Source organism: Calditrichota bacterium (assembly GCA_013112635.1).
Lineage (GTDB): Bacteria > Calditrichota > Calditrichia > Calditrichales > J004 > JABFGF01.
On sequence record JABFGF010000009.1, the window covers coordinates 1 to 115,343 of the forward strand.

98 protein-coding genes and 1 tRNA gene (1 of these 99 running past the window's edge) are annotated in these 115,343 nt (G+C 37.3%); 16 read left to right on the forward strand and 83 right to left on the reverse strand.

Annotation, left to right across the window (positions count from 1 at the left end; genetic code table 11):
- Positions 1-649: 649 nt before the first annotated feature.
- The 12 genes from HND50_18600 to HND50_18655 form a co-directional block, all read right to left on the reverse strand.
- Positions 650-1,183 carry a hypothetical protein gene (locus HND50_18600; protein NOG47258.1) on the reverse strand — a complete coding sequence of 178 codons (534 nt, stop codon included), beginning with the start codon at positions 1,181-1,183 and terminating at the stop codon, positions 650-652.
- Between the two features lie 317 nt (positions 1,184-1,500).
- Positions 1,501-3,681, reverse strand: a complete 2,181-nt coding sequence (gene katG, locus HND50_18605; GenBank protein ID NOG47259.1) for a catalase/peroxidase HPI — start codon at positions 3,679-3,681, stop codon at positions 1,501-1,503.
- A gap of 239 nt (positions 3,682-3,920) precedes the next feature.
- The gene (locus tag HND50_18610) at positions 3,921-4,544 is read right to left on the reverse strand and encodes a hypothetical protein (GenBank protein NOG47260.1); all 624 of its coding nucleotides are present in this window, start codon (positions 4,542-4,544) and stop codon (positions 3,921-3,923) included.
- 65 nt (positions 4,545-4,609) lie between these two features.
- Positions 4,610-5,203 carry a hypothetical protein gene (locus tag HND50_18615; GenBank protein NOG47261.1) on the reverse strand — a complete coding sequence of 198 codons (594 nt, stop codon included), beginning with the start codon at positions 5,201-5,203 and terminating at the stop codon, positions 4,610-4,612.
- Positions 5,200-5,532, reverse strand: a complete 333-nt coding sequence (locus HND50_18620) for a PadR family transcriptional regulator (protein ID NOG47262.1) — start codon at positions 5,530-5,532, stop codon at positions 5,200-5,202. The genes HND50_18615 and HND50_18620 overlap by 4 nt, the downstream gene beginning before the upstream one ends.
- A 112-nt stretch (positions 5,533-5,644) precedes the next feature.
- Positions 5,645-6,178, reverse strand: coding sequence for a hypothetical protein (locus tag HND50_18625; GenBank protein NOG47263.1), 534 nt, complete (start codon positions 6,176-6,178; stop codon positions 5,645-5,647).
- Between the two features lie 112 nt (positions 6,179-6,290).
- Positions 6,291-6,893 (reverse strand): hypothetical protein, encoded by a 603-nt coding sequence (locus tag HND50_18630; protein ID NOG47264.1) that lies wholly within the window; start codon positions 6,891-6,893, stop codon positions 6,291-6,293.
- Between the two features lie 61 nt (positions 6,894-6,954).
- Entirely contained in the window at positions 6,955-7,518 is a 564-nt protein-coding gene (locus tag HND50_18635; GenBank protein ID NOG47265.1) for a hypothetical protein, read from the reverse strand.
- Positions 7,519-7,530: 12 nt separating this feature from the next.
- Entirely contained in the window at positions 7,531-8,298 is a 768-nt protein-coding gene (locus HND50_18640) for a CPBP family intramembrane metalloprotease (GenBank protein NOG47266.1), read from the reverse strand.
- Positions 8,299-8,336: 38 nt separating this feature from the next.
- A complete protein-coding gene (locus tag HND50_18645) occupies positions 8,337-8,780 on the reverse strand; it encodes a serine hydrolase (protein NOG47267.1) in 444 nt (147 codons plus the stop codon).
- Positions 8,749-9,465, reverse strand: a complete 717-nt coding sequence (locus tag HND50_18650; protein ID NOG47268.1) for a serine hydrolase — start codon at positions 9,463-9,465, stop codon at positions 8,749-8,751. The genes HND50_18645 and HND50_18650 overlap by 32 nt, the downstream gene beginning before the upstream one ends.
- 309 nt (positions 9,466-9,774) lie before the next feature.
- Positions 9,775-10,938, reverse strand: a complete 1,164-nt coding sequence (locus HND50_18655) for an AraC family transcriptional regulator (protein ID NOG47269.1) — start codon at positions 10,936-10,938, stop codon at positions 9,775-9,777.
- A gap of 113 nt (positions 10,939-11,051) precedes the next feature.
- Here HND50_18655 and HND50_18660 point away from each other — a divergent pair, with 113 nt between their 5' ends.
- The 3 genes from HND50_18660 (at position 11,052) to HND50_18670 (ending at position 12,653) form a co-directional block, all read left to right on the forward strand.
- Complete coding sequence (locus HND50_18660) at positions 11,052-11,480, forward strand: MarR family transcriptional regulator (protein ID NOG47270.1); 429 nt, start codon at positions 11,052-11,054, stop codon at positions 11,478-11,480.
- A gap of 64 nt (positions 11,481-11,544) precedes the next feature.
- Entirely contained in the window at positions 11,545-12,162 is a 618-nt protein-coding gene (locus tag HND50_18665) for a YceI family protein (GenBank protein ID NOG47271.1), read from the forward strand.
- A gap of 20 nt (positions 12,163-12,182) precedes the next feature.
- Positions 12,183-12,653 carry a hypothetical protein gene (locus HND50_18670; GenBank protein NOG47272.1) on the forward strand — a complete coding sequence of 157 codons (471 nt, stop codon included), beginning with the start codon at positions 12,183-12,185 and terminating at the stop codon, positions 12,651-12,653.
- Positions 12,654-12,704: 51 nt separating this feature from the next.
- Here HND50_18670 and HND50_18675 read toward each other — a convergent pair whose 3' ends face one another.
- The 4 genes from HND50_18675 to HND50_18690 form a co-directional block, all read right to left on the reverse strand.
- Positions 12,705-13,133, reverse strand: a complete 429-nt coding sequence (locus HND50_18675; protein NOG47273.1) for a VOC family protein — start codon at positions 13,131-13,133, stop codon at positions 12,705-12,707.
- A 225-nt stretch (positions 13,134-13,358) separates the two neighbouring features.
- A complete protein-coding gene (locus HND50_18680) occupies positions 13,359-14,552 on the reverse strand; it encodes a hypothetical protein (GenBank protein ID NOG47274.1) in 1,194 nt (397 codons plus the stop codon).
- 363 nt (positions 14,553-14,915) lie between these two features.
- Positions 14,916-15,191 (reverse strand): helix-turn-helix transcriptional regulator, encoded by a 276-nt coding sequence (locus HND50_18685; GenBank protein ID NOG47275.1) that lies wholly within the window; start codon positions 15,189-15,191, stop codon positions 14,916-14,918.
- Positions 15,191-15,538 (reverse strand): type II toxin-antitoxin system RelE/ParE family toxin, encoded by a 348-nt coding sequence (locus HND50_18690; GenBank protein NOG47276.1) that lies wholly within the window; start codon positions 15,536-15,538, stop codon positions 15,191-15,193. The genes HND50_18685 and HND50_18690 overlap by 1 nt, the downstream gene beginning before the upstream one ends.
- A 157-nt stretch (positions 15,539-15,695) precedes the next feature.
- Here HND50_18690 and HND50_18695 point away from each other — a divergent pair, with 157 nt between their 5' ends.
- The 3 genes from HND50_18695 (at position 15,696) to HND50_18705 (ending at position 20,290) form a co-directional block, all read left to right on the forward strand.
- Complete coding sequence (locus tag HND50_18695; protein NOG47277.1) at positions 15,696-16,832, forward strand: helix-turn-helix transcriptional regulator; 1,137 nt, start codon at positions 15,696-15,698, stop codon at positions 16,830-16,832.
- Between the two features lie 289 nt (positions 16,833-17,121).
- Positions 17,122-17,931 (forward strand): CPBP family intramembrane metalloprotease domain-containing protein, encoded by an 810-nt coding sequence (locus HND50_18700; GenBank protein ID NOG47278.1) that lies wholly within the window; start codon positions 17,122-17,124, stop codon positions 17,929-17,931.
- 22 nt (positions 17,932-17,953) lie between these two features.
- The gene (locus HND50_18705; GenBank protein NOG47279.1) at positions 17,954-20,290 is read left to right on the forward strand and encodes a TonB-dependent receptor; all 2,337 of its coding nucleotides are present in this window, start codon (positions 17,954-17,956) and stop codon (positions 20,288-20,290) included.
- Between the two features lie 137 nt (positions 20,291-20,427).
- On the opposite strand, the gene HND50_18710 is transcribed toward HND50_18705, so the two are convergent.
- The 42 genes from HND50_18710 to sprA all read right to left on the reverse strand — a co-directional run bounded on the left by HND50_18710 (position 20,428) and on the right by sprA (position 66,361).
- Positions 20,428-21,315: an alpha/beta fold hydrolase gene (locus HND50_18710; protein NOG47280.1), complete on the reverse strand. Its 888-nt coding sequence runs from the start codon at positions 21,313-21,315 to the stop codon at positions 20,428-20,430.
- Positions 21,316-21,614: 299 nt separating this feature from the next.
- On the reverse strand, positions 21,615-22,367 hold the full coding sequence (locus tag HND50_18715; GenBank protein ID NOG47281.1) for a hypothetical protein: 753 nt from the start codon (positions 22,365-22,367) through the stop codon (positions 21,615-21,617).
- Positions 22,368-22,377: 10 nt separating this feature from the next.
- On the reverse strand, positions 22,378-23,289 hold the full coding sequence (locus HND50_18720; GenBank protein NOG47282.1) for a hypothetical protein: 912 nt from the start codon (positions 23,287-23,289) through the stop codon (positions 22,378-22,380).
- 22 nt (positions 23,290-23,311) lie between these two features.
- Entirely contained in the window at positions 23,312-24,487 is a 1,176-nt protein-coding gene (locus tag HND50_18725) for a hypothetical protein (GenBank protein NOG47283.1), read from the reverse strand.
- Positions 24,488-24,588: 101 nt separating this feature from the next.
- Positions 24,589-25,752: a hypothetical protein gene (locus tag HND50_18730; protein NOG47284.1), complete on the reverse strand. Its 1,164-nt coding sequence runs from the start codon at positions 25,750-25,752 to the stop codon at positions 24,589-24,591.
- 13 nt (positions 25,753-25,765) lie between these two features.
- A complete protein-coding gene (locus tag HND50_18735; GenBank protein NOG47285.1) occupies positions 25,766-26,596 on the reverse strand; it encodes an LPP20 family lipoprotein in 831 nt (276 codons plus the stop codon).
- Positions 26,597-26,881: 285 nt separating this feature from the next.
- Positions 26,882-28,120 carry a M20 family metallo-hydrolase gene (locus tag HND50_18740; protein NOG47286.1) on the reverse strand — a complete coding sequence of 413 codons (1,239 nt, stop codon included), beginning with the start codon at positions 28,118-28,120 and terminating at the stop codon, positions 26,882-26,884.
- A gap of 23 nt (positions 28,121-28,143) precedes the next feature.
- A complete protein-coding gene (locus HND50_18745) occupies positions 28,144-29,313 on the reverse strand; it encodes an HD domain-containing protein (protein ID NOG47287.1) in 1,170 nt (389 codons plus the stop codon).
- A 9-nt stretch (positions 29,314-29,322) separates the two neighbouring features.
- Positions 29,323-30,189, reverse strand: a complete 867-nt coding sequence (locus HND50_18750) for a diacylglycerol kinase family lipid kinase (GenBank protein NOG47288.1) — start codon at positions 30,187-30,189, stop codon at positions 29,323-29,325.
- An 80-nt stretch (positions 30,190-30,269) separates the two neighbouring features.
- Positions 30,270-30,899, reverse strand: coding sequence for an energy transducer TonB (locus tag HND50_18755; GenBank protein NOG47289.1), 630 nt, complete (start codon positions 30,897-30,899; stop codon positions 30,270-30,272).
- The gene (locus HND50_18760) at positions 30,900-31,316 is read right to left on the reverse strand and encodes a biopolymer transporter ExbD (protein ID NOG47290.1); all 417 of its coding nucleotides are present in this window, start codon (positions 31,314-31,316) and stop codon (positions 30,900-30,902) included.
- A 14-nt stretch (positions 31,317-31,330) separates the two neighbouring features.
- Positions 31,331-31,738: a biopolymer transporter ExbD gene (locus HND50_18765; GenBank protein NOG47291.1), complete on the reverse strand. Its 408-nt coding sequence runs from the start codon at positions 31,736-31,738 to the stop codon at positions 31,331-31,333.
- Between the two features lie 18 nt (positions 31,739-31,756).
- Positions 31,757-32,371, reverse strand: coding sequence for a MotA/TolQ/ExbB proton channel family protein (locus HND50_18770; protein ID NOG47292.1), 615 nt, complete (start codon positions 32,369-32,371; stop codon positions 31,757-31,759).
- Positions 32,372-32,483: 112 nt separating this feature from the next.
- Entirely contained in the window at positions 32,484-34,112 is a 1,629-nt protein-coding gene (locus HND50_18775) for a S41 family peptidase (GenBank protein ID NOG47293.1), read from the reverse strand.
- 1 nt (position 34,113) lies between these two features.
- The gene (locus HND50_18780; GenBank protein ID NOG47294.1) at positions 34,114-36,243 is read right to left on the reverse strand and encodes a DUF1926 domain-containing protein; all 2,130 of its coding nucleotides are present in this window, start codon (positions 36,241-36,243) and stop codon (positions 34,114-34,116) included.
- A 158-nt stretch (positions 36,244-36,401) separates the two neighbouring features.
- A complete protein-coding gene (locus HND50_18785) occupies positions 36,402-37,319 on the reverse strand; it encodes a hypothetical protein (protein NOG47295.1) in 918 nt (305 codons plus the stop codon).
- Positions 37,320-37,411: 92 nt separating this feature from the next.
- Entirely contained in the window at positions 37,412-38,647 is a 1,236-nt protein-coding gene (locus HND50_18790) for an MFS transporter (GenBank protein ID NOG47296.1), read from the reverse strand.
- Between the two features lie 197 nt (positions 38,648-38,844).
- Positions 38,845-39,429: a gliding-motility protein MglA gene (locus tag HND50_18795; protein ID NOG47297.1), complete on the reverse strand. Its 585-nt coding sequence runs from the start codon at positions 39,427-39,429 to the stop codon at positions 38,845-38,847.
- 37 nt (positions 39,430-39,466) lie between these two features.
- Positions 39,467-39,979, reverse strand: a complete 513-nt coding sequence (locus HND50_18800) for a hypothetical protein (GenBank protein NOG47298.1) — start codon at positions 39,977-39,979, stop codon at positions 39,467-39,469.
- Between the two features lie 18 nt (positions 39,980-39,997).
- Positions 39,998-40,741: a HAMP domain-containing protein gene (locus HND50_18805; protein ID NOG47299.1), complete on the reverse strand. Its 744-nt coding sequence runs from the start codon at positions 40,739-40,741 to the stop codon at positions 39,998-40,000.
- Positions 40,742-40,759: 18 nt separating this feature from the next.
- Positions 40,760-41,251 carry a hypothetical protein gene (locus HND50_18810; protein ID NOG47300.1) on the reverse strand — a complete coding sequence of 164 codons (492 nt, stop codon included), beginning with the start codon at positions 41,249-41,251 and terminating at the stop codon, positions 40,760-40,762.
- Between the two features lie 170 nt (positions 41,252-41,421).
- A complete protein-coding gene (locus HND50_18815; GenBank protein ID NOG47301.1) occupies positions 41,422-41,856 on the reverse strand; it encodes a hypothetical protein in 435 nt (144 codons plus the stop codon).
- 25 nt (positions 41,857-41,881) lie between these two features.
- Positions 41,882-42,538, reverse strand: a complete 657-nt coding sequence (locus HND50_18820; protein NOG47302.1) for a DUF4388 domain-containing protein — start codon at positions 42,536-42,538, stop codon at positions 41,882-41,884.
- A 2-nt stretch (positions 42,539-42,540) separates the two neighbouring features.
- Positions 42,541-42,906 (reverse strand): response regulator, encoded by a 366-nt coding sequence (locus HND50_18825; GenBank protein NOG47303.1) that lies wholly within the window; start codon positions 42,904-42,906, stop codon positions 42,541-42,543.
- Between the two features lie 2 nt (positions 42,907-42,908).
- Complete coding sequence (locus tag HND50_18830) at positions 42,909-44,150, reverse strand: PAS domain-containing protein (protein ID NOG47304.1); 1,242 nt, start codon at positions 44,148-44,150, stop codon at positions 42,909-42,911.
- Positions 44,151-44,207: 57 nt separating this feature from the next.
- Positions 44,208-46,652 carry a primosomal protein N' gene (gene priA / locus HND50_18835; protein ID NOG47305.1) on the reverse strand — a complete coding sequence of 815 codons (2,445 nt, stop codon included), beginning with the start codon at positions 46,650-46,652 and terminating at the stop codon, positions 44,208-44,210.
- Positions 46,653-47,244: 592 nt separating this feature from the next.
- A complete protein-coding gene (locus HND50_18840) occupies positions 47,245-47,853 on the reverse strand; it encodes a DUF4145 domain-containing protein (protein ID NOG47306.1) in 609 nt (202 codons plus the stop codon).
- Between the two features lie 250 nt (positions 47,854-48,103).
- Positions 48,104-48,547 (reverse strand): 50S ribosomal protein L9, encoded by a 444-nt coding sequence (locus tag HND50_18845; GenBank protein ID NOG47307.1) that lies wholly within the window; start codon positions 48,545-48,547, stop codon positions 48,104-48,106.
- A gap of 23 nt (positions 48,548-48,570) precedes the next feature.
- Positions 48,571-48,798: a 30S ribosomal protein S18 gene (locus HND50_18850; GenBank protein ID NOG47308.1), complete on the reverse strand. Its 228-nt coding sequence runs from the start codon at positions 48,796-48,798 to the stop codon at positions 48,571-48,573.
- Positions 48,798-49,244: a 30S ribosomal protein S6 gene (rpsF, locus tag HND50_18855; GenBank protein ID NOG47309.1), complete on the reverse strand. Its 447-nt coding sequence runs from the start codon at positions 49,242-49,244 to the stop codon at positions 48,798-48,800. The genes HND50_18850 and rpsF overlap by 1 nt, the downstream gene beginning before the upstream one ends.
- Positions 49,245-49,410: 166 nt before the next feature.
- Entirely contained in the window at positions 49,411-51,600 is a 2,190-nt protein-coding gene (locus HND50_18860; protein ID NOG47310.1) for a sodium-translocating pyrophosphatase, read from the reverse strand.
- A gap of 4 nt (positions 51,601-51,604) precedes the next feature.
- Positions 51,605-52,180, reverse strand: coding sequence for an aminoacyl-tRNA hydrolase (locus tag HND50_18865; protein NOG47311.1), 576 nt, complete (start codon positions 52,178-52,180; stop codon positions 51,605-51,607).
- A 12-nt stretch (positions 52,181-52,192) separates the two neighbouring features.
- Positions 52,193-52,840, reverse strand: a complete 648-nt coding sequence (locus HND50_18870) for a 50S ribosomal protein L25 (protein NOG47312.1) — start codon at positions 52,838-52,840, stop codon at positions 52,193-52,195.
- A 56-nt stretch (positions 52,841-52,896) separates the two neighbouring features.
- A tRNA-Gln gene (locus HND50_18875) sits at positions 52,897-52,968 on the reverse strand.
- A gap of 50 nt (positions 52,969-53,018) precedes the next feature.
- Complete coding sequence (locus HND50_18880; protein NOG47313.1) at positions 53,019-53,462, reverse strand: GNAT family N-acetyltransferase; 444 nt, start codon at positions 53,460-53,462, stop codon at positions 53,019-53,021.
- Between the two features lie 199 nt (positions 53,463-53,661).
- Entirely contained in the window at positions 53,662-54,561 is a 900-nt protein-coding gene (locus HND50_18885; GenBank protein NOG47314.1) for a PorV/PorQ family protein, read from the reverse strand.
- A 65-nt stretch (positions 54,562-54,626) separates the two neighbouring features.
- On the reverse strand, positions 54,627-55,580 hold the full coding sequence (locus tag HND50_18890; protein NOG47315.1) for a PorV/PorQ family protein: 954 nt from the start codon (positions 55,578-55,580) through the stop codon (positions 54,627-54,629).
- Positions 55,581-55,621: 41 nt separating this feature from the next.
- A complete protein-coding gene (locus HND50_18895; protein NOG47316.1) occupies positions 55,622-57,082 on the reverse strand; it encodes a hypothetical protein in 1,461 nt (486 codons plus the stop codon).
- On the reverse strand, positions 57,082-58,266 hold the full coding sequence (locus HND50_18900; protein ID NOG47317.1) for a hypothetical protein: 1,185 nt from the start codon (positions 58,264-58,266) through the stop codon (positions 57,082-57,084). The genes HND50_18895 and HND50_18900 overlap by 1 nt, the downstream gene beginning before the upstream one ends.
- Positions 58,267-58,278: 12 nt before the next feature.
- A complete protein-coding gene (prmA, locus tag HND50_18905; protein ID NOG47318.1) occupies positions 58,279-59,136 on the reverse strand; it encodes a 50S ribosomal protein L11 methyltransferase in 858 nt (285 codons plus the stop codon).
- A gap of 22 nt (positions 59,137-59,158) precedes the next feature.
- Entirely contained in the window at positions 59,159-60,076 is a 918-nt protein-coding gene (locus tag HND50_18910) for a M28 family peptidase (protein ID NOG47319.1), read from the reverse strand.
- Positions 60,077-60,136: 60 nt separating this feature from the next.
- Positions 60,137-66,361, reverse strand: coding sequence for a cell surface protein SprA (gene sprA, locus HND50_18915; protein NOG47320.1), 6,225 nt, complete (start codon positions 66,359-66,361; stop codon positions 60,137-60,139).
- A 400-nt stretch (positions 66,362-66,761) separates the two neighbouring features.
- On the opposite strand from sprA, the gene HND50_18920 reads away from it, so the two are divergent.
- The 3 genes from HND50_18920 to HND50_18930 all read left to right on the forward strand — a co-directional run bounded on the left by HND50_18920 (position 66,762) and on the right by HND50_18930 (position 71,643).
- Positions 66,762-68,213, forward strand: a complete 1,452-nt coding sequence (locus HND50_18920) for a YjgP/YjgQ family permease (GenBank protein NOG47321.1) — start codon at positions 66,762-66,764, stop codon at positions 68,211-68,213.
- Positions 68,214-68,304: 91 nt separating this feature from the next.
- Entirely contained in the window at positions 68,305-69,381 is a 1,077-nt protein-coding gene (gene lptG, locus HND50_18925; GenBank protein ID NOG47322.1) for an LPS export ABC transporter permease LptG, read from the forward strand.
- Positions 69,382-69,411: 30 nt separating this feature from the next.
- Positions 69,412-71,643, forward strand: a complete 2,232-nt coding sequence (locus HND50_18930) for a carbohydrate binding family 9 domain-containing protein (protein ID NOG47323.1) — start codon at positions 69,412-69,414, stop codon at positions 71,641-71,643.
- A gap of 82 nt (positions 71,644-71,725) precedes the next feature.
- Here the strand turns inward: HND50_18930 and arfB are convergent, their stop codons facing one another.
- A complete protein-coding gene (gene arfB, locus HND50_18935) occupies positions 71,726-72,142 on the reverse strand; it encodes an aminoacyl-tRNA hydrolase (GenBank protein NOG47324.1) in 417 nt (138 codons plus the stop codon).
- A gap of 43 nt (positions 72,143-72,185) precedes the next feature.
- On the reverse strand, positions 72,186-72,668 hold the full coding sequence (locus tag HND50_18940) for a YajQ family cyclic di-GMP-binding protein (protein NOG47325.1): 483 nt from the start codon (positions 72,666-72,668) through the stop codon (positions 72,186-72,188).
- A 214-nt stretch (positions 72,669-72,882) separates the two neighbouring features.
- Here HND50_18940 and HND50_18945 point away from each other — a divergent pair, with 214 nt between their 5' ends.
- Both HND50_18945 and HND50_18950 read left to right on the forward strand, forming a co-directional pair.
- Entirely contained in the window at positions 72,883-73,320 is a 438-nt protein-coding gene (locus HND50_18945) for a hypothetical protein (GenBank protein ID NOG47326.1), read from the forward strand.
- A gap of 2 nt (positions 73,321-73,322) precedes the next feature.
- Positions 73,323-74,180, forward strand: coding sequence for a hypothetical protein (locus tag HND50_18950; GenBank protein NOG47327.1), 858 nt, complete (start codon positions 73,323-73,325; stop codon positions 74,178-74,180).
- Between the two features lie 160 nt (positions 74,181-74,340).
- Here the strand turns inward: HND50_18950 and HND50_18955 are convergent, their stop codons facing one another.
- The 4 genes from HND50_18955 to gcvP form a co-directional block, all read right to left on the reverse strand.
- Positions 74,341-75,906, reverse strand: coding sequence for a T9SS type A sorting domain-containing protein (locus HND50_18955; protein ID NOG47328.1), 1,566 nt, complete (start codon positions 75,904-75,906; stop codon positions 74,341-74,343).
- A gap of 59 nt (positions 75,907-75,965) precedes the next feature.
- Positions 75,966-76,421: a T9SS type A sorting domain-containing protein gene (locus HND50_18960; GenBank protein ID NOG47329.1), complete on the reverse strand. Its 456-nt coding sequence runs from the start codon at positions 76,419-76,421 to the stop codon at positions 75,966-75,968.
- 92 nt (positions 76,422-76,513) lie between these two features.
- Entirely contained in the window at positions 76,514-76,711 is a 198-nt protein-coding gene (locus tag HND50_18965) for a hypothetical protein (GenBank protein ID NOG47330.1), read from the reverse strand.
- Between the two features lie 133 nt (positions 76,712-76,844).
- A complete protein-coding gene (gene gcvP / locus HND50_18970) occupies positions 76,845-79,733 on the reverse strand; it encodes an aminomethyl-transferring glycine dehydrogenase (GenBank protein NOG47331.1) in 2,889 nt (962 codons plus the stop codon).
- 248 nt (positions 79,734-79,981) lie between these two features.
- Between gcvP and HND50_18975 the strand changes: the two genes are divergently transcribed.
- Both HND50_18975 and HND50_18980 read left to right on the forward strand, forming a co-directional pair.
- Positions 79,982-82,729 carry an insulinase family protein gene (locus HND50_18975; GenBank protein ID NOG47332.1) on the forward strand — a complete coding sequence of 916 codons (2,748 nt, stop codon included), beginning with the start codon at positions 79,982-79,984 and terminating at the stop codon, positions 82,727-82,729.
- A 56-nt stretch (positions 82,730-82,785) separates the two neighbouring features.
- A complete protein-coding gene (locus HND50_18980; protein NOG47333.1) occupies positions 82,786-83,352 on the forward strand; it encodes a hypothetical protein in 567 nt (188 codons plus the stop codon).
- A 35-nt stretch (positions 83,353-83,387) separates the two neighbouring features.
- Here the strand turns inward: HND50_18980 and ccsA are convergent, their stop codons facing one another.
- Positions 83,388-85,745: a cytochrome c biogenesis protein CcsA gene (gene ccsA / locus HND50_18985; protein NOG47334.1), complete on the reverse strand. Its 2,358-nt coding sequence runs from the start codon at positions 85,743-85,745 to the stop codon at positions 83,388-83,390.
- Between the two features lie 245 nt (positions 85,746-85,990).
- Here ccsA and HND50_18990 point away from each other — a divergent pair, with 245 nt between their 5' ends.
- Together HND50_18990 and HND50_18995 are read left to right on the forward strand one after the other, a co-directional pair.
- Complete coding sequence (locus tag HND50_18990; protein NOG47335.1) at positions 85,991-86,353, forward strand: BlaI/MecI/CopY family transcriptional regulator; 363 nt, start codon at positions 85,991-85,993, stop codon at positions 86,351-86,353.
- A 12-nt stretch (positions 86,354-86,365) separates the two neighbouring features.
- Positions 86,366-88,522, forward strand: coding sequence for a hypothetical protein (locus HND50_18995; GenBank protein ID NOG47336.1), 2,157 nt, complete (start codon positions 86,366-86,368; stop codon positions 88,520-88,522).
- Between the two features lie 128 nt (positions 88,523-88,650).
- Here HND50_18995 and HND50_19000 read toward each other — a convergent pair whose 3' ends face one another.
- Positions 88,651-91,146 carry a copper-translocating P-type ATPase gene (locus tag HND50_19000; protein NOG47337.1) on the reverse strand — a complete coding sequence of 832 codons (2,496 nt, stop codon included), beginning with the start codon at positions 91,144-91,146 and terminating at the stop codon, positions 88,651-88,653.
- A gap of 103 nt (positions 91,147-91,249) precedes the next feature.
- Here HND50_19000 and HND50_19005 point away from each other — a divergent pair, with 103 nt between their 5' ends.
- Positions 91,250-91,771: a sigma-70 family RNA polymerase sigma factor gene (locus HND50_19005; protein NOG47338.1), complete on the forward strand. Its 522-nt coding sequence runs from the start codon at positions 91,250-91,252 to the stop codon at positions 91,769-91,771.
- 43 nt (positions 91,772-91,814) lie between these two features.
- On the opposite strand, the gene HND50_19010 is transcribed toward HND50_19005, so the two are convergent.
- The 17 genes from HND50_19010 to HND50_19090 form a co-directional block, all read right to left on the reverse strand.
- The gene (locus HND50_19010; protein ID NOG47339.1) at positions 91,815-94,925 is read right to left on the reverse strand and encodes an efflux RND transporter permease subunit; all 3,111 of its coding nucleotides are present in this window, start codon (positions 94,923-94,925) and stop codon (positions 91,815-91,817) included.
- 188 nt (positions 94,926-95,113) lie between these two features.
- Positions 95,114-96,796, reverse strand: a complete 1,683-nt coding sequence (locus HND50_19015; protein ID NOG47340.1) for an efflux RND transporter periplasmic adaptor subunit — start codon at positions 96,794-96,796, stop codon at positions 95,114-95,116.
- 113 nt (positions 96,797-96,909) lie between these two features.
- Positions 96,910-98,154 carry a TolC family protein gene (locus tag HND50_19020; GenBank protein NOG47341.1) on the reverse strand — a complete coding sequence of 415 codons (1,245 nt, stop codon included), beginning with the start codon at positions 98,152-98,154 and terminating at the stop codon, positions 96,910-96,912.
- Positions 98,155-98,369: 215 nt separating this feature from the next.
- A complete protein-coding gene (locus HND50_19025; GenBank protein NOG47342.1) occupies positions 98,370-98,771 on the reverse strand; it encodes a hypothetical protein in 402 nt (133 codons plus the stop codon).
- A gap of 224 nt (positions 98,772-98,995) precedes the next feature.
- Positions 98,996-99,715: a PIG-L family deacetylase gene (locus HND50_19030; GenBank protein NOG47343.1), complete on the reverse strand. Its 720-nt coding sequence runs from the start codon at positions 99,713-99,715 to the stop codon at positions 98,996-98,998.
- Between the two features lie 229 nt (positions 99,716-99,944).
- Positions 99,945-100,547: a DinB family protein gene (locus tag HND50_19035; protein ID NOG47344.1), complete on the reverse strand. Its 603-nt coding sequence runs from the start codon at positions 100,545-100,547 to the stop codon at positions 99,945-99,947.
- Positions 100,548-100,592: 45 nt separating this feature from the next.
- Positions 100,593-101,348, reverse strand: a complete 756-nt coding sequence (locus HND50_19040) for a hypothetical protein (protein NOG47345.1) — start codon at positions 101,346-101,348, stop codon at positions 100,593-100,595.
- A gap of 132 nt (positions 101,349-101,480) precedes the next feature.
- Positions 101,481-102,566 (reverse strand): DUF4242 domain-containing protein, encoded by a 1,086-nt coding sequence (locus HND50_19045; protein NOG47346.1) that lies wholly within the window; start codon positions 102,564-102,566, stop codon positions 101,481-101,483.
- Positions 102,567-102,923: 357 nt separating this feature from the next.
- Positions 102,924-103,343, reverse strand: a complete 420-nt coding sequence (locus HND50_19050) for a DUF3788 family protein (protein NOG47347.1) — start codon at positions 103,341-103,343, stop codon at positions 102,924-102,926.
- Positions 103,344-104,819 carry a serine hydrolase gene (locus HND50_19055; GenBank protein ID NOG47348.1) on the reverse strand — a complete coding sequence of 492 codons (1,476 nt, stop codon included), beginning with the start codon at positions 104,817-104,819 and terminating at the stop codon, positions 103,344-103,346.
- Positions 104,820-104,961: 142 nt separating this feature from the next.
- Entirely contained in the window at positions 104,962-105,384 is a 423-nt protein-coding gene (locus HND50_19060) for a VOC family protein (protein ID NOG47349.1), read from the reverse strand.
- Positions 105,385-105,553: 169 nt separating this feature from the next.
- Positions 105,554-107,644 carry a response regulator gene (locus HND50_19065; GenBank protein ID NOG47350.1) on the reverse strand — a complete coding sequence of 697 codons (2,091 nt, stop codon included), beginning with the start codon at positions 107,642-107,644 and terminating at the stop codon, positions 105,554-105,556.
- An 823-nt stretch (positions 107,645-108,467) separates the two neighbouring features.
- Positions 108,468-111,545 (reverse strand): efflux RND transporter permease subunit, encoded by a 3,078-nt coding sequence (locus HND50_19070; protein NOG47351.1) that lies wholly within the window; start codon positions 111,543-111,545, stop codon positions 108,468-108,470.
- Between the two features lie 20 nt (positions 111,546-111,565).
- On the reverse strand, positions 111,566-112,981 hold the full coding sequence (locus HND50_19075) for a TolC family protein (protein ID NOG47352.1): 1,416 nt from the start codon (positions 112,979-112,981) through the stop codon (positions 111,566-111,568).
- 120 nt (positions 112,982-113,101) lie between these two features.
- Positions 113,102-113,977 (reverse strand): hypothetical protein, encoded by an 876-nt coding sequence (locus tag HND50_19080; protein NOG47353.1) that lies wholly within the window; start codon positions 113,975-113,977, stop codon positions 113,102-113,104.
- Between the two features lie 57 nt (positions 113,978-114,034).
- Complete coding sequence (locus HND50_19085) at positions 114,035-114,871, reverse strand: hypothetical protein (GenBank protein ID NOG47354.1); 837 nt, start codon at positions 114,869-114,871, stop codon at positions 114,035-114,037.
- Positions 114,872-115,327: 456 nt separating this feature from the next.
- Positions 115,328-115,343: the final stretch of a helix-turn-helix transcriptional regulator gene (locus HND50_19090; GenBank protein NOG47355.1), read on the reverse strand. Its footprint extends 1,199 nt past the window's final position; the window shows 16 of its 1,215 coding nt (coding positions 1,200-1,215); its start codon lies off the right edge, out of view — the gene reads right to left on this strand; it ends in the stop codon at positions 115,328-115,330.

The following is a 115,343-nucleotide window of genomic DNA, read 5'->3' on the forward strand; positions in this document are numbered from 1 at the left end:
GAGGGAGATGGTTTTCCACATTTTGTGGATAATTAAAGAAAGAAAAAAGAAGCAAAAAAGAAAGAAAACTTTTCAACTACAACGGTGGGGTTCTCACTTTACTATTGACTATCTAAGCCTAATAGTATATTTTGTTAGCATAATTTTTGTGTTAAGTTTATCAAAAAATGTTTAGACTTTCATTTGCCTCAACAAGAAAGTCTTTTACTTCATTAGGGTTTATTCTTTGATCATATTTGAAATAGATAAAATTTGTTCCATTAGTTTCTAAGTTTAGTACATTTTCTTTTTGCTCAAAAAATTGTAACACTTTTGTTGTGAATACTCTGCTATTCTCACTTTCATCTTCTCCTTCCAAAAGATATTTTTTAGAAAATTGAGGATTAGAAGAAAAGTTAATGTCTTGAGAATTAAAAGCTGTTGCTATTTTTTTGATGAAAGATTTAGGACCAATAAAACCAAAATTAAAACAAGATCAAGTATATTGTTATCTGTCATATTTACCAAAATGAATTAAATGCTAACGGCCGAATGTTTACCGGATTTTACGTTGGAAAAACTTCCGGTTACCGATTCACAGTCGCACGTAAAATTCCGTGTACAACATTTTGTTATACAAACTCAACTGTGATAACCAGATAAATATTAATTATTTTAAAACCGCAATAATTTGTTTTAGAAAATTAAGGGATTGCTTTTCTTCTTCATACGGATAAAAATTACTTTTGCCATCTTCAATGAAAGTACCAGATTTTTTTGAAATTTGACCTATGAAGAAACCATGTTTCATTTTAAGAATGTTTGTTTCACAATCATCAGTATGAAAAACATTTTCCCCAGCTTTCTCTACAAAATCAATATATTTAGTATTACAAGAAATGTCCTGCTTTTGATGATAAATTGAAACAAGAAGAGTGTCACCTTTACTTCCTTCAATTTGGTCTCGCTCTGTTTCACACTCAGAATTCGACCAAACCAAAATCAAATCAGAATTTACTTTACCTCTCCAGACTTCAATTATATTTAGTAAAAAGCCATGATGGTAGGAACTATCAATTGTAACCAAGGCAACTAAATCAGTTTTGAAGGCATTTCCAATAAAACTTTTAGATTGTCCGCAATCGCTTTGAGCATAATTGGCCAGACAAAAAATTGAAATAAATATAAAAATTTTCTTTTTCATTTTTTCGGATTTTGTTTGTATAACATAATATTAGTGTGATTCAGTCTTTCTTTCACTTTATAACTATACGACATAAAACCAACAGATTCAACCGTATAAAGTTATACTTTTTTAGCAAAGTGTGAAACAAATGCAATATGTGTTATTACAAGTTTAATTGTGATTTACAGAGAAAAGAAGCGGTGAAATGATGTATTTAAAAGGTGCATTATTAACCAGCAGGCCTATCCTTTATTAATTAAAAAAAATCCCGGTAATAGACAGAGCAAAAACCGGGATTATAATCAAAATACTTTTTAAATGATCAAAGAAGCAAATCAGGCAAGATCGAAGCGGTCCAAATTCATAACCTTGTTCCAAACAGCAACAAAATCATTAACAAATTTCTCCTGCGAATCAGAACTTCCGTATACTTCTGCCAAAGCACGCAGCTGCGAGTTTGAACCAAAAATCAAATCGACCCGAGTGCCGGTCCATCTAATTTTACCTGTTGTGCGATCTCTGCCTTCAAAAATATTTTCATCGTCCTGTTTTGCATTCCACGTAGTACGCATATCAAGTAGATTTACAAAAAAATCATTCGTAAGAGATTCTGGATTGGCTGTAAATACGCCGTGTTGTGTCTGGCCAACATTAGTGTTTAAAACGCGCATACCACCAACAAGGACCGTCATTTCCGGAGCCGTAAGTGTGAGCAATTGTGCCTTGTCTACTAACAACTCCTCGGCGGATATAGCATATTTTGTTTTGAGATAATTACGGAAACCATCCGCTGCAGGCTCGAGCACAGCTACGGAATCCACATCGGTTTGCTCTTGAGAAGCATCTCCACGTCCTGGCGTAAAAGGAACATTAATATCATTGCCGGCATTTTTTGCTGCCTGCTCAACTCCAACGCATCCGGCCAAAACAATAAGATCGGCCATTGAAACAATCTTGCCACCTGCTTGGGCATCGTTAAAATCTTTTTGAATGCCTTCAAGAGTTTGTAAAACAGTGTTCAACTTAGCAGGTTGATTGGCTTCCCAATCTTTCTGTGGTGCAAGACGGATACGCGCCCCGTTCGCTCCTCCGCGTTTATCGGAACCACGGAATGTAGATGCTGAAGCCCAGGCAGTCGAAACCAATTGTGAGACCGACAATCCTGAAGAACTTATGTTGTTTTTAAGTGATGTAATATCTTTTTCATTGATTAGTTCGTGAGTAACTGCCGGGATTGGATCTTGCCAGATAAGCTCTTCCTTTGGAACTTCAGATCCCAGATAAAGCGATCTCGGGCCCATATCACGGTGTGTCAGTTTAAACCAGGCACGGGCAAATGCATCTGCAAATTGATCCGGATTTTTATGAAAACGTCTCGATATTTTTTCATAAGCAGGATCCATGCGCATTGCCATATCGGCTGTGGTCATAATGGTCTTAACTTTCTTGGATGGATCGTGAGCAGCAGGTGCTAAATCCTTATCAGCTACATTGACTGGCACCCATTGATAAGCTCCGGCAGGGCTCTTTTCAACATCCCAGTCATAACCAAACAACATATCAAAATAGCCCATGTCCCATTTGGTTGGGTTTGGTGTCCAGGCTCCTTCAATACCACTTGTTATCGTGTCATCTCCCTTACCACTTCCAAAACTGCTTTTCCAACCGGCGCCTTGTTCTTCTATTCCGGCCCCTTCCGGCTCAGGGCCAACATGTCCCGTATCAGCGGCACCGTGCGTTTTACCAAAAGTATGCCCACCTGCTACAAGCGCAACTGTCTCTTCATCGTTCATGGCCATACGTGCAAATGTTTCACGGATATCCTGTCCTGATGCAACTGCACTCGGAACGCCGTTCGGGCCTTCAGGATTTACATAAATTAAACCCATCTGAACTGCCGCAAGCGGATTTTCTAAATCCCTCTCTCCTGAATATCGTTTATCGCCCAGCCATTCTGCTTCTGCGCCCCAATAAATATCTTCTTCAGGCTGCCAGATATCTTCTCTTCCACCGGCAAATCCGAATGTTTTGAAACCCATCGACTCAAGGGCACAATTACCTGCAAGGATCATAAGATCTGCCCATGATATTTTTCTTCCATATTTCTGTTTGATTGGCAAAAGGAGAAATCGAGCTTTATCGAGATTTGCATTATCGGGCCAGCTGTTAAGAGGAGCAAAACGCTGATTTCCAGTTCCGGCACCACCTCGTCCATCACCTGTTCGGTATGTGCCTGCGCTATGCCACGCCATCCGAATAAAAAGCCCGCCATAGTGACCATAATCTGCAGGCCACCAATTTTGTGAATCGGTCATTAATGCGTAAAGGTCCTTCTTCAATGCTTCCAGGTCCAGGCTTTTAAACTCTTCAGCGTAGTTAAAATGTTCGCCCATTGGGTTGGAACCGGGAGAATGTTGATGCAAAACATTGAGTTTTAACTGGTTTGGCCACCAATCGCGGTTTGATGTTCCACCACCAGCTACATGTGTTACCGGACACTTACTTTCGTTGCTCATAAGGTGCCTCCTATTTTTTTGAAATATGGATTTTGAGTGTGGTGATCAATATAGTGTAATGGTAACGGACAAACCAATTGATTTTAGTTATAGGATTATAAGTTTTGGTTATAAGAGTTTTATAAATATACAAAAAGGTAATAAATTGAAGCAGATAGAATCTATAATAAGCAAAAAGCCCATCTTATAAAAACAATGGGCTTAATAATAACAATTAATGCATCATATTTTACACATCTTTATTTTACATACATTTTTATTATGCCGCGATATGAGTTTACATCAATTACTGCATTGCCAGGTAAAATATTCATATAACTTTCTTCCTGCTCTTTTCCATTAAACCAAATTTCCCCATTTGCGCTTCTGCAAGTCAGGTATCTAATATCATTTTCCAAAGCGGTTATTTCTGTCTCGCCTTCCCGGTTATTAATTTTTAAAAGAGCATAGCGGCCATTTATATTGATGTTTGCATCGCTGGAATTAATCACCACATTTTTATCTTTTGGGATTCGAATAATATGAGTGTTCTCCTCGCTGACTGTGTTTATGCCAACCGTCCATCTGCTTTCTCTTTTGGCCGGCTTGATGGTAAGATCTTTTTCATCCATAAATGTCTCAACACGATAAGCGCTTAAATCTTCATTGTTGGAAAATCCAATTATTTTGCCATCTACTTTACTTGTGGTTTTTATATGAACCTTGTTATCAAGGCTGTTTTCGATGATAATTACCCCATTCAGTTTTATATAAACGGTTTTGATTGATTCAGCCTCCATAATTTGTGGATCATTGAAACTGCGGGCAAATAGTTGACTTAAGGAAAGCAAAGTGATTAGGGTTATGTTAAAAAATGTGTTCATGATATTCTCCTTAATAGTTGTTATAGTTAGTACATTGTATTACATAGTATTGGGATAAAAAAATCTCATTCCTTTTTTAAGGTAAACTTTAAAAGCTGAGTCAAGATAAAATAGAGTATAAATGCAGCAAGCAACCCGAGCGGTACAATCCAATAGCCAAGAAGTTCGGTAGCGCCTTCAGTGACTTTCAGTATTCCAAAACTCCAACTCTCATCAGGCCTGCGGAATAAACCAACATTTTCCGGAAATAAAAATTTGGCAAAAGACATTAATCCAAAAATGAATGTCAGCAAATATCCCGTTCCAAAAAGCAGGGCCATAAATAAGCTGCCGATACCGCCGGTAAGTTTGTAAGCCAATCCTGTTAACAATGTTTTTGGAGAAAGTGTTTTTGTCCCGCGTTGCAAGAGTTTATCGGAAACAACCGGTTTTAGAAATTCATGAGGTTCACCCAGTTTTTCAATTGCGGCCAATAACCTGGACACTTCATCCGTTCCTTTTTCATCCTTAAAGCTATTATAAAGATGGTCCTGAAGTTCCATTGCCGTTTCTTCGCGTGAGTCAGAATCGAGCACCTGCATTGCTTTTGCAACCTGTTTAAAATAATTCTGCCAGATTTTTATACTGTTTGCATCTTTAAAAATATTTTCAAGTTTCATTTTTCCCCCATCAGGCTTTGGATTGATCCGGCAAACTGCAGCCATTCTTTTTTCATCTTTTCCAGCGTTTCCAATCCTTTTTCTGTTATCTGATAATACTTGCGCGGCATACCACTCTCCTGGTGTTCCCAGCGGGTTGTCAGCTGTTCTGCCTTTTTTAAACGTGTCAGGATTGGATAGATTGTACCCTCCGATGTCTCCATATTCAGTGACATTTTTATTTTTTTTATCAGCTCATACCCGTAAAATTCATTCTCCTTTAAAACCAACAGAATGATAAACTCCAGGGTTCCTTTGCGTATTTGTGATTGCCATTTCTCGAGATTCATTTTATGCCTTTTGTGTATAGCCTGGCTAATTATAATACATAATACTATGTTTTACAAGGTATGTTTCAAAAAATTTTATTTTATTAAAAAATACCCTAAAGGAATCTGAGTATTAAAACCATTTTCCAATAATAAATTTGGCGCCAATATGTTCTCCCCATTTATTCCTAATCTTATCATGATCGAAATATGTTGCTCCAAACTGACCACCGATAGAGATGGAAAAATCATTATCAAGCGAAAAAATGTAACCGGGCTCCAGCCAAAAACCAAAGTTAGTGTGTTCCTCTTTTGTGTATCGAACAAGGCTGAAAATTGAAGCTATAAAAAAACCTTTTGATTGTAGATCGTCCTTTTCCCTTTTATTAAGAAAGATCGGAGCAGCAGTTTCAAATCCAACGCCGTTTATTCCACTTTGTTTATCTCTTATTCCTAGGCTCAAAATTGAGGTTAATCGAACATCAACAAAATTATTAATTGGTTTTTGGTAAACGACCGGCAAAATATTGATATCGAACTCGCCTTGTTCATAGAATGGTTCAACAGTAATTGAAGGATTGATTCCTATAAAATTTTTAGTGCTTCCATCCTGAGCTTGCAGACATTGGCCAAAAACAATAATTATCAAAAATGTAAAATGTCTCATAAAACTCCTTTGTGATTGCCGGGCCGAAATGATTCTAAGAATATATTAAATTCTACGCTACTTTAAAAAGATGGAGAGAACTAATTATCCCTCCACCATTTCAATTTTATTTTTACAAACTATAACTAAAACCCGCACCAAAAAATGACCCATCAAATAAATCTGCCTGGCTGTCTTTCTCCCCAGAAAAATAAATGGGTTTATAAGTTAAATATGGCGACCATTTTCCAATTTTATAACCAACATTTACATAAGGTGAAAAAAGCACGCCACCCGCTTTGAAGTGTGACCCGGTTTGCACTTCTGAATCAGACGCCTTTTTACCATCTTTTGCCATGGCGGATATTATCGCGGCTCCGATCTGAACGCCACCATTGACAAAAAAGGTTTCACCATAATATAACTCAGCAACAAGGCCTGCTGCCTGGATTGCATAAGTGGTTTGGCCGTCAATATCCGAATTGGCTATTAGCGTTTCAAGGCCATAACGAAAGTAGCTATTGTGTTCAACCATCAAATAAATTGTATTAAAGTGAGGCCCTTTATTACCATTAGACTTTAAGTCAGAAAATTGTGCATCTAATTCGGACAGCTTCATTTTTGAGGTGATAATTGTGGATTTCATCCCAATACTATATTTTGATTTTGTTTCTTGCGCTGATAAAAAGATTGGTAAAACTAAAAGTGCTGTTATAATAAGTTTAAATGTTTTCATGATCATTTCCTTTTTATTAAGAACCTTCCAGGTATCAAAACCCGGAAGGTAAATTGTTTAATTAATCTTCGATGTAATTACCAAACATAAAAGAGAGCTTTAAATTAAGCCCATTCAAATCCGAATCTTTAATACCTTTAAGATCAATACCGTTGATGAACCGATATCCGATCCCCGCGCTTAGTCTCATAAAATCAAAGGTTTGATACTGAACATCAATGGATGGAACAACGACAAAGAACTCATCTTCGGTTTCGAGTTTATCATCTGTTTTATATGATAAACCTCCACCACCGATTAAAACCGATCCTGAAAAATTGAAATCCGAAATTGGTTTAGTGAAGTAGCTAAATACAACACCGCCATAAGCCAAATCAACATTTGTCCCATTTACCGAGTTATTCAGTTTATCAATCGAATTGGCAAGTGCGTATCCACCGCCACCGATGGCGAAATTCTCATTGATTAGTTTTCCACCTTTTCCACCAACGATAAAAGCATTTTGACCGGCGATGTGAGTGTGCATAAATTCCGGTCCGCCAAAACCAAAACCCTCGGTATCTATATTTTGTGCAAAAACGGTTGTAGCAAATAATGATGATATGATTATAATTAATGACTTCATGATAAATCTCCTTTAATTGTGTGTTAGTTTTGAATTGTGTTTTTTTGATTTTAATAGACGCCAAATGACAATTTCCGCAGAGAAGACCCAAATGGCGGTTTGGAAAATGTAAAAAGGTAATTCATGACAGTTTGAGCAGAATTGCCCTCCTGGAAAAAAGCGAAGTATAATCCAGCTAAAATGAATCAGCGAAACTATGATCAATGACTGGCTTCTTCTGCGGATATATCCACTGAAAATTGAAATCGCGATTAGTTGAACAAAGGTCATAATCACTGTAAAACCATTTACTGAGTCTGGGCCGCTTGTTAAAAATTCAGTAAATAAATTCCAGAATCCCCAGGTAATTCCAACAAGTACTACACCTGGCAAAAAATTAAACCTGTTTACCAGCACATTTTGCAAATAGCTGCGCCAGGCAAACTCTGCGCAAACTACAGCCACAAAAAACAAGCTTATTTGCCCGATTGAGTTTGCAAATTTTAAATGTGCATCTGCATTAAAAAAGAGCGACAATATTATACAGCTGCCAAGAAATGGCATTAAAGCGATAAATAAATATTTTAAATCAATGTATTTCCAGAATGGAAAACCCACATTCCTGTTAAACATTGATTGAAGTAAAAAAGCAACAATTCCCGGTAACCCGATTGATATTATCGCGAGATAAACATCACTTAAATAATTGCGCATAAACCACAGAGTAATGCCCACTCCAAACAGAACAGCTGTAAAAATGTGCCATTCGTATTTTCTATTTTTTTTATTTAAAGCGGGCATCTCTTTTTCCTTTTTCATTTTCTAATATTTTATTTGGTTTAATTACTCAATGCTTCTTCGCGTTTAACAAGAAATTCTCCAACAAGGCCTATGGCTTCATCCGCCTTTTCACCGGCAATATTTGTCACTATAAAAATGCCCACATTTTTTTCGTGGTTAATTGTCAACTGTGCCAGCCATTTTGTATTGCTGCCGGAATGAAACATCACTTTTCCATCCGCTGTGACATTCCAACCAAGCCCGTACAACAATCCATTTAAATCCATATCTATCAAACCGGTTTGCAGTTTTGAAAATGTGGCTGCAGACAAAAGAGTCTGGCTCTCGCCTCTGTCCAAATGGAAGTTTATATATTTGGCGATATCTGCTAATGTTGTATGAACATCTCCTGCGGGTCCCATAACTTGCGGATTGTCAGATTCGAGCGTGCTTGGATCAACAGGCGTCTGGTTACTTGCAGAATGTCCCCAGGGCGAGCCCAAAAGGCAGAAATAAATTTTCCTGAATTAATTCTTCCCAGGAATTGCCGCCTACTTTTTCCAGCATAGCGGCAGCAATTGTAAAGCCTGTGTTGCTGTAAGAAAACTCACCGCGCGTTACGCTGAACTCCGTATTCAAAGCTTCACCGGCAACTTCCAGCCGTTGATCCATAATGTTTTCAGAACTTGCATACCATTGCCGCAAATCGATTTCTTCGATTCCGCTGGAATGGGTAAGAAATTCTTGCAGGGTTAAACCGTGATATTTTGCAAGAATCGCATCCGTGTATTCCGGAAAGATTTCAGCTATGGTGGAGTTCCAGTTTATCAATCCTTTTTCGACAAAAATTCCAGCCAGTGTAGCAGTCATTGATTTTGTTATGGAGCCAACATGCCATTTGCCGGAAAGTGTGACTTCTTCAGAACCGCCCATTTTGGTTTTTCCGGCCGCAGCCATTTCGATGGTTTGCCCATCTTTAAAAAGAAGTGCGGAAATTGCAGGCACCTTGGTTTCATCCAAAGTATACTCAAGAATCTCTGTTAAATTGCCATCACCCGCGATGCCATAATCCGGCTTAGTTGTTTTGGGTTCGGTGGAAGACTCGGAGCAGGCAAACAGAAACAGTGCCGAGCTTAAAGAAATGATTAATCCCTTTTTGATGCGGGATGGGTTAAGTGATAAAAACATAGTAAATCTCCTTTTGTTGGTTAATGTGTTTTCAATTTCCGGCTTGATCATCAAGCACGGCGTAACATTACCAATTTGGAGATCTGTTTTTCTACCGATCCGATAATTTCAATTGACGAGTTTATAAACCCGGTAAGTGGTGGGGTTTATAATTTGCCAAAGGAAAGCTGTGGGTTTTGCTAATACAAAAAGTAAACGCAGTGTCCGCAAAGAACGCAAAGGTTTTATACAAGAACTTATTATTTCTACTCTGCGAACTCTGTGGTAAAAAAAGAAACTGCAATAACCTAAAAAAGGGGAAGGGAGATATTAACTCTGTTTGCGGAATTCGGAGGGTGATAGACCGGTAACTTTTTTAAAGGCAGAATTGAAAACGGATAAAGAATTAAATCCAACCTCAAAAGCGATATCCGGCATGGTGCGGTTCTCGGAGGCCGGATCATTAAGAATTGATTTTACAGCCTCGATGCGGTATTCATTTATGAAATTAAAAAAGTTCTTTTCAAACTTTTCATTTATAATCTGTGAGAGCTGATGGGTCGTGACCTTTAACTGGGAAGCCAAATCGGGTAATTTTAAATCGCTGTTAAGATAAAGTTTTTCCACTTCCATCAGACGCTGCAAATTTGAAAGCGTTTTCTCAACCACCTCATCCGTTAAAGTGGATTTTTTATATTTCTGCGGATTAATCTTGAGCAGATCGGCTGTAAAAATCTCCGACTGGCGCATGCCGGTAAAAGCCATTATGTACACAATTACTGTCAGCAAAAACAAAAGATAAACATCGGCTGTTTCATCAAACCAGGGTGTATAGAAAAAGAAGATGTGCACGGCAAGCACAAACAACATGGCAATTATCAATCCCCGCAGATATTTAAATTTAACCGGAATATCCTTATCCAGCGCCTCATTGTTAAGAGCACTATTTAGCTTAACCAGGGCAGTTACAAAATAGCTGCCGATATAAATCTGAAAGACCAGCGAAAAAACAATCTCAAAAGTGCCCAGGTTAAGGTTCTCTTGTAAATCGTTTAAATAGGCTGCGCTTTTTATTGCGCTGCTTTGAAAAATACCGGGGAGTGAAAGAAGAAGAATGATTGCAGCCAAAACAAAATGAATGGCCTCTTTCTTTTTAAGTGTGTAATCCTGGACGGTAAGCGCCTTTATATAAAGATACAAAAACGGCGGCAGCAAAAAGTCGAAGGTTGTGCCAATGCCGTAGGTGTACGGGTAATATTGGTATAAGCCGCTGTTATAAAGGATTTCATCAAAAATGAACAAGGAAAGGGTTAACAGGAAAAATGCCAGGTAGCGGTTTGCAGTGCGGTTGCCTGTTTTTAGGCTAAACAAGGCCAAACTTATAAGAAAGCATTGAAAGGCACCCAGAGTATTTATTATTGCAAGCAGATCAAACTGTAGATTCATATGAGAAATGTATTGGCATGTTGGTTGGCCTGAAAATACATTGCTCAATGATTTTTTTCAACATGTGGTAAAAATTGATCCCTTTTTGTTAAGAAAAAAAATAATTGACTAATATAATTAGTATATATATATTTGTCATAACAACTAAATATAGGTGAAAGATGTTCAAATTTGATGAGTCAGTTGGTTTTTTAATAAACAGGGTTGCAAAACAATTCAAAAGAAAATTGGATAGTGCATTTAAAAAAAATGGATATACCCTTACTCCTGAACACTGGGCTGTTCTAAACAGGTTATGGGAAAAGGATGGATTATCTCAAACTGAAATAGCCGATCTAACATTTAAAGACAAAGCGAATATTACCAGGATTTTAGATGTAATGGAAAAGAATAGCCTGGTAAAACGTCAAAAACATGAGCTTGACCGACGCAGCTTTAAGATTTTTTTGGATAGCAAAGGAAAAGAATATAAATCCCAATTAGTTCCTTTCGCTCATGAAATAAATCAAAAGGCTTTAAAAAATTTGGGTGAGGAGGAAATGGCAATATTAAAAAAAGTTATGATTAAAATTTCTAATAATTTGGATTAATATTTTTTTACTATATTAGTTGTTGTACTTACTATCAGTATATCATATATCAAACGGAGAGGAAATGTACAAAATATCTATTATTATTATTGGCTTAACGGTAGCCATCTTTGGCCAAATCAACCAGGACAACAAAAATCCTAAAAGCCAAGAACACACTAATTACCATGTTTCAAATAACAGCATGGTGGAATATGTTGCTGAAACGGAAATGTTCTTCCTTTTTGGAAGCACGATTAATGGCAAAAATTCCTCAGTAACCGGGGTTATAAATCTGGACCCATTAAACCTCGTAAACTCCGCAGCAAAAATAATTATCGATGCAAATGGTTTTACGTCTTGTAATGACTCCCGGGATGAGCACATTGCTGAAATTCTCAAAAGTAAAACGCATCCGCAGATTATCTTTATTCTTGATTCTCTAAGCAAACTAAATTCAACAGATCAATCCAACAATGGCTTTATTGCCGTCGGATCATTGACGGTTAATGGAATAAAAAAGCTTCTTTCATTTCCTGTCGTGATAAACAGAAGTTCAAACGAGATAAAGATATTCGGGGAAATAGAAGTTCTATATTCCGATTTTGGAATGGAACCTCCAACAGTAGGTGGCGGTGTTGTGAAAGATGCAAAAGAATCGATTTTGTTAAAAGCCAGCATTGTAGCTCATGAAACTAAATAATAAAGCATAGGAGAATAATAGTGAAAATCAAAGCCCATGTAATTTCAGCATTTATAGCATTTCTGACCATTGCACTGTTTTTTAGTTCAACAATTGTGGTTGAAATAATAGGAAGTCCTGACTCAATTTATTTTGTAAAGAAAAGCATTTTATATGGATTGCTAATTTTGATTCCAGCAATGATGGCAACAGGCATCACTGGGAATCTTATCGCAAAAAATAAAAAGGGAAAGCTTATTCAGAAAAAATTAACACGTCTGAAAATCATAGCATCTAATGGTGTTTTAATTCTTATTCCATGCGCATTTTTATTGGAATCATTAGCGGGCGCTGGAAATTACAATGAATGGTTTTATTCCATCCAGGGATTGGAATTAATAGCCGGTGCGACAAATCTTTATTTTCTTGGATTAAATATGAAGGATGGCTTTTTGCTTTCAGGAAGATTTAAAAAAGCAAATAAAACCATGCCCATTAGCAATTGTTGGTAGTAGTTATTTTAGCTTCAATAATTTGTATTAAATTTTTCATTTATATTTTATTTATTCAGAAAGGAGAAATTGCCACGATATACCATATTTGTCTTCACACCATCCAAATTTCTTTCCAAATCCGTAATCACCTTCACCTTTGTAGTTGTCTAAAGGAACCATTATCTGACCACCATTTGAAGAAAGCTTTTCGAAAAGTGTTTGTATTAAATCATCAGAATTATCACTTATGAATAGTGAAACTGCAGGTGTAAATGACCAAGCATGATTATAGTTACTTTCAGAAACCATGTAGTCAGTTCCGTTTAGTGTAAATACTCCATATTTTATAAGTTCAGGTGTTCCCCCTGCTTCTTCTTCCGAGTATTTTTTTATGCTTTTAATTTCCGAATTCGGAAAGATGGAAGTGTAAAATTTTATTGCTTCCTCAGCTTTCCCGCATTTGTCGCCTACAAATGTTAGAAATGTCGTTGTTTTCATTTTATATTCAACTTTCGATAATAGTTATTTTCTGTATTGTCTAATCAACGGTACGATCAAAATATCCACATCAATAATTTCAATCAAAACATATTTAGATTTATTCCCTGAAATCCGTAAGTGTATAACGCCCGAATGTTAAGCTGATTTGCGATTTGTAAAACTTCCACACCGAGTTCATGCTCCCACGAGCAAATTCAGTTTGACATTTTTTTAGGCTAAAATTTAATTGCGCTTATTTATGTTAAATGACTCTATTATTTCGTTGTCAATATTGTAAACATTAAAACTGCTTTCCTCAGATGAAATTGAAACTAAAATAAAGTGATTATCCTCTGCATATTTAACTTCACCAGGGAATAATTCAGATTTTCGAGAATAAATACCTGCTCCAGCACCAGCTGTTATCAAATAATGCGTACCATGATCTTCGACATGGTGGTAATGGTGATTATGACCATTAAAGACAGCACTAACATTATATTTTTTGAATAATGGTTTCCAATCATCGTTAATAATAAAAGAGTTTTCAATTTTTCTATCCAAAGTATTATAAACCGGATAATGAAAAGCTACGAAAATATATGGGAAACCTTTATGTCCTTCTAAATCCGAAATTAGCCATTCTAATTGCTCTTTGAAAAAGGGTTTTTCAACTTTTTCCATAAATGACGAAGTATATTTTCCCCATTCAATTTCTGGATACTTTCTTCTTTCAACCAACGATTCAAAACCACTCGAGTTTAGTACAATAAAATGAGCGGCACCCCAATTAAAACTGTAATAAGTTTTATTATTTGGAAATTCAAAAAAATTATATAATGGTTCTGAACTTTCTTCATGATTTCCAACCACAGGAAAGTATGGGATATTTTTCATCAACTCTCCACTAATTTCAAAAAACTTTTCCCAATCCCTATAATCTCGCCCTTCAAATACGATGTCACCAGTATTAATTATGAATTCAGGCTTTTTCTCTTCAACAAGTGCAATAATTTTGGAATATTTTTCATCTGAATTTTCCTGATTTGTATGCCAAGATTTATTATCACCAAAAACAACAAAATTAAACGGTACACTCCAATCTTTCGGTGCAAACTTAAAATTACCTTTTCCAATGCCAGGAATTTTATAATAGATTTCTCGCGATTCTTGGGCTTCTCGAGTAGCTACAATATACTGCTTATGGTGTGTCCAAATTTGATCGACGGAATTTAAATTCTCAAATGATACCCCTTTTTGTAAAAAATTTGTATTCTCAGCCCAATAAATATAAGCATGATCTTTTCCAGGCATTTGAACATAAGGACCAATAATCTTTGGATGTTTAACAGGTGAATTTTTTTGTACACAAGAGATTGTTAGTACAAAAGTTAGAAGAATGATAATATATTTATTGATATTAGAAAGAGTTTGCATACTTACCTTAATTTAGCCTAACATAGTATTAGCGTTATTCAATCACATATTATCTCTATAACTATACAATATAAATTTTATAGTTTCAACTGTTTAAAACTATACTTTTTTTAAGACCGCTTACAATTTATATTGAAATTGAATGCAGTGTCTTTTAATGATACATTAGCAGCAATCCTTCAAACCCAAATAAAACACCCATGGATACGATTTTTACAATTGGTATTTTTTTATCCTTTTTCCTGGCCATATTGCTGGTCACCAAAAAAAGTAAATATTTTGTAGTTAAGCCTTTAAGATGGGTGTGCGCCACCCGGTAATTTGGTGAGATTAGTTTAAACTTTTTGCTACAGACCGATAGTTCTATAAAATATTAACTTGTAACTTTTTGCCAATTGCAGAAACGTAGTTTTTTAATGTAGACAGACGAATATCCTCAGAATGATTTTCAATTCTGGAAATCGCTGATTTTTTTGTTTGTAATTTTTCCGCTAACTCCTCTTGTGTAATCCCAGCTTCTTCTCTCGCCTGTCTTAATAAAACACCAATTTTAAAATTCTCGTATCCCTTTTCAAAAATATCCGCAAAATTATTACTTTGCATTTTCCGTTTACCAATATACTTCTCAAGATCATCCATTATTTTTTCCTTTCGATATATTCTTTCTTTCGCTTCTCTGCTAATTTAATTTCAGAGACAGGTGTTTTTTGTGATTTTTTTACAAAACCATTTGTTAAAACAATTATTTTACCCTTTGCAAAAAAACATAATATTCTAAAAATATCTCTTCCAAATTTTATACGAATTTCCCAAATATCATCCGTGCCAACGAGCTTCTTAAAATACTCTTTTGAAACTCTTTCATAATCTCGAACAATTCTGAGGACCCAGGCAATTTTCGCAGCTTGTTTATCATTTAGTGAATCTAAAAACCTTTCAACTGGTGAGTCTTCATTTTCGGTTCTGTAAAATTCGATTTTCCGCATGACTGCAAGTTAACAAAAATGTGAACTAAGTCAAGGCAAAATATTTCACCGGTAATAAAACCCGCTGTTACTTTGGCTTAATTATTCCATTGAAATTGAATGAAGTACATTTTAATGATACATTAGCAGCAATCCTTCAAACCCAAATAAAACACCCATGGATACGATTTTTACAATTGGTATTTTTTTATCCTTTTTCCTGGCCATATTGCTGGTCACCAAAAAAAGTAAAAACCTGGCAGACACAATCCTGGGCATATGGTTGTTTATAATCGCCATTCACTTGCTGGGTTACTTTATATACACACTTGGCTTTTGGGATAAGTATCCGCACCTGGTTGGCACAACGCTGCCCTTTCCTTTGCTGCATGGCCCGATGCTTTATCTTTACACGCTCTACTCTTTGCGCAATGAAAACAAATTAAGAAGGCTGGATTACCTGCATTTTACCCCGGCGCTTCTTTGTTATTTATACATGCTCCCTTTTTATTTCACTTATACCGAAGAGCAAAAGGTTTTGGTGGATAACGGTCTGTTGGATTACTCTGCCCTATTTTCAACGGTGGTGTTAATAAGTTTTTTTGTATCGGGGTTGGCCTATCCAATTATTTCCTACCATGTGTTGGGCAAACACAAAAAACTGATTGATGATAATTTTTCCTATGACAACTGCATTAGCCTGGATTGGCTGAAATACAGCATTTGGGGCATTGGCGCGGTTTATGTGAGTGCGGTGGTTATCTCAATTTTGCGCGAAGGCCTTGGCATGCAATTTACTTTTAATGCCGATTATATTTTTTACTTGATCATAATTTTATTTGTTTTTTGCATTGGCTTTTTTGGAATTCGCCAACAAAACCTGTTTTCAGAAAATGGCATTAATAAAAAAGCACAACTCGTTCAGGAAAAGCAGGGCGCTGATTATAAAAAGTCCGGCTTAAAATCTGAGGTTGCCAAAGAGGTCCATCAACGCTTAACAAAATTAATGACGGAGCAAAAGTTTTATACCAATCCCAAACTTACACTGAATGAACTCGCCCAAAGTGTGGAAGTCTCGCCCAATCATCTGTCACAAATAATCAATCAATACGAAGAAGTAAACTTTCATGATTTTGTAAATCGCTATCGCGTGGAAGAGTTTATAAAAAATGCTTCGGCCCACAAAGAGATCACCATTTTGTCACACGCACTGGATGCCGGCTTCAATTCGAAATCATCATTTAACAGTGTATTTAAAAAACACCGTGGTCTTACTCCTTCAACCTTCATCGATCAGCTGGCAAAAAAAACTTAACCACTGAGGGCGCAGAGAGCACAGAGGTTTGAACTTTTTCTAGGAAATAATTCTATCAATGTATTCTTTAGACGTAATTTAATCTGTGAAAATCTGTGAGTATCCGTGGCCGGTTTTTTTTCTTCAAAAAAAATAACTTTGTTCTATCTATCGAAAACACTGCAAATAAAGGTCTGCACCTGTAGGCCTGCACCTACACTTTAGTCCAATCTTACCCGCCTGGGCGAATGCTCCCCGGTTTGGCCTTACTATCTGCCCGAACATTTTAAACCAAACAGGAGGAGCCATTATGATTGTTCAAAAATATAAACAGCCTTTACTTTTTTACTTGTTAGCAACCTTTGTTCCATGGGCACTGTGGCTAATCGCAGCCGCAATAAGCCATTCAGATATAAGCAGTTCTTCTGCCTTACAAAGCCTATTTGCTTTTGCCGGACTTATGGCGCCGCTTGTAATTGCCTTTTCTATAATTCATCAGGATAAGGATTTATTAAATGATTTTTGGGGACGGTTTTTAAACTTCAAAGAAGTCAAGTTTAGATACCTGTTCGCAGCCTTTTTTCTAATACTGATCAGTATCCTGCTTGCCCAGGCTGTCTCTCTGCTTTTTGGATATAGTGCCGACCAATTTCAATTGGCAGAATCTTTTTCATTTACATCCGGCATATTCCCGGTCTGGTTTCTTTTAATTGCTGCACCCCTTATAGAAGAATTAGCCTGGCATTCTTACGGCACGGACTGCCTGCGTTCACGCTTTAGTCTTTTTACAACCTCGGTTATCTTTGCAATTTATTGGGGCATCTGGCATATGCCGCTTTCACTTATTAAAGATTACTATCACAGCAATCTTGTGGAAACGGGCATTTTATATTCTTTGAATTTCCTCGTTAGCTTGATCCCTTTTGTGCTAATCATGAACTGGCTTTACTACAAATCCAATCGAAATATCACCATCACCATTATTTTTCACATTACCGCAGGCTATTTCAACGAGATTTTTTGCACCGATCCAATGAGCAAAGTAATACAAACAGTATTGCTTCTGCTTTTCTCGATCTATCTGATCCTAAATGACAAGAAATTTTTCTTTAAAAAATAACAAATTATCAGGAGCTAATATCATGAAAAACTTAATAATATTTTTACTCGCAATATTCATTTTAACATCAGCTTCATTTTCACAAACAGTTACAACCTCAGTACGGGGCAAAGTTTTTGATAAAGTTACCCGGGAACCATTAGTCTACGCCAACATCATGGTTTTAAAATCAGATCCACCGATCGGCGCAGCAACGGATTTAGATGGAAATTTTGTAATTAACAATGTTCCGGTTGGCAGGCACAGTATTGAAGTAATGATGATGGGTTATGAAATCCGTTTATTTAAAGAAATTTTGATAAGCACGGGAAAACAAACTTTCCTCAATATAGGGATGGAACAGACTACTTTGGAATCGGAAGAAATTATCGTACGGGTCAACAAAGATGTTGCACTCAATACGATGACCACGGTAAGCAGCAGGCAGTTCACTGTGGAAGAAACACAACGTTATGCCGGCGGCATGGATGACCCTGCGCGATTGGCTTCTTCATTTGCCGGAGTTGCCACGCCATCGGTAAGCAGCAATGGAATTTCGGTACGGGGCAATAATCCTGAAGGGCTGTTGTGGCGCATTGAAGGCGTAGAGGTTCCAAACCCAAACCACTTTGCAGATTTAACTGTTGTTGGCGGCGGGTTACTCACTGCAGTAAGCAACCAGATGATGGGCAACAGTGATTTTTACACAGGTGCTTTTCCTGCAGAATATGGAAATGCCACATCCGGTGTTTTTGATATCAATTTGAATACAGGGAATACCGAGCAGCGCGAATACACATTTCAGGCAGGCGTACTTGGTATTGATTTTGCCGCGCAAGGTCCATTCAAAAAAGGTGGGAATGCATCTTATTTAATGAACTATCGCTATTCGACTATGGGGCTTGTAGCGCCTCTTTTACCTGACGATACGGGTATTTTGAAATATCAGGATTTGGCATTCAAAACAATTTTTCCAACCGCCAATTCAGGGACATTTTCATTCTGGGGTGTTGGCGCACATGATGGGCAGGAAATGGTAGCTGCAGATAGCGCCGATTGGGAATCTGCTTTTGATAAGGATGACTCGCAAACTTCCATGTATATGTACGCCACAGGATTGACGCACAAATTGCCGTTAAGCTCAAGCGCATTTTTGGCAACGACATTATCGGCCACAGGAAACGGTTTATCATTTAAAGAACAGCGTATGGATCATGATTTGAAATTGCACCCACAATCAAACGCCAATACCGATACATGGCGCTATACAATTCAATCAAATCTTAGCACGCGTTTGAACAAAACGCACAGCAACCAAACCGGTTTTAGTTACAGCCATCTGGGATATGGGCTTGATATAGAGCAGGCAGGAAATGATTATGAAAAACCAATTTCGGTAGTAGATCAATCAGGAAATTCCGGTTTATTTCAATTTTACAGCCAATCCCAGTTTAACTTATCACAAGGTTTATCACTTAATCTTGGTTTAAATTCATCATACTTTTTACTAAACGATAATTATTCACTTGAACCACGCGCAGGTTTGAAATACGATTTTAATGATAAACATAACCTGGCAATTGCATATGGCTTGCATAGCCGGATCGAACGCCTACCGATTTATTTTGTTAATAAAAATGGTCAGACACCAAACAAAAATCTGGATCTGTTAAAATCGTCGCATTATGTGCTTTCTTATAATGTCAAGCTCAACAGCAACACCCGGCTTTGTGTTGAACCGTACTATCAACATTTATCCAACATACCCGTTTCACCCGATAGCTATATCTCAACTATCAACATGCAGAATGATATCTTCTTTGATGAACGTCTGGTTAGCAAAGGCTCCGGCAGAAATCTTGGTCTCGATTTGACACTTGAGCGTTTTTTGCATGACGGTTATTATTATCTCGCCACAGCTTCTCTTTTTGATTCAAAATATAAAGATGCGGCAGGTGTTACCCGCAATACACGCTATAATAAAAATTATGTTTTCAATTTGCTGGCCGGGAAAGAATGGGTAATTGGTGATAATAAAAATAATATTCTTAGTGCAAATGTGCGGTTGAATTACATGGGCGGAATCCGCAGGGAACCGATTGATGAATTTGCATCTTTGCAGGATAAAGATATTGTTTATGGTGAGACCAATGTTCGAAAGGCTTTTAGTAAAAGATTTGATGATACACCGATCTTTTCCTTTACTGTTTCTTATCGCAAAAACATGCCCGGCTATTCATCGGTTTGGGCTTTGCAAATTTTAAACGCCACCGGCACCAAAGAGTTTTCAAATAATTTTTACAATATAAAAACAGGAAAAACAGAAACAAGCTATGAAGGAATAATGGTGCCAAGCCTTAGCTATAAAATTGAATTCTAAGATTTTATTGACCTTTGCATAATTCATAACAGAAATAAAGAAGCCCATATTTTGAAACAATATGGGCTTTTAAAAAAAACATTTCTCAATGATACAACAAAAATCAAGGCTTTCTTTTGTCTTGTAACCTAAAGCTCTTATTGGGCAATCTTATTATTTAACCATTCAATTATTGCCATTGCCACTTCTTTTCTATAAGTCTTAAATGAATGATCATCCTGAAATACAATAATTTCTGTTTTTTTTGCCTTTGAATTAATAAGTGCTCTATATAAAGGTAAAATATGATGGTCGATTGTTACATTAACATCATTCCATCCTCCAATAAGCAAAATATTTTTTTGTGCAAGTAAGGAAGCACTTTGTCTTAAATCAAGAGTTGGATCAATCTTCTCTATTCCTATTTTTAAAACCTCTTTTGGAGTTGCGCCTTTTGCTAATTTTACAGGCCCTGAAGGAGTTGCCAGGCTGGAGAAGATATTATCGATCATTTGTTTAAAGTTTTGATTACGTTCGTACTCTCTCATAAATTCACCATGATCGGTCCCAGCGATAGAGAAAATAGTTTTAACCTCTGGATGGTTAGAAGCATAAGTCAATGCCATACCACCGCCATAGCTATAACCGCCTAAATAGATTCGAGACGTATCAATTTTGTAAGTTTGTATATTTTGTGGTTTATGAATAAAGTCATACACTGCCTTAATATCTTTTTGAGTATTTTCAAAACTATTTAATCCTTCGCTCTTATAGGTTCCACTATAGTTAAAAGTCAAAACATTAAAACCAGCATTTGAGAGCATTCTCCCAATTCCTAGTACATCTGTTTCATTACCGGGAAATCCATGTAGCAATATAACTGCAGGGAAGTCTCCTTTACCTTCTGGTTGAAAGAAATTCCCTCTAAGTTTTATATCATTACGAGAAATTGTAATTGCTATTGAAGTTGATGCAAAACTTTTCGTTACAGAAAAAACTAATAAAAACAGCAAAACAGTTTTAAAAAGCACTGAAAACATCTTCATAATATACTCCGGTTTCTTTGAAAAATTCCAGGTGTTAATATGACGATAAAAGTGGTTGAAACACAGTGGACATCTCTGACATGAAACCAAAAAAAAGGTAAAATATATTCTTTTGTTTCAAGTCATTTTTTTGGTATGACGCAATAATATTACACGAATATTAGAATTTTTTAGACTCTGGAAATAAATCATATAGCAAATGTTCACTTAATTTACAATAGGATATTATTTTCCTGAAACAAAAAAAGCCCACGCGAGAACAGAATATGGGCTTTAAAAAAATCTATCGAATTTAAAAACTATTTTATCAGTTTATCTCTTTCCATATTCCACTTAACCCAGCTGCTCTGTGCATCAGCCGCCAAATCAAAATCAGATTTCTGAAAGCTGCCATCAGGTTTAATAATAATTTGCTGTTGGGCTTTTACAATTTCCACCCATTCATCCAGGCTTACAACGCTTGGCCCTTTTACAACCGATGGCCCCTGAACGCGTTGCGGCGCCCCCGGCTTTTGCCCTTGAGTTCCGGCACCCGGCGCCCAAGATGGCGGCCCTACATTTACACTGCCTTCATACACCAAAACTTTCGACGATTTGTCATCCATCGTGTCCATGCGGTATACCGTTCCACGAACAGCCACAACTGCTGATGGTCCGCGCAAAAACCAGTTATCCGATGAGCTCGCAAGTTTTTTGATATTTGCCCACAAACGGCCAATGGATAATGATGACTCAACCTTTTTTTCTTTTTTGGTAATCTGTGCTTTTTCGATCGTATAAATACTTTGCTGATCAATCCGCACAATACTTCCATCTGTATATTTTATTTCGCAGCGTGCTTGTTTTTCCGTTTTAATTTTATCACCTGTAAACAGCTTTTGGTTAAACCCGGCCTTCTGCATGCGCTTCTTGCCCTTTTTCAAAACCAGAACATTCCCCAATGGAAAGCTGATTTTTGCAACCGGTTGTGCGGCATCCCAAAAACTATAAGCACTTATTGCAATGCTTATTAACATCAGACTTATAAATAAACCAGCTATTTTCAACTTCATAAAAACTCCGTTATTTTACGCGGATCAAATCTCCGGTGGCAAAATTAGCACCGCTTTTTACGATTGCTTTGCACGCTTTCCCGCCAGCTACATCACTAACAACTTCAAGACTACCAATTTTCATTTCTTCAGAACCAAGGGAAATACCCGTATCAGGATCAATAAGTTCCTCGCCTGGTCTGTAAACGTAAAATTTCATTCCGGGTTCAACACCGGCAACAGAACCGGGCTTCATAAAAACTGTTCCGTCTGCATTTGCTTTGATCACTTTTCCTTGCCAGGGCAAATTTTTCATGCCGTCGGTTATAACCTCAACACATTTTTCTACAGACTCACGCGCTGCTTTACCAAGAATTGTTTTGTCCCAGGTTGAGGAATTTCTAAAATTGATACCCGTGACGCCAACATTGTCCAGGCTTTTTGAACTCTCCTCACCTTCAGCTGTGCTGGCCGAAATAATTTCTCCGGTGGATGTATTAACCAAACGAATATCAACAACTGAGCGTGCAGTTTCGCTGGAAACGCCAAGATTAAATCCGCTAAGAGCACTTAAGCCCCCGCCAATTTTATCTTTCTTTGTTCCAAACTCACTCACACTTCCTGTTATGATCAACTCAACACCTAAAAGCTTGCCAACCTTTGCAGCCGATTGTGGTGTTACCGCGCCGCTCATTCCCAGGCCTTGTTCAGCCATTATTTTGTCAAGCTCGTTTCTTTCTATCACGATAAATTTTTTACTCTCAACAAGTGAGGTCACCAACATATCCGCCATACCGCTACCGATATTATGGCCATAACGCGCTTTATCTGTAAAAGACACAACCGCAACACGCTTTTTCAGGCCTGCAAGGTCACCGCTAAAAAGTGCCGGGGCTAAAAACAAAATAATCAATATAAGATTTAATAAATTATACTTTTTCATTTTAATCACCATTGTTGATGAATTATTTACTTTCTTCTTCCGCAGGGACAATACGGGCCGTAAGCTTATTTTGAGTAACACCGGTAATTTCAAGATCGATGCCTTCAATATTTTTTGCGGAAAGTTCACTGGCCACTGTTTCAGCTTTTTGGGTTATTTCGATATCAAACAAAGCACTGCCCGCCCCAAAACTACGCTGGTAAATATTTTTTACGCCGCGCACATAATAAGGCAAACTATTTTTGATAGTATTTAACTGATCAAAGCTGGTAATATTTGTAACCTGGAACTGGATTTGTCTTTGCTCGTATTGATTTTTACGAAACTTTTCAATCACCTTATTTTTTAAATCTTCAGCAGATTTTTTTGCCGCTTTTTCCATGGCCATGCTGCCACCGGTCATTTCATCAATATGGGCCATAACCCCGCGTGAAGTTGAGGTTGCAATTACCATTGCATCGTCTGCACGTACAACCCTAAGGTTCATATTAGCACTATTGGTTTTCATCCCGGAAGAACGCATCATTGGCAATTGTGTAACTGTTGTTTTTGCATTACCAATAATTAAAATCTCAGCACCATTTTGTTTGGCTATTGCTGCACCGGCTCCGGCATCTCCGGATAAAGCAGCCATCAGGGCATCCTGTTTAACATTGGCTTTAGCCGTTGCCGCATCTACAAAAGGAAAACCATATTCCATCATCGAATTCATCAAAGCCGTTTCAGCAGTGTTCATTGCTGTTGAATAATGCCACTGACTCTTGCCAAAATTTTCCTCTTTGATCAGCACCATCGTTCTCGGCATTCCTTCGCGTCTCAAAGTTGTGATTATACCTTCGATGTCATTCTTCAAATCACTGGTTTTCACAATTGCACGAACGGTAACTTCAAGTGAATTATCAACTCTTTTATTCGTGGATATAACTTCATAGCTTTGAACATAACCTGTTGTTTTGGTATAGATTTTGTCTTCAAGCAGCATAAAGTTTTCTGTTACAGTTCTAGAGTCAATGATTGTACCAACAACCTGTTCAACAGCTTTTCTTAGTGCATCGTTGGTACCATCCTCTTTAGCCTTAACCATATCACCGGCTAAAATTGCTCCGAATCCGGTTGCTGTTACAGTTTTTGCATCCTGACCAACTGCAAAAAGAGCCAGGAGCAAAATCATTAAAAAAGTTTTAAATTGAATATTCATTTTTAGGCCATTTTGTTAATTAGATCGCGTTTGATCAAAGCAGCCTTCGAAATTTTATAAAAACCCCGAAGGCTTTTCGTTTGTTTTGTTAATCGTATTGATTAGAATTTTGCTTTTAAATTACGGATAATATTTAATGATTGCGCACCAGAAACTACAGCCAGTGGTTTGAATGTTCCGTCATCCATTCCTGTCATAATACCGCGAGTTGAAACAACCATTATGGCATTAAAAACGGGTGATGTATTAAGAACATCGGCAAATGGAGTTGCATCACCAAAATGTTTTGAAGCAATCGAACGGTCATCGTAAGCTTTAACCATAAACTCCTGAATAAGCATGGCCAATTCAGCACGGTTTACTGTTTGATCCGGACGAAAACTTGCATCTGGATAAACACTCATTATGCCTTTTTGCAAAGCTTTGTCAATGTAGGATTTTGCCCAATGCGTACTTGGGACGTCATTTACTGAACCATGAACTGAAGATGGAATATCTTTTTTGCCCATTGTTTTTGATCCCGGAGCAGAAAACTTAACTGCTTGTTTTGCAGGGGATTTTCTAAAAATTTTATCGAGAGGAAGCTCTGTAACAAAAAGAACCGCCACATCGGAACGTGTAATTTCTTTTTGAGTAGCAATTTTTCTTAATTCAGGAGATTGCCCGGCAACTGCTGCCTGATATTCTGCAAGTTCTTTTATTGCCAAGCCTGCACGAGTATCTGTATTGTCGATATCAAGAATTCTCTGGAAAGATGTCTGGGCTTTTATATATTTGCCCCATCTTTTGTAAGAAGTTCCCATCCAATAATAAGCATCTTTTTTGACACCCTTTTTGTCCTTAACGGATTTGGCACCCTGAACATCATCAATAGCATCCTCAAATTCATCAATGGCATCCTCGTATTTTTCTCTGGCCATTAGTAAACGTCCCTGGGCAACTACGGCTGGAATCCAATCACTGTCACGATCCAAAGACTCATCGATCAACTTTTCTGCTTTTTTCAATTTGCCATTTTCCAGGGCAACAATTGCCAGGCCTTCATAAGCCGGTGCAAAGTTATCTTTTAAACCTTTGGCAAGATTGAATTCACGCTCCGCATTTGTCAAATCATTACTATTTAAAAATTTTAAACCCTGAGTATAATGATACTCTGGTGTATCCAAAACTGATTCGGCTTTTCTTTCCTTTGGCCCGGCACATTGAAGTGTAAAAAATGCAGCCGCAAAAACAAGGACAAAGCTTTTTAAAAGAGTGGTTTTCATATTAAATCTCCGGTTAGTCCAAAATAAACATTACTTTACACTGTTCCATGAAATTAAGGTTTTTTGCAGCTGCCTGAATATTTGCGGCATCTGCATTGGAAATGACGACATCGGTGCCATTTGTACCAACAACCTTTAATGCTTTTACAACTGCAGCATTATCTTTTACACGCTCATTGCTTTTAGCACGATTAATATCTTTCTCATATCCAACCACACCAATCTGAACAGCATATTCCCTGCTCACATATCCGGTACCATAAACCTCGTTTCCATTTTCATCAAGAATTTTCGGGGCCATAGCAGGATGCAATTGTAAACCACGTGCGTCAATAATCAGGCCTGTAAAAACAGAATTTGTAAATGAAGGTTGAGGGTTCATGTTATAGCTAAGATTTCCTGGTGTTTGGCCACCAACTTGCTGCGGCAAAATAGCATCCAGCAAAATCCCACTTAAGGGGATTTCAACATCAACCTCAACACTGCCATCACTTAAATATCGGGTATCTACAGATTTGAAATTGCGGACAACACCTGAAACGCGTGTTTCAATTACGTCATTCTCAATCATTGCATTACGAACGGTTGTTTCAGATGTAAGCGTCATCCCTTTTACAGTTTCCAACAACTGGCGTAAAGCATCTAATTTTGCAACCCGAATTGCTCCGGCACGTTGTGCAGCAAAGGGAACTTTGGGGTCAGGTGCTCCAATACCGGTGGCTCTTAAAACCTGGTCTTGCCAGTTTACACTACCTGCATTTGCTATTTGTTGGTTTAATTGTGCGTTTAAATTACTTGCAATGAGAATAAAAATTGCAGTAAAAATAAGCCGAGACAGAGTCATATCTCCTCCCTGGGTTTATAGTCTGAAATTATTTTCGATAGGTCATTTGTGATAGGCAATTAAGCCATAAGAAAATTATTTTCCTGTGATTGTAGTCACCTTAGTTTTAGATTTGTAAAATTAAAACCATGTGTTAGAACTTTGAAGATTACATCATCGGGCGAAAGATAAAACCTGAACCTGCAACCTCTTGTATAGATGCTGTAATTCTACTTCTCATTTAGTTTCGCCAATAGGTACAAAATAAGATAAATATTCATTGATCAACTGTCAATTTAATAAATATTACCTGGAATTCTGTAAACAAACATGTGATAACACTTTTGCATCATTAATAATATTAGAAATAACAGCATATTCATTTGGTTGGTGTGCCATATCATCAATTGTTGCCCATACTGCTGCTTCTAGCCCATGCCGACGGAATATGGCCGCAACAGTACCACCACCAATTCCACTTGGTACTGCATCAACATTATAAACTTCTTTAATAGCCTTTTTTAATGATTTGACAACATCAGACTCTACTGACGTAGCCGGAGCTGCCTGGTCTTTCATTTCAGCGGATACTTCAATTTTTACATTATGTTTTGATTCAATTGTATTACAAATATTGTTGATCTCTTTAAGAACATCATCAAGGTTATAGCGTGGAAGAACCCGGCAGTCCATATAAAAAATATCTTCCCCGGGCAAAGTATTAATGTTGGGAACATTTGCAGTTTTTTTTGTTGGGACAAAGGTACTGATAGGCGGATCGAAAACCTCATTGTTGCCATCAAATATTTTATGCAATCTATCCAGGGCCACAACCAAATTGCTGGATGCAGTAAAAGCATTTACTCCTTTATCCGGAAGAGAAGCATGTGCCTGAACGCCACTTGTTTTGAACTTTACCCACAAAATAGATTTTTCGGCCACTTCAATCATCGAACTATCCGGCTCTCCGGCATCAGGAACAATTATTAAGTCCGATTCTGAAAACAAACTCAGATGGTTTTCCATCATAAAACTTAAACCATATTTACTGGAAGTCTCTTCATCCGCAACAAACATTAATGCAACATCATTTTTTGGGACAATCCCTTGCTCAAAAAAAGATTTTGCCATAATCAGGGCACTTACAATTGCCTGATTGTTGTCTTCTGTACCACGGCCAAAAATCTTCCCATCTTTAACCGTTGCCTCAAATGGATTTGAATCCCATTTTGACAAATCACCCTCCGGGACAACATCCAAATGAGCCATAATCCAGACAGTCTGTGATCGGTCTTCTCCGGGAATTCTTGCTATCAAGTTTGGGCGTAAACCACCGCTTACATTTGGATCAGCAGCCGGATATTCCTCTATTTCAGTAAAACCAATTGTTTTACAATAATCGTGCAAAAACTCTGCCTTCTCCAATTCCCCTTTACCATCATTTAAAGGGCCGATGGCCTTGAAAGAAACAAGGTTTTTCATCAATTGGATAAGCTCGGATCTTTGCATTTCTATTGAATCAGATATTTTATTAAATGGGGCCATTATAATTACCAAAAATTAAATAACTAATTTGAATCGAACTTTGTAAGTTCCGGTAAAATATGATCACTTAAAACGTGGGTAAAGTATCGGTCAGTCATCCCGGCAATAAAATCTCGCACAATAATCTCCGGGCGATTTGCAGAAACATATTTATCTTTTTTAGAGTTGAGGAAATGAACAAAAATTTCATTTTCTTTGTCTTTCTCCTTAAGCGCATGGAGATAAAACTCATATAAAATTTTAAAACCCCGTTTTATTTTTGTGTGATTAATTTTCAGTTGCTCGCTCTTATAAATCTTTGCATAATTGAACTTTTTTAAATGAAATAGCGCCTCTGATATTTTACCACTAAATGCTACAAAATTTTTGTTATAACTTTGTGTCACAACATCATTAACCAGCGTTTCTATAATTTGGCCGTTGCTGTTTCCAAGAACCTTTGTCGCATCCTCTGGTAAATCTTCACGTGTAATTAATCCAATCCTGATAGCATCTTCAATATCTTGCCCAATGTATGCTATCGTATCGGTAATCCTTACCACACAACCTTCCAAGGTCCCGGGTTTTGTATCAATTATATTACCATTTTCCATAATTTTTATATAATCTGCAATATCTTTTTCAGATTTGTGTTTGTCCGGTTCAAGGCTTTGATCATTTACTTCACCATTATGCGAGATAATACCGTCACGTGTTTGGAATGAAAGGTTTAGACCTAATCCCTTATTGGCAATTTTATCAACAGAACGAAGGCTTTGAATATTATGATGGAAGAAACCCATTCCATATTTTTGGCTTACCTCACTTAAAAAAACTTCTCCGTCATGCCCAAACGGCGGATGTCCCAAATCATGTCCCAGGGCAATGGCATCTATTAAGTCAGTATTTAGAGAAAGAAATCGACCAATAGTTTTAGCAATTTGTGCAACGCTAATTGTGTGCAAACTGCGGCTGGTTAATTGTTCATCCAACAAGGAAGCAAAATAAACAACCTGGGTTTTTCCGGTATAACGCCTAAAAGCACCAGAGTACATTATTCTGTCTCTGTCAATCGCAAATGGAGGACGTATCCTTTCTTCTTTTTCAATCTTCTTGCGATGTGCCAGAGAATTACTTGTAGCAAAGCCAGAAAATGTGTTCTCTTCTTTTTTTGCGACACCGGCGGCTATTTCATTTAAGTTAATTTTCGACATAAAACAAAGTTATACTGTAATAACATTTAATGAGTGAGGGATTATTTCTACAGATACTTTTTTCTCGGCAAGATGAGGCTCACCATCAGTATGAAAAACAAATTCTTCAGTATCGCTTATTATTTCCACACTTTTTGTTTTATAATTGGAGTAACTGCTAATTTCACTAATCCTGCCATTAAACATTTTAGGTAGACTAATCAAACCTTTAATAACTGACATTTTATCAAACATACATACATCTAAATATCCGTCCTGTATATCTGCTTGGGGGGCAATTTTAGCTCCATTTCCAAATTCAGTAGCGTTGGCTATTGTAATAACCAAAGGAGCAACCTCTTGATTTACATCGGGGCTTTTTACAGTATAAGCAGGATATGAATATTTCATGTATTCTGAAAAACCTATAAAAAAATATGGTAATGCTCCACGCACTTTTCTTTTTTGAAATTGACTTGCAACTTGTGCATCAAACCCGATACCTGCGACTGCAAAAAAAGGTAAACCATTTATTGTGCCTGTATCGATAGTTTTAATTTTCCTGTTAAAAATAGTCTTAAGGGCATTTTCCGGTTTTAATGGTAAACCTAAAGATCGGGCAAAACCATTTCCGCTGCCCATTGGAACAAGCCCGAAGTTAGAGGCGCTTCCTACTAATTGGCTGGCAACCTCATTCATTGTGCCATCACCGCCTATTGCGATAATATTTTGGCATTTTTCTTTAACCGCTTCTTTGGCAATTTGAGATGCATGGCCTGCGTATTCAGTAACCTTTATTTCATACGATGAGGAAAATATTTTTTCAATCAGGGAAAAAAGATATGATTTATTTTTAATTGATCCGGAGTGTGGGTTTATAATAAAAATATTATTCATTATAATATTTAAGCGGATACTACAATTTGAACGGAGATAATGTAAAATAAAAAAGTCCCGATTTATCGGGACTTTTAAGTCTAATTTTTAAGTCTGAAATCGAAAGGAATAGACATTTTAACGCGAACAAATTTATCTCTTTGTTTAGCCGGTTTAAATGTACATTTCTTTGCCGCTGCAATCGCTGCTTCATCAAGCATTGGTACTGATTTTAGTATTTTTGCATCTAAAACATCACCTTTTTTAGAAATAGTAACCATTACAGTTACACGTCCTTCAATTCCGGCCCTGCGTGCAAGGTCTGGGTATTTTGGTGTTTCTTTATGTTTTAGTACAGGTTTATCAGATACTGCAAAAAACTCAAAAACCTCATCTTCCTCAGGTGGAGGTGGTGGTGCTTCAAACGCATCACTCAAATCAATTTCTGTTTCCTCAATTGTCACATCATCAAGCAAATCTTCATCCTCAGATTCTACAGGAATTGAAGGACGTGACGGTGGAGGTGGTTTTTGAAGCTGCTGAGTCGGCGGGATTTCAATACTCTCTATGACCAGTTTTGGCTGTTCAGGTAAAGTTATCTCCCCTTCATATTTCTGGAAAGAATAAAACAAGAGAGTCACAATTAAAAGACCCGCTGCTGTAGACAACTCTAATGTTTTTTGATACTTCAGCCTTAAATCAGCTTCAGGTTCTTTTTGAATCATCTTCATCTATAGTTCTCCTGGTCTTGCTGAATAACTAATATTTAAAGCATTTCCTTTACGTAACTCTGAATGAACTTCATTTACCAATCCCATTTGAGCCCGTTCGTCACCCTTTAACACAACCACTAATTGGGGATCATTGACTCTTAACTGGTAAGCCAGGTTACGTAAGTTTTTGACATCCTGAACATTTATATCATTTATCATGATATTCCGTTCTTCATCAACCCAGATGGTTGCGATATGTCTTTTCGAAACATCAAGCTTTTCAATTTTTTGTGCATCTGGCACTCTTACCTTCAAACCAGAATAGGTTTTCATCACTGTAACCGTCATAAAAAAGATCAACAGCATAAAAATAATATCAGGCATTGAGGCTGTAGGGATTGTCAGCTTTATTTTTGTTTTCTTTTTAAATTCCATTAGTCGTCCCCAGGTTATTCTTCATCTGGCTCAGCCAATGAAATCCTTTTTGCATCTGCCCTTTTAAGTTGATCCAAAACTTTGATATATACATCGTATTCGGATTCTTTGTGGGTTTTTAGGGATACAATCAACAAAGGATTTTCAAATAACTTATCTTGAATAATGCCTTGAATCTCTCGGACTTCAATAATCTCATTATCAAGCATGGCCTGGCCACCGGCATTAATAAACAAATTCGCGATATTCTTTTTTGGGATTTTCACTTCTGTATCACCTGGAGGAGGCAGTACTAAATCCAACCCCTTTTCAGTATCAATAGATGTAGTAACCAAGAAGAATATCAGCAAGAGAAAAACTATATCAGCCAATGATGCTGACGGAATTTCTACATCTTTTTCTTTTTTCTTGCCAAGTATCATAGTTCAAGCCTAATAATTTTAATTTTTATGATCTAAATCGACTAAAGCATCCATTAACTCTACAGAACTTTCTTCCATATCAAGGATAAGTTTATCAATCCTGGATGTGAAGAAATTGTAGAATACCTGGATAATCATCGCCACAACCAAACCAAACAATGTTGTTAACAACGCCTGAGAGATACCGCCCGCTACAATCGCCGGTGAAATATCATTCTTTGTTTCGATTTGCTGGAAGGCTGTTACCATACCTTGTACTGTTCCTGTAAAGCCAACCATTGGTGCCAATACAATAACAGTTGATAAGACAACCATACCACGCTCTAAAAACGCCATCTCAATAGAACCAGCATTTGAAATTGACTTCTCAACACTATCCAGCCCTTTGTCAGCACGTGAAAGACCGGCGTGAAGAATTGATGCTACAGGACCAGGTGTCTTCTCACACTCTGCCGCCGCACCTTCAATACCGCCATCTTGCAATGCAGAATGAAGACGAGCCAAAAATTTACGTGTATTTACAGAAGCACGTGTTAAAGTTATTATCCGTTCAATTGAAAAACCAAGACCAACTAAAAGTAACGCTAAAATTGGCCACATGAAGATTCCGCCTTTGTTAAAAAGCTCGACCAAACCATCCATACTATTAACTCCTATATATTTTAGTTTAAATGAAAATAAATTATTCTTAAGGTGAGTGAGCTATGAGCTTTGTTTTTGAGTATACCATTTTAGCAATTTAAAGTCAATCAATTTTTGATTCTATCTTAACCAATTGATTCTGAATTGCACGTGCTTTTGGAAACGATTTCAACGCTGTTTCAAATTGATTATCGTGCTCCAAGATCACTCTGTAAAACTCATTTTGAGACCAGATACTTCTGGCGATCTCTGCTTTAAGCCTGTTTTTTAAAAAAGGAATATCGGCATTCCAAACTTCACTGTCAAAATTGATTTCCTTTTGCTTTGCCACTTTTTGCAATTCCCTAAATAATTTGTCTGAAACTTCAAATTTTTCAAAAAAGTATTCTCGGTTATCTTTAATATTTTTATGGCTGTTCGCATAATGAGAAGCTACTTCAAAAAAGATTCTTTTTTCTAACAACTTCTGTGTTAGTTTTGGAGAGTTTGTATAGCCCGAATCTGCAACTACTATGTCCGGTTTAATACCACCACCACCAAACACTTCCCTTCCTTTTGATGTATGATAAACCATTAAGGAATCTTGTACTTCACTATTTTGGATTGAATCTTTTCCAACATGGGCTAGGGAGTAATAATCATTAATTGATTTGTTTTCGTACGGTTTTTGAATTAAACGCCCGCTTGGTGTGTAATACTTAGAAACTGTTAAGCGTAATCTGCTTTCATCGTTTAAAACAAACTCATTTTGGACAAGGCCCTTTCCAAAACTGCGTGTCCCAACTATTACACCACGATCATAATCCTGGATTGCACCGGCCACAATTTCTGATGCGCTGGCCGATGAATGGTTAATCATAACAACCAACGGAAAATCTCTGTCAATTGATTTTCCATAATCATCTGTAAAGTGCTCGTCAGTTACTTTTTGAAAGCGCCCTTTTGTGAAAACAACTTTCTTTCGTCCGGAAATAAATTTCCCAACAATTTTAACTGCCTGCCATAAATAACCGCCACCATTATATCTCAAATCCAGCACAAGCTGTTTCATGCCTTTTTTCTCAAGCTTTATCAAAGCGCTTTCAAGCTCATCTGCGGTTGTGTTTGCAAAACGGTTAACCCAAACATAGCCGGTAGAATCGTTGGCCATAAAATGTGTATTTATTGTATAAATCGGGATTTCATCGCGGGTTATTTCAAATTTCAGATTATCATCAAATCCTTCTCTTTGAATTGCAACTTCTACAACAGAGTTTTTTGGCCCTTTTAATTTTTTTGGAACTTCAGCATTCGAAATCCCAAAAGCAGATTCACCATCGATTTCCACAATAATATCACCGGCAAAAATACCAACTTTCTCAGATGGAGAGCCAGGAATAACAGTTATTACGTTTATAAAACCTTCAATGACGTCATACTGAATTCCAATCCCCTGGTATTTTCCTTCAAAGCTTTCATCATTACTTTCTCCCTGTACCGGATCAAAATAAACTGAATGCGGATCCAGAGAATTCAACATGCCTTCTATTGCGCCGGAAATCGCTTTATCCCAATCAACATTGCCTACATAGTGTGTCTCGGTCAGGGTAATTATTTCCTCAAGTTTGTCAAAATCCATCTGTTCGGATGAAGAAAAATCGGCAACAAAAAATTTGAGTAGCGGTTGTTTAAAAATAACCCCCAACAAAAGTGCAATAATAAACCAGCTAAAATAGAGGTTTCTGTTTTTCATATTAGAATGAGCTCACTTTTTGGTTTAATGAAAATTTTACTTCCTTATCCAACTCAATATCAAATGTCATAAGGACACAAGAACTCTGGTATACTTTTTCAAAACCCGCTTCCGATAGTGAAATTGTTTCTACCGGTAAACGCCAAATAGAGTCTGTTTGTTCTGAGCTTAAATTAACATCAATTTTCATATACTCGTCTTTTAAACCCAAAAATTTATTTCCATCCATCCTACCGACAGAATCCAGGTAAGAATTTTCAGGCCTTCCATCTTTTGTGTAATAATACCTATCATGTGCATGCCCAGCCTGAAGACCGTAGTTAAACTCGACAGCAAATTTAAAACTTATCTTTTCTTCTGAAAGATTGGTCAGTTTATACTGTGCCTCAATAAATTCATTGTCCTTTGAAACAGCAATACTTTTTGTAATTTTTATAGGATGTGATTGACCATTTTGAAATATTTGCCCTTCTTTTGAAAGAATAATATTTACAGAATCGGGCGACACTTTGCTTTCTACGAGTGAATAAATACCATTTACAAAATCGCCTTGCTCCTCATATTCATTTTTTAAAAAATGTTGCGGTTGAACATCATGGTTCAAAATGTGATCAACAAATGATTTACGTTCATACGAATCATACACAAGATATTTCTCCAAGCCGGGTTCTTTTGCTATAACAAGATCATGAATACTGGCAGTTGAATCACCACTATCCTCTTCTCCGGCCACTTTGGCATGATGCAGTTTTTCATGATAACCTTCTTCACGCCGTGTCATAGTATCAAGCAGGTTTTTGTCTGATGCTTTAAAATCATATTCAAACATTGCTCCACCGGCAGATGGTTTAAAATAAGCATTGTGCACAGCTGTCTCAATCAAGATTTCATCGCTGCCATCCATATCAAAATCAACAACTTCAAGTTCTTTCAAACTCTCAGGCATTTTCTCGGCTAATATCTTTTCTGCTTTTATCAGGTTGCTGTAAATAGCATGACGAAGATGAGCCAAATACAATCCGCCAAAAACCCCGTGCCAATAAGGGCAATTACATTGACCGGCCCACAACGCATCATTTGCGAGCTCCAACCCTGAGACATCTTCCGCTTGCGACAGTTTTTCACTTACACGAAGCATTTTTTTGTGCATCACATTTATTTCAGGATACTTAATCATAAAATTACGCCAGAACCCACCGCGCACAAACAATCCTACATCATCATACATATTTTTATCTTGCAGATAATGCTCAAAATTCTCGTATTCCTTAAATGTTTTTGTAAACAAAGACCAGTGCATCATTTCAGAGTAGGAGGCTGTTGGAAGATAAATATTTGATTTCGGCTTAACCTGTTCCATCACCTCATCAAACGTGACCATCTCAATCCAATCGAGATTGTTCTCCAGTACAGTAAAAAAATTATCCAGCCAGCCATTTTCATAAACATGCTTATAGGTATCTGGCCAAACTCCGAATTTTTCACCATCATCGGCAAAAACCATAACTCGGTCACCCTCTTCGGTGGCCATTTTGCCAAGTAAATCAATCGTTGCCTGCGGGTCTTGAAATGGAATTGTATAACGGAGATATTTACTGATTGGAAACACTGACACTTTTTTACCCAGATCTTCGGAAACAAAATATCCATCAAGATCTTCATCTTTTAAACCGGAGTATAGAAAATGTGTATCATCGATTACGGAATACTTTATATCGGCATCATGCATGGTTCCGGGCAAAGTTGGTTCCCAAACACGTTCAGCAAGCCACATTCCGCTTGCGTCGTAATCAAATAATTCTTTAACTCGATTAGTTAGTTTTTTTATTTGGCCAATACGATCTTTTTCCGGGATAACAGAAATGATCGGTTCGTAATAACCGCCACTCATAATTTCCAACTGCCCATTATCCCGAAGTTTTTTTACAAGCGTCAATAATTCAGGGCGATTTTCTTCCAGCCAGTCCAGCAAAATCCCGGTAAAATGTATTGAAATTCTGATTTTAGGATGTCTTTCTAGAACCTGCAGAAAAGGTAAATATGATTTTTGATAAGCTTCTTCAAAAACGAAATCAAAATTTCCAATGGGTTGATGGTTATGAATTCCGAAAACAAATTTAATCTTTTTCATATCTGACTGTCTTTCTAAATATTAAAGCAATGTAGCTAAAATGTGTGTAAAGTAACTGTGTTTAAATTATAAAATTGTTTCATCATTTGGCCTCGTAAAGAATCTTGAGACCATAAACTCAGATTAACAATTGGATCATTTATTTTGATAAAACTTTTTTATTCTTCCTCGTTTTCTTCCGGCCAGGATAGGACTGTTTTTTTATTTTTTATTCGCATTCGGATAACTGCGGCTAAAAATAATACAACAAGCAAAACCCAAACTAAATCCGGCACATTTAATAAAACCATCCACTTATATTGCTCATCAATAAAAGCATACCAGCCAACTTCAAAATCAATAAAATCACGACCGGTAGATTTTTTAAATGCGCCATTTAGTGATTCTCTTTTTTCTAATAGATCAAGTATCTCCAATAATGCTCTGTCATCATATTCACGAATAAAATAATCGACAGCCGAGCGTGCCAGCGCATAACCTAAACGCGCCTGGTTGGATGAAAAAACAAACATCGAATCCAGAGCAGCAAGATTTTTTAGTCTATCGCTATATAAAGCATTGGCGATTAAAACCTGCTCATCGGCGGTTAAGTTTTCGTTGCTCAACCATTGGGCAATTCCTTCATGCAGCCAGGTTGGAACATTGGTGTTGGAATATTGAATCCCAAGATAAATATGTACCAGCTCGTGTAAAAAAACCTGGGGCAAACGATTTATTTCGTCAGCATTTGCCACCCGGATAATAATGATCTTTTTATTTACAAAAGCAATGGCCTGCGCCCACTCGGGAAAGCCATCTGCAGAGTAAGACTGAAACTCAGCATCACTCTTTGTAAGATAAATATGGATTTCGCTTTTTGGTTTTATGCCAAAGAAATTTTCAATCCCTTTTACCCGCTCACCTGTTTTTTTAATCAGCTTTTCAACAAGTGCCAAATCTGCCGGATTATGATAAATTTTGTACGTATCACCAAAGTTATAAACTCCTTTTTCAGCCAGCGCAAAACCTTGCATCAATAAAAAAAACAGAACGGCAAAGATAGGGATTTTAACAGATTGTGACAAAAAAATTTTCATGAAAATATTCAACACAATTTCAGTTTAATTGGCGGGCTGAAAATACATAAAAGGGGGCTAATAAAAAAGCCTAACCGAGAAATAGAATGGCATCAAACAGAAGCTTCGGTTTTAACCCGCTGGAGAATTAAAAAGCCGATCAAAAAGAAGAAAGTAATAACTGCCACACCGGCACGTTGGGTATTAAAAATTTCGGTGAGCAGACCAAAAAGAAAAGGTCCTGCAAAAGTGGTGGCTTTACCGGAGAAAGCAAAAAAACCAAAGAACTCATTTTCCTTATCTTTAGGTGTTAAACGCCCCATTAAAGAGCGGCTGGATGCCTGGTTTGGCCCTGCAAAAATCCCAACGATAATTCCTGCAATCCAAAAGATAGTTTTATCTGGGGCAAAAACCGCTAACAGGCTGGCAACAATTAAACCTAAATTACTAATCTGGATGGTTTTTTTACTGCCAATACGGTCATCAAAAAAACCAAACAAAAAGGCACCTAATCCTGAAGCAACATTTAATACAATCCCAAAAACAATAATCTCTGAAAAATCAAATCCGAAAGTACCGGATGCATAAATACCACCAAAGGCAAAAATGGTTATCAGGCCATCATTATAAAAAATACGTGCCAGTAAAAAATAGAGTATCTGTTTATATCCGGAGATTTGAATCAACGTACTGCGTAGCTCAAACACACTGGATTTCAGCAAGTTTAAAAAGGGAATATTGCTTTTTGTCTTTGGTCCTTTAATCCACAAAAACAAAGGAATACTAAAAATAAAAAACCAAACAGCAACAAGAAGATTTGATGCCCTGATATTTTCGCCTGCCTCTTTTGAAAATCCTAGCATGGGAACTTCCGGGTTAACCAAACCAACTAAAGCCAATACCAGGCAGAGTAACCCACCGAGATAACCAAGAGCCCAGCCGTAACCAGAAATACGTCCAATTTTGCCAGGTGGGGAAATTTCCGGTAAGTAAGCATTGTAAAAAACCATCCCCATTTCAAAAGAGAAATTAGCGATGATAAACCAGGTTAGAGCCTTTGCTATTTCACCGGGTAAAGCACCAAAAAGAAAAGCCGTAGCAACAATGGATATAAGAGTTGAAAGAACTAAAAATTTCTTTCTTAAAGATCCCTGATCGGCCATGGCACCGAAAAAAGGGGAAAAAATTGCAACGAGAAGGGCGGAAATTGTAACCCCGCGCGACCAAAGTAGAGTTCCTTCAATCTCATTTGCTGCAATAGATTTTGTAAAATAAGTAGCATAAATGAAGGTTACAACCAGCGTTGTAAATGCAGAGTTGGCAAAATCATACAAAGTCCACGCAAAAATGGCTTTTGTAGATTTATTATGATTGGATCGAGTTGTCGTTTTAATGGAAAGTACTCCATATTTCTATGGAAGAAAATCTATGAGTTATTGGTCGAATTATAATATTGCTATAAACTAAGTATCCCCGCATATATTTGATACACGGGGAATTTTAAAACTAACTATTAATAAATTATCAGCGTATGAAAAACAAGTAATTACAGCTGGCTTTGAACATGTTGAACAACCAGATTGATTGTTCCTTTTAATGTATTAAAAACACCATCACCCTTAACAGCCACTCCTTCAAAATGAGGAACATTAAAAAAGTTTAACTTCTTTTGAAGTGTTTCCACAGAATCTGCGCCAGGGAGGTCACGTTTATTATACTGAATTACCCATGGAAAATTTTCAAGAGTGTGTCCGTCTGCTTTAAGATTGCTCTCAAGATCCAATAAAGTTTCAATATTTGCTTCCATCCTATGTGGTTGTGAATCAGCAACAAATACAATCCCATCTACACCATTTAAAATAACTTTACGGCTGGATGCGTAATAAACCTGTCCGGGGACTGTATAAAGATTAAATTTTGGTTTTTTACCTTTGATACGCCCAACTTCAATCTGCATAAAATCGAAGAAAATTGTTCTGTCTTCTTTAGTTTTAAGTGAAACCAGCTCGCCAGCTAAAGAAGGGTCAAGTTTGGAATGGATGTATTCCAGGTTTGTAGTCTTTCCGCTCATCCCTGGTCCGTAATACACAATTTTTAGATTTATTTCTTGTAAAGCCCAATTTATAAACATTTATCCGCCTCATTTTTGTAACAGGTACAATACAATATTATTTAAAAGTATCATCTAAAGCATCACCAAGTAAACTACTGAAATCCGAATCAATAATTTGATCATCTTCCGGCCCACTATCTGCCTCATCTTCAAGGATACTGGCTAAATCTTCGATGGCTTTTTTGGTATATATCCGAATAAGCCCAAGAGTTACACTTACGTCAAATACTACTACCAGGAAAAAGTTATCACCAACATTGGAAAGATAAACATTCCTTTTTTCCCCTTCATGAAAAAGCAGTTTAAATTTCGCTTCTTCACCAACCAGTTTTGCCATCTCCGATGTTGCTGCAAAATCACTGGCTGCTAAAGCAGATAATACTGTAGTATTCATATTTTCAGTATTACCACGCTGGCTAATCAACTGCCCGCTCATATCAGCAAAAAGAATTGCAGATGCTTTTGTTTTTGTGGCCAATTCTGACAATATTTTGGTTATGCCATCGTATTGGTTGCCATTCAAGATAACCTGGCGGCTGCCATCCTTCAATTTTCTTGTTTGTACCATACACTACCTCATTTGTTTTTACATACGCGTTGTTTGTCTTTTTTTAAGTCTTTCCAAAGCAATTGTTACACTTTCCCGCAACCTTTCTAGCGCTTCACCAAGGTGCTTAATCTCGTCATTTGTTTTAACTTCAATTCTGTCTCCAAGATTCCCCTGGCTAATTTCGTTTGCTTTAGCAGTTAGATAAATTATAGGACTTATTATTCTATTTGCAAGAATTAATACAATTATTATGCCTATAAGTGTTATCGCGGCAATTATACTAATAATTAAAATATTAATTTCATTAACAGCATTTTCTATATACTGCTGTTTCATCCCAACCCGAATGTAACCAAGATAGCCATCTTCGACGGGCATTACAATATCACAGCACGTAACAGGTTCATTTTCTTTCAAATAAGTGATATTATTTAGTTTATTTTCATCAGTTTCCGGCAAAATGCTGACAATCTCATTTGGAACAGGCCCGTTAAAAGTTTTTGCCATTACATTATTTTCACTGTCTTGAATGAGAATATATTCTACACTTTCAAAACTTAAAGCGTTGGTAATGATCTGTTTTAATCCTATTACATCTTCACTTAAAATTTGTTCAGAGGTATAATTTGCCAGGTTGGAAGCAACCGTACGTCCACGTTCAACAAGCTCTTTTTCTACTGTTTTGGAAACAGTATTATTAATTATTAAAACTAAAATTACGCCAAGAATAATATTACTCAGAACAAAAATTCCGCCAATTTTCCATCTTAAACTTATCATTATTATCCCAAATCCTTTTTAGGTTAATTCTTTTTTTATATAATTCAACATCTCAGCTTGAAATGTTATTTTCTTTTGTTCGTCCTGAATTTCATCACAAATTAGTTCAATAAGCTCTGCAACCCGTTCTGATGGAAATTTATTTTTTGTCTGGTTTATTTCCAACAAAACATCATCTATTACAAAAGGGGCAACCGGCCCGATTATATCAATTAACACTTTTTCCATATTCGAAAAGAAAGACAATCCAAGCGTATTTTTTTCTTTTTTCTCTGCCTGATATAATTCTATTAATTCCAGCTGGTATAAATTATATAATATGCGTGTAACGTCTTTAACAGACATTGCACCAACTGCGGCAATTTCCTGAATAGACTGTTCACCATTTACCTGTGTTAAAACCATCCATTCAGCAGAACGCAGGTTTAATCCGGAGGCAGATTTTATTTCAGATTTTTTATAAACAACGTTGGGCTCGGTAAGAAATTTACTTTTTGCTTGATTTGCCACTTTAAATCCACATTTATATAATTCGATTAACTAAATTTAAATAACGTGTTTTATAAAAGTTTGATAGTTAATTGAAATTCAAAAACCTCTGTCAGGAAGATTGACAGATAATTGTATCTTCTTTAAATGTATAACGGTCTGAAAATAAAAAAGTTAAGTAATAAAAAAAATTATAAATTAGACAGCAAGCTTAATTCATCCTCTTCAAATTTGCCTTTTCTTAAAACAAGCGTTTTGTCAGTAGCATGATTATGGGCCATTTTTATGATTTTCTTTTCCTGCAGAAGGTGAGATAAACTGACATTTAAAGTTATACGCAGCAAAGGCAGTATTTTCGGGCTTTCACACAATGTCACCAGCAAAATATTATTGGAAAGCCGACATAAAATAAACAGGTTTTCCCAAAACAATTCAATTTCCGATACATTCTCGTCTTTTTCATTAAACAAGGCACTTATCCGCAAGGCGCGAAGAGCAATATCTTCAAGATCTTTTTTGTTAATTTTGAGACCTTCATTATGTAAAACTGCTCCCCTGCCCGATGCAATAAAAACACCTTTTACACCCGGTACATTTTTTATCTCTTTTAACCAACGTTCAATCATAATTGATTTGCCTGTTATATTTTAATTAATTCTCTTTTAGACCAATTGCCTGCTGAATCAATGGAATTACTACATCACTTTTTACTTTTTTATCCATTTGCAAAAGCAAAAAATGTTCATTATAGCCGGCAAAGAAATATTTTTGCTGCCCACTAAAAATGCTTACAAATTCCGGATGATCTAAGCCAATTGTTTTACTTAACTTTTGTGCCTGAAGCATAATAAAAGCCACATTTGGATCTTTCTTTTTTGCATCACCCTGTTCTGTTTTATCAATGCAAACACCCTCTTTGCTATTTAAGCTTACCGAGAGCACACCTTTTATGGTCAACAGCCTTTCAAACAGTCTGTAATAGCGGTTTTCAACTTCATCCTGAGAATGATCAATTTTATGCATCCCCTCTAAAAGAAGGTTGCTCCAATTTGTTTCTATTGTTCGCACCGGGGGTTTAACGCCATTTTCAACCTTAAACTTGCCGTCCAGCAAAGCCAGCAATCTAAAAACTGCTTCTTCCCCAATATAAGGATCATATTCCGCATGAGTTACCTGCCCCTCTTCAAAGTAGATAAAACCAAACTTTGCGGCTCTTTCAATAGTTAGTTTTGCACTATTGTGCTCCATGCAGTTTAGCTGAATTAAACTGGGGAGTTTTATATCTTTTAAATTTCCTATTAGTGCCATATTTATCCTAAAATATTAAAGACCATTTCCCGAAGTGATTTCATTTCGAAAGGTTTTTCCACATAATGTTTTGCACCAAGGTCAACAACCTCATCTTTCTTGTCATCTGAGCCATAGGCTGTCATCACAATTACTTCAGTGGTTGGATAATCCTCTTTCACTTTCTTAAGCAAATCAAGACCGCTGATACCAGGCATAAAAATGTCAGTAATTACCAGGTCAAAGGGCGATTCGGTCATCTTGTCCAAAGCCTCTTCACCGGAAGAAGCCGTTGCAACTTCGTAGTCTTTTTTAGATAGTATAAAACTTTGATATAGGCTGAATGTCAATGTTTCTTCATCATCAACAATTAGTAGGCGCCTGGCCATAGTTACTCCTGCAGATTTTCTTTTACAAACGGTAAAGTTATTTTAAATGTCGCACCTTTTTCGGGTACTGATTCAACTTCAATTTTTGATTGATTTTCTTCCAATAACCGTGATGAAATTGATAACCCAAGTCCAACGCCATCACTTTTTGAGGTATAAAATGGATTAAATATTTTCTCTAATTTTTCCGGGGATATTCCATTTCCACTATCGGAAACTAATATACTAATTATTCCGGGGTACTCCTGGTTTTCAAAAACAAGGCTTTGCGGATCGTATTCTGCTTTTACAAGCAACACTCCACCATTCGGCATAGCATCGAAAGCATTTAGAAATAAATTGAGAATTACTTGCTCGAACTGGCTTTCATCGATGTAAATGGATGGCAGGTTTTCATCATATACGGATGAAAATTCAATTTTCCTTTTCATCAATCGCGGCGCAAGTAAAAGGTAAACGCCGTCAATAATATTTTTGAGGGAATGAAAATCAGGTTTTGGGCGGCTTGGTTTTGCAAAATGGAAAAACCTTTGCAATAGTTTATTCGAACGGTCAATTTCTTTTACAATACGCGAAACAAGCTGAGACCGGAAATCACCCGGACTAAAACTTTCTTCAAGTACCTGGGCCGATGTTTTTATACCCGCCAGCGGATTGCGAATCTCATGGGCAATCCCCGCAGAAAGCTCACCTAATGTTGCCAGACGATCCATTCGTTCCATTTGCTTGCGGAAATTGATTAAATCGCGGATATCGCGGAAAATAAAAATAATCCCTGTTTCTTCATCAGAGTTTTCTTTGCGCAAAATAGTTGTACTAAAACCGATGGGGATTATTGAACCATCTGCTGCAACAATATTTGCTTCCTTACTTTCAAACATCTTTTTAAGGGTTAATACCTGTTTTAAGATTAGCAACCCTTCTTCTTTGTCAGCAAAAAGCATATCGATCTGCTCACCTAAAATATCGGCCGATTTATAGCCAATAAGATTTAGCGCAGACTTGTTCATAAAAGTAACTTTTCCATCCGGATCGATGGTCATAATCCCGCTGGAAATATTTTGAATAACACCTTTATGAAACTCAAAGACCTGGTTTAATTGCTCGTACTGTTTAAGAAGTTTGTCATACTTAAACTTATACTGGTCAAGTATTTCTTTTACATCCTGGGTAGACTGCAGATCGTCAATTATGCGGTTTACGCGCAGGATAGATTCTTTTTTCTGGTTGAGATAATCACTCATAAAATTTTTATTATTTAAAAGGTTTGAAGCTTACAGCTAATTTTTTTTGATTGCAAATTAACCGCCAAAAACCGGGTCAACATCTATATTTATAAACAAAGAATTGCTTTTTTGTTTGGTAAACGGACTTAATACATCACTCAGTAATTGCCGGGTTTTTACTCCGGCCGGATCATATTTTTTATTAATTTTCAAACTGATTTGCCAGCGGTATAAATTTTTTATTTTGGATATAGCCGCCGGTGCCGGACCAGTTAAATCGCATAAATACTTTCCATGTATTCTGATTGGGGTTGAAATTTCACGGGCTTTGGAAATGGCATCCGAAATATTGGAGGCTGAGACCGTTATTATTATCATTCGGTTGAAAGGAGGGTATTTATAAGTTTCGCGATGTTTTATTTCTTCATTAAAAAAACCGGAATAGTCGTGATTTTTTGCAAATTGAATTGCATAATGCTGCACCTGGTAGCTTTGGATAACCACTTCTCCGGGTTTATCACCCCTTCCTGCACGCCCTGCAACCTGTGAAAGCAGTTGAAATATTTTTTCTGAGCTGCGAAAATCAGGGATGCTTAAACCCACATCTGCCGAGATAACACCAACCAAAGTTACATTGGGAAAATCCAGCCCTTTGGAGATCATTTGGGTGCCCAAAAGAATATCGGCTTTGCCTTCCCGGAATGTGCCCAGAATCTGATCATAAGCATTTTTTGCTCGGGTCGTGTCTTGATCCATTCTTAAAACAACAGCGTTTTTAAAACGATTTGCAAGCTCTTCCTGGATTTGCTGTGTACCGATTCCTTTATTGTCCAGCTCATCGCTACCGCAGTTTGCGCAATTTTTCGCCGCAGGGATATTCAATCCGCAATAATGGCAACGCAGTTTATTATCATAGGTGTGATAGGTCAAGGTCACTTCGCATTCGCTGCATTTAGGTATAAACCCGCAGTGCAGGCATTGCTGAAACGATGAAAAGCCCCGCCGGTTTTGCAACAATATAATCTGCTCTTTTTTGTTAAGCCGGTCTTCAATTTTTTCCAACAATATCTTTGAAAAGACCGCCCTGTTTTTTGAAGATGATTTTTCTTTGCGCATATCAGCCAAAACAACTTCCGGCAGAAAACCACTTGTCGCCCGGTTTTCAATCTTGAGCAAAGTGTGCTTTTTTTGGTGGGCGTTGTAATAGGTTTCAAAACTTGGTGTGGCCGATCCCAGCACAACAACCGCATTGTGCTGCCTGCCCCAATAAAGTGAGACATCGCGCGCATTGTAAAGCGGAGCCGTTTCTGTTTGCTTGTAACTCTGCTCATGTTCCTCATCCACAACAATCAGCCCGATATTATCCATCGGGGCAAACAAGGCTGAGCGTGGACCAATAGCAATTTTTACCTGCCCGGAATAACAGGCCATCCAGGCATCATAGCGCTGGCCTATGGACATTTTACTGTGAAACACCGCAATCTTATCGCCAAAAACAGCTTTGAAGCGTGAAACAGTTTGCGGGGTTAAGGCAATTTCCGGGATCAGGATTATGGCGCTTTTTCCCTGTTCAACAACTTTCTTTAAAATCTCGATATAAACAACCGTTTTGCCGCTTCCGGTTATGCCGTGAAGCAAAAATGATTTAAACTGATCTAGTTCGGATTGCCTTACAATTTCATTTATTACACTAGTTTGCTCATTATTAAGCGTGAAGTTTTCTTTTTTTTCATTGTAATTTATTTCGGGTTTTCGCTCGGTAGCTAACTGCTCGATTGAAACGATTCCATTATGGTGCATTTTTTGGATTGTGGCGTGCGCCATGCGCGTTTGCTTCTGGAAATCGCTGAGCAAAATGGAGGTGCCGGAATTCTCAGAAATTAGTTTGTCAACCTCCGGGCGTTTTTCAAGATACTTGCAAAATTTTTCGTTTGTCAGTTTTATTTCGTCATAGTTCTGCGGGATAACAACATAATGGCGCATCAACACCCCAACACGAGCTTTTTGTTTTTCGGTCTCAAAAAAGATCAGCCCTTTTTCATGCAGGGAATTTACAATTGTATAAAAGGAACCTGTCCCAAATTTCTTTCTGTAAAAAGTTTTGGATTTTCCGGGATTATCGGCAATCAGGTAGTACAATCGCTGCTGTTGTTCGCTTAAATCGATATCTGCATTTTCTTCCACCAGGAAAATATTTTCCTTTTCAAACTCGTCCAGCCCTTTTGGCAAGGCGAGCTGAATGGCCTGCCCCCAGCTTGACATGTAGTATGAGGAAATCCATTTTGTCAATTGCAGGATATCCGGTTTTAAAAGCGGTTTTTCATCCAGCACATCGATAATATCCTTTACACTTTTAAAGCTGCTTTTATCTTTCAAATCCACCACAACGCCGGTCATTACCCGTTTACCAAATGGCACATAAACACGGCAGCCTGCAACAACTCCGATAAATTGAGGTGGTATTTTATAAGTAAAAGAATGATTTAAAGGAAGGTTGAAAACAACTTCGGCAAAGGTCATAAAGGTGGTTTATCTGTTTTAGGGTGAAATTAAAACAAGTGGCTGTTTCCTGCAAGCATGTCAAAAAATAAAAAATCTTAAAACGGCTGATGAAAAATTTGTAAGAATGGTTCTGCTGCAAACATGGAATAGTTTTGTATTTCTTCCTGGCCTTTATCTGGTAGGATATTTTGCTGTTTTACCCGGTGATTGTCTTTTGCTTGTACTGTATCCTATTGAGAAACTAGGAATCTGTTTTTTAGTGGATTTTGTTAATAAAAAAAAGGGACCGGAATAGGCCCCTGAGTGTAATTTAATCACACTGTATAAAAGTCTTAAGATAGATTTTTACCCGCCGACTTATCTAAATATGTTATGTAGTAGTTCTTTAAGAACTATTATGATCAGGAGTCGCTCCATTGCGCGGAGCGACTTCTTTTTTTTCTTGGATTTTCTCATCCTTGAGAGCCTTCCATGATAAGTTAACTTCCCTATTAATTAAAAATACTTCGTTCATTACATATCATCCTCCATGATGGTTAAACAATGAATATCTTTTAGTCAAATATGACCAGATTAGGAAACGTATTCTAGGAAAAAATCCAGTAACTTTTTATTCACTTATCATATTTTCATCGTCCGGTTTTCTCAATCGGTGTTTAAATTCATATACTAAACGAAGAAGCATTTCTGTGAAAGATATTAAATCATCAGCTTCATCAATATCCATGATTGTAATCTCATGATTCGCTTCATTTGATTTTTCTCGAATATGATCTACCCATTCCTTTCCATCAGGTGGAATGTAATTATTATCAGACAGGTAGTTAACATAAAATAAGAAATTATTTCCTTCATCAGCTCCTTTTTCTACAGCCACATGCATTAATATTTTTCTACAAGTTAAAACAGCAGCGGTGTATGAACCTATTGAGGTACATTGACGAGCTTCATTATACAGAGCTTCTATATCTTCAGGAAGCCCGTTGACCTCATTTCCCATAACTGATGCCGGAGTTGTTTCCGTTATTTTATGCTCATGCATTTCGATAAATGATGGCCTATTACAACTCGTGCATATTAACACATGTCCTTTAAAAGAATGTACGTCATCAGTATTCCATCCATATGATGGAGATGTGTCAGTTCCACAATAGCCACATTTAAATCTCACGTTTGATTGCTGTGTTGTGCCTTGCCAAGCTCTCGGATATCTATTCATTTCATCACTTTCCTGATTAATTCTTTATCTGAGTTAAAATATGCCACTTTGAGAAACAGAATTCAAGGAAAAACGACTCAAAAATTAGACTAATATTCCCAAGAAATATACAGCTGATCAGAACATCAAAACCAAATACTTAAATTCAAATAAATAATAAAGCTGGTTTAAAACGCAACCATATAAATAAAAAAAGCGGCGATCCTAATTAAAGAATCGCCGCTTAATAATTGTAATGCTTTGTTAAAATCTACTCTTTAACAACCCAAACCTTTACAGTTGCTTCAACATCTGTGTGGAGCTTGATGTTTACAGAATAAATACCTAAAGATTTGATTGGTTCTTCAAGAAGAATTTTTCTTTTGTCGATCTCATGCCCCTGCTCTTTTAAAACATCAGCAATATTCTGGGATGTAACCGATCCAAAAAGTTTGTCTTCTTCACCAACCTGAACAGAAATTGTGCAGGAGATATTTTCAAGCACTTTAGAAAGTTCTTCAGCCTTAGCCTTGTCTCTTTCTTTTCTCCAGCCCTTTTGTTTCTGATCGTTTTCGTAACGTTTTTTATTGTTTTCGGTTGCCATAAAGGCAATGCCTTGAGGAATCAGGAAATTACGAGCAAAACCGTCTTTAACTTTTACAACACTTCCGGCTTCGCCTACTCCTTTATAATCCTCGCGTAATAAAATTTCCATTTTATTTTCCTTATAAATTTAGATTAACGGCTAAAGTCTGATACATATGGCAATAGTGCCAGATGACGTGCGCGCTTAACTGCCCTTGCTAATTGCCTTTGCATTTTTGCGCTTGCACCGGATGTGTGCCTGGGAATAATTTTACCCTGTTCAGTTAAATATTTTCTTAAAACCTTTTCATCTTTAAAGTCGATGTAAACGATGCCTGCTTCAACGAAGGGGCAATTACGGCTTCTCTTATTTTTATACATTATGCCTCCTCATTTTCTTTTGGTTCGTCTGTTTTTGCCAGTGCTTCAGCTACAGTTTCCTCAACAACTTCTGTAGGCTCAGCTACTGGTGCCGGCGCTGGTGCAGGAGTGTCCACTGTTTCCATAGTTTTCTTTTTCTGAGACATTGCCTGAAGCTTGTGCTTATCATATGCATAAGTCAGATAACGAAGTACATTATCGTTAAAGTTATATTCACTTTGCAACGCTAAAGGAATATTCTCAACACCTTCAAATTCAACGGCAAAATAAAAACCATATTGTTTCTTTTGGATCTCATATGCTAAACGGCGTTTCCCCCATTTATCAACTGTGCGGACCTTACCGCCACTTTCAGTTATTACCTGCTGTGTACGCTCGATAATATCATCAAGCTCCTTTGGCGGTAATAAACTGTTCAGTATTACTACTGTTTCGTAAATAGCCATGTTTCCTCCCTTTGGTCAATTAGATTCTGCCATTGGCTAAAAAGACAGAATAGGATTATTAATTACTTATTTACCATGATTTGGCAGAGATTTACGATAGCGGTCTCTGCCATCAATTGTCTTGTGGAGACCATTTCTTTTATCTCAACAAGATTTGATATTTTTTTTATAATTTGTCCAGCATTGGCGCTATTACAAGGGCAACCACCGCCATCAATTTTACAAGAATATTTAATGATGGACCTGCTGTGTCTTTAAAAGGATCGCCGACTGTATCGCCAACAACCGCTGCTTTATGTGGCTCAGATCCTTTACCAAAATCTTCGCCTTTTATTTTAATTCCTTCTTCGATCATTTTTTTAGCGTTGTCCCAGGCACCACCGGCATTAGACATAAATAAAGCCATCAAAACACCCGATGCTGTAACCCCGGCCAATAAACCGCCCAACATGGTAGCACCACCAAATACACCAAATAAAACAGGAACTATAACGGCCAGTAAGCCCGGTACAACCATTTCTTTAATCGAGGCTTGTGTTGAGATTTCCACACATTTGCCATATTCAGCTTTTCCATTTGCAGCTTCAAATGTGGCCTGATCTTCTTTTGACCACTCACTAAAATCAGAGTCATTATTTTTTTGCATTACTGCCAGGGCAGAACTTAATTCAGGAATGGTTTTAAACTGTCTGCGCACTTCTTCAATCATCGACATTGCAGCACGTCCAACGGCTTTCATTGCCAGTGAAGAAAATAAGAACGGCATCATAGCGCCAACAAATAATGCAGCCATAACTTTTGGATCAGTAATATTTATTGATGTTAGTTGAACCTCGTGCGTTGCATTAAAAGCTGTTATAAAAGCTGCAAATAATGCAAGAGCTGTTAAGGCTGCAGAACCAATTGCAAAACCTTTCCCGATGGCAGCCGTTGTGTTACCAACCGCATCCAGTTTATCAGTTCTCTGACGAACTTCTGCTGGAAGCTCAGACATTTCTGCAATACCACCTGCATTATCAGAAATTGGACCGTAAGCATCAACTGCCAACTGAATACCTGTATTTGATAGCATTCCAACCGCGGCAATTGCAATCCCGTAAAGTCCTGCAAATTCATACGCCCCTATAATTGAAGCTGCTATTATTATTATAGGAATCGCTGTTGATTGCATACCAACACCTAATCCGGCAATAATATTTGTAGCAGAACCGGTGATAGATTGTTCTGCAATCAATACAACCGGTTTTTTATTTGTCCCTGTATAATGCTCTGTGATCAGGCCGATTATCAGGCCGGCAGCCAATCCAAACAATGTGGCATAAAATACTCCGGCAGAGGTGTATACTATACCGCCGGCATCTGTCCACTCTCCAGGCAACATTTGATTAATAATAAAATATGAAGCGATCACCATAATTATAGATGAACCAAATTCACCAATATTTAAGGCTGTCTGTGGATTACCACCTTCTTTAACACGAACAAAAAATGTCCCGACAATGGAAGTAATAATTCCGGTTCCGGCTAAAACAAGCGGAAGAAGAATTGCATTTAGTGAGCCAAGTGCAGTAAACGGCTCAAGAGTCATAAATGCTGCGCCAAGAACCATTGTACCAATAATTGAGCCTACATAAGATTCGAATAAATCTGCGCCCATACCGGCAACATCACCAACATTATCACCAACGTTATCAGCGATAGTTGCAGGGTTTAACGGATGATCTTCAGGAATACCGGCTTCAACCTTTCCAACAAGGTCAGCGCCCACATCGGCAGCCTTTGTATAAATCCCGCCGCCAACACGTGCAAACAAAGCAATAGAGGAAGCACCAAAAGAGAAACCTGTAATTACAGTCAATACCCGTGCCATACTATCAATATCTTGTCCAAATATATTTTGGTATAGTAGAAACAAACTTCCTAAACCAAGAACACCAAGTCCAACCACAACTAAGCCCATTACTGAGCCTCCGGCAAACGCAACCTCAAGTGCTTTTCCTAAACTTGTCCTTGCAGCATTTGTAGTGCGCACATTAGCATTGGTTGCTACGCGCATTCCAAAAAAACCGGCTAAACCGGAACACAAGGCTCCAACAATAAAAGATAAAGCAACAAGTGGTGAAGAGTTGTCCTGATTGGAAGTAACCCCAAGTAATACAGCTACAACAATTACAAAAATCGATAAAACTTTATATTCGGCCTTCAAAAAAGCCATCGCACCTTCACGTATATGTGCGGAAATATGTTTCATTTGCTCTGTGCCAATTTCCTTTTTCTCAATTTGAACGGATCTGATAAAAGCAAATATAAGAGCAACAACTGCAGCAATTACAGCGAAAAGAACATTCATGTCCATAAATTTACCTCGTCGAGTTTAATATATTACGATTATGATTATTCATTGCTAAATCAATTCCTGAAGAAATCCAGGTTTCAATACCATTGTATGCGGAATTTAAAATTTTCGGTAAATCTGTTAATTCTTTTTTATTAAAACTACCAAGTACATGGTCAATCGGTGTTTCAAAATTATTATCAATGCCAATCTTTAATCGATCAAATTCATCCGTAGCTAAATAATAAATCATAGATTTAATACCATTGTGACCTGCATCTGAGCCTTTTTTTCTAAAGCGAATCGTTCCGAATGGCAAATGAAAATCATCATAAACAATAAGCATTTTCTGCAGATCAATTGAGAAATCTTCTTCTATTTGATCAAACACCAACCCGCTAAGGTTCATGTATGTTGTGGGCTTAATAAGCAGGCATTTCCTACCACTTATTTCATATTCCCCAAAATAATAATCCCCTTTGCCTTCGCATAAGGGGATATTAAACTTTTCTGCAATAAAATCTATTAATAAGAATCCTGCATTGTGCCTGGTGTCAGAATATTTTTTACCTGGATTTCCAAGACCAATTATAACACACACTATAACTTAATCTTATTCAGATTCCTTTTCATCATCATCACCACGAGCCGTAATAACCTCAGGTTCCATACTTTCTTCTTCTTCACCAAGCTCATCAGTTTCTTCAGGCTCTTCTTCTTTACGTGGCATCGTTACTTGTACGATCAATTCGTCTTCATCGTTCTGAATTGTCATATTTTCAAGATTGAGATCTTTTACGCGAATTGCATCCCCAATTTCAAGATCGGTGATATCTATTTCAATATTTTCGGGCATGTAGCGCGGTAATACAGATATCTCTAGTTCATGCAACAGTGTGGCAATCTGGCCACCTGTTTTTGTACCGACTGCAGTACCTACCTGGTGTAATGGAACAGAAATTGTAATTTCCTGCCCTGCTACAACGCGCATAAAATCGATATGGGCGACATCACCATAAACCGGGTGGTTTTGCACATCTCTAATAACTGCCCGTTGATCTGCACCATCAACTTTTACATTAATAATAGAATGATCTTTTCGTAACAACCGTCCTAATTCAATTTTGTCCATAGAAATTGACGATGGCTCTTCTTCCCCACCATATAAAACGCCTGGTACTTTTCCTTCGCGTCTTAGTTTTCGGGCGACAGATTTACCTGTGTCAACTCTTTTCTCTGCGGATAATACAACTTCCGACATTTTAACTCCTTATGTATCGGTCTAAAATAAAAACATGGGTGTCTATATAAAGAAAGCAGGGGCACTAGGATTCGAACCTAGGATGCCGAGACCAAAACCCGGTGCCTTAACCGCTTGGCCATGCCCCTTTGAAAAATTCAAATAGAGTTTGGGAATATACGGAGGGTTACAAAATATGTCAAATAGAAATAGGAACCTTTTTAAGATTTTTTAAACTAAGTGTTTTATATAGAACAACTTCATTTCCAACAAGTCTTTTTATTCGGAACCCATTTTTACGAAGCATTTTAATACTGGCAATATTATATCTGTTAACATTGCAATAAACAGCATCGTACATACCTTTTATTGAATCCAACAGAAGCTCCAGCGCTTTTGTCCCAACACCTTTCCCACGTGATTCGCCCAAGACCATTAAAACCTGTGCAATATGTTTTTTAATATCTTTGTTATTACCAAAAACCTTGATGTCACCAATAAGTTTTTTGTCCAGATAAATTTCAAAATTTTGAACAAAGGCTGGTTTTTCAAAAAGAGGGCTTGAAGAAAAGCTTGATCCAAATGATAAAAACTTCTTTACCAACGGATCATTTAACCATTTCTCACGGGTTTGATTTTTCACAAACTCCTGTATTTGTTTTATATAGACTTCCATGTTAACTCTACATTTTTTCTTTGAAAATGTATATCGGATATATTCTTATAGATCTTTATATTTTGTTTGTTCCGGATAGTTAAATTTAAGGAGAAAATTGGAGAAAGTAAAACTTCAAAACGTAATTACCGAAAGCGCCTGTTTTACAATTTAAAACAGCATGCTTTTAATAACTAATTCCAACAGAAAACATGTTAGCCGGATTTCCGAAATCAAATTCTAATGGAGAATAAGCATAATCAAAATGAAAAGAATTGTAGTTTATCCCGGCACCAAAATTCCAGACAACATCATCTACCCCATTTTTAACTCCAGCCCTTAAAGTAAGATACTCCATAAGCTGATATTCAGAACCGATACCAAAATAAACCTGTTCTTTTGAAACCCATTGAATACCTGGAGTAAATAATAATTTGTCACTTAAAAATTCTGGACCTTTAAATGCCAAAGCTGTTTGTATAATCACAGGCAATGGGCTGGCTTCATTTTTTAAAACTGACATTTTCCCAAGATTTTGAATCACAAAACCAAAATCAACACCTGTAAAAAGCGCCTCTTTGCGAATCCCTAAATCAACTGCCCAGCCTGGTGCTGAAGATAAATAGTATTTTTCAAAAAGATATTTCAGTGAACCACCAAATTGCCAATCATCAAAAGTTGTGGCATAACTAAGACCTGCTACAAGGTTAAAAGCTTCAGTCGTTCCGGAAGGATCTTCCGATGGCACATTTCCGCGAATGGCAATACCGGGTATTTGAAGATAATTAAATGAAAGTGAAAAATTATGATCCCCCTGATAAAACTGCATGGCAGCAAAACTATGTGAAATATCCCATATCCAATCGTTATGCATTGCAACTATGGTTGGGCCTTCTGAACTGTTTAAACCAGCCGGATTGTAATAGCTGGCCGAGGCGTCTGTTGCCAATGCTGTGTAAGTACCGGCCATTGCAGCTGCCCTGGCATCCACATCCATTTTTAACAGAACAAACCCATTATTATTTTGAGCAAAAAGAATGCTGGATAGAATTAAATTGATTACTAAAAGTTTTAAATAAAATTTCACAATAATTCCTGTATAAAAAAACTTCTGCGAATATAAAAAAGATTCCTAAGGAATGACAACCGCGACTAAAAATAAATTTCCCAGGAGAATAAATGGCTCGACCCTTCATCAAACTTTGGGCCGATAAATGCATAATCCAGGTTTGAATGAAAAGTATAAAGTTTAAAATCAAATCCTGCACCGGCAACGAACTGAATATCACGTTTCGTATCTTCTCCCAAAAACTCAATTAATCCAAGTCGCAAAGCCAGGTTACGCCCATGAATTGTTTCAAAACCAATGTGGTTGGAATATTCTTCCGTACTGCTTATTTCAAAATCATACGCAAAATTAATGCCTTCAAACGGCGTTTTATAAAAAACTCCCGCTCTAATCAGTTTCGGAAAATCATCTATTGTAGTGCCGCCTAGTTCAAAAAGTTTTTCTGTATTGGCTTTTAACTTTGAACCAATATCCTTGTACACCAAGCCTACTGAGATATCTTCACTTGCCTTATAAAAAACACCGATATCTCCACCAACGCCTTTTGATTCATAATCAAAATCTTTTGTGCCGTCATTGATAAATTCAAAAAGGGCTTTTATTGTTAAACCGACGGAAAACCTTTCGGAAAACTGCCTTGAGAAACTGGCATAAACACCATGTGCATGATGATTAACTTCTCCAGTGTTATTTCCAATGGAGTTGTGTGACGGGATGTCGGAAGTTCCACTTTTTAGCCAGCCAACAGAGAGCCCCGCACCTGGCGGAACCTTCATTGAAAAGCCCAAAAAATAAATATGGCGGTCTTGAGAAAGAAAGTTGTAAGAATTTGTAAATACTTTCTGTTCCTGCATGCCAGACAAAGCCGGATTATAATAAAATGAATATCCACGTGCGGGTGCCGCTACGCCCGTGTTTCCCATAGCAATGGCCCGCGCGCCCAAACCTAGCCGTGTAAATGATCCGGCCAAACCGGCATTTTCTCCGGCAAAAGTAAAGCTGATTGATAAAAATAAAAATAAAATGACTTTTTTCATTTATGCTCCAAATTTCAATCACCTGGAAGAACGATTGCTTCTCAGTTAATTACTACAACTTTGCCCCAGCTGGATTCTTTGCCAACTTTAGCTTTAAAAAAGTAAACACCTGTAGCAACAGTTTTTCCGTTGCTATCTTTGCCATCCCATTTTGTGCTGCGGTCAGCATTCGATATCGCTGTTTCAGTTTCTTTGATTGTAACTACATGCTCCATGGCAAAATTGTAAATCTTTATTACTACATTAGTATTTCCATTTACATCATATTGAAACCGGGTATAGCCGCTCCGGCTTGGTGAAAATGGCGATGGATAGGCATAAACTTTTGGCTTGCTGCGTTCCCGTGTAGAAACAAATGAGCGAATTACTTTCCAGTTGTTGCCACGATCTGTTGTTGTTGCCAGCCCGCCTGCGCTCCCCAGCCACCAGCGTAAATCATCACCACTTTTTTGAGTGGCAGCCGAAAAATATTTTTCTGTTAAAATTTCTTCGCCCGTTTCAAAATCTGTTATAGAGGGCGTTTCGTACCAATTCTCACCGCCATCATCAGAAATAAACAGTCCTTCATCGGCTGCTACAAAAACTGTTTCCCCGTCAAAACCAAAATTGTGGGCAAATATCCCTTCAAGCATTACATCCCAGGTAAGACCGCCATTTGATGATTTACTAATTGCGCGTGTCTCATTTAAATCCGTAGCTTCAATTGTTGCGGCCCAGATTGTATTTGTGGACGGTTGATGTGCAAGCGCCACTACAAAATTTCCAGAGATCGGATATTCCTGGTTTTGATGTGTAAATCTTTGCCAGGTTTGGCCATTATCTTTTGATTTGCTAATTCCTTCCGCAGAACCATACCATAGATTACCATTTTCTGAAAGCAGAGAAAATGCACGGTGATTCAAATTATCTAAACTGGAAAAGGGTTTATCGTCGCTTGTAACAACCTGCCAATTTTTGCCCATATCATCACTGCGGCGTAAACCTCCACCAAAACTGGCTATCCAGATTGTGCTGTCCATAAAGGCAATATCAAATGTGAGATTTTGTACAACAGTTGTTGTCGGAGAGTATTCTTCTTCATCACGGGAATCAACAGGTTGCGGAACATGTGTCCAGCTTTGGCCGCCGTCACGCGTAAAACTGAAACCTCCTCCTGCAGCAAGATCCTCATCCTGTGCGGATGTATCAAAAGCTGTGGCTACCCATAAAGTGGAATCATCCATATAACCCATTGCTGAAATCCCGCCTTTGGATTTATAATCGGCCGATTCAAAAACTTGCCATGTCCTGCCCTCATCGATGGATTTGTTTAGACCAAACCCGGTAGCTGCCCAAATAATGCTGTCATTAACTGCCAAATCGATAATGCCGTTTCCAAGAAATGCATTGCTAACAGTTTGTGTTTCGTGTGCCAAATTATAACTTTGCCTAACACCAATCTGCGCAAAGCTTTGGCTAATTATCAGGGTCAGGATTAAACTAATTTTTAGAATAAATTTCATTATTGCACCTCAATCGAATCTGTAAGAGCGGTTGTAAGGTTGCCAACTTTATCGCGCATATAAAAACTAAAGTGATATGTCCCCGTCTGGTTTGCGTCATTCACCAGAAAGGTTAAAGAGAAAATACCATCGTTTGCGGTTTTGTCACCAGCTTCAACAAACAGGTTGCCAATGTTAAATGGGAGGCCATTATCGACCATTAGAAAAGGGTTATTATTTGCAGGTTGCCCATCCGGAAAAATAAATTCAAAATATACCGAATCGATATCCGTCAATCCCTGGGGCTCATAAACTTTTATTGAAAGCAGTGTTTCTGTAAATGCATTTACCTGGCCAGGGCGGTTAATTGTATCCGGGAGTGTTGCGCTTAAAATGACTCCGGCCTTGTTCTCAATAAAAATATCCCTGGTTACTGCCTCGCTTTTATCTGAAAACTCATCTTCAGCCAAAAACTCCATTTTATAGTCACCACTTTTTCCCGCAGCAAAACTTGAATCCATTTTAAACGAAAAGATTGAATCGCCGGCAAAGGCATCGCCACTAATACCAAAATCGCCATTATTAGAAAGTTGGATTGGTTGGGATAAAACCGACTGGCTACTTCGCAACAAATCTAAAAATACTTTTGTTTGCAGATTATCGCCGTCATTGTCCGGAGCAACTACAGATATTATTTCTGGATTGGCACCACTAAGAAATTGGAGTGGGACTGTGATACTTTCAATCAAAGGCGCTTCATTAAATCCAAATGAGACTTCCTTTTTCAATTCACCCGCATCATTTTCTGACATATCCACTATTTCAAATTCAAACGAAAAAGTGCCGGCGCTACTCGTTATTGCGGATGGCAGAAAAACATTTCTAAAGACACCATCTCCGGCAATCAAATCGGTTGAGCCACTTAAATTGCCGTCATCGTAAAGGGAATCTTCAAAAACCATTTGGCTGGTATTATCAAAAACCTTTACTGCAATATTTTTTAAATCAGAAAAACCCTGTGGATCTGAAACTTTTATTTCCACCAGACTTGAGTTTACCGCGTTCAGGTTCCAACGGTCATCTATCCGAATTGAAATGAATTCAGGATTTTGAGCATCATCAGGCTTTGTAGATTTTTCGCTGCAACTTATTATTACCTGGATCCCAATTAATAAAACAATGACTAATTTGTTTACATTTTTCATTTTCATTTTCCATTATTCATTATTCATTTTCATTAATAAAGACATCCATTCACCTTGTTGCCGGCTTTTTATCAAATGCCATCCTGCTGCTTTGTATGCCTCAAGAATATCATTGTAATCCGAGTTGAGCAGACCTGACAAAATTAGGTGATTTCCCGGAGCACTATAACTCAAAAATTGAGTAGCAAGCTGCAATAAAACATTGCGATTTATATTGGCCACAATCAAATCATATTGTTTTGTTTCGATACCCGCTAAATCGGAACATAAAAGTTTAACATTGGCTGAGACACCGTTCAACGAACAATTTTCTTCTGCGTTTTCCATTGCTTCAGGATCGTTATCAAAGGCCACAACAGGAGCCGCGTTCTTCATCGCTGCATAAATCGCCAAAATAGCACTGCCCGTTCCTGCATCCAGAACTGACATTCCAGGTTCTATTATATCTTCCATCAATTCTAAAATTAAACGTGTCGTTTCATGGTGCCCTGTGCCAAAAGCCATTTTAGGGGCAATGGTAATAACAGTTCCTTTAGCCTTTGCCTGGTAGTTTTCCCAGTCCGGTTGAATAATAATATTTTGCCCGATTCGGAATGTTTGAAAATTTACTTTCCAATTTTCATTCCAGTTTTCAGGTTCAATTGTGGAAAGCTGTAAATTTTCTTTTTCAACATTTTTAGATTTTAATAAATCCAAAACCTTTGATTTTGTTTTCTCATTAAAATCGTTGGTAGAAAATACAAGCTCAAAGCAATCAGCCTGTTCGTTAATCCCCTGGCAACCCAGCAAAAAAAACTGCGCCGAAAGTTCTTCCAGTATTTCAGGTGAATGGTTAACTGTAATACCAATCCAGTTGTTTTGATTGATCATAGTTCTTTTTCGTTTGCTAAACTTATCCAGCCTCGTTATAAATAACCTGTAAAACAGTTTGTCCAACCACTTTTAAACTTTGAGGACTACATTTATCGGGCGTATCTTCCATGGTGTGCCAATATTTATGTGTGTTATCCGGATACTCAAAATCAATAATATCAATCGTGGGGATACCGGCGTCTATCAATGCCAAGTGATCATCATTTACTGCTGAACCAACTCGATTTTTAAACTGAGTATATCCCAGCTCCTTTGCCGCTGCCCATACTTTATCAACAATGTTGCGCGCATAATATTGCGATTGATACTCAATTGGTAAATTTAGCTGTGCATCACCGACCATATCCAGCAAAATCCCAAATACCGGTTTGTAATCATTCAAGTTTTTTGCAAAATATTTTGAGCCAAGAAAATATTCATCCAATTTGCCTTCAGGGCCATAATCTTCACCATCAAATAAAACAATATCAACACCCACATCTGTAGGTTGTGATTTCATAACCCGGGCAATTTCCAGCAAAACAGCAACACCGCTTGCACCATCATTGGCCCCTAAAATTGGTTTATCACTATTCTCAGGTACATCCATATCAGCTACGGGACGCGTATCCCAATGTGCACATAAAACTATGCGTCGTTCAGCTTTAAGGTTAAAAGAAGCCACAATATTTGTCATTTTAAAATTTTTATTTATGCGCGGGTCATAATGCATAAATGGTTGCTCTACAACTCTCCCGGCAAATTTCTTTAATTCCGATACAAGCCAGTTTTTACATTCTTCGTGGCCTGTACTCATAGGGTTTCTTGGCCCAAATGAAACTTGCTTTTCAAGGTAAGCAAAACTGTTTTCACCGCTAAACTCAGGAACAGTTTGTCCGCAATAAAAAAGTAACGCAACGGGTAATATTAAAATTGTTTTAGTAAGTTTTTTTTTCATTATTTTTCTCAGCCCTGGATTATAGAATCTGAATTATTATTTTTTTCTTATCAAGATTGATTAATCACGAATGGCAATGTTTACATTAATACCAAATTCACTGTAACTGTATTCACCGGATATTTTATTTTCCGTAGCTCCTGTTTCAAAAAACATACTGCCCTGAACACGGCTGTTAAATTTATATGTCGCGGATGGTCTGAGTTTCCATGAGCTGTTTTTTGATTGCTCTTCAAACTTAGTACTTCCTGTTTTACGGTTATGTGCTTTATTTTCCGATGAATCAAAAGTAAGGCTGAAATTAATTTCATTCTTAAAAGTACGCCCTTTAAATGGCCATACAGGAATCGGAATTTTAAAACCTGCTTTGGTTGCATAGTTCATTGAAATTGTAAAAGAGCTATTTGTTGTTCGCGTTGCCTGGCTGGTTTGTTTTTCTCCGGCGCTTGGTCTGTAAGAATAGTTGGTGCTATTATTCATACGCATTGTTGCAGAAACACCCCAGATTGTGCGAACATTAAGACCAACTAATGGCTGCCACGAGTTAGAGAATGTTTGAGTGTTAATTGTGCCCTGAGAACGTTTTTCATCATATTTCCCTGTGTGGCCGTGGTCAACAGAAATTGATTTTGCAAATGATTTAAAAAACAGAAAATCTTCAACACCGCTAATATTAACAGACCACTCTGGAACAAACCGAAGCAAATCTTTTGATACACCACCAAAATCCTTTAGTGGATCGTCACCCAATGCCAGATATGATACACTTGTACCGCCCGTTTTTGTACTCCCATTATTTGTTGTTGATTCGCTTTCTTTATAATTATGGGTCAGGCTTACTTTTACTTTTTTTGCAAAGTTTACATTTGTTGATGTTTTTAAAGCGTTTTCTTCCTGAAAAGTTGGTTTGGGTAATACTGTAACGCCTTCACCTAATGCAGAATTATCCTGCGGAACACCCGGATCCTGGGTAAAACCAAGCTGATAGTCCCATTTAGGAATATCGGATAAATACTGATTTGTAACATTTTCATTTATAGTATAATTAAAATTCACCTTTTCCCATGAGTCAAAAAAGTTGTAAACCAAAATCAATGGATTTGGAAAGGACGATTCTTTTGCTTCTTCTTTTTCCGGCTCTTTCGTCTCTCCTTCTTTGGGTACTGTTTTCTTTTTTGGCCTTCTACGGCGGGCTTTGGGCGTATTCTTTTTACCTTTTGGAGAATAGATTAGGTTTACAAGTTTTGTCGGGCTGACATTTGCTCCAAATTTAATGGAATTTCTGCTCACCGCCTGCCGGTATTTGTAACCGCTAGTTAAATTATAACGGAAGGTTGAACTATAATTAAAAGAAGGTTTTAACCAGCTAAAAAGAGTTGGCTTATAATCCGTTGTAAACTTTTGGTTAACATCGGTTTCCTTTCCAAAATCGAGCTTTGTAAAAATCCCTTTATATAAATCGAGGCGCGAAACTGAATCAAAATCTGCATCCGTTACATGAGTCCGGGAATATGTAATATTCATTTTTGGTAAAAAACGATAAGATGTACTTAGTGACCGGGTAGTCCCTGTATTTTGTGTACGCTTAACGGTTGCTGTAGAATCTCTTCTAAGATTAGATGTCTTTGTATCATTTACATTCAAGTTTAAATTAATACTATTTGGCGAGTAATATATTTTGGTATCCCAAATACTTTTTAACACCGGAATTGTCCGAGCAAATTTGAACGGTTCGAAATAGTTTTTATTACTAAAAGGAATTTTAAATGTATAGCGCTCTTTATATGAGCGCGACCGGTTGTATTCCAGCTCCCAACTGGACCGTTCTTGTTGTGCATAATCAAAATCGAGCGTAAGTTGATCAATTGTATATTTGGGTAACCAGTGTTTGGATTTCCCCCTTTTTTTAATTGTGGTACCTGCCCCAATATTTTCACTTTGCGAAACAACATCTTTCAATTCATCTGGCAGTTTACGAAGACCAAATAACGATTCCACTTTTTTTGAAAAGGTATTGTTCTGATATCCTGACAAATCATCACTTCGCGGAAGGTATTTTGGAATATTCCTGGTAAATGATGCACGCGCATCAATGGGTATGGAAAGATCCCAGGAGGTAGGTAAAAACTTATCAAACTCCAGATTGGCTGTATAACTTTGTCTTTCTAAAGTATTTCCGGATCCAAACTGTGTGCTTATATTGTGGAAATCCGCATCTTTACTTTCCCATTCCCCACTAAAACGTAAAACATCGGCCAGTTTTATATTAGTTTTCAAACGCAGTGCTGTCGCTTTTTGTTTTCGCACATCAGACAGGCGTAATTCATCAAGCCATATTTCCCCGGTAAATTCATGTCCGGATTTATTTCGTGCCCCAATAACAAAATAGCGGATAATTTTCAAACTTACTGCATTTCCAAAAGCTTTATAATATCCTCCGGGAACGTTATCTAAATATCGTATTTCGCCTCCATCAAATCCATCAAGAGAGGCAAGCTCATCCAAATCAATATCTATTTTATTTAACTTATTCCACCCCATGTATACGTCTTGGCCGTATTCATAAAAGTTTTTATCATCCGATCCAAAGCGCAGGTAAAAAGTCACTTCAGAGCTGTCCACATCAGGGTTTTCGGGAATTTTAACCCTGCCATCTGTAGATGCCCCATACATGAACATTTTCAGGCGTTTATAATTAACAAGCTCAAGTTTACTGAAAAGTGTTTTACGTGCTTCTGCTATTGCTCCTGAAGGAAATTCATTAAAAACCATGGCAAGCGATTGTTCTTTTGAACGGGCCTTTGTAATTCTGTCCCGAATGCCACTTACGCCGGGAGGGCTACTGTATTTTTTCGGATTTTCTTCAGTATTATAAGTGGTTAATACAAAAATAGAATCTGCTTTTTCCCAGTCAAAAAAAGTTGTATCGGCCTTAGAGCCTTTTATGTCAACTTCAGGACCTCCTTTAACAAAAGGTTGTTTGAGAATTCCGGTTTCTTCCCATTCATTACCGACAAAATCAAATGCTGCAATATAAGTACGGTGGGCTGAATCTTCTGGTGTATGTGTAAAATCTGTGATTCTTAACCGGGTATTTAAAACTTGTTGAAGCGTGGTTTCATCTGCACCACCCACAACATCAGTCGGTTCACTAATTGGTATTCGAAATAATCGCCATCCGGTTCCCTGCCCGGCAAAAGGTCCTTCTTCATGTACCGTTTCTCCTTCATCCCATTCATGATTTACATCAGGATCAAGTGGAAAGGAATATGTGAAATATTTGTTCACCACGTTTAATTGGCCATCAGCATCCAAATCTTCAGAATCTGGATAACGTGCGCCAGCGGCATCACTATTGCCTTCAGTTCCATTTATCCCACGGTAATCCCTGGGAAATTTCCAATCTTTAGGGGATTGGTTAACATTAGACCAGTTATCTTCATCTGTATCACCGGGTTCACCCTTTGCATAACCATCAATACCGGTGTCTTCACCATCTTCAAGAAATCCATTTATATTTTTATCTTCCGTGTTCAAAAAATTTAAATTCGGAACACCTTCCTTGTTAGTTCCCCTAACCCACCAATCCTCAGAGATTTTACCAATATCCACATGAACAGTACCTTCAGTACCATTGACCCATAATTCGATATATTTGGTTTTTTGCTGATTGGCAAAACTGGCGGTTGAACGCATTATTCCAACCCATGCAGAATCCTGTTTTGCATTTTGATCGAGATAATATTCAAGCCCAAGAACATCTGTTGTTTGCCCGGTTTGTGAGTTAACATCCCTCTTTGGCCAGATACTCTTTATTGCCACCTGGTTATAAGGGTTAAACCAAGTCAGGTTTGCCCGGGTACTATCAAATGCAATAGCAAAATTATCACCTGGATCAAAATTCTGTATTCTCTCTGGAGCGCTGGCCATTGTCCATGTTCGGTAGCGTATCCCCAAAGTTGTTGACCGTTTACTGGCTTCAAAATCATCTATGTAAGCAACGCCATTATTGTCACCTGTAGATGCATTGTTCAAAGTATTTGGCTCGGGAATTACCTGTGCAAATTCGCCTTCGATATTAAATTGAGACTCGGCGCTTGTTTCTATAAATGGTAAAGCATCCATAGCTTCTGTAAGGAAACGTGGTTTAAATTTAAAAGCCGCATTTAAATCCCAAACAAAGTTTTCAAATGGTTCCTGGCCAACACGGACCCGCCTGTCAACTGTAGATTTACTCATATACAATGCTGTGGCACCTATAAAAGAGTTATCTAAAAACTTATATTCCAGCCTGCCACCGAGGATAGTTTTTTTATCCAATTGAAAAAGATTTGCCCGTTCGTATTTAATATCAATTTCAGAGCTGCTTCTTTTTGCTTCATTAGATTCCAGGGTCAATTGGCCGCTAAAATAATCAATAGAATAGTCTTTATCACGCTGGAGGGTTTTTCCATTTAAGGTTACAACTTCACTACCTTCCAAAACATAAAAGCCAAGATCGAATGTTGATTTTGTACTTTTTGAATTAACAATAATCTCAAATTTACTGGAGTCCTGTAACCTCTTAGTGTCCGAAGTCCGTACATCGTAAACAGGTACACGATAGTCTTTTGAGAGACCATTATATTTAGTGTTATCAGGTGGATCAAAAGGTGTTAAATTAGGAAAGATTAAAGTACCTTGATTTAAATCTACTAATAAACCATTGGCATCAATCTTGTTATCCGGATTTGTTTCCTGGCTTTCATCAAGAATATCCAGCCCAACCAATGTTAAAAATGTTGAATCTCCTTGGGTCTCTATTTCAAGGTTTCTATGCCGAATTGCAACTTCAAACCCATCCTGCTGGATTTTTGATCCACCCAAGCTATAAACATTGCGCATCATAAGGTTCCAGGTCGTATCAGTCGGGGCTTGGTTTTTGTTTTTTATAAGCTTTAACCTAACAACCCCTGTTGTATCTGTATTTAAAAGAGTACCAATCGAATCAGCTCCATCCGTTGCATACGATATAGCCAAGGCATCACTATCACCTATATTCTGGTTTACCCAAAAAAATCCACGTGCCCAATCCACCACATATTGATCAGGAGAAAGTTTACGAAATGTACCTTCAACTTTATCATCCTTATCTACAGTCTCCGGATTTAATGATGGATCTATCATTGCTATTCCCGTTCTAGTATCTGGATTAGTAGCATTTTCTGTTACCCACACATCTAATTCTGTAATCAGAAAACCCGGGACATATCCAAATTGTTGCAAATCATCTGAATAGCCGTTTTCCCAATAGTCACGGTAAATGTAATCAACAAAAAAGTAGCGGTCTTTTATAAAATCGATATCTTTAATAACACTTTTGGAAGCGCTGGAATTGCCGGATATTTTTAATTCTTGCTGTTCACCTTTTTCAATAGAAGCAATAGTGGTCAGGTGCATGTTGCCCATGCGCATTTGGGCTTTAAGTCCAAACAGGCCTTTGTTCTGCCCGCCAAAAATAACATACTTTGTAGATGGCAGCGAAAGCGAAATATTACCGGCCTCAATCTTTTCAACAATTTCATCCTCCTCGCCATCGTAGCGCAGCTTTAAGGTATTGTCGATGTCAGTGACGGCCTCGCTGTTTTGCTGAACAGAGACCGTTACTTTCTCACCGATTTTTCCTTCGACTGTAAATTGCTGAGTTTGGTTAAATTTTGGGCTAAAGCTATTTTGGTTTTGGCTTTCACGGGCAGACTGAATAGAGCCGGACCGCTCCTCGGTTCTCCCGGATAGATCGAAAGTAATATTACCGGTAACACGTAAGCTAATACGATCCGATCCAAAAATACGGGTAAATGTTTTACTTTTAATACGAAACGGGATATCCAGTTCGATAGCACCAAAATCAGCTTCTTTCTGGTTTTTTATCATATCGCTGAATTTCTTTTTAACCATTTGGCGCTCGTTAAACTTCAAACGTTGTTCAACATAGTGCTCCAAATCTATAACGGCAGGAAAGAAATACTCAACATCATCCATCGTTTCCTGAATGGTGATGTATTGGCCCGTAGAATCGAGCGAAACCGAGCGTTTATATTTACCTGGTTTCTTAGCAAAAAAGGTGGAGTCTACCGCATACGCTTCCAAACCAAAAAGTTCAACCTCAAAAAGGTTTACAGTACGGGGCGGTTGCGGCAGTTCTAGCGAAGACTGTGCAAAAATATAATTGGGTATTATAAAAAGAGACAAGCCAACCAAAAAGGCAAAATGACGAAGTCTCCGTCCCTGAAAATTAAATATCATAGAATTCTTTAAATCAGACAAACAATCGGTAGCAATGCTATATAGGGACGTCCTCCGGTTACACTTATTTTTGATTGGGGCAGAATTTAATTCGGATAGCTAACTTTATCAAGAGAATTCTACATCTCTATCAAATAATTAAAAATCAAATCGGCTACTGTTTCGGATTTCTTAAAATAAATTTAGTCACTTATGGAAAACATTTCATGCAACGTAATTAAATATATTTTGATCCCTGAAAATATAATGATTTTTTGCAGGACGTTTATTATAAGAGAAATGCTGTGGCAGCAAAAATAAATGATTAGGGCAAAAATCATTTTTTGTTTATATTTCGCGAATTGTTCAAACAAAAATCCAAAGCAAGAGTAAGACCAATCTGTAAATAAAAAAATATCGAATGAAAATATTAAACCGCTACATAATAAAAGAACATATTGGCCCCTTCTTTTTTGCCCTTTCTGTAATCATGTTTATTTTACTGATGCAGTTTATGGTAAAGCATATTGATAAAATTTTTGGCAAAGGGCTCTCTTTTTTAACCATCTTTGAATTAATTATCTACAACCTTGCCTGGATGATAGCACTTGCTGTTCCTATGGCTACACTTGTAGCAGTGTTAATGTCGTTTGGCCGGTTCTCGGCAGACAATGAAATCACAATTTTAAAATCGAGCGGTATCAGCATTTATCGCATAATCCGGCCATCATTGTTTTTTGGCTTAATGCTTACGGTTGGCATGATCTATTTCAATGATCAGATTTTGCCCGATACAAATCATGCGGCACGTAAAATGTTCCAGGCCATAAAACGAAAAAAGCCAACACTTTCCTTGCAGGAACATATCTTTTTTGAGCTTGACAATTTTGCCTTTGTGGTAAACAAAATCGAAAAGCCCTTGCCGGAAGAGTGGCTTAATTTAGCAAGCCTGTTAGGCCCGGAGTATCAAAATAATGAGCAGCTCGACCGCCTGAAAAATGTGACTATCTTTGATAAATCATCACCCAAAAGCACTACAACAATCAATGCCGAAGAAGGTTACATGGTTTACTCAAAGGAAAAACAGGCACTAATTTTCACCCTGTTTAAAGGTGAGTTTCATGAGTTTGATTTTAAAAAAATTGAAGAATACCAAAGATCGGAATTTGAAAAACACATTGTTTATATGCCTGCCAAAAATTTTGAATTGGAGGCCTCTAACAGCAGTTACCGCAGCGATCGTGAAATGAATATTAGCCAGATGCAGGAGGAAGTTTTAAAAAGCAGCGATCAGGCGAATAAACAAATCGATAAAGTAAAAGAAGATTTGGATAGCAATTTTAAACGATTAAACAACTTATTCAGTATCATACAAAATGATTCGCTGGAACTGCTTTCGAAAATTGACACACTTCCAGCAGTATCTGATGAGCAACATAGAATTGCCCGGCAAAAAGCTATCCGCACCGCGGAACGATACGCACAAAAAATGAAAACAAATATAAACCTGTTAAATAACCATAAAAGCAGGATTAATAAATTTGACGTTGAGATTTACAAAAAACTATCCATACCTTTTGCAAGTATAATGTTTGTCCTTGTTGGTGCACCTCTAGGAATAATGGCGCGCAAAGGCAGCATGGGTGTAGCGATTACGTTAAGTCTTGGCTTTTTTATTCTTTATTGGGCTTTTTTAATTGGTGGTGAAAAATTGGCTGATAGACGAATTTTATCGCCCTTTTGGGCAATGTGGTCTCCAAATGCGATTGTGTTTGTTTCAGGATTATACCTAATCTGGCGTGCTGTTCGCGAATCGTCTTTTATTAACTGGGATCGCTTATTAAAACTTTTTAAGGCCAAAGAAGACTTGTAACTGATGCGGGTTACGGGTTACATGTTATCAATTTGGTCCATGATTATTTTGCAACCACCATTTTAACAAAATCAAAAAACTAAATTTCTTAATGAAAAAATTACATCAATATTTATTAAAAAAGTTTATCGTAAACCTGTTTGTTGCCATTAGCGGTTGGATTATTATTTTCATAATAATCAATATGATTGAAAAACTTTCGGTCTTTATTGATAACGATGCCAGTCTTCAGCAATTCTTTTTATTTTATGTGTATTTTATTCCATATATAATCAGCCTTACCCTGCCTATAGCCATGCTTCTGGCAGCCTTATTTGCCGTTAGTAACCTGGCGCAACACAACGAAATTGTAGCGCAGCTTTCCTCAGGAATTAGCCTTTATAAAATTTTAACACCATTATTTATTACTGCATTTTTTATAAGTATTCTTGCCGGTATTTTTAATGAATATGTCGTTCCGGTTGCCAACCAAAACCGTGCAGAGCTGATGAGCTATGAAATTAAAGATAATCCCAGGAATCGCGGCAAGTTTCGCAACAACATTTATTTGCAGGATTCTGATTCGCGGAAGATGTACGTAAAATATTATAACGGCAAAAAAAATGTGGCCACCGAAGTAAGCCTTCAAACATTTTCCGGTTCAGTTTTGGTGGAACGAATAGATGCAAAGAAAATGAGCTGGATCGATAGCAGCTGGGTTTTAACCGACGCCAGTTTACGCAGGTTTAGTAATGACCAGGAACAAATTTTTAAAATGGCAGACACAACCATTTCCGATAGCCGCATTAAGCCAAAAAATCTTATGCGTTTCAAAAAAAAGCCAGAAGAAATGAGCTATGCAGAGCTTAACACGTTTATCAAAGAGCTTAAAGAAATTGGAGCCAATCCACGCAAATGGTTGGTTGAAAGACATTTGAAAATTGCTTTGCCTTTTGCTAACTTTATTGTGGTTTTAATTGGCGCACCATTTGCATCACGGAAAAGACGCGGCGGAACAGGCCTTAGCTTTGGCCTTAGTCTTCTTATTAGTTTTTCTTTTTTTATTATCATCCGCTTTGGTCAGGTACTTGGCCATCAGGGAACATTAGAACCACTTTTAGCGGCCTGGCTAGGAAATTTAATTTTTCTCAGCCTCGGACTTTATACTCTTTTTACAGTTAAAAAATAATTAACCGATAGACAGCTTAACGGAGAAGCTATGAGATCAAAGTATCTCATTATCATTCTGTTATCATTACTTATCTCCACTGTATTTCCAAAGCCTAATGATCAGGTTCGTTTAAATCCCTTTAATAAAGGAATTGTCCTGGATGGTTTCCTTACAGAAGATGTTTGGAAAAATGCAACGCGTATAACTGATTTTTATACAATCCAACCCGTTGCCGGCAACCCTGCTGAAGAACGGACCGCTGCCCTTTTCGGCTATGATGAAAAAAATCTCTATATTGCCTTTATTTGTTTTTATGATGATCCTTCTGTTATTCGGGCTACTGTGGCCAAGCGGGATGCAATCTTTGAAGATGATTTTATCCTTTTATATCTGGATACATTTGATGCCGGCGAGCATGCCTATCAGTTTGCCTTCAATCCCTTCGGCATTCAGGGAGATGGCGTTTATACGGAGCACGTTGGGGAAGATTTTAAACCGGATTTTATTTTCGAATCCCACGGCAGGATTTTTCGCCAGGGTTATATTGTAGAAGCACAAATTCCATTCAGCAGTCTCAATTTTCCTGATAAAAGTAAAATGAACTGGCGTTTCGCAATTCTACGTCATACTGAGCATTTAAACCACGATACCGTTTGGCCGCGAATATCTTTAAACTCCACAGACTGGGTCGGACAGTTTGGTAGATTAAGCGATATACAATCCATCCAAACCGGGAAAGGGCTGGAGATACTTCCGGAATTTTCTTCATTTAGAGTAGACAATTATTCTTCAATAGACAGCTCACTTAATAATGGCCCAATTAAAGGTGATTTCGGCTTAAATCTAAAATATGGAGTCAGCTCAGGATTAAATCTTGATCTTACTTTTAACCCGGATTTTAGCCAGGTGGAGTCCGATGTTAATAAAATTGATGTTAACCGAAGGAAACCGCTGTTCTATTCCGAGAAAAGACCATTTTTTCTGGAAGGGACAGATATATTTAAAACCCCTATCCAGGCTGTTTATACAAGGCAACTAATCGATCCATTAGGTGGCATAAAATTCAGTGGACGCGTTGGCGATTATTCAGTCGGACTACTTAGTACAATTGATGAATATCAAGGTACAACAGCCTTTTTAGGAAGCGATTCAGCAACGGTCAAAAAATATGGAACGAAAAAAAGCTTAAACAATATTTTGCGAATTAAACGAACTATTTTTGATAACAGCAGTGTTGGCCTCCTTGTTACTGACAGGGAATTTGAAGACACTTACAATCGAGTCTACGGATTAGACGGCACTTTTGCTTTTACAGATAATGATATCCTTACTTTACAAGGATTGCATTCACAGACAAAAGATGTATTTTCATCTCAAAAAACTGAAGATCCCGCATTTTACGGTAATTACTGGCATGGCACAGATACCTGGAATTTTCAAATTTTTTATAATGATTACGCACCGGATTTCCGCGTTGATAATGGTTTTATTGAACGGCAGGATATAATTGCAAATGGATTTCGTGAAGGCGGTTTGCAGCTTTGGTATAACTTCAAGTGGCAAGAAAACAGCCTGCAGTATTTCCGCCCATACATTTACTCCACGCGCATTGTCGATCATGAAAACAAGGTTATTGAAGATAATCTTTGGTCTTCTCTTTTCTTCCAATTCGATTTTAAAACAGAAGTAACACTTAGCCACTATTTTTCCAGGGAAAATTTTGGTGGACAAAATTTTGATAAGAATAATTATGCCGTGGATATAAGCAACACTTCTCTTTCATGGTTACAGGCCAATTTTTATCTCTATAACGGGGATGAGATTTCTTATTTTACAAACCCAACATTTCTTGGAAATGTAAACTATATAATATCCTCATTAGTTTTTAAACCATTGGGCTATTTAAATTTTGATTTTTCTTACAAGTATTATCGTTTTACAGGGGAAGTTAACGGTTTAAATGAAGGCTTATCTCAGGAAATCCCAAGGGTAAAGTTATCATGGCAGTTTTACAGATATTTTGCGCTTCGCCTGATAGCAGAAAGAACCACTTTGCATTATGATGACACTTACTATTCTTATGCAGAGTCCGGTCAAATAGATGTTAACCTACTTTTCAGCTACACGCCTTCACCAGGAACTGTGATATTTCTTGGCTATAATGATTTTTACGAAAAAGGAACAAAATTCCACAAAGGTTGGATAAGTTTTGATAAGTATACACAAGCCCAACGCGGTTTTTTTATGAAGCTCTCTTATCTTTTTAAAGCAGACCTGTAATTATCGTGCTGCCTTAAGATTATTCGCTCCGTTACATTCCACACTGAATGACAACAAAAATTGAGTTTTTTATAATAGCAGATTAATCATCAATCGTTTTTCTTGTTTGCTTAAGCTGGGCCCTTTTTTTCTTTTGCTGCAATCGTTTTTCTTTTACGGATTTAGGTGTCTTTGTTTTTTTACGTGGCTTCTTCTCTTTTAAAGCCCGTTGCAAATGCAGGATTAGTTTTTCAACCGCATCCTGTTTGTTGGCAAATTGAGAGCGGTGTTTTTGTGATTCTATTTTTATAACATTGCCATTGACAAGATGATTACTCAAGCCTGTAATTATCATTTCCAACTGCCGTTCAGACAATCCTCTAATTATGGCCAGCGGGCAAGACAAAATAACCTTGCTGCTAACTTTATTTACGTGCTGGCCACCTGGCCCGCTGCTCCGTACTGCTTGAAATGAAAGTTTATTTTCATCAAGATAAACATCATTTTTAATTTGAATCATAAATCAAAACTAATAAAACCGAAACGACGGTTTACTCCAAAATTTAATCGCGGAAATTTTCATATTGTAAAGGCACGTCTAAATCTGACTTTTTAAACAGTGCGATTACTTGCTGTAGGTCATCACGTTTTTTTCCTGTAATACGAAGTTTTTCGCCTTGAATTGCAGCTTGAACTTTCATCTTTGTATCTTTAATCATCTTAACCATTTTCTTAGCTGTTTCCGTTTCCAGACCCTGTTTTACTTTTAAATCCTGGCGGGTGCCCTTTCCTGATTCTAATATCTGTCCGGCTTCAATAAATTTAATATCAATACCACGCTTTATCATTTTTCCTTGCAACATATCCAGCATCTGGTGCAATTGAAAATCCGATTGTGAAAACATTGTGATGACATCATCGGCAAATTCAAACTTCGAATCGCTGCCTTTAAAATCATAACGTGTAGTTACCTCTCGGTTTGCCTGATCGATGGCATTTGTTAATTCATGCATATTTACTTCTGAAACTATATCAAATGAAGGCATATCTCTCTCCTTTTGAAATTCAATTTTATTTTACAATTAAATTAGTGTGAATTGTACAATTCATGCACAGAGTTTTTAAACTTAACATTTTTATAGATTGTTATTCATCAATAGGAGCCTGTTTGCAACCGTTTAGCTTTTTTGGCACAGCAATTGATATTTGATCTGTATCACTTTAGATGAACTCTGCTAAAATACCTAACCAGGAGATTTGATGAAAAAAATAATTTTCAGCCTGTTGGCATTTATCTATTTTGCTACAGCTCAGGACAGCTCACTTGCAATGGTCGATGCGGTAGAAACAACATCGCATGATTCCGTTGCCATGGATACTACGTCCCCTATTCAGGATTTAAGCCTGGATGATTATCAAAAATTTTATATCGGTTTCACAACGACTGATGCCGCACTTGAAGTAATTACCCTCGATATAAAGAATGTTGCTTCAGCAGATAGCACCCTCACTTTTCAGTACACATTAAATACACACAACAACAGAGAGGTTGGTACAGGAAATATCTGGCCCGGTAAATCTAAAATCCAGTTTCAAAATATGGAAGAAGGCCGTATCTCAATACCAGAAGATGGTAAAATAGTTTTTGAATCACTTTCCCAGGATACTCTTAAATATTGGAAATTAAAGGAGAAATAAAAATGAAATATATACTAGCTTTTACAATTACTGCCTTGCTTTTTTCATGCAACCAGCAAAAAATCACCCAACTTGAAGTTGAATTACAACAAGTAAAAAAACAAAATGAATTGATCATGGAACAGTCGTCCGGAAAAGATCAATTTATTGAAGAATACACAACAACCCTGAACGAAGTTTACGATAACCTGGAAAATATTCGTAAGCGTGAAGGCATGATTACTGAATACTCCAAAAGTATTGAGAAGAGTAAAGAGGCCAATGTAAAGAAAAAAATGCTCAGCAATATTGAATCAATTGACAACTATATTAACCGCAGCAAGAAAAAGCTGAATACATTAAAAACACGTTTTAAAGACTCTGAAATGACCAGCAAAGCCTTTGAAGAAACTATTGAGAAACTGACCAAAGAGCTGGAAGAAAAAGAACTATATATTGCAGAACTACGCACAGAAGTTGATTCACTTAATCAAAAAGTTGCCCAGGCATCTTTTGATATAAAAGAGCGTGATCTGATAATTGAAGAGCAAACCGAGCAAATGAATGTAGCCCATTACATTATTGGGACAGATGATGAGCTGGAAGAAAAACAAATCATCACGGAAAAGGGCGGCTTTATCGGGATTGGGACAACAACAGTTGTTTCTTCAACCTTAAACAGGGATGATTTTGTCACAGCAAATATCAGTGATACTGAAACTATAACTATTTCCGGTAACAAAGAGGATATTGAAATAATATCTGCTCATGCAACCGGATCGTATGAACTGGTTGGTGAAACAGAAGAAGAAACAAAACTTGAAATTAAAGATCCTGATGAATTTTGGAAGATGCGCTATTTGGTTATTTTAGTGGAATAGTTCCAAAAGTTATGTGGAACGTTCTGACACTTAAATACCATTTATTTAAGATCATTTGCAATCGGTATGTAACAAAGAGTTAGGACTTCCCGGGTAAAGAGGTCTGGTGGCTCTAAACGAAGAAGGGAATGATTAAATTGTCATTCCCTTTTTTATTATTTCATTTTATATACAACATTTTCTTTTTAAAAATCTCCCCATCTTTTTTCAAAATATAATAATAAGTTCCTGTCGAAAGACTAAGTTTCGCCGGGCTAAAGCTCTCAATATATTTACCCATACCATAATTACGGTTATCAATAACCGAGGCAACTTCTTCACCCAAGACATTATATATTTTCAGACTGATCTGTGCATTTTTATGCAGCTTAAAAGAAAGATATGTTTTATCTATAAATGGGTTGGGATAATTAGAGACCAAATCATTTTTCTGAGGAATTTCGTTATTGTCATTTTGAATTGCTGTAATATTATCCACATCAATTAGCGCAGTCCAAACGCTTAGTGCGCCGTTGTGAAGCCGTGTCCAAATCGGACGAACAACATTATTATGGGCAGAGATATTTGTGTAATCCCCAAAAAAGATACCGGCATTTGGTATAAATGGTGATTCGCTTATTTTAAAATTTACAAACGTTTCACCACCATCATCAGACTTGGCCATATAAACATCGGTTTGAAGATCATCATAATTCCGGCGATCATAAAAAACAAAATACAAAATGCCATTTGTCTGGTCGATGTCCATCCAGGTAAAAAATTGCTGTTTCCCGGCAGGATCATCATTAACCCGTGCCGGCTTACTCCAAGTCTCTCCGGCATCTGTAGATTTTGAAAACCAAACATCCGTATCATTTGTGCCATTGCGCTGATCAGACCAGTTTACATAAATGTTTCCATGATTAGGTCCGCCACTCAAATCACACACCGTAATGGGCATGCCATTGGCACGCATAATTCCCGGAATATCATAAGCCCAACCGTCCGGCATTTCATCGATAAAAATATCGTTCTCCAACCAGGTTTCGCCACCATCTAATGACTTATCAAAAACTAATCCCGCAGGTCCGGCCCAGGACACATAAATTTCTCCATTGGGTCCAACAGTTGGTACTGCGCCTTCAACTGTTTCATCGTCATCTATACAATTACCATCAATTTCATTTATTGCCACAGGTTCAGACCAGGTTTCTCCACCATCTGTTGATCTTGTAAACCGGATTTTTGATTTATGCTTTGAATGTGAACTGCCATATTCATCAAATTGAGTCCAGGTTACATACATTGAATTTGTGTTGCGGTCTACAGCTGCCCATTGTTTATCTTGCGCTTTGGAGCCATCTTTGCCAAAAGCAGTGCCATCGTTCCAGGTTTTGCCACCATCGATAGATTTTTGACTGACAATCCGATCAATCCATGTACCTGAAGGAGGATTTGATAAATGCAGAAAATAGAAAGCGCCTGTTGTATCTACGGCAATAACAGGATCGCCCCAAACACCAAAAGCGCTGGAAGAAAGGATTCCGCTTTCCCATGTTTCACCGGCATCGGAAGAGTAATAGAAATTATTGATATTTGTAGCCGCCACTATCCTGTTTGTATTGGCAGGATCAATCATAATGCTGGGTTCATTGGGCGTATTTGCCGTTGAGATTAATATATTCTTATGCTGGGCAAAAATTTTTGTAGCGGTTAAAATTAAAAAAAATATTAGAAATAATTTCATTTGTTACATCTTTCCTTTAAGCGTTCTGAAATGAAAAACATTAAACTTCTATGATTAGCTCATCTAATCAACAACATTTTAGCATATTTAGTTTGAGTATTTAAAGTCAAAACTCGGTAATAATATAATCCTGATTTTAGGCCAAATGAACTCATATCTATTTTATATTTACCCGGTTTTGCATTTGGATACGTTTTAACTCCAACCATTTTACCTTTTGTATCTATTAATTCAAAAGTTACATCTCCTGTTTCAAATATCTTGAAATAGACATCTGCTGTCGGACTAAATGGATTAGGGTAATTTTTGACTAACTCAATTTTGCTGTTAATTTGAGTAGAATCAAGAGAATCTGATACTAAAGAATCACCTAAAAAACTTTCATTAAATTTTCCTACTTCATCAATCTTAAACTCAAGTATATTTAGTTGTTCTTTGGGTTTTGTACTAGATAATTGGTCATTTGAATTTCTGGTGGAAGAACAAAATTGGAATAAAAAAAAGACGTAGAACAAAAGGAATATTCTAAGCCTTTTTTTTCAAGGTGAGTTCATTATAACTCCTGTCTCAGCATAGATGAAATAGCAATTTGGTCGACAAATGAAGGTTAAGCCTTGTATCTTGCCGCATCAATTATTGACCAAAGGTGCACAATCCAGCCAAGAAAGAAAAACCATAAAACTCCGGCTAAAACAAAGTGGATAATCGCCAAAAGTAAACGGCCTTGGATAAGTTGGCCTAATCCCGGGATAAAAAAACTGGCTAAAGCGGCAATCACATTTCCTGTAGATCCTTGTCCTGACATGGTTATTTCCCTTTTTGTTTTTTACTTTTGCCACGGATTTTCACCGATTTTCACAGATGAAAAAATTATTTATATATTTATTCTCAATTTTATTTCTGTGGTAATCCGTGTAAATCTGTGGTTGAATAATTGTTTACTCCTCATAACTTTCAATTGGTAAGCAAGAGCAAACCAGGTTTCTGTCACCATGAGTGTTGTTTACACGTGCTACAGCCGGCCAAAATTTATTGTCTTTTAAATAGCTTAAAGGATATGCCGCTTCTTCGCGCGAGTATGGATGATCCCAATTATTTGCAGTAACTTCTGCAGCAGTATGCGGTGCATTTTTTAATACATTATTTTCTGAATCGGATTTACCTGACTTGACATCTTCCATTTCTTTATGAATAGAAATCAAAGAATCGCAGAAACGATCCAGCTCTTCTTTCGATTCGCTCTCTGTAGGTTCGATCATCATAGTGCCATGAACAGGCCAGGCAACAGTTGGCGCGTGGAAACCATAATCAATCAGGCGTTTCGCAATATCTTCTACCTCGATACCTGCTTCTTTAAATGGGCGTAAATCAATTATCATTTCATGACCGACAAATCCATTCTTACCGGTATAGAGTGCTTTATAATAATTGCTCAATCGCGCCTTAATATAATTGGCATTTAAAATGGCAAATTCACTTGCAGCCTTCATTCCATCTTTACCCAGCATTTTCATGTAAGCATAAGAAATTGGTAAAACGCTACTGCTGCCAAATGGCGTTGAAGACACCGCAGAAGTGGCTTTTTCTCCACCTGTTTTGACTTGCGTATGCCCGGGAAGAAATTTTGCAAGATGTCCGGCCACAGCAATTGGCCCCATTCCCGGCCCACCACCACCATGCGGAATACTAAAAGTTTTATGCAGGTTCAAGTGACACACATCCGCGCCAATTACCCCCGGACTAGTTAAGCCGACCTGCGCATTCATGTTGGCGCCATCCATATAAACCTGTCCGCCATTATCATGAATAATGTCCATCATTTCTGATATGCTTTCTTCAAAAACACCGTGTGTAGATGGATAAGTGATCATAAAAGCAGCCAGCTCATTTTTATGTTGCTCAGCCTTTTCTTTTAGATTGTCAATATCCACGTTGCCCTGATCGTCACATTTTACAATAACAATTTTCATCCCTGCTAAACTGGCGCTTGCAGGATTTGTACCATGCGCTGATGATGGAATTAACACAACATTTCTGTGGCCTTCACCTTTATCAAGATAGTAAGCCCTGATCGTAAGCAAACCGGCATATTCTCCCTGCGCGCCGGAGTTTGGTTGAAGTGACGCCGCTTTAAATCCTGTAATTTCGCATATCGTACGGCTCATATCTTCAATCAGCTCATGATATCCTTCTGCCTGTGCAGCCGGGATAAATGGATGAAGCTGGGAAAATTCAGGCCAGGAAACAGGCATCATGGATGTGGCCGGATTGAGTTTCATCGTACAAGAACCCAAAGGTATCATAGATGTGTTTAGAGAAAGATCTTTATTTTCCAGACGTTTTATATAGCGCATCATCTCTGTTTCTGAATGATAGCTGTTAAACACAGGGTGCTCCATATATTTGCTTTGGCGCATTAAGTTGTCCGGAAAGGTCAGGTCAACATTGTTAAACTCTGTACTTTTAATTGAGTGATATTCTTTATCAGCTGCTTTTGCAAAAACATGTAACAGGTCATGCACATCAGGGAAACGTGTGTTTTGATCGAGCGAGACCCCAATTCTTCCATCTGGAAAAAACCGTACATTTATCCGATTTTCTTCAAATAGTTTTTCAGCTTTATCTATAATTAAATTGTCATGATTAATGGTAATTGTATCAAAAAAATGTTCTGATGAAAGCTGGTAACCCATTTTTTGCAATTCAGTTGCAAGGATTTTTGTATAACCATGGATGCGCCCGGCAATCCCTTTTATGCCTTCGGGCCCATGATAAACACCATACATGCCAGCCATTATGGCTAATAAAGCCTGGGCTGTACAAATATTTGAAGTTGCTTTTTCTCCCCGGATATGTTGTTCACGTGTTTGAAGCGACATTCTGTATCCGGGATTTCCGTGCCTGTCAATCGAAACCCCAATTATTCTGCCGGGAATTTGCCGTTTATGCTCATCTTTTGTAGCAAAATAAGCTGCATGAGGTCCGCCATAACCAAGTGGAACGCCAAATCGTTGTGAGGTTCCGACCACAACATCTGCGCCCATTTCACCCGGTGGTGTCAATAATGCCAGGCTTAGTAAATCAGCAACAACAGCAATCTTGCAATTATTTTCATGTGCTTTTTTGATTAGTTCCGTTGAATCTTCAAGTGATCCGTCTTCATTAGGAAATTGAAGAAGCGCTCCATAAACTTTCTCAGAAAATTCAAACTCTTCAGCCGAAATCACCTTTATTTCAATGTTCAATGGTGCAGATCTGGTTTTTAAAACATCGATTGTATGTGGAAAAACCTTGTCTGATACGAGAAAAGTATCTGCCCCGTTTTTAACTTGTGGACCTTTGCGTAACCTGTATAACATGGTCATTGCTTCAGCAGCAGCTGTTCCCTCATCCAACAAAGAGGCATTAGCAATATCCATCCCTGTTAAGTCCATCACCATCGTCTGGAAGTTAAGCAAAGCCTCCAACCTGCCTTGGGCAATTTCGGCCTGGTAAGGTGTATATTGTGTATACCAGCCAGGATTCTCAAAGATATTTCGTAAAATTACACTAGGCGTAGTTGTATCATAAAAACCCATCCCAATATATGTTTTATAGATCTTATTTTTTTGAGCAACCTTTTCCAGCTCGTGCAAAAAGGCAAATTCAGATTTTCCACCTCCAACTTGTAAATCTTGTTTTAGACGGATATTTTCCGGGATCGTTTGTGCAATTAGTTCATCTAAAGATGAAACACCAATTTTATCAAGCATGTTTTGGACATCAGAGATACGTGGGCCAATATGGCGATTTTGATACCTGTCTTTAATTTCAATATTCATTTTCATTTATAAATCCTACATTTGTTAAAAAAATTCATAAACGGTTCTGTTTTTCAAGCATGTAATTTAATGCTTTATAAGATCGATTTAAACAGGCAAATAAAATATTTTTTTAGTAATGGCAATACACACATTTTAAGGAATGGACTACGAACTTAAACTTTATTATTTTCTTGGAAACATTTTATTAATTATTACGAAAATACAATTCCTGCACTATAATTAAACCAAAACATATCAAAAAAGGAGAAGACATGTCTCGCATGCTCATTTTTATGGTTATGCTGTTTTTAACCATTTCATTTTCAAACGCTTCAGTTCCTGATGGCTATAGCAAAGTCAAAGAACTTGGGGGAATAGAAGAATTCAAATTAGAGTCAAATGATCTTACTGTATTACTGATGGAAGATCATTCAGCTCCTGTGTTAACTTTTATGGTTACTTTTCACGTTGGCTCCCGTAATGAGGTAACTGGAACAACAGGTTCAACACACCTTCTTGAACACTTAATGTTTAAAGGGACACCAAGATTTAACAAGGCCAATGGCGGTCATATAGATAATCTTCTTGGCAATGTAGGTGCCATGCTCAATGCCACAACATGGACTGACCGGACAAACTATTATGAAAGTATTCCAAGCGAATATTTGGAAACAACGGTTGAATTTGAAGCCGATCGTATGCGCAACCTGTTATTATTAAAAGAAGACAAAGAAGCAGAGATGACAGTGGTTCGCAATGAATATGAACGTGGTGAAAACAGCCCTTACCAAACATTGGATAAAGAAATATTTGCAACAGCTTTTCAGGCTCATCCTTATCATCACTCAACAATTGGCTGGAAATCTGATATTGAAAATGTGACTATGGAAAAATTGAGAGATTTTTATAACACATTTTATTGGCCAAACAATGCAACTGTAACGGTGATTGGAGATTTTGATAAAACACATGCCTTGGAATTGATAAAAAAATATTATGGTAAAATTTCAAAGTCACCTAACCCAATTCCTGAATTATATACAGTTGAGCCAAAACAAGAAGGTCAACGCCGCGTTACAATTAAACGCCCGGGGCAATTAGGTGTTGTTGGTATTGGATGGAAGATACCAGGCGCACTGAATGCAGATACATATAGTCTTGCTGTACTTGACAATATTATGCAAAATGGAAAAAACAGCAGAATGTATAAAGCTCTTATAGATAACAACAAAGCTTCAAATGCTTTCGATGATCACTCTATGTTCAAGGATCCAAGTCTATATATTTCGTATGCCTTTCTTGCACCAGGTGTAACACACGATGAAGTTGAAAAAATTATTTTAGCAGAATTTGATAAAATCAAAAAAGAAGGCGTTACCGATGCTGAAGTTACCCGCGCCAAAAGCCAAATAAAAGCCGCTACAGCTTTTGGACGTGATGGTTCTTTTTCCATCGCCAGCAGAATCAATGAATCCATCGCCCGGGGTGACTGGACATTCTATACAAATTACTTGGACAATATTAGAAAAGTTACTGCAGAAGATGTTAAACGTGTAGCAAATGAATACTTTATTGAAGACCACAGCACAACAGGGCATTTTATTCCTGTTCTTCCCGGAGGTGGTAAAGATAAACCAGGCCCAAGTTCATTAAAAAAACAACCGCAGTTTTACCGTACACCTGGAATGGAAACACCTGCGGCTGCATTATCTCCTGTTCAACCTCAGCCAACAGAGAGCTCGATTGCTAAAAATATTGAACGTAAAAACATAAACGGGATAGATGTAATCACATCAAAAACCGGTGTTAAAGATGTAGTGACAATTACAGGAAGTATGGCTGGTGGAGATATTTTCAGCCCAGGTGATAATGGCATGATAGCTGATTTGACCGGACGGATGCTGGATAAAGGCACAACAAAAAATGATAAGTTCGCACTTGCCGAAAAACTTGAAAACCTTGGTGCCACACTTCGGTTTGGGATCGATAAATATAATGTTACTTTTAACGCGCGTTGTCTTAAAAAAGATGTATCGGCTGTGATTGATTTGCTTGCTGAACAACTGCGGATGCCTGCCTTTTCTGAAGAGGAACTTGTAAAATTAAAAAAACAAACTGAAGCTAATTTAAAACGCCAGTTAGAAAGCACAAACTCCCGTGCAACCGAAAAACTAAACCGATTGATTTTTAGCGAAGATCATCCAAACTATGATGAAACAATCGAAAACTTAATAGAGCAAATGAAGGCTGTTACAATTGGAGACGTAAAAGCTTTTCACAAAAAATTCTATGGTCCCAAATCGATGATATTTGTCGCTGCAGGAGATGTTGATAGCGAAATGATCCAAAAATCATTAAAAAATGCATTTGCTGGCTGGGACGGTGGTGTTACACATAAACAATATGAGCAACAAACTACTAAAACAAAATCTGGCAAGCACATTGTTACAATGGAGGGGAAAACAAGTACTTCTATTTTAATTGGCCAAGCCAGTGGGCTAAAACGTACGGATAAAGATGGTTTACCATTTTATCTTGGAAATACTATTTTTGGTACCGGTTTTGCCGGACGCCTGATGTCAATCATCCGTGATGATGAAGGTTTGACCTATGGCATATACTCAACCCATACAAGTGACATTTACTCCGATGGTAAATGGTTTATTGGCGCTACATTTGCGCCAAATTTATTAGATCAAGGGTTGAAATCTACCATGCGTGAATTCAAACGCTGGGTAAATGAAGGTGTTACTGCCAAAGAACTTCAAAGTGTAAAAAAGAGACTAACCGGAAGATATAAAGTTGGTTTGGCAACTTCCCGCGGAATGGCTGCCCAGATACTTGGTTTTATACAACAAGGCTACGATGTTGAATACATGGATAATTTTCCAAATGAAATAAACAAAGTAACTTTAGAGCAGGTTAATAACGCAATTAAGAAATATATCGATCCTGATGCGGCTGTTACTGTAATTGCAGGCAGTGTTGATCAAGATGGAAAACCATTAAGTAAAAAGTAATTTCTTTTTGATCGTACGGGGATTTTCCCCGTGCGATCTTTATTTTTTTAAACTATATGCCTGCTAAAAAAAAGATCAGCCCGCCATTCGAAAGCCCGCTTGAAGAAACTTTTAATAATAGATTAATTCCACTGTTAAAGAAAAATGTTAATTTAATCCCACAGTATGAAGTAGAAACTATCTGCAACAATTTCAGGCTGGATTTTTTTATTGGCCATAAAAAACAGAAAATTGGAATTGAACTGGATGGACCAACTACGCATGATCAAAAGGCACAAATTTACGATTACTGGCGTGATTCAGTTATTCTATCGGAAAAACACGTGGATAAAATTTACCGTATCTCCGGCCAGGGGTTAATCGATAATTTGAACGTAATCATGATCAAGTTATTCAAAATCATTCCTCAATTTTTAGATTTGGATAAACAAAAAAATATTGTTCTTTCTGATGCAGATATTGACAAAGAATTTGAGATTATAGTTGAAAGCATGGACGATGTTGGACGGGGAAAAATTTATAAATATATCCAAAACCAAAATGGTGGACGGCTTAATCCATTAATTTATAAATACAAAAAACAGTATGGGCATTTTGGATATTCAGCTGAAGAACTAAAATAAAAAAAGAGCGCTTTTAGAAAGGCGCTCCATAATAGTTACTTTGATTGTTTTGCTTTTTTTGTTTTAAGTTTTGTGCCACAATCCGTACAAAATTTTGCCGTTTCAGAATTGGGAGATTTACATTTTGGACAAAGTTTTTGATGGGTGGTCTTTTCAATTTCCTTCGGGATTAGCTTCACTTCTTCTGTTCTGCGCTGCATGGCCAAAATTGTCCCAAGTGTGAGAACAATTGTCCCAATCCATAAAACACCCATAAATGGTTTATTGCTAATTTCTACTATAACCTGTTCCGGTTTTGGTGTTGTAGGAGTTTCGTCTAAGCCGTCAAATTCCAATTTTACCTGTCCTTGCTCAGCATTAATGCCAACAATTGTAACGGTTGGGTTAACTGCCCCATGTTCTGAACCGGGTATTGTAGCAGGATGAGGATGTTGATCTCCTTTTGTCATTGCTAAAGATGGACTCACTTCAAAGGTTTTGTCTTCCTTTGTAAATTCCAGTATTGCCGATACGACAAATTCTTTATTCTCAGGATTCTGAGCCATGTTAAAAGTCTTAAATGTAATATGATATCCGGCATAATCTTTATGCTCACCTTTTGACATCACAAAAGTGGAACTGTTTCCGGAATTATTATCGATCTTCTGCATTAATGAAAGATAAAAATCGTTAAACAGACCTTCGTTCAAAAATGGTTCGCTCATCGCGCTTCTGGTATAATCGTTCATATACAATCGCGGATCACCTTCAATTGTCTCATCGTTTTGTGTTATATCAATTTTTAAACCATGTTTTCCATCCGGACTGTTAAAGTCAGACTTGTAGATAAGATCATATCCCATGGCAGTTTTTGATACATTTTTAGTTAAGGAAAAGCGTTCTGATTCGCTAAAAAGCCCTGAGATAATTATTCCAATAAATAAAAAACCCACACCAACGTGAGCCAATGGTGCGATAACCAGACGCCAGCCTAATTTTATTTTTTGGGCAAAAACCACAAAGTTACTGGTTAGTGCAAATGCCGCTGAAACAGTAAATATTATATTTTGAAAACCAGGCATTTCTATAACTATAGTAATGATTAGCGTAATCACCGCAAGAACAAAGGATGGGATAAGCCGGATAATTATTTCTTTGAAAGGTTCTTCCCGCCAGCTTAATAAAGGTGCCAAGCCAAGTAATATGGACATACCGATGGCAATAGGCATATTTACTTTGTTATAAAAGGAAATATCGACCTGCGCAGGATCGCCTAAAAGCTGGGTAATTAGCGGCGATGATGTACCGATCAAAGTCATAACCGCGCTTAAGGATAATAAAAGTACCGTGAGGACCAAAACCTGTTCTTTCGAAAAGAATGTCCATTCAATTGTAATATTTGGTAAAGATTTTCTTCGAACATATAAAAGCGCAATGCCAATAAAAATTGATGAGATAACATAAATAGTGAGATATCCGTTAATTCCAAGATCTTGAAATGAGTGCACAGAAAAATCTGCTAACACACCACTTCGAGTTAAAAATGTAGCGTAAAGGACCATACCAAAAGACAAGATAGCCATTAAAAAATTGGTTTTATGCAACGTATTGCGAAGCCTTGTTACTATTAGCCCATGAAATAAAGCCAACACAACGAGCCAGGCTATAAGTGAAGAGTTTTCAACAGGATCCCATCCCCAGTATCCACCCCAGCCTAAAACTTTATAAGCCCAGTATGCGCCAAGAATAATTCCTGCACCTATTGTAATCGATGAAAAAAGCGCCCAGGGTAAAGCCAGTTTTTCCCAATTTTTATATTCCTGTTTTAGCAAAACGGCAAAAGCTATTGCAAATGGAATTGTTGTTGCAGCATATCCTAAAAATAATACCGGCGGATGAATTACCATCCATGGGTTTTGTAATAATGGATTAAGGCCTGCACCATCCGGTGGTGTGCCATTTTGGATGGCAAATGGACTAGCAATAATTAATAATAGTAAAAATGCTAACTGGACAATATTAATGACCAGCATGGAATACGATTCCAGGCGCCGGGCAGTTTGCATGTATGCAACACCCATAACGGCAGTCATTAATGTCCAGAAAAGAAAAGAACCTTCCTGGCCTGCCCAAAATGCGGAAAAAAGATATCCTGTACCAAGACTGCGCGATGTATATCTATAAATATAATCAACCTGAAACGCATGGGTAAATATTAGATACCATAAATAAACAGATGCAAAGCTTACAAAAATGGTCATTGCATAAAATCCAACCCTTGCCATTTTCTTAGATTTTTCTGCAGCTTTTATTTCTTTTCTATTTTTTTCTAATACTGACAAACGGTAGTAATGCCACATTGAAAATATTGTAGCTACAAACGCTCCATAAATTAAAAACAGACCTAATTTCATTTTAAAATCCTTTACAATAACAATTATTAATAAGGCTAAAGTAGCTTTTAATATACAAAATATATTTGTTTTTTAATACATAAAAATCATTTGTTTTATTCCAATAAAACAACAAAAATCTATTGTTTTAATTACTATCATTAATCCAGAACAATTACATTTTCTTCTACAAATGTAGAATTTAAACTTGACAAGGTTCTACAGATGTAGTATGTTCTTCTACAAACGTAGAAAGGAGATGATTTATGAAGCTTACCGAGCCCGAATGGCAATTAATGAATGCCCTTTGGAAAAAATCACCAGCAACAGCACGTGAAATAATCGAGCATATTCCCGGGAATGTAAAATGGGCCTACACAACTGTTAAAACAATGCTATCCCGTCTGGTTGCTAAGAAAGCTGTTTCTGAAAAGAAAAATAGTAACACAAGTATTTACGAACCATTAATTTCGCAAGAAAATGCACAGCGTAGTGCAATGTCCACACTTTTTGACAAAGTTCTGGATGGAGCATTTGAACCGCTAATGCATTTCCTGGTGAATCACAAAAAAATCTCTGCAAAAGAGCGCCAGGAACTTATTCGACTATTAGAAGAATCTGAAAAATGACGGAGGTTCATTATGTTCGCTGAGGTTAATTATCTGGTAAATGTTTGGTGGCAATGGATGGCTGCAATGTTATGGCAAGCAACTCTGTTTATAATTATAATTTCAACAATAGACATTTTAATCCGCCGCTGGGTTTGGCCGCAAGTGCGCTATGGGCTTTGGTTGCTTGTATTAGTCAAATTGATGGTGTCACCAACATGGTCCAGCTCCAGTAGTATTATTTCGAATATAAATCCACAATCTTATGAACGCATCGTTTTTGCCGGGGCAAATAGTGAAAAACACATAGAAAACAGAAACAAATCCCATAATTTTAATTCTACAATTGGCAGCAAGACCCATAAATCTGACCAAAATATTGACCCCCAAACCGTAGAATACCTCGAAGCAGGGGTAAACCAATCCTGGAAAACTTATGCTTTTGTAATCTGGATAGCCGGCATGCTGGTATTCTTTTCGCTACTAATTTTGAAAATGGTCAAATTACGCAAATGGCATCGGCGATATAAAGAGAATGAAACAATTCCAGCATGGTTTAATGAACTATTAGTTGATACAAGTAAACGTATTGGCCTGATGAACTTACCTGCTATTGTATTTTCGGATAAAGCGGTTACTCCAGCCGTTTATGGTTTGCTAAGACCTGTTTTGCTCCTTCCGGCAAATTATTTAAACTCCTTGCCAAAGAAAGATGTGGAACACATTTTAATTCATGAATTATCACACTTGAAACGTGGTGACTTGTGGCTTCATGGGCTTTGTTTGGTAATGCAGATTATTTACTGGTTTAACCCTCTTATGATCTGGGTTAGGAGGGAGATGAAACATGTTCGCGAGATTTGTTGTGATTTGACTGTGGCCAGTGTTTTGGGCGAAAAAACAAACCAATACCGGCAGACCCTATTAAATACAGCAAGAAAATTGCTTACCGAAACAGTTGAACCGGGTCTCGGGCTACTTGGGGTTTTTGAAGAGCCTTTTCGTCTGGTTTCGCGTTTAAAATGGTTGGAGAAGAAAAAATGGTTAAGCAGGAAATGGATCGTTTTAAATTCTGCTTTAGCATCCCTTTTTATAGTTATTGCAATTATGCCTATGGCTGCTATGGAGAAATCGTCCGATATATCATTAAATCAGGATAACTTTAACACCCCAATCGCAGATGGACGCACTGTTCAATATAAGGATAGCGTTGAAAACGGCAGCGTAATTGATAAAATTATCAATCTGTTCAAGCCCGAACCTAAACCAGTTTTTAAAGTGCAACAATCTGATCCCTTTTGGGCCATAATACTTCCGGTTACCGGGACAACAGATCAGATGCCAGCTGTTTTTGAAAAGTTGAGAAATTACATGGATGCAAACATGATCAAAAAGTTTGGTAATCCATTTATTAGAAAATATGATGATGAATCTATTGTAGGAATTTTAAATGTTCGATGGGAGGCCGCTTTCCGAATTAAAGATAGCGTAGCGGTTAAGAAACCTTTTCAGGTGATTCGTATTCCCAGGCGAGATGTTTTAAGTGCCCGGGTTGGAAAAAACTTTGATCAAAAAAATTGGAGTATCCAGGCTACTTCCTGGTTATACCATAATAACTACAGATCGCTACCACCTCACCACATCTACTGGCCAAATGGCGTCCATCAACCCGGCAAGCAACGTCCTGCATTTAACTTTGAAATAGAGATTAGAAAATTTGAGGAGCCAATTCCCAAAGTTGATATTTATACAAGGCATATGCGGGGTCGTCATGAACTTATCTTGCAAATGAAAGGTAGCCATGATCAAGAGAATGGCGCGCTTTTAAAAATTCAGAGGTATGTCAAAAAACGGAATATTAAAACGCTAAGTGCGCCATTTGTACGATATTTTAATACACCCGAATGGACGGCTGATGAGGACCTAACCTGGCATGTCGGAATCGCAATCAAAAAAGACTTAAAAATTGAAGAGCCATTTCGGGTTGAATGGAAAGACGGTTGTAAGCTGGCTTGTACAATCTTTGAAGGCAACCATTCTGAAATACCCTTGAATTTTTGGCATGGCTTTGCGCTTACTTTGTCCATGAACGGTTATAAAGTAAAAGGAGTGCCCGTAAAGCTATTGAGTCAAAAACTTGAGGGTAATAATTATTCCGTTGAATTACAGTGGCCAGTCAACAAATGGTAGAAGATTTTTTTCATTTTCCTATTGCCAATCATTTCTTGTAGTTCCGCAAAATCTGATTCAAAACCAGGGGGTTGTGCAAAGATTCCACAATAGTTTGTCCAGCCCCCTATAAAATATGTAAGTTATTATTAACCTAATGTTATATTTTTCAACCTTAAAGAATTAGCAATCACTGAAACAGAACTAAAACTCATTGCCATTGCCGCAATCATTGGTGAAAGTAAAAGACCAAATACAGGGAATAAAATTCCCGCTGCAATGGGCACACCTAAAATATTATAAATAAAAGCAAAAAAAAGATTTTGTTTGATATTTTTCACTGTTTTTTCACCCAACCTTATGGCCCTAACAATCCCGATAAGATCACCTTTTACCAATGTGACCTCGCTGTTTTCAATGGCGATATCTGTCCCTGTGCCCATTGCAATGCCAATATCAGCCCGTGCTAACGCGGGTGCATCATTAATCCCATCTCCGGCCATTGCGACTACTTTGCCTTCATCTTGTAATTCCCGAATTACATTTAATTTATCTTCCGGTAGACATTCCGCTTTATAACGTGCAAGATTCAATTGATCAGCAACAGCATTTGCCGTGTTTTTATTATCACCGGTTAACATAATCACCTCAATACCATGTTTTTTTAAGTCTGAAATCGCTTGCATACTGCTACCCTTTAGAGCATCCTTAATTGTGACAAAGCCAACTACATTTCCATCAATGGAAATATACGATGCTGTTTTGCCAAGCTTTTGTTCGGCCTTAACTTCTTTTTCTAACTCCATAGGAATTATAGATTTTACTTGATCCATCATTTTATTATTTCCAACAGCAATTCTTTTATCGCCGACAACTCCTGTAACACCCTTACCTATTATTGTTTTAAAATCTTTAGATTCCTGTATCCGAACATTCTTTTCTTGTCCATATTTTACAATGGCATTCGCCAGAGGATGTTCGCTATATTGATTTATTGCAACCAGATATTCCAATAATTTCTCATCATAATTACCAAAAATATCGATAACTTTTTCAACAGTGGGTTTGCCTTCGGTTATTGTTCCTGTTTTATCTGTTATTAACACATCCACTTTATTCAATTTTTCCAATGCTTCGGCATTTTTAATCAACACACCATTTTGAGCCCCTTTACCAACACCAACCATTACAGACATAGGAGTCGCCAAACCCAATGCACATGGACATGCAATTATTAAAACAGCAATTGCATTTACAAAAGCAAATACTATTGCCGGGTTTGGACCGAAAGCATACCATGAAACAAAAGTAACCAATGATATTAAAACAACTATCGGAACAAAGTATTTAGAAATTCTATCTGCTAATCTTTGAATAGGTGCCTTTGATCTACTAGCCGTATTCACCATCTGAATTATCTGTGAAAGCAAGGTTTCTGACCCTACTTTTTCAGCTAACATCACAAAGGACTTTATTCCATTTATTGTCCCGGAGCTAACAGTATCCCCTACACTTTTATCTACAGGAATTGGTTCGCCGCTTATCATTGATTCATCAATATAACTTTGGCCACCAGTTATTTTTCCATCTACAGGGATTTTTTCACCAGGTTTTACACGAAGAAGATCACCCTTTTTTATGGCATCGATAGAAATAATTTTATCCTCATCATCTGTTACCAATGTGGCTTCAGTAGGTGTTAATTTTAATAATTCTTTTATTGAACCACTCGTTTGGCTGTGCGCTTTAGCTTCAAGTAATTGGCCTAATAAAACCAAGGTCAAAATAACAGTAACAGCCTCAAAGTAAACAAATACCGTTCCATTTTCGGTTTTGAATTGGTCTGGAAAAATATCCGGGAAAAGCAATGCAAAGATGCTGAATAGAAAAGCAACGCCCGCGCCAATTCCAATAAGAGTGAACATATTCAGATTCCAAGTTACAATTGACTTATATGCCCGTTCAAAGAACATCCAGGTGGCATAAAACAGAACAGGCAGCGCTAATAGCAGCTGAATCCAGTTCCAGGTTAATTGTGAAAATGCTTTCCCCAGCGGATTTCCCGGAATTAAGTCTGCCATAGCAATAATAAAAACGGGGATTGTAAATGAAACGGCCACTTTCATTTTTTTAAGTAATTTTAAATAGCTTTTGTCTTCTTCACTTTCTGATGGGTCCAGGGGAACTAAATCCATTCCACAAATTGGACAATCACCCGGAGCATCTTTTATTATCGCCGGATGCATGGGGCAAGTATATTGTGAAGCTGTTTCGATTTTTGGGTGCTCCAATAAATCCATTCCACATACTGGGCATGATCCGGCACTGTCATAAGTTTTATCATCTTCACAGTTCATCGGGCAATAATGGATCCCATTTCCACCTTCCAAATTTTTTATAGCATGTTGGTGATATGAATGATTGTTTTCTTTACCAGGCAAATCAATTGAATAATGCAGTCCTGCCCCTTTTAAGGTTTCCTGAAGTTTTTCTATTGGAATATGTGAGGTCATTTCAATTACAACTTCTTCCTTATTCAAATCAATTGCTACACTTTCAACTTCTTTTAAATTAGCCAAAGCTACCTCCACACTTGTTTTACAGCCTAGGCAGGTCATTCCTGATATTTTATATGTGTGCTTCATCAGCGAATTTGTTTTCATCTTTTTTGTTTCTCCCATTTTTTGTATGCTCTGTCTTGTTTATTTTCCGCGTAGACGAAGAACTTTAAAAAGGTTACACAAAGAAATGAAAGATTTTGAAAATGCGTTAAATACTCATCTTGACGAAATATTGTCGTTCGCTCATTCAAAACTCAATGATCAACAATTAGCCGCAGATGTTGTTCAGGATAGTTTGCTTAAAGCTGTAAAAGCACAAGATCAATTAAAAGAAGAAGCCAATATCCGTGCTTGGCTTTTTTCAATTCTTCGTAATACAATTACGGATCTGTATAGAAAGCAAGCTAAAAACAAATTAACTATTGAAGATCCTGGCAACTTACCAAACGCCGATGAAATAGATCAATTAGCTTGTACTTGTATGGAAAAACTAATTCCTACGATGAATGAAGACTATGCGTGGCTTATTAAAGAGCTTGAACTCAATCAAAAACAAACATCTTTAATTGCAAAAAAGCTGAACATTAGCGAAAATAATTTAAAGGTAAAACGACACCGCGCCAGGCAACAGCTTAAACAACGCCTGGAAGAAACTTGCCAGATGTGTGCAAAACATGGCTGCCTGGATTGCGATTGTGAACAGACTTGATTGTTAAATTTAAAAGAAGTAGCGAAGTACGCCCAAACAACACTTACTTTTTAAATTCCCGTTCTTTCCACATAAAATAAATTACCGGGATAACAATCAGTGTTAAAATAGTTGAACTGACCAACCCGCCAACCATTGGTGCGGCAATCCGTTTCATTACTTGCGAGCCGGTACCCATGCCCCACATAATCGGTAATAAACCTGCAATAGTCGTACTTACCGTCATCAGTTTTGGGCGTACGCGTTCTACAGCTCCATGTATTACAGCTTCTCTCAAATCAGAAATAGAATTCATCTTGCCCCTATTTTTCCAATCTTTAAAAGCATTGTCGATGTAAAGCAGCATCACAACACCGGTCTCAGCAGCAATCCCTGCCAGGGCAATAAAACCTACAGCTACTGCAACACTAAAATTATACCCTGCAAACAACATCAGCCAAATACCTCCAACCAGTGCAAAAGGAAGCGATAACATAATAATCAGGCTTTCAGTCATATTTTTAAAATTAAAATAAAGCAGCAACAAAATTATTATTAGCGTGATTGGTATTACCAGCGTAAGGCGTTCATTGGCCCGTTGCATATATTCGTACTGCCCACTCCACACAATGCTGTAACCAGCAGGGAAATCGATGTTTTCGGTTACGATTTTACGAGCCTCGTCCACATAACTGCCGACATCTATATTTCGCAGATCAACATATAACCATGCAGTCCTTCTTGCATTTTCGCTTTTAATACCCGGCGGGCCTTTATGGATTTCAAAATCAGCAACTTGCCCCAATGGAATTTGAACACCATTTTTAGCGGCAATTAAAACGCGTTTCAAGGCCGGAATATTATCACGGAGCTCGCGGCTGTAGCGCACATTTACAGGATACCTTTCCAAACCTTCAACAGTTGTTGTAACATTCATTCCACCAACAGCCGTCATGATAACATCCTGAATATCACCAACGGTTAAACCATAACGCGCGGCCGCTTCACGATTAATATCAAAGTCGAGATAATTTCCGCCAGTAACCCTTTCCGCAATTACGCTGGATGTCCCGGGTACGTCCTTTAATATTGCTTCAATCTGCTGGCCAAGATCACTCAAAACCTGCAAATCCGGTCCCATCAATTTTATTCCAACAGGTGTTTTGATACCGGTACTCAACATATCAATGCGTGTTTTTATGGGCATGGTCCAGGCATTTGTCAAACCGGGAAAATCAACTGCCGCATTGAGCTCATCAATCAGTTTTTCCATGGTCATACCCGGTCGCCATTCGGATTTTTCTTTTAAAGTGATTGTCGTTTCGATCATCGTCAACGGTGCCGGATCGGTTGCAGTTTCTGCGCGACCAATTTTGCCAAACACGGTTTTCACTTCCGGGAATTGGGCAATAATTTTATCAGTTTGCTGCAACAATTCTTTTGCTTTGGTGACGGATATTCCCGGCAAAGTTGTAGGCATATAAAGCAAGTCACCTTCATCTAAAGGCGGCATAAATTCTGACCCTATGCGCATGGTTGGGAAAATAGTAATAAGTACGATCAAAAAAGCGCTGCCAATGGTTGGCCATTTCCATTTTAAAACAAAATGAATTACCGGTCGGTATAAACGAATCAATATACGGCTTAAAGGATGTTTCTCCTCAGAGTGAATTTTGCCGCGGATAAAATAGCCCATTAAAACCGGTACAATAGTGATCGCCAAAATTGCCGAAGCAGCCATAGCATAAGTTTTTGTAAAAGCCAATGGTTTAAACAACCTGCCTGCCTGTTGTTCCAGCGAGAAGACGGGAATAAAAGAAAGCGTTATTATTAAAAGCGAATAAAATAGAGATGGACCAACTTCTTTAGAGGCTTTTAAAATAATTTTCCAACGCTCTTCCCCGGAAATGCCTTCCTTTCCCTCCAAATGTTTGTGGGCATTCTCAATCATCACAATCACCGCATCCACCATAGCGCCAATGGCAATGGCTATCCCACCAAGAGACATTATATTGGCATTTAATCCCTGGGCGCGCATTATTATAAACGATGCTAAAACTCCAAGTGGCAGGACAATAATCGCCACAAAAGAGCTACGCAAATGGAGCAGAAAAACTATTATAACCAGGGCAACAATCAGGCTTTCCTCAAGCAGCTTTTCACTCAGATTATCGATGGCGCGTTTTATCAGGTTTGATCGGTCATAAGCTGTTTCGATAGTGACGCCCTCAGGCAAGCCAACCTTTAGCTCCTCAATTTTTTGCTTTACATTTTCAATAACTTCCAGCGCGTTTTCCCCAAAACGCATAACAACAATCCCGGCTACCGTTTCGCCTTTGCCATTCCATTCCACAATTCCACGTCGCAATTCAGGTCCAATATGAATATTGGCAATATCGCCAAGCAGAATGGGCGCATTATTTGGCCCCATGCCAACCGGCACATTTTTTAAATCATCAATAGATTTTATGTAACCGAGCCCACGAACCATAAACTCTGTCTCGCCCATTTCCACCAACCGGCCGCCGACATCGTTATTGCTGCGTTGTATAGCTTGCCTGATTTTGGAAATTGAAATATTGAAGGCCTGTAGTTTTAATGGATCAACCTCCACTTGATATTGCTTTACAAATCCGCCGATTGAAGCAACCTCGGAAACACCTGAGACACTGGCCAGCTCATATTTCAAATACCAATCCTGAATGGATCGTAATTCCTGCAAATCATATTCATCACCGCCATTTAGCACATATTCAAAAACCCAACCGACACCAGTTGCATCCGGCCCAAGTTGTGGTGCCACATTTTTGGGTAAGCGATTAGCAGCATAATTAAGATATTCCAGCACACGGCTTCGCGCCCAATAAAGATCAGTGCCTTCTTCAAAAATGATGTAAACCATGGAAAAACCAAAGAAAGAATATCCGCGAACATCTTTGGCAAAGGGTACGGAAAGCATCGCCGTTGTTAAAGGATAAGTAACCTGATCCTCAACCACATTTGGTCCTTGCCCTGCATATTCCGTATAAACAATTACCTGCACATCGCTCAAATCCGGGATCGCATCTACAGGCGTATCAAAAATGGAATAGATCCCGCCAATCAGGATTAAAACCGCACTTACTAAAACCAAAACGCGATTGCTTATAGATTTTTCAATTATTTGTTCAAGCATTTTTTAATTCCTTTAATTTTGCCTTTTATGCTTCCTTAAAAGTGTCATTCTGATCGCAACAGAGTGGAGAGAAGAATCCCTTTTTTTCTAATTTCTTTAATCAATGGGATGCTTCGTTCCTCAGCATGACAACATTCGTTTGTCATCCTACTCATTTGGTGAACAAGTGAAGGATCTCAGTTTTTATTTTACCGAACTTCTTTCTCCACAAGCTTCATTTCACAAATCGGACAACGGTCACTCGATTCTGTTGAAACATATTCCGGGTGCATCGGACATGTATAAAGATTATCTGGTTCAGCAAATTCATCCATCTCATTCAGTTTCATTTTGCAAAATGGGCACCGCGCATCAGGATCACTTGTAATAAATTCAGGATGCATAGGACAAGTGAATAATTTTGATTGATCCAACTCTATTTCCGGATCATGATCATGCAATTCAAGATTAGTCTTAATTGATTCCTCTTTATCATCCATTTCCATTTTTGGCATATCCTCGGATTTCGGGCTTTGCTTTGCTGCGCGGATCTTGGCGATGGCCTCTCTGGTTTGGCTTTCGGAATCCAATAAAAATTGTCCGGATGTAACAACACGTTCACTCAAAAACAATCCACCCAATACCTGCACAAACCCATCATCCGATTCTGCACCGAGCTTCACCTGGCGTGGTTGAAAATGTCCTTTTTCCTGCTCAATAAAAACAATGTCACGCAAACCCGTATGGATCACGGCTTCAGACGGAATTGCCAAAACTTCACTGGCAGCTTCTGCTTCAATGTTTACTGTGGCATGCATATCCGGTTTTAACAAAAGGTGAGGATTATCAAATTTTAAGCGGACATGAGCGGATCTTGTTTTTGGATCAAGATATGGATAAATGAAATCAAGCGTACCTTCAAAACTATGGTTGGCAAAATCCAGATTTAAATGTGCTTTTTGACCTTTTTTAAGCAGTGGCAATTCATTTTCAAAAACAGTAGCTTCAACCCAAACCTGAGACAAATCTGCAATTAAGAAAAGGTGTGGTAAATTTGCTCCACCCACTTTATCGCCTTCAACAACTGCTTTGTGAATCAGATATCCATTTACGGGAGATCGCAAAACTGTAGTTCGTTTAACCTCTCCGGTGTTTTTCAATCGCTCAATTTCCTGATCCGGGATATCCCATAGCTCCAGGCGGCGCTTGGCAGAGTTATAAAGTGAATATGTATTATTAAATGCCCCGGAATGAACATCGTCAATTTTTTCAAGAGAATTGTAAGCCATCAAAAATTCTTCCTGGGTTGAGACAAGTTGCGGAGAATAAATTTCCAACAAAGGCTGCCCTTTTTTTACATACTGGCCTGTGGTGTTAAAATGCAGTTTTTCAATCCAGCCATTTATTTTGGTTGTAACCGTATATTCGCGGTTTTCAGCCACTCGCACGCGGCCAAACGCCCGGATACTTCTTTTAAGGGTTTTATGGCTAACCTCGGAAAAGCGCATATTCATATTTTGCTGAATGCGTCCCTCTACAAAAATGCCTCCGCCATTTCCACTCGCATCATCATAAACAGGCACAAGATCCATTCCCATTTTAGATTGGCCGGGCTCGTCATAAATTTCTGTTGGATCCATAGGCGCCTGCCAATACAAAATTTTACGCTCATCATTATTTTTCTTCCCGGCAGGACCCGAAAGGTTTACCGGCAAAAGCTTCATCTCGCAGATAGGACAATTACCGGGTTCAGGCTCAAGAACCTCCGGATGCATTCCACAGGTATAAAGCTGTTCTGCTGTTTCAACATTCGTTGGTTCACCCGGGCTAAACAGGTAAAAACCAACTGCTCCAATTAATATGCCGAAAGCTATAAGAATTATGTTTTTCATTTTGTTTTCCTATGTTTATTTCTTTGCTTGAATTGCACCCACCCCTAACCCCTCCCAAGAGGGGAACTTGTCATGCACCATGAAAAGTATTTTTACACAATAATTATCAATTATCAATTATCAACTATCATTTCAGTGCCAACCGCCCGCTCTAAAGCTGCAACTATTTTTTTATGATTGGCTTGTTCTCTGACAAAAGAGAGCCGTAATTGTAAAAGCATGCGCTCGGCATCCAGTAAATCCAGGAATGAAAAATTTCCACTGCGATAAGCAGAAAAAGCCGAATTAAGACTGTTTTCAGCCTGGGGCAATAATTCATGTTTATAAAGTTTTAGTGTTTCAAGCGTTGATTTTTCCCGAAAAACCAAATCAGCAATTTCATTTTTTATTCTGATTTTTAGATCAGCTAATTTTGCATGTTCCATCAAAGCCAATTGCCGGGATTGCTCAATCGCTGCATTTCGCGGCGCCTGCCATAAAGGGATATTGAAACCAAACATAATTCCCCAGGCGTCTTCACCCGCATCAACAGCAGGAGTGTTTTTATCCAAAACCGTAATATAATTAGCCTTGATGGTTAAATCCGGCCAGCGGTTTTTATTTGCCAGATCCTGCTGAAAATCAGCAGTTTCTAAATTTAATTGAATTGATTTTATTTCCCGACGATTTTTCAGCGCATGTTCAATTAAATCATTTTGCGAATAGCGATTATACGAACTGTCAATAATTGTAACTTTGCCAATATCCGAATCCGCCGATTTATTTCTCGTGGCGTTTAAACGGGCAAGCGTGGTAGAACGTTTTCTTTTTAGATCATGTATGCGGACATTTATTGATGTCTGCTCGACCTGTGCTTTTATAATTTGTGCCTGGATGCCCTGTCCGGTTGCATATTTTGCCTGCGCGGCATTGATAAAATCTTTTAACAACAGCAGATAATCATCGAGGATAATTAATGACCTGTCGCTGAGATATAAATCATACCAGCCTGTTTTTATAGAGAAAACCAAATCCCGGCGTGCAATCTCAAAATTCAAGCGGCTAATTTCACCTGGTTGCCGGGCAATCTTTTCCTTTAAGTCCAGTTTTCCCGGGAATGGAATTTTTTGACTTAAGGAAAAAATATTTTGTTGCGGTCCAACACGGGTTTCCACAGGTTGCAGCCATTGAGTTACGCCAAACACAGGATCGGGCAAAGCGCTAACCTGGTCTGGCAATTGAGAATTTGCCAAAGTTTTCTTTTCAGCCGATTTGAGAGCCTGGTTATTTTGCAGCGCTTCTTCTATAAAACTTTTTAAGCGTAAATCCTGGGCAATGATTGATCCGGCAAAAACAAAAATAATTAATAATAATTTCATGGAAATACTCTCCACATTTCTTCTTTTTAATTCAATGGACTCTTCACTTCACATGCATTCCATTCAGAATAACAGATTAGCAATTGTCATACTGAGCTCAAGCGAAATATCTCATTGATTTGATACAAGAGTTTACTAATCTAAAACGATAATGATAAAGATTATGATTACGGGTAAAACTCATTAAAAAGGGCGTATTTATCCCAGGGAATGAATCAAATAAGGAAGGTATTTATTTTTTTGTAGATTTTATTGCTTAGTGTAGAATATTGCGAAGCTTTTGATAAACTAAAATTTTTTGATGAACCCGTTGATTCCAACGTACTAAGTGTAACAAACTCAATATTTGCAATAAGCTTTGTAGTTGTTTTTGTAGCCGGGACAGCAGGTATGTTCTCTTTTTCTGTCTTATCCTGATCTGTCATTTCCGGGCATTGACAGCTTTCTTTCTCCATTTCATCCATTTCGCAGCAGGTCATTTCCCGGGGCATCTCGCAGGTGGTTTCTTCAACACAACTATCTTCTGCACATTGGTTTTGGCCGGCAAATGGGAAAAAGCTAATTCCAAAAGAAAATAGCATCAATGTAGATATAGAATTTTTTAATAATCTCTTCATAAAAATGTTTGTTAGTTGTCAACAAAGTTAAGCAGACTAAATCAGGATTCCAAATCAAACTATAAAGTTCTTCGAGTTGTTCCATTTGTATTTCGATAAAAATGAAAAGTACATTAATCACCAAAAGAAAATATAACAAAAGTAATTATAAATTATTTTCAGAGTGATGTAAGAATGCTAACAAATTCAGCTCACTGTTCAGAATAAGGTGTTTTAGACTATCACTAATATTTTTTGATCAGTCTGTCCGTTAATGAGGCAACCGGCGGCTTAAATGACTCCTGAAAAAATTCAAATGAAAGTGATTTTGTTACCATTTCTTTTATGTGTGATCCTTCAATTGGTACTTTATATGTAACATAACAATCCAGTGCATTATGGGCCGCTTTAACATTTTCAGTAGAAAGTTCTACTACACAATCTGTTTCTTCACCTTTTATCGTCTTAAAATCGAATTTTTCATTTTTTTTATTATCATCTTCTGTAAGGCCAAAAAAAGCTAATCTTCTCAGATTGTTGTTCTTATCTTTAAGTTCCATAAAAACTCTTTTTACAGCCGCATGAGTAATAAGATGATCAGGATAGCCACTAATACCATGAACCGGATAGGTAATTAAAATATCAGGATTTATTTTTAATACATGATCGTGAATAATTTTTTCAATATCACGTGGATCCATTTCTTTCAAGCCGCTGTCAGTCAAATCATGTACTTTCATACTGGTGAGGTTTAAGCTTTCTTTAACATTCAACATTTCTCTATACCTCACTTCCCCCATTTCTTTAATGGAAAGATTAAAACGATGTCTTTGTTTCGTTGCCCCACCTTTGGTTAAGGTTAATAGGTGAACCTCATTTCCCTCCTCAATACTTTTATCGATAGCTCCGGCAGGTCCATAGCTTTCATCATCAGGATGAGGGAAAACATAAAGAATACGGAATATTTTGTTTTTATCTTTATGAAGAATTGTCTGCTTTTTAAATTCTGGTTGTAAACAAGCTGTTACGGTAGCAAGAAATAAAATGATCGATAAAATTAAACCACGGTAATTCACATCTCCTCCATTGTAAAAATGAATATTTCGTTTAGTTATGCACCTACATCAATGTAAATTAGGTTTTCAGGAAAATGCCCAACCGAAAACCTAATTCTTTTATAATTGATTTTATACTTCATTCTGGCTTGTGTTTGGCCTTTGCTTCAGCTTTGGCAGTCCAGGGAGGCGTAACACCCACACTGCGCGCATAAGCAATTGATTGACCAAGATGCTCGTGCAAATGATTCAATGAAGAGACCATAAAAATTCTTAAGGACATGTCCATTCCATAAACATTAACCATTTTTTCCAGATCTTTTTCGGTAATCATTTTACCGGTCGTCATCAAATCTTTAAAAGACCTTGCCAGGGTATTATTAATTTTAGTTTTATCTGTTGTCTGTTTGTCCCATTTTTCCATTGGTAATCCTATTTCAATATCTTCCGGTACTTCATAACCGCTAACCTTAGCAAAGTAATAATTAGCCAAAGCGATATGCCGGTAAACTTCGCTTATGGAACGAACCCCTTTAAAAGGACGCCAGGTATATTTTTCCTGAGGAACAGCCTGCTGTAAATCCAAAACTTTGCCTTGAATATACTGTACCTGTCCCAGGAATTCTAAACAAAACCCGTTCTTCTCCATTTTTGTTTTTTTTGTATCCGATTCCTGTGCAATTGAAATAGAAAAAAGAAAAATAATAAAGGTTGAAACTGTAATCATAAAACGATTATACATGAGAATTCCTCCATCTAAATTAATAATATTTGTTAATAATTGGATTTACGAGACAACTTTTTCTAATTGCTTTGTACGAAAAGAAGGAAGCAACGCCGGAACCTTTTCTTTGTATTTTATATAACTCTCACCGTGATTAGCAATCAGGTCACGCTCTTCCATTTTTACACCAATAACAATATAGATAGTCATTGTTAAGGCAAAAACAAGGTGACCGATTGTCATATGCGGAATACTCCAAATACCAATCAAAACACCCAGCATAATCGGGTGACGGACCAGCTTGTATAAAAGTGGCATTTTAAAACTAATTTGTGGTATCGGTTTCTTAACAAGATTAAACCATATTTGCTGCAAGCCAAACAACTCAAAATGATTTATCAAGAAAGATGAGAATACAATCAAGCCCCACCCAATCCATGATAAACTAAAAACAAAAACCTGGGCAATTTCATTTTGAATAGTCCAAACGGTTATTGGGATCGGGCGCCATTGCCATAAAATCAATGATAAAACTATTCCGGTCATTAATATAAATGTACTGCGCTCTGCGGCAGCAGGGATAATTTTTGTAATAGCCTTCTTAAATCCTTTGCGCGCCATAACTGCATGCTGTACCCCAAACAATACAATCAAAGCAATATTAATAAGTAGAGATTCTGCCATTGGACCTGGCAAACCAGAATCTATTGTTTTTGGCAAAAATGAAAGGTTGCCCATAAATCCGAACCAATATATTAGAGCGCCCAATCCTATTAAATATGAGATTGTTCCATATAGAAATACTAGTGTACGTTTCATACGCACCTCCTTTGCTTGGTTAAACATTGGAGTAATAATAAGCTTGTATTATGGCGACCTGTTATAACAAATCGTCCAAATGTTGGTAATTTTAGTTCAGGAGAGGCTATTGTTTAAAAAAAAGATGCTTATTTATTTTGACTGGAGGTAATCAGAAGGAGAGATATTATATTTTTTTTGGAAACATTTTGAAAAATAGGAAAGGCTGTTAAACCCCGTCTTAAAAGCAATTTCTGAAATATTACCTTTTTGTTTCGCCAATAATTTTAATGCTTTGTTTAAACGATAATCTTTCAATAAGGTATTTGGTGATTTTCCAATAAGGGTGATCATTTTACGGTATAGTTGTGATTTGCTCAAACCCAATTGAGTATTGAAATCGTCAACTTTTAAAGAGGTATCATTCCATACTTTTTCCATGTAATCCATTACTTGATTTAAAAATAATTCATCCGCTGTAGTTAGGGAAAATACCGGATCAGATTCTTTAAATCCTTTTAGACTTTCATTTTTATAAAGATCCTTAACTTCTGAAGATAATATTATTGACTCTTTTTCGATCTTACACATACGTTCCGCTAATTTAATGGCCGTTTCAAAAAAGTGTTCATGCTCAGTAACCGGGGCATCACCACTTAAGCTTATTTTCATAACAAAACCACAGTCCTCTGAGCTTTTTAAAATATTTTTATATTGAGATTGTATTTTAAGTGCACAATTAACTGCATTAGTTATGGAATAGAAAGAAGCTAAAAACTTCTCACGACTTTGGTTTACAACCCTCCCCTCAAATTCAAGAATTGATTCAACTATTTCTTTGTTTAACCTTTTCAGATATGCAATTGACTGATTTAAAGGATTTTGGTCTAAATCAATAACCATTATTGCTCTAAATGCCGCTTCATTAATTGGTACCTCTGTGACCGGTGCAGTTGTTGGATGTTCAATTCTACCTAAAAAAGACTCAACCACATCTGGATCAACTTTTATTATTCTATGAGCTACTTCACCATGAGAAGCATTATGCATGTCTTGTAAAGCTTGTTTATTAGGAGCATTTACTAAACAAAAAGCCGTTTTTCTATCGTTATCAAACCAATATGTTAGGACGGTACAATTAAACAGATGCTGAACTTTATAATCCGCAGCGTGCAGTTCTGCCGCCATTTGCGGTGTTACAGCTTCGGGGACATTATGACGATCCATGTACAATGGCATTTATAGCCTCCCTTTTTTGTTTTCAGTAAATATTGTCAAGAAGAGGTTGCTGACAATCGAAAAAATTATTATTGAGAGTTATATGTATAACAGAGAATTATTTTCTATCTAATACAAGAGTGTAACAAAATAAATGACAATAAATTCCAATAGTAAATTCGTATGAAAAGATATTCTTATAATAATAGGGTCATTCTTTTAGAGATGCAGGCAATGAGCTCGATCCCCGTAAAGAAATAACAAACAGTATAGGAATTTGTAAGTAGTAAGTGATTATTCGGCCAAAGTAGCGAAATATTTGTAACGGTTAAATGCCAGACTCAGGCATAGCAATGGATTCGAGTTTTATGTTCTGAATTAAAGTTTCAATTTTATTTCGATCAAAGCCAATACTATTTCTACATCTTTATCCGAGAGTACAGTCAAAGTAAAAGGCCTTATTTTACCATACCTTTTAGCATTTTTAAATTCTTCTATTAATTCTGTTGGAATTGCACTTTGCATTAGAAACGGTTCGACTTTATCGCCAAAATAAAAAGTAACCAGGAATGCATTTTTTTGAATAGAAAGCCAAAATATCGTTTTTTTCTTTTTGGTTAATTTAAAAAGCCAGGATTTACCATCGTTATAATAACGCCATTCTTCGTTAAAGTCCGGATGGCCATCATGAATTTTATTGAAAAGGGATTCCCAAAAAGATTTAGATTCTCCGATATGAGAAAAAATTATTTCCTCAGTGGGATATTGACTTTGGTCTGAAAGAATTTGTTCATTCATTTAATTTTCCTTTTTGAAAATAAAACTTAGAAACTCAAAGTTAATCACATTTTCATGACCGTCGTTTTTAAAGCGAAGCATGACATTTTTCTTAGGATCAATTGCAAAACAAAATTCGTTTAGTTTGACAGGTTTGATTTCATAATTAAAACTGGGTCTTTCCTTAAACCTTAAAAAAAGTTTTTTATTCTTGGGATAAATGTTAGCGGAAGCGCTTCGACCTGCTACAGCATATTGTCCTACATATCTATTGAGGTCATGTTTATTTTGTTTATCAGGTTCCTTAGCTTTTTCTTCTTTTAAAACGGGGATAAACTTTTCATAAATAATTTTTGTTAGTCTTTTCTCCGGCCCGATGTATCCTTGTGGATAATTACAATTCGTCATTATTACAACACCAAATTTAAGTTCCGGTATAACTTCAGCCTTGGCAAAGAAGCCCCAATGCCCACCCGCATGTGTAATCACCTGGTACCCGTCTTTATAATAAATTCCCCAACCTATTCCGTATGTGTCTTTACCTTGCATTGTTTGCGGCGTACGCATGCAGCGCAAACCATCACCGCTTATTATTTGTTTCCTACCATCAATTTGATCCCGAAATTGTAAAGAGATAAAACGTGCAATATCTTCGCTTGTTGAATACAACCCGCCGGAATATTTTAAAACATCCAATTCCCAATCGGGTGATACAAAACGCTCAAAGTTTGGCTCAAGATATGTATAACCTACAGCAAAACGGCTTCTTTGCTCCTCATTGAGGTTAAAACCTGAATCATTCATTTTAAGGGGATTAAGTATCTTACTTTTAACATATTTTTCAAAATTCACTTTTGCTGTTCTTTCAAGAGCCATTCCAAGCAATTGATATCCAAAGTTTGAATAATGCGGTTTGGTATTAGGGACATATCGGATTTCAACTTGATCCAGTGTCGTTAGCAAATCATTTTTTGTTACACCCCAAACAATTTGTTCTTTACCCCGTGATACAATCCACATTAAATTTGAAAGATAATGCCAAAAGCCCTGATTGGCATCTACATTGAGACCAGATGTATGGGTTGCAAGTTGATGTAAAGTTGTAGGACCCGTATTAATTGGATACGTTGGTTTATAGGCAGGAATGTGCTTAATTAAGGGATCATTTAAATTTACAATTCCCTTCTCGGCCATTTGCATCAACATCGTTGCGGTAAATAATTTTGTGATTGAACCGACACGGTAAATTGTTTTTGTAGTTGCAGGCACATTTTTATCAATATCGGCCAAGCCAAATGCTTGAGAATATATTATTTCCTGATCATGGACAAGTGAGATAGAAAGACTTGGCCAGCCACGCTGATCCATTAAACTTTTACAAGTTTCTGGCATTGCATTAATCAGTGAATCAATAGAGGTTTGAGAAGTTCCGGGGGCAATAATCATAACAGAAAAAAGAAAACTATATATAGCTTTTTTTATTTTAATATATCCCATCAGTTTCGCCTTTGTTAAGGTAGATGCCATTGATAGTTAATATTTTTTATGAGCTAATCGATAGCTCAATTAATGTATGCGGGAGTAATGATGCGGTTGGTACATTATTTTTCTAAACTTAAAAAAAGTGTATTACCTTGGGTTATATGCTGCGTTTTGTAATCACATGTTCTTCGTTTAATTGAAGCAGATCCCAAAGATTACCATATAAATCCTTGAACACTGCAACCATGCCATAATCCTGTTTTTTAGGTTCTCTTACGAATTCTATTCCCTTTGATTTCATGTTATTATAATCACGCCAAAAATCATCACTATTAAGAAAGAGAAAAACACGACCACCAGATTGATTTCCTATAAAAGGTTCTTGTTCTGGTTTAGAAGCACGGGCTAATAATAAGCTCACTCCATTAGACCCTGGAGGTGAAACAACGACCCATCGTTTTTCTTGCTCAGGCTGATACGTATCCTCAATCAACTCAAAATTCAGTTTTTGTGTAAAAAACTCGATTGCCTCATCATAGTCCCTCACTACCAATGCAATATGTACAATAGATTGTTTCATTTTTTTCTGTCTTTTATTTAAGCCAATTTACAAATATTAAAATAGCTAAATAAGCACCTAAAAAAAGGAGTGAGAATTTGTCTTTTGAGAATTAATAACCATAGTTAAAACTAAAACTGGGTTAAGAATTATTTGAGGTAAATTAATAAAAAGTACCGGCTTAATAAAGCTATTTTTTAACTAGGTTATTTCCAAATTTTGCCAATTTTTGGCGAAGTTCATCGAGGCGAACAGGCTTACTTAAATAATCATCCATACCAGCTTCAAAACACAGCTGTTTATCTTCAGGTGTTGCGTTCGCGGTCAAAGCAATAATCGCGGGCCGATTGGTGCTCCATTCTTTTAATACATGGCGGGTTGCTTGCAAACCATCCATCTCCGGCATTTGGATATCCATAAAAATCACATCGAAATCCTGATCTTTCAATTTAGAAATTACTTCTAACCCGGTGCTGGCTAAGCTGGCATCATAACCCAATTGTGCGAGCATTCTTAAAGCGACTTTTTGATTGACAATATTATCTTCGGCCAAAAGAATGCGTAACGTTTTAGATTTACTAATTTCACTTTTAAAAGGAGCGTTTATTTCTTTTTTCTTTTCTTTCTGATAAACATTTCTAATTGTCTTAAAAAATTCAATAGGTTTTAGCGGTTTTGAAATATGATAATCCCAGTTTTTATCTATTTCATGATTTTCCGTTAGAAGTATTTTTTTTGCGTTCCCAAACTTTAAACTATCCATATTTCCAATAGATACTGCTTCATCCACTATTACAATATCTGCTGTACCGCTGATTGGCCCCTTGAATTGATCAATCAAATCAACAGATGCCCCCCAGTTTTCTAAATATAATTTTAAATGCTCAGCAATTGGTTTATAATCATGGATCAAAACAATACTCTTATCTTGAATTATTTTCTCAGACCAGTTCATTTTATTATGCTTGGCTTGTTTGCATTTAATTGTAAACCCAAATTCCGATCCAACAGATTCTGTGCTTTTAACCCAGATATGACCACCTGCCATTTCAATAATTTTTTTACTAATGGCCAGCCCGAGACCCGTTCCCCCGTATTTGCGGGTTGTGGATGTATCAGCCTGAGAAAAGGCATTAAACAAACTTTTTTGATTTTCTGCAGAAATTCCGATGCCTGTATCTTCAATAATAAAACGGATCATGAATATTCCAGAATCCGATTTCAGGATACTTTTCTCTTGGGCATCTACTTTAAGAATTACATGTCCCCGATCTGTAAATTTTAATGCATTCCCAATAAGATTTATTAATACTTGCTGGAGGCGTTTGGAATCACCAAATATGCTTAATGGAACACTGGGATCAATATACAATCCAAGCTGCAATTCCCTTCCGTAAGACTGTACCCTAAACATATCTAAAATCTCAGTTAAGAAGGTTCCAAGGTCAAACGGCTTATTTTCGAGCTTCAACTTTCCTGCATCTATTTTGGAAAGATCAAGAATATCATTAATGATGTGTAATAATGCATCACCGGAGTTTTGAATTATATCTACATATTCTTTTTGTTCATGGGACAGCTTTGTATTATCCAGCAATTCACTCGAGCCAATCACGGCATTCATTGGAGTTCGTAACTCATGGCTCATATTTGCAAGAAACATTGCCTTTGCTTCCATTGCAGATTCAGCCTGACGTTTAGCTTTGTCCAAATCAATAGATTTAATTCTTAATTGCTCATTATCAAAAAGCCCAGTCCAATAATTTTTACCTTGTTTTTTTGCAAGCATAGCAAAATAAAAATTAAACATGATTCCCGCTGCGGCCATTGCAAATCCGAAAGTATTAAAGGAATAAATTGATACTATAACTGGAAGCCCCAATAACAAATATAGAAAGTTCTTGTAAATTTTTTCATCAGCGGAAAATGCAGTAGAACCTCCAGCCGCAAGACCTGCAGAACCAGCCGTAAAAACAAGTGCCGTATTACTTGTACCATCCCAAATAATATTTATTGAACCAAACGCACCCCAAAGAAATGCCGATGCAAAAATTGCCCCCACAAATCTTCTGCGCCAATTTGCCGGATTTAAATCGTAGTTTTTTTCAAAATTTTTATAGGAATAGAAGCGGGAGACAGCCACAATAAAACACAAAAAAGACATTCCAAAGACTAAAAAAGGCCGTTTTAGAATATAATAATCTGGTACACATATTAGAATAAGGCCAATTGAATATATGAATCCACCAACCGCACCGCGTTCTGCTAAATGCTGATGCATTCTCCGGTGAAACGTTTCTTTTTTAAGTTCTGGACTTGATTGATTATCTGATATATTCAATTTATTGAATTTAAGATTATTATATATTTACTCCTTGGAGTAATTATTTTTCGACATATCCATCTTAAACATAAATTTAATACAAATGGTAAGTTAGCTATAAGAAGGTTAGTAGAGTTTTCAAAACTAGAAAAATTACATTTACTTAATTCTTAATTTTATTTCTATCAAAACCTGTGTGTTTTCTATGGCCATCTGTTTTTGGCGGTCTTAAATTGATTCTTTTAGTCTGAAATGCTGTTTTCCATTATAAGCGGTTCTGCTTTGTCACCATTCTTCATTGAAATCGGAAAGACTCTCAAAATGTTATTAAACAACACTTCCCAAAATATTTTGGATTTGCCTTTATTAGAAAAAATTATTTCCTCGGTAGGATATTGATCTTTGTTTGAAAGTATTTTTTATTTCCATTTGTTTCTAATACCTCAAGATTCGTTAAGGAATAAAAAATTACTGATATGAATCCATAACTTTTTTGTTTAATTGTTCATTTTGCCCAATATTTGCATTTCATATTACATCTATGGCTTCATCTTATCAAAAGTATATAATTCGCTTAATTAAGTCCTTTTTCAACTACCTTCGGCGAATTCTTCTTATAACACACTAAGTGACTTTCATTGTATTTTTGCATAACTTTTGACTGTTTTGCAGGCTTAATAGCCAGTTCACTTTTTTCTGCACCCAATAACTGTTTCAAACATTTTGCCACAATTATCAACATATACTTCTCCGGTAATATGGTCAGTAATAAAGCTCTTGTTTATAGAGACTTCCTATTAAATTTTCTTGATATAGTTGAAATATCCTGCCCGATCATAAAGAAACAAGGGATTAACACTAAAGTAAGCGGTGTTGCAAAAATCAAACCCCAACCTAAAGCCAATGCCATCGGAGCCATAAAAATAGCAGTCCCGCCCAAACCATATGCCAGGGGAAGCAGTGCCGCAACAGTTGTTAATGTTGTCATTATTATTGACCTTAGCCTGTCCGCCGTTCCTTCTGCAATTAGTTCACGCATCGCAACACCTTCTTTACTTTTTCTTAGATTATTAATATGGCTGACAAGAACAAGTGAATCGTTAACCACAACACCAGACAAGCCGATAACACCCATCATAGCCATAAAGCTCATCGGTTCATCATGAAACCCAAAAGCGATTATGACACCAGATATCCCAAATGGAATGGCCATTAAAACAATAATTGGTTGAGTAAAAGAGTTGAATAAAAGTACCAGTAAAAAGAAGATGGAAACCACGGCAATAATGAGTGTTTTAAATAAACCATCAATAGATTCTTCTGTTTCCATTGCTTCACCAGCTAAACCAAGTTGAAGCCCGGCCCAATCTTTGTCTACATTGAAATGCGCAAATACTGAATCTGTAACTTCTAAAGAAGTAATTATATCCTGATCGACACCAGCTTCAATTGTAACGGTACGCTCTCCATCAAAATGACGGATATCAGGTTTACCAGGGCCAGACTTGAGCCACGCTATTTCCTTTAAAGGAATCAGTCTTCCACGATCATTTGGAATTAACAACTCTCTTAAGTAGCTAAGTCTCCTTCGTACTTTTTCCTGAATCATTACCCGGAAGTCCACATCTTCATCACCATATCTTACACTGGTTACTGCTTCACCATCATAAGCGATCCGGATATTTTGCGCTACATCTTCTACTGTTAAACCCAAGCGGGCAAGTTTATCATAATTAATTTTTATTTCCACCTGAGATTTGCCCCCTGCATCATCGCGCCCAATTCCACTTACACCCGCTATACTTTCTAAAAATACTTCTATCGAATCAGCAAACTCTGTACGCAAAGTATCATTTGATCCTACAATTTGGAGACTAACAGCTTTTCCAACTGGTGGGCCACCTGTTAAAATTTCATACGTTATTTTAGAAAATCCATTCAGATTTTTTGTTAATTCACGCAGACTGTCTACAATCTCTTCGGCTCTTCGCTCTCTTTGAGTATAAGGTGTGAGAAGAACGGACATAGCTGCAAAATTTTCACTTTCTGCGCCAATTGAAACATTGATTCCAATTCTGGAATTAAACGCGACCAATTCTGTTTCTGATAATTCTGATATAAGCGCTTCTACTTCTTTCACTTTATCAGATGTGGTTTCTAATGGCGTTCCTATTGGTAGTTCCATCATTATATAAAATTGTCTTGCCATACCGCCGGGAAAAAGAATCATTTTCATTTGATTGCCCGCAAACCACAATGAGGCTGCAAGGACACCAATAAAAAGTAAAACCAGTACATACCGGAAGGTTAAAAATTTGTTTACTATTCTTTTGTATAGATCCCGCACGCCTTGAAACCAATTACGTTTTACCGATTGAGGTTTAATCTTTTTTAATCCCGGAACAAGGTGTGCCGGTAATGCTACCAATACTTCAAACAGTGAAACAAGAAGCGCTAAGCTAATTGCCAGGGGAATTGGAATAACATATTTACCAAAAATACCAGGCATAAAAAACATTGGCGCAAATACTAAAAAGGTTGTGAGTACAGTTGTTACTACCGGGCCAAAAACTTCGCTAATTCCATTTACCGCTGCATCAACCGGTGAGTCTCCATCTTCTCTTTTGCGTGTAATATTTTCAGAAATGATTATGGCGTCATCGACCACAATCCCCATTACAAGAATTAAACCGGCAAGTGTAATTATATCTAAAAATCCATCAAACATTGGGATTAGGAAAACAGCTCCCAAAAAGGCAACAGGTATACCCATAGCAACCCAAAAAGAAACACGGAAATTAAGAAAGATAGGAAGGATTAGAAGCACAAGAATAAGACCAATCCAGCCATTATTAAGTACTACATCAAAACTTATACGCACATCTCGTGATGTATCATTAAGGTAGCTCAACTCAGCACCATCGGGAAGCATTTCATTTTCAGTTTCTATCAGCTCCTTAATAGCATCGCATGTTTCAATAACATCTGCATTTGAACTCATTTGTACCAAAAAGCTGATGGCTGTTTTACCATTAAACCTGGAAAGGACTTTATCTTCTTTAAAACCATCTTTTACTTTTGCAAGGTTTTTTACTTTAATCAATGGGCCATCAAAAGTGGAACGAACAACCACATCTTCAACCTCAGAAGGGTCTTCAAATTGTGCAAGGGTAACCAAATCCCGTTCACTGGTATAAGACTCAAAAGCACCGTTGGTACCGCTAATATTTCTTCTCTTTATGGCATTTATAATTTCACGTAAAGGAATTTGATACGACTCAACAGCAACAGGAGAAACTTCTACAACAACTTCCCTAGCACGATAACCATATTTTGTTAGCTGAGACACCCCGGGAACCCTTTTTAATTTTTTCTCAAACAAGCGGGCTTTTTCTCTCAATTCTTTATAAGGCAACTCCCCGGCAAGTCCCACTTCTATGATCGGATTGTCTGATTGCTTTAATTCATCCACCTTTGGTGATTCTGTAACTTCAGCAGGAAAATCTGTGACTCGGCCAACCGCTTCTCTAATATCACTTTTTACCTTATCCTGATCAGGATCATCTATTTCTATAACAACGGTAATCATTGAAACATTTTCCATAGATACAGATGAGATTTTATTTATACCTGTAACTGTTTGCAGTTCTTTCTCTAATTTATTAGTTACATTGCGCTCAACATCTTCCGGTGATGCACCCGGATAAATAGTTGTAATATTTACCATACCAAAATCTACCGCAGGGTATGTATCTCTTTTTAACCCTATAAGAGTTGTTATACCCAAAAGAATTATCATTGCAGTAAAGAGCAGGGCAAGCATTTGGCGCTCTGCAAAAAAGCGAAATACAGTTTTCATTTGTAATACTCCAATTTCTATTAGTTGTAAACCATGTCCATTAATGAATTATATTCAAGCAATAATTTATGATATGTAAGCGCATTGGATGCATATGTAAATTTTGCATTTTGCTCATTATCCTGGCTCTGGATTACAAAAGTAAAATCTCCTCGACCTTGGTTATAAAGTTTAATTTCTTCGGCTGTGCGTTCTTTTGCAGATTTAATTTGCCATTGGTTAAGATCTAAAACCTTCTCCAGTTGAAGGATGCGCACATTCAGGTTTGCAGCAGCTCCCGAGAGTGAAATAATGAGATCATCTCGTTGTTTTTTTAATTGCATGGTTTGCAGGTCTGTCTTTTTTATTTTTGATTTCGCTGTGCGATTGTCAAGAGCCAGGCTAAACTGCAACCCAACAATGGCAGAAGGTTTGTCCATAATAAAAGATTCGGCCATACTCTCATCCAGATTTTTTGTGTTTATTTGGGCAAAGGCAGAAAGATCCGGCTTCATTGTTTCCTTAAAAGCCAACCGTGAATGATTTAGTTGCTCCAGGCGGGTGTTATAAAGCTGAACTAAACGAGAATTGTTCTTTAGCATATTTTTAGCTTCAGTGGTAGATGGTATTTCCACTGTCTCATAGATATTATATTCAGGCTGCATTTTCATTATCTTCTCATCTTGAGATAGTTCCGCCAATTCTGCACGTAAACCTAACCATTGAGATTCTACCAGAACCAAATTCTGTTTCCAGCGGCTTACTACATCTTGTGCACGAATTACATCAATCTGGTTTATAAGATTTGCGGCCCGCTTCTTTTTTATTCTTTGCAACTCTTTTTCATTTAATCGTAGCCGTTCTTCAATAATTTTTACTTGCTCTGATAAATGAACCCACTCCAAGTATTTTGAAGCTGCACTGGCTAAGAAATTCTCCTGGTTTTCTTTGGCCCTTACCTTGCTAGCATCTATATCAAATTTCTTTAGATTGAATTGTAACTTATTTTGAAAACCATTCTTATTTTTCAGAAGAGGATGTGTGTATGTTAATGCCAGCTTGTTTTGATAAAATGAGCCTGGAAATGGTGTACCAGGTGGTAGATTGATTTCAGCCCTGCTTGTATGAAAGGATGCGGTTAGTTTACCACCCGTTTTCCAAAAAGTACGCTCCACACCTCCACTTAAAGAAACAGCATCTGTTTTGTCTGGCCCGGAAAAAGCAATATCTGGCTCATCATGAGAGTAACTTGTAGAAGCGTTTATTAGCCAATCTTGCCTACCCAAATAGCTATTTTGTTCTTCTTGCTCTATCTGTGCATCTAAATTTTCTTTTTCAAAATAAGGATGGGCTTTTTTTAGATTATCCAAGAATTCTTGTTGCGTTATTGTTTGGCCAATTCCCTGGATTGCAACAAATGTGGATATGGCAGTGATAAATAATATTTTAAGTTTCATTATATAACCTTTTATTGTGTCTGAAAATCTAAACTCGGTTCTCCTAAGAATAGTAAGTTTTCATTTACCTGATTGAAGTTAAAGGGTTCTTGGATGTGGACGGAACACCAATTATTAGTCCTACCCACCTATTGTAAAACCAATTCTTAAGAAAGCATTTGGATCTAATTCAATCTCCTCTTTAATATTTTTACCATCAATCCTGTTGGTAAACTCAAACAGGCGGAAAGCTGTATAACCTGCATCAATATTAAAAGTTAGCCAATCATTGGTGTGGTATTTAAAAGAAGGACCAACATTCATAACAGAAAAATCTAACTTGGGATTTGACCCTCCATAGATATCCGGGTCACCATGATATTGATTTCCATCTCCACCCAAAATAAATCCTACATCAAACTTATTATTAATTTTATACCATAATTCCGCAAAAGCAGGCAAGATAATGCTGGCACTTAAGTTTGCGCCATTGTTCCACTCCATAGCGATTACAGGTAAAGGAAATGGTTCACCAAATTGTCTGGAATAAGCCAACCCATATCCCATCGAGAGAGTCTCACTATGTTTGCGGATAAAAACTGCAACAGCTTCAAAAGTCATGTCATCTGTGGATATATCTGCTTCAAAATCTGAAGCTAAACCAGGAGTAATAAATCCAAGAAAAGACCACTTGTCAGACATTTGCAGCATTACCATAAAGTTGTATTTAATAGCAGTAGCATTTTCTATCGTATTGCCATCAACAGCCTTATTCCAGTTTCTATAATCCATATCAAAGCGGTTGTAAGAAAACTCATGGCTAGTAAATGTTGTTTCAGAAAGAGGTAAGGGAATCCCAAAGTTAAGGTTAATATTTGAAATTCGCATCTCAGCATCTGTTTTCTCCAATGGAGAATAAGGGGTCAAATCATAACTGGCCGAAATTTGTGCAACTGATATTTGTGTTGTAAATAAAAGGAAAATTAGTATTTGTAAAAAATTGATAGTTGTTTTCATTTTAAATTTCTCTCAATAAATGTTTATATTTAATTATTGGATTAAATTATTGGGGAGTTAAAATGCCACTCCAATTTTAAAGTTAAAAGAATTGACTACTGCTAAATTATACTCCACTGCTAACCTTGCCATTGAGATATTGGCTACCAGACCAACCATTGCCTGACCACCAAGTACATTTTCATCTTTAAGATTAACAGCCGTAGTCGTTTCATGTGTCCTGGATAAAAAAGCCGAAAACCCGGCATATGGGGAAATTGAGACCCAATCGGAATATATTGAATACTCTCTGCTTGCAAGTACATCCAGGCCATACACGGTATGATCAAAATCCTTAGGTCCAAACATGGAAACAAAACCAATGCGGGCTGAAGCAGCCCAGTTTTTTTCGATATTGTTAATAAAATTGTACTGTAATTGTCCGCCCCAATATCCATAGTTCGCATTAGGGTTTATTGTCCAGTAAAGACCTGCATCAAAATTTTCTGTTATACCTGCCCTAAACACTAATCCCGGAAAAGTCAGGCCGTCCCCTTCATACAACCAATGGTTGGAATCGGGATGAACAAATGTATCATTCCAGGCATCGTCCGTATCATCAATACTTGTTTCCACCTGCATTAAAGAAAACTCGTAATTTCCGGCACCCATAGGTTTAGCATCTTTTAAAGGCCGGAAATAAATAACAAGACCACCTTCTTCTGTAAACTGATGCCAGGATTTTTGTGTTAGGTTTGGATCAAGTTTAAATGAACATTCGTCCCACTTGTCTTTTTGCTTTTCATTCATAACATGAAGTTTTACATTTTTACTGCCACCATGGGCAAAAATAAATGATTGAAAAATAGTAAAGAATAATGCTGCTAATAAAACAGTAATTGATTTGCTCTTCATAAGAGACCCCTTTCGTTTGGTTAAACTATAATTGGTTATATTGTTTTGTATAATGATTGTCTTTTGCCTGTTTGATTGTATCATACTATCCTCCTAAATAGAATTATTTGTTTATTGATTTCTTAAGACTCTCTTTGATTTTATTACTAATTTGTTCAAATTTTTTTGACAGTATAACCAGTATTTTCACAAGCCTTATGTAAATGAATACTTTTATCCAGATCATTACATTTTTCATAATGTAGCTTACTTATTCTTTGTTGTTTCGACTGGTGTTACATTAAGGGATTTTTAAGGGGAAGGCGTTCATTCCAATGGGATTGAACCGAAGTTGTAGTTCCATCCAATAATTTGGAACGCTTAAAACGTTGTTTTACGGGGTTTAGAGCGTGAACAAAAAAAGGTAATTATTTTTTATTTTTATAGAATAGGAGGCTAGTTCGGTTTAAAAAGAAACTATGTATTGCTATAA

Coding starts and splice junctions, on each gene's coding strand:
- HND50_18600 (NOG47258.1), bottom strand. CDS start 1,183: ATGAAAAAGAAAATTTTTATATTTATTTCAATTTTTTGTCTGGCCAAT.
- katG (NOG47259.1), bottom strand. CDS start 3,681: ATGAGCAACGAAAGTAAGTGTCCGGTAACACATGTAGCTGGTGGTGGA.
- HND50_18610 (NOG47260.1), bottom strand. CDS start 4,544: ATGAACACATTTTTTAACATAACCCTAATCACTTTGCTTTCCTTAAGT.
- HND50_18615 (NOG47261.1), bottom strand. CDS start 5,203: ATGAAACTTGAAAATATTTTTAAAGATGCAAACAGTATAAAAATCTGG.
- HND50_18620 (NOG47262.1), bottom strand. CDS start 5,532: ATGAATCTCGAGAAATGGCAATCACAAATACGCAAAGGAACCCTGGAG.
- HND50_18625 (NOG47263.1), bottom strand. CDS start 6,178: ATGAGACATTTTACATTTTTGATAATTATTGTTTTTGGCCAATGTCTG.
- HND50_18630 (NOG47264.1), bottom strand. CDS start 6,893: ATGAAAACATTTAAACTTATTATAACAGCACTTTTAGTTTTACCAATC.
- HND50_18635 (NOG47265.1), bottom strand. CDS start 7,518: ATGAAGTCATTAATTATAATCATATCATCATTATTTGCTACAACCGTT.
- HND50_18640 (NOG47266.1), bottom strand. CDS start 8,298: ATGCCCGCTTTAAATAAAAAAAATAGAAAATACGAATGGCACATTTTT.
- HND50_18650 (NOG47268.1), bottom strand. CDS start 9,465: ATGTTTTTATCACTTAACCCATCCCGCATCAAAAAGGGATTAATCATT.
- HND50_18660 (NOG47270.1), top strand. CDS start 11,052: ATGTTCAAATTTGATGAGTCAGTTGGTTTTTTAATAAACAGGGTTGCA.
- HND50_18665 (NOG47271.1), top strand. CDS start 11,545: ATGTACAAAATATCTATTATTATTATTGGCTTAACGGTAGCCATCTTT.
- HND50_18675 (NOG47273.1), bottom strand. CDS start 13,133: ATGAAAACAACGACATTTCTAACATTTGTAGGCGACAAATGCGGGAAA.
- HND50_18680 (NOG47274.1), bottom strand. CDS start 14,552: ATGCAAACTCTTTCTAATATCAATAAATATATTATCATTCTTCTAACT.
- HND50_18685 (NOG47275.1), bottom strand. CDS start 15,191: ATGGATGATCTTGAGAAGTATATTGGTAAACGGAAAATGCAAAGTAAT.
- HND50_18690 (NOG47276.1), bottom strand. CDS start 15,538: ATGCGGAAAATCGAATTTTACAGAACCGAAAATGAAGACTCACCAGTT.
- HND50_18695 (NOG47277.1), top strand. CDS start 15,696: ATGGATACGATTTTTACAATTGGTATTTTTTTATCCTTTTTCCTGGCC.
- HND50_18700 (NOG47278.1), top strand. CDS start 17,122: ATGATTGTTCAAAAATATAAACAGCCTTTACTTTTTTACTTGTTAGCA.
- HND50_18705 (NOG47279.1), top strand. CDS start 17,954: ATGAAAAACTTAATAATATTTTTACTCGCAATATTCATTTTAACATCA.
- HND50_18710 (NOG47280.1), bottom strand. CDS start 21,315: ATGAAGATGTTTTCAGTGCTTTTTAAAACTGTTTTGCTGTTTTTATTA.
- HND50_18715 (NOG47281.1), bottom strand. CDS start 22,367: ATGAAGTTGAAAATAGCTGGTTTATTTATAAGTCTGATGTTAATAAGC.
- HND50_18720 (NOG47282.1), bottom strand. CDS start 23,289: ATGAAAAAGTATAATTTATTAAATCTTATATTGATTATTTTGTTTTTA.
- HND50_18725 (NOG47283.1), bottom strand. CDS start 24,487: ATGAATATTCAATTTAAAACTTTTTTAATGATTTTGCTCCTGGCTCTT.
- HND50_18730 (NOG47284.1), bottom strand. CDS start 25,752: ATGAAAACCACTCTTTTAAAAAGCTTTGTCCTTGTTTTTGCGGCTGCA.
- HND50_18735 (NOG47285.1), bottom strand. CDS start 26,596: ATGACTCTGTCTCGGCTTATTTTTACTGCAATTTTTATTCTCATTGCA.
- HND50_18740 (NOG47286.1), bottom strand. CDS start 28,120: ATGGCCCCATTTAATAAAATATCTGATTCAATAGAAATGCAAAGATCC.
- HND50_18745 (NOG47287.1), bottom strand. CDS start 29,313: ATGTCGAAAATTAACTTAAATGAAATAGCCGCCGGTGTCGCAAAAAAA.
- HND50_18750 (NOG47288.1), bottom strand. CDS start 30,189: ATGAATAATATTTTTATTATAAACCCACACTCCGGATCAATTAAAAAT.
- HND50_18755 (NOG47289.1), bottom strand. CDS start 30,899: ATGAAGATGATTCAAAAAGAACCTGAAGCTGATTTAAGGCTGAAGTAT.
- HND50_18760 (NOG47290.1), bottom strand. CDS start 31,316: ATGGAATTTAAAAAGAAAACAAAAATAAAGCTGACAATCCCTACAGCC.
- HND50_18765 (NOG47291.1), bottom strand. CDS start 31,738: ATGATACTTGGCAAGAAAAAAGAAAAAGATGTAGAAATTCCGTCAGCA.
- HND50_18775 (NOG47293.1), bottom strand. CDS start 34,112: ATGAAAAACAGAAACCTCTATTTTAGCTGGTTTATTATTGCACTTTTG.
- HND50_18780 (NOG47294.1), bottom strand. CDS start 36,243: ATGAAAAAGATTAAATTTGTTTTCGGAATTCATAACCATCAACCCATT.
- HND50_18785 (NOG47295.1), bottom strand. CDS start 37,319: ATGAAAATTTTTTTGTCACAATCTGTTAAAATCCCTATCTTTGCCGTT.
- HND50_18795 (NOG47297.1), bottom strand. CDS start 39,429: ATGTTTATAAATTGGGCTTTACAAGAAATAAATCTAAAAATTGTGTAT.
- HND50_18800 (NOG47298.1), bottom strand. CDS start 39,979: ATGGTACAAACAAGAAAATTGAAGGATGGCAGCCGCCAGGTTATCTTG.
- HND50_18805 (NOG47299.1), bottom strand. CDS start 40,741: ATGATAAGTTTAAGATGGAAAATTGGCGGAATTTTTGTTCTGAGTAAT.
- HND50_18815 (NOG47301.1), bottom strand. CDS start 41,856: ATGATTGAACGTTGGTTAAAAGAGATAAAAAATGTACCGGGTGTAAAA.
- HND50_18820 (NOG47302.1), bottom strand. CDS start 42,538: ATGGCACTAATAGGAAATTTAAAAGATATAAAACTCCCCAGTTTAATT.
- HND50_18825 (NOG47303.1), bottom strand. CDS start 42,906: ATGGCCAGGCGCCTACTAATTGTTGATGATGAAGAAACATTGACATTC.
- HND50_18830 (NOG47304.1), bottom strand. CDS start 44,150: ATGAGTGATTATCTCAACCAGAAAAAAGAATCTATCCTGCGCGTAAAC.
- priA (NOG47305.1), bottom strand. CDS start 46,652: ATGACCTTTGCCGAAGTTGTTTTCAACCTTCCTTTAAATCATTCTTTT.
- HND50_18840 (NOG47306.1), bottom strand. CDS start 47,853: ATGAATAGATATCCGAGAGCTTGGCAAGGCACAACACAGCAATCAAAC.
- HND50_18845 (NOG47307.1), bottom strand. CDS start 48,547: ATGGAAATTTTATTACGCGAGGATTATAAAGGAGTAGGCGAAGCCGGA.
- HND50_18850 (NOG47308.1), bottom strand. CDS start 48,798: ATGTATAAAAATAAGAGAAGCCGTAATTGCCCCTTCGTTGAAGCAGGC.
- rpsF (NOG47309.1), bottom strand. CDS start 49,244: ATGGCTATTTACGAAACAGTAGTAATACTGAACAGTTTATTACCGCCA.
- HND50_18860 (NOG47310.1), bottom strand. CDS start 51,600: ATGGACATGAATGTTCTTTTCGCTGTAATTGCTGCAGTTGTTGCTCTT.
- HND50_18870 (NOG47312.1), bottom strand. CDS start 52,840: ATGTCGGAAGTTGTATTATCCGCAGAGAAAAGAGTTGACACAGGTAAA.
- HND50_18890 (NOG47315.1), bottom strand. CDS start 55,580: ATGAAAAAAGTCATTTTATTTTTATTTTTATCAATCAGCTTTACTTTT.
- HND50_18895 (NOG47316.1), bottom strand. CDS start 57,082: ATGAAATTTATTCTAAAAATTAGTTTAATCCTGACCCTGATAATTAGC.
- HND50_18900 (NOG47317.1), bottom strand. CDS start 58,266: ATGAAAAATGTAAACAAATTAGTCATTGTTTTATTAATTGGGATCCAG.
- prmA (NOG47318.1), bottom strand. CDS start 59,136: ATGATCAATCAAAACAACTGGATTGGTATTACAGTTAACCATTCACCT.
- HND50_18910 (NOG47319.1), bottom strand. CDS start 60,076: ATGAAAAAAAAACTTACTAAAACAATTTTAATATTACCCGTTGCGTTA.
- sprA (NOG47320.1), bottom strand. CDS start 66,361: ATGATATTTAATTTTCAGGGACGGAGACTTCGTCATTTTGCCTTTTTG.
- HND50_18920 (NOG47321.1), top strand. CDS start 66,762: ATGAAAATATTAAACCGCTACATAATAAAAGAACATATTGGCCCCTTC.
- lptG (NOG47322.1), top strand. CDS start 68,305: ATGAAAAAATTACATCAATATTTATTAAAAAAGTTTATCGTAAACCTG.
- HND50_18930 (NOG47323.1), top strand. CDS start 69,412: ATGAGATCAAAGTATCTCATTATCATTCTGTTATCATTACTTATCTCC.
- arfB (NOG47324.1), bottom strand. CDS start 72,142: ATGATTCAAATTAAAAATGATGTTTATCTTGATGAAAATAAACTTTCA.
- HND50_18940 (NOG47325.1), bottom strand. CDS start 72,668: ATGCCTTCATTTGATATAGTTTCAGAAGTAAATATGCATGAATTAACA.
- HND50_18945 (NOG47326.1), top strand. CDS start 72,883: ATGAAAAAAATAATTTTCAGCCTGTTGGCATTTATCTATTTTGCTACA.
- HND50_18950 (NOG47327.1), top strand. CDS start 73,323: ATGAAATATATACTAGCTTTTACAATTACTGCCTTGCTTTTTTCATGC.
- HND50_18955 (NOG47328.1), bottom strand. CDS start 75,906: ATGAAATTATTTCTAATATTTTTTTTAATTTTAACCGCTACAAAAATT.
- HND50_18965 (NOG47330.1), bottom strand. CDS start 76,711: ATGTCAGGACAAGGATCTACAGGAAATGTGATTGCCGCTTTAGCCAGT.
- gcvP (NOG47331.1), bottom strand. CDS start 79,733: ATGAAAATGAATATTGAAATTAAAGACAGGTATCAAAATCGCCATATT.
- HND50_18975 (NOG47332.1), top strand. CDS start 79,982: ATGTCTCGCATGCTCATTTTTATGGTTATGCTGTTTTTAACCATTTCA.
- HND50_18980 (NOG47333.1), top strand. CDS start 82,786: ATGCCTGCTAAAAAAAAGATCAGCCCGCCATTCGAAAGCCCGCTTGAA.
- ccsA (NOG47334.1), bottom strand. CDS start 85,745: ATGAAATTAGGTCTGTTTTTAATTTATGGAGCGTTTGTAGCTACAATA.
- HND50_18990 (NOG47335.1), top strand. CDS start 85,991: ATGAAGCTTACCGAGCCCGAATGGCAATTAATGAATGCCCTTTGGAAA.
- HND50_18995 (NOG47336.1), top strand. CDS start 86,366: ATGTTCGCTGAGGTTAATTATCTGGTAAATGTTTGGTGGCAATGGATG.
- HND50_19000 (NOG47337.1), bottom strand. CDS start 91,146: ATGAAGCACACATATAAAATATCAGGAATGACCTGCCTAGGCTGTAAA.
- HND50_19005 (NOG47338.1), top strand. CDS start 91,250: ATGAAAGATTTTGAAAATGCGTTAAATACTCATCTTGACGAAATATTG.
- HND50_19010 (NOG47339.1), bottom strand. CDS start 94,925: ATGCTTGAACAAATAATTGAAAAATCTATAAGCAATCGCGTTTTGGTT.
- HND50_19015 (NOG47340.1), bottom strand. CDS start 96,796: ATGAAAAACATAATTCTTATAGCTTTCGGCATATTAATTGGAGCAGTT.
- HND50_19020 (NOG47341.1), bottom strand. CDS start 98,154: ATGAAATTATTATTAATTATTTTTGTTTTTGCCGGATCAATCATTGCC.
- HND50_19025 (NOG47342.1), bottom strand. CDS start 98,771: ATGAAGAGATTATTAAAAAATTCTATATCTACATTGATGCTATTTTCT.
- HND50_19035 (NOG47344.1), bottom strand. CDS start 100,547: ATGTATAATCGTTTTATGATTACAGTTTCAACCTTTATTATTTTTCTT.
- HND50_19040 (NOG47345.1), bottom strand. CDS start 101,348: ATGAAACGTACACTAGTATTTCTATATGGAACAATCTCATATTTAATA.
- HND50_19045 (NOG47346.1), bottom strand. CDS start 102,566: ATGCCATTGTACATGGATCGTCATAATGTCCCCGAAGCTGTAACACCG.
- HND50_19050 (NOG47347.1), bottom strand. CDS start 103,343: ATGAATGAACAAATTCTTTCAGACCAAAGTCAATATCCCACTGAGGAA.
- HND50_19055 (NOG47348.1), bottom strand. CDS start 104,819: ATGGGATATATTAAAATAAAAAAAGCTATATATAGTTTTCTTTTTTCT.
- HND50_19060 (NOG47349.1), bottom strand. CDS start 105,384: ATGAAACAATCTATTGTACATATTGCATTGGTAGTGAGGGACTATGAT.
- HND50_19065 (NOG47350.1), bottom strand. CDS start 107,644: ATGCATCAGCATTTAGCAGAACGCGGTGCGGTTGGTGGATTCATATAT.
- HND50_19070 (NOG47351.1), bottom strand. CDS start 111,545: ATGAAAACTGTATTTCGCTTTTTTGCAGAGCGCCAAATGCTTGCCCTG.
- HND50_19075 (NOG47352.1), bottom strand. CDS start 112,981: ATGAAACTTAAAATATTATTTATCACTGCCATATCCACATTTGTTGCA.
- HND50_19080 (NOG47353.1), bottom strand. CDS start 113,977: ATGAAAACAACTATCAATTTTTTACAAATACTAATTTTCCTTTTATTT.
- HND50_19085 (NOG47354.1), bottom strand. CDS start 114,871: ATGAAGAGCAAATCAATTACTGTTTTATTAGCAGCATTATTCTTTACT.